Consider the following 115,343-nt stretch of genomic DNA (forward strand, 5'->3'; position numbering starts at 1 on the left):
CCCAGCGTTCTTTGACGGTCTGGTTAAATTCCGCCTTTTGACCGAGCTTAATGTATTCGTACCTGGTTTTTACCAGCTTAGCAAAAAGATACACAGCGTAAGCGGTCACGAGTAAAAATGCGATCCAATTCACAATCAAAAATGTTTCCATATCGACTCTCCCTCCTATTGCGGGTCAACCCCGGATGTAAATACTGGCCTTTAAGAAAACGCTTTCTTTTTTGGCCGATAATTATCGGTTCACACAGCAGCTAGAACCGATAAAATTCTGAATTGAACTAATTTTATGTACACATTATAACAAAAAATTTGATGAATGAACATTCAGTCAAGAGATTTTATATATTTATTTTCCAATTTCCCCGGCAGATTATTTAATTTCCGGGCATTATATATGAGCGGCGGAGGTTTTTCTCTTTTATCTCCCCTTGTTTCGTGCTATTATTAATATAACAAAATATTCGAAATTTTACACGGCGTTTTTTAGTTTTGTGGATGAAAGCTGTCACCAAATGGTGACAGCTTTCATCATTTATATTGGTTATTGATTATGATTTTTCTTATCAGTTAGGGGGGGACAGCTTATGGAAGCCATGCAATTATGGAAATTGCGTGAATGGCAGTTTGCTTTAATCAGCGGGTTTTTAATTGTATATGCCTGGCTGCTTGAAGGTGGTGCATTCGCTTTCAGTTCTGCGCTTGTCTATGTGCTTGCTTATGTTATAGGAGGCTATTATAAAGCAAAAGAAGGCATATTTGATTTTATCAAAGAGCGTAAGTTAAATGTCGAAATTCTCATGATTTTAGCTGCTGTTGGTGCAGCTATCATAGGTTACTCGGCAGAAGGCGTGCTTTTAATTTTTATTTTTTCTATGAGTGGAGCGCTCGAAACTTACACGATGAATAAAAGTGAAAGTGATCTGTCAACTCTTATGGACTTAAAACCCCAAGAAGCAACTGTTTTAACAGACAGTGAAGAAATCGTCTTTCCTGTTGAAAAAGTGGAAATTGGCTATCATATTCTTGTTAAGCCAGGAGAAAGAATACCGGTCGATGAAATAGTTAAAAAAGGAGCTTCTGCAGTAGATGAAGCAGCCATATCCGGAGAATCTATTCCCCTCACCAAACAAGAAAATGATGAAGTTTTTGCCGGAACTGTTAATGGCAGCGGGACACTTCAAATAGAGGTACTAAACGCACGGAAGAAACGCTGTTTCAAAAAATCATAAACCTTGTTTACTCGGCAAAAGACGAAGCCCCTCCGTCTCATCAATTTATTGAACGGTTTGAAAGCAGCTACGTTAATGCGGTGCTGGCTTTTACTGCATTAATGATGGTCCTTCCCCATTATGTGTTTGGGTGGAGCTGGACAGAAACATGGTACAGAGCGATGGTGCTTCTTGTTGTGGCCTCTCCTTGTGCCCTTGTAGCTTCAATTATGCCAGCAACGTTATCAGCTATTTCAAACGGAGCGAAGAAAGGAATATTATTTAAAGGCGGCCTTCATCTTGAAAAACTTTCAAACATACAAGCAAGCAATTGCTTTTGACAAAACCGGCACACTGACAAACGGGTAGCCGCAGGTTACGGATGTATTAATTCGTCATGACTTAAATCCAAACGTCTTGATACAGACAGCTGCAGCTATTAGTGACTATTCAAAAACCAGAGGGGTCAAAGAATATTATTCTCTTGACCACCTTTACGAACATAGCGGGTTTGGAGTAGAAGCAGTATGGAAAAATCAAACATGGAGAATAGGTAACAAAGAATTTGCTGGGGCTGATAAGATCGCATTCTTTCCCGAGGAGACAGACATTTTTGCTGCGGAAGGGAAAACGCTCGTATATGCTGCTGATGAAAAAGGCCCTGCTGCTGTTTTTGCCCTTCAGGACACCATTCGAAAAGAAGCTGTTCAGCTTATTAAACAATTTAAAAAGGCTAACATTCACCCTGTCATGTTGACCGGCGACCATGAATCCACTGCCAGGGCAATCGCAAAGGAAGCTAAAATTACTGACATTGCTGCCAACTGTCTCCCCGAAGATAAAGTGAATAAGATCAAATCTATAAAAAAGCAATACGGGCATGTCGCTATGGTGGGAGACGGTATAAATGATGCTCCTGCTTTAGCAGCTGCAGACACCAGTATTGCGATGGGAACCGGCACCGACGTTGCTTTAGAAACCTCAGATATCGTTTTAATGAAAGATGAACTCCGCAGCTTAAAACATGCCATAACGCTGTCTACCCGAATGAATCGAATTATTAGGCAAAATATTGTTTTTTCTATTTCGGTTATTGCATTGCTGATTCTTTCCAACTTTGCACAACAGCTCAGCCTTCCACTAGGCATTATCGGCCATGAAGGCAGTACGATCCTCGTCATTTTAAATGGGCTTCGTCTTCTTAAAGGATAAGGTTTCCTTAAATCATTAAACTTTTGTCTTTCTTTTGCAAATCGTTAATAAATCGTTTAACGACCGCATTGTAAGCATCTGGCTCCAGTGTAGGCACTTGATGTCCGACATTACCTACCAGAACCATATCCTTTGAAGCCTGGAATGCGTATTTATAAAACAAATATTGATAATAATGAACATACCAATCACGAGAACCATAAATAAGTAGAGTTGGTACCTGCAGCTGCGGCAGTCTCCATGTGCAATTGTAATAAAGCCCCGATTCATAAAGGGATTGTAATAAAGAAGGATTGGTATCTTTTACAGTCTCAGCAATAGCTTCCCTGTGAGCAGTCTGTTTAGAGTTCGAAAACGAGAGCATTTGTGCAAGCATTTGGTTTAATTCATTTTTAGCAATCCAAATACCAGTTTCAAACTCTTTTCTTAACAAAGTCGTACACACTTCTGGGAATGCTCCAACAAGAGCAATACCTGCTGTCCTTTCCGGCCAGTTTAAAGCAAATTCAAGTGCCACAGAGCTTCCGCTTGAATACCCGCATAATATAACCTTTTCATGACCAAGCTCATCAGCCAGGTTTAAAAAATCAGCAGCCCACTCAGGAATCGATAAGGTTCCAATACCGTCACTGCTGAAACTATGTCCTCTTGCATCCATCAACACAACCTGAAACTCGCGGGAAAGATCGCGTTGTTCCATAAACGTTGCTGCTCCCATGGAAGGCGGATGAATAAAATATAAAGGCAGACCATGTCCCCATGTTTGGTAATGAAGTGTTGCTCCTTGAGAAGAGAAAAAAGGCACCAGTTGTTCACCTCAGTTTTGGTTAGCTTCCCCCTCCTTGAAATAAGGGAAGGACCCATTCGAATATTTTATACCCTAAGAAAATACCTATAATTCCCATTACACCAGCGAGAGCCGGAGGTGCTGGAATCGGCAGACGAATCATTGCAAATACAAAACCTACCACTATTCCAGTAATCAGGGATAATACAATTTCCTGCATGCTTGTCACTTCCTTCTTGGTAATATGTCTCAAAAGTTCATGCTTTATTCTTTCTACCAATGATAATAACATGTTGAAACTTGGCAGCTGTATCTCCGGCTAGCCCTAGTTTTCGCTTATCTTTATGGCTTTGCTTGACTCTCCTGCAAAAGAAAAACCGCTCTGTAAGAACGGTTTTTCTTTTGATTTACATTTTTTCTGGTGCAGAAACGCCAATTAATTTCATTCCGTTTTGCAAAGTGGTTTGAACAGCTTTTACCATTACTAAACGTGCTTGTGTTTTCCCTTCATCTTCACTGTCTACCACTCTTTCCGCGTTGTAAAAGCTATGAAAGACTGCCGCCAGCTCATGAAGATAATTGGTAATGCGGTGGGGTGCGTATTTCTCTGCAGCTAATGCCACCATTTCCGGAAATTCACCCATTTTTTTCAACAAATCATATTCTTTTTCTGTCGCTACATGGCTTAGGTCAGCGTTCGCATCATAAGTGAAACCTTTTTCTTCTGCCTGTCTTAAAATGCTGCAAAGACGGGCATGAGCATATTGAACATAATATACAGGATTTTCATTGGACTGTGACTTTGCCAAATCCAAATCAAAATCTAGGTGTGTATCGGCACTTCGCATGGCAAAGAAATAACGCGTTGCATCAATACCTACTTCTTCCATCAAGTCCCGGAGCGTGACGGCTTTTCCAGTCCGTTTGCTCATTTTTACTTTTTCTCCGTTTTCGTACAAGTTCACCATTTGAATGATCTGTGTTTCAAGCTGTTCTTTTTTATAACCAAGTGCTTGTACAGCCGCCTGCATTCTTGGAATATAACCGTGATGATCTGCGCCCCATATGTTTATGACTTTTTCAAAGCCCCGTTCGAACTTGTTTTTATGATAAGCAATATCCGGAGTTAAATAAGTATAACTTCCATCACTTTTTACAAGGACGCGATCTTTGTCATCTCCATAATTAGAGGATTTAAACCAAATGGCACCATCTTCTTTATATACTTCCTGGCTATCTTCCAAAAGTGCAAGTGTCTCTTCCACTTTTCCATCTTCATAAAGAGAAGTCTCTGAAAACCACACATCAAAATCGACGCGAAAATCGAGCAAGTCTAGTTTCAGCTTTTCCATTTCTCGTTTCAAACCGTATTCACGGAAAAAGGCGAGCCGTTCTTCTTTTTCGACATCAACATAACGATCGCCGTGTTCTTCTGCTAATTCTTTACCAAATTGCTCCACATCTTTTCCGTGGTACCCATCCTCCGGCATCTGTGCATCTTTGCCTAGAGCCTGCAAATAACGAGCTTCTACGGAAAGGGCCAGATTAGTAATTTGGTTGCCTGCATCGTTAATGTAATATTCTCTAGTAACGTCGTATCCTGCCATTTTTAATATGTTGCAAAGAGAATCGCCGACAGCTGCTCCGCGGGCATGTCCTAAGTGCAAATTCCCAGTAGGGTTGGCAGAAACAAATTCCACCTGCACTTTTTTTCGTTTTCCAGCATCTGTTCTGCCATACGCTTCTCCTTCTTTAAGCACTGAAGGAATGAGACCACGTAAATAACTGTTATCCAGAAAAAAATTAATAAACCCTGGACCTGCTATTTCCATTTTTTCAATGGAGGCCTTGGATTTATCAAAATGAGCAGTGATATCCTCTGCAATCATCTTAGGAGCTTTTTTTGCTACTCTAGCCAGCTGCATCGCCAGGTTGGTCGCAAAGTCACCATGTTCTTTTTCCTTTGGAGTTTCTAATATAATATCCGGCAGTTCTTCTTTTGAAGCGATCCCTGCGTTTTCTGCCGCTTGAGCGACTTCTTCTTTAATGCGTTCCTTCATTTGTTCCACGATGTTCACGTTTATGTTTCCTCCTCTATAGATATAGTGACGTCGTACCGGCCGGCTGCAGAGCCTTGCAAGGTCAAGTCATAACCAAATTGAATCCGTCCGGTTTTTCCGCTGTCAGACCACATTACAGCTACTTGATCTGTTTCTGCTTCTGTTATCAATTTTCCATAAGGCGTTTCATAACTGCCTTCTGTAATTTCTCCATATTGATAAAGCTGACGCATAGCTACCGATCCTGAGCGAATCACTGTAATTTCCTGTTCCCCTACTTTTAAAACCGTAGAAACCTCACCTATTTCATCGAGTTCCTCTTTGAAATTAACATAAGTGAAGTTGTTTTTTTTATAAAGCTCTCCTTTTGCTTCAAGGTTAACCTGGTCTTTTTCACCTTGCTGGCGGATATTCGTCGTCATTTTCACTTCTACTGGTGTCTTAAGGGTTTCAGACATTTTCGACTCACTCTCCTTCTGATTTGCGGAAGCCTTAAATGAGGCATATCCGTTTTTAACCAGGTGTTGGCAGCCGATGCAATGATGCATTTTCATCTTTTCTCCGTATAGAAAGTGTAGCGATTCCTTATGACGCATGCAAGGAGAAAACGAAATTTTCCTTTATTTCACGGGTTTTGCTGCTAACAATCTGATTATCAACACTCTATGTATGACATCACTGCTCTATTCCTATAGAAAATAACTGAAATACTGTTTTACTCGTCCGTTTGCTTCTTGCTTTAAAAACAATGAGACTGCCATAAACAGGCTGAGCGATAGCTAGAAAGACAACATTAAGAGACAAAAAGATGAAACACTATAGTAAACAAGGAGCAGTTCCACCTGTCAAAGGGCACTGCTCCTATTCTTTCCTACATCATTTAATTTAAATTTTGGCGTTTTAATTTATTTTTTGCTCGTTTTAAAGGAGACAGCTTCTCTTCTTTTTTAACCTTCTTTTCTTTTCGCTGATTGTCTTCGTTGATTTTTTTGGTTTCGTCCTCTTTTTCATCTAGAGCTGTATTTGTTTCTGGTTTTTCTATCGTGGTGGAATTCTCTTGTTCAGGTTCTGCGTTTGGCTTAGGAGCATCAGGGAGGTGAACGTTTGATGCAGCAGACTCCCTTGATCCCGGCTGCATAAGCAGAAGCCGTACAGCATTTCCAACAAATACTCTCCCCTCTTCACTCTCTAAGAACAATTGCTGGTCTTCGGTCAATCCGTCTGAGGGGATAGAGAGGTTCATATAATTTTCGTGCGGAGACTGCTGCATGCGCTGAGACTCTAACCCTTTTTTTATTAAGTGTTCTGTTAGACGGTTTCTGCTCCACTCAGGCTCATCTTCTAATATTTGATTGAATTCATCTACCCAATCTGCTTTTAACGAAGGAGCAAACGTCCGGCCAAGACCTTTTACATATCCTGCTTTATTTCCTTTAGAATTTGACACGCCACCACCCCCTTTCTGTCATCCCTAAAATTATGTTAGTTTACCGGCTCTAACTGCGCTTCTTCTTTTTCGGTTAGTTGAATGAGGTTAGCAATTAAATATCCTCTAGAAGTAAAGAAAGGAGCTTCTTCCACTTTGTCCGGGAGAATGACCCACTCCTGGCCTTGAAGTTCCATGAACTTTTCTTGAACTTCTTTGAAGACCGGGTATCCAAATAACACACCTCCGCCGACTAAAACAAGCTCATCTACCCCCGCACTATTCCAGGCCGAAGTAAGTGCTTTTTTGTGATCATTTGCATATTTGCGGATTTCTTCCATAACAAGCCCTGTTATGTCGGTAGTTTTTTTGGATTTCAGTAGACGAACTTCAAAGGTTGGCGACTCTTTTTCTCCTTTGATAACTTCAAGAATGCTTGGTTCAATTACTTCACTCATGAACTCTTCTCGAGATTGATAAGCACGTTCTGAGTCATCTAAATCAAATAGCTCCTTGAGCGCCCTAAACTCATCAAGGTTGTCCACTTTTTCTCTAATTCTGTCGATATAAGGGTTTGTCCCCTCGATATCCAAGCTTTGTGATAAATTCCCGTCAATACCTTCTTCGGTAAAAATAATCATTTCTGAAGTGCCTGCCCCTAAATCACCTAATGCATAAGTATCAGAAAGACGGTCCTGCAAAGAAGTTTCAACTAATTCACCTTGTTGAATGTCAAAATTTAATGAAAGATCTGTAATTGCGCCTTCTCCATACATCTTACCGCTGTCGATAACCAATTTAACGTTCTTTCCTTCTAAAGGTCCGTCCATAAATTCTACGGTATGTGTTCCTTTTACACTTTCTAAAGCTTTTTCTGACCCTAATTCTTTGATCTCACTAACTGGAAGTCCGCCCGCATAAGGAATGTGGATCTCTTCCTTATTTTCTTTAGCTGCCATCACAGCTAAACCAGCAATAGTAGTGATAACATGGAGATCATTAGAAAACTTTGTTTTTGACATATTTTTTTGAGTATCATAGAGAGGATTGTATGTTGGTTCTTCTTTATCTTTTTTATTACGGGCATAATGTCCTACATACACATATCTTTCTTGATTAACAGTAGAAAGAGATTTTGAGTTAATTTTTAAGTGAAGCTTTTTTTCTATGGTATTTGTCTCCGTGGATCCCTCTACTGCAGACTTTTTATCTTCAGCTGGAGCAACAATAGTAGGTATCGCAAAAGAGGCAATATTTCCGCTTCTTTTCAAGTAGCTGAACTTTGCACTTTTATTCCCCTGGTCAACCCCTGAGATTAATATATTTTTATCATAGAGCTTTTGGATAACATCTAACATTTTTTCTCCTCCATTCTGGATTAATTTGAAACTCTCTTCCAATTTTCAACATAATTGATTTTTCATAGGATAGTATAAACGAAAACAAACATGTTCACAAACATGTTTGTGAAAAATAGAGACATTTCCTTATTTTTCAACCTTTTTCTGAAAATGATTTTTAAACATGTTCCCCAACATACTTGTTGTTCATATAAACATATTAACAAACATGTTTATAATATCTTGTTGGTAAACATGTTGTTTTTTGCCCCCCTTTCTACAAACTCCTTTTCTCTTATTATACGGGAAACTATCTTTTCCCGCGGATTACATTTCGATTTCTTATAATAAAAAAGGGGAAAAAGAGACCAGTTGACCTCATTCTGGCTGGTCTCCGTCTTCTTTGCTGCCTCACTCAGTGAATAACAGTCCTTTTTCCGCTTCTATCAACTTTTCATAAGCATAGACTGCGATAGCCGTATCCTGTACACCCGTACCTGTTAAATCACAAAAAGTGATTTCGTTCTCCTCTTTTCTTCCATTGCTTTTCCCTAAAGCTATATTTCCCAGTTCTGCTATATCGCTGTTTTTTTGAATAACCCCTTTTTCAAGAGCATGATGATGTTCACCTAAACGAAACACTTGCGTTTTGGAGTCGCAGGCTAGTCTATCCACTGCCCCTAGTACTTCTGGAGAAATTTCATTTTTTTCTTCTGCATCTGACCCCATTGCCGTAATATGAAGACCCGGATGGAGCCATTCTTTATTAATAACCGGCGTTTTTGATGGAGTAGTCGTTATAACTGTGTCGCTTTGGCGAACAACCTGCTCTGCACTATCTGCTGCTGTTATCTTTATATTCAGGTCTTCTTCCATATCTTTTATATACTCCTTTACCCGTTCATGACGCCGTCCATATACTAATACTTCTTTCACATCACGAACGAGCATTAAAGCACGCATCTGATATCTTGCTTGGGTTCCAGTCCCAATAATACCTGCCGTTTGCATATTTTGTTTTGCCAGGTATTTAGCAGCCAATGCCCCTGCTACTGCGGTGCGTACATCTGTTAAATAGCCATTATCTTGAAGAACTGCTTTTGGAAATCCTGTTTCTGTGCTGAAAAGAAGCATCATCCCGCTTAAACTAGGGAGACCCTTTTCCGAGTTATTAAAAAATCCAGACGAAATCTTTAGCGCAAACTTGTCCATTCCTTTTACATAAGCCGTTTTAACATCGACTTCCCCATTATTTTCCGGGATATCTACGCGAAGAATTGGAGGCATAGTAACCTCCCCTTTTGCCAGTTTTTGAAATCCTTCCTCTATTAATTCCAGTGCTGTTTCGTTCACCTCTGTCACATTGCGGATTTCTTCTTCGGAGAAAATATACACAGTGTAATGCTCCTTTCTTTCAGCATTTTGGTGCTTTTGCCCTTTCATCCACCCTATTCCTTTGGTTTTCTTTCCATAAAACCTTCATTGATTATTTATACAAATATTCTTCAACTCCTCCTTTGATAAACAACCCGCCTTTCATAGATTAATTGATGTTTACCATGTATAATCATTTGTACCAATTAATGAAAACGATATTACAAGCGGAAGGATGATGCTTTTGAAGCATGAACTATAACTGGCTAACCACCGTAGATTTATAGGTTAGTGCAATAAGATCTGTGAGAAGAAACAATTTAAAAGGGGATGACAATGATGAAAATGCGGAAAATAAGCGGCGCTTTTTTAGGAATCTATTTTTGCTTTTCTGCTGCTGTTTCTGCCTATGAAACGTTCATCGATGTAGAAAGTGATTATTGGGCAAATGAGGAAATTACCTACTTAGAGGAGCGTAATATTATCAGCGGTTATTCCGATAGAGAATTCCGCCCTGGAAATGAAGTGACAAGATCTCAAGCTGCTCTTATGATCGCAGAAGCTCTTGAGTTAGATACCGCGAATAGACCCTCCCCGGATTTTGAAGATATTTCTGAATCCTATCATGCGTATGACACCATTGCAGCTGTTTCTGATGAAGGGATTATCAATGGGAGTAATGAAACATTCAGGCCAAATGAAGAGCTAACAAGAGGACAAATGGCAGCTATATTAAACCGTGCTTTCTCCTTATCAAGTGAGAGTAAGGTTTACGATTTTGAAGATGTAAACAAAGATTATATTTTTTATAACGATATTAAAGTTATTGCAGAAGGAAATATAACAACCGGTTACTCTGAAGATAATACGTACCGGCCAGGTGAAACTACCACAAGAGCCCAGTTCTCTGTTTTTCTTGCAAGAGCCTTGGATGATACCTTTAAAGAAGAACCGTATGCCACACCGCCAATCACTTATTTTGATGACCGGATCGATGAAGCCGAAGAAACGATTGAAATGGCTATGTACGAAGAATGGGAAAAAGAATTTTATGATAACGAACCAAAGTCTCCTTTTAACGAATTAAAAGATACCTTTTTAGACTATTATACAGAGGACATTACAATCAGCAGATGGAAAGAATTTTATGAAGAGGAACTCGACAGCTGGGGCCCTGAACTTGCACAGGCCATGCCTTACCGGAGCATGGAAGATACTCACTTTGTAGAAAGAACAGAGGATAAAGTGGTTATTGGAGGGACCGAGCCTGAAAATGAACTTAACGAACAAGAAATGTATTATGAATACACCGTTGTAAAGAAGGAAAACGATTGGCTAATTGATAATTTAGAAGGAAATACGATAGAATAATGCCAATTAACTGCTAATTTTGTATGGCTTCATACCGTTGAAGTTTTATTAAAGGAGATATGTTATGATGAATCCTTCCTCGGAAAAGTTTTTGTACGATTTGCTGCACACCCCTTCTCCCTCAGGGATGGAAGAAGAAATTCAACAAAAGTGGCTTCAATATGTAAAACCTTTTGCTAACCGGTTTCAAACGGACACTGCAGGAAATGCTATGGCCTCTCTTCAGCCAGATGCTCCTTTTCAGGTCCTGCTTGCCGGCCATTGCGATGAAATTGGTTTTTTAGTGAAATCTATTGATGATAAAGGATATGTATATGTGGAACGGCTTGGGGGGATCAGCCACAAGCCTGCTCTTGGCATGAAGGTGGAAATTCTGGGGACCCACGAGCGGATTATAGGAGTGATCGGTACGAAAGCAGAGCACCACGGCGGAGCGAAAGATTCTTTTGGCTTTTCCGATTTGTTTATCGACTGCGGGGCATCTAGCAAAAAAGAACTCGAAAACTATATTGCAGTAGGAGATACCGCTGTTTATAAACGAGAACCAGAACAGCTTTTAAATAATCGAATCAGCGGACGCGGACTTGATAACCGTACTGGAGCTTTTATTGTAGCGGAAACGTTACGACGGCTTTATCAGCAATCTTTAAAGGTTGGTGTGACGGCAGCAAGTACAGTCAACGAAGAGACGAACATGGGAGGGGCTTATTTTGCTGGAGCCGGCCTCTCCCCTAATCTTGGCATCGCCGTGGACGTGACCTTTGCTACAGATTATCCAGGAGCAAATAGTGATAAAACAGCAGATGTTTTTCTTGATGGCGGCCCTGTGCTTGCCAAAGGGGCACCCATAAATCGCAAAGCCAATTCTTTACTAGAACAATCAGCCAAAGCAAAAAGCATCCCGTTACAATATGAACTCACCCCAAAACATACGGGAACGGATGCGGATCAGCTACGAAAAACGGGCAAGGGAGTTCCCATTTCTGTCGTGTCCCTGCCGCTTCGTTATATGCATGCTCCTGTTGAAACGGTCAGTCTAAATGATATTGATCAGACTGTCGATCTTTTAACTGCTTTTCTTACCAATTTAGATGGGTCTGAAGATTTACGCCCTGTCCATATCTAATGTATATCTTATCTTATTTGATGACTTCGGTGCGGTGCCGAAGTCATTTTTTTTGACTTAAGGTGGTTTATGCATAAGTTGGATAAATTCGTTTAATAATCTAATAAAGTTGTGCATTTCCTTCAAAAAGCGGGGCATAAATTAGAAAAAGCAGCCTTCCCCATTGCAGGACTAGATCCACATTTTTCAAATACTCATATTCTTCTAAAATGAATGCAAAAATCCACTAAGTTATGCATATCTAGAACAAAGCTGTCAATAAATAGCCAGAAACAGTTCATAACCCTTAAAGAATGGACACTCCACCCCACCCCTAACAAGCGAGAAAGCCGGGCCGTTTATTATTTCATATCCCTATCAATATTCTCGGATATCGTTTCATTTTCTAACAATCCCCATTTCAATAAAAAAATCCGTTATTGTCAGTTATTTTTTCAATAGTGTTAACTTGTTAAATTTTTTGAAATTTTAGTTGAATAATTATTACCGAGATGTAATAATAAAAATCAAGTCCTGCTCTAATAAATATAGGAAAGAAAGGGGGAGTATATTGTCCAGCCATGTTTTAGACATCAAAGATCTGAAAACACATTTTGCTTCTCGGGACGTTGATATTCCAGCAGTAGATGGAGTCAATTTTCATGTAGACGCTGGAGAAGTTCTTGGAATTGTAGGTGAATCCGGCTGCGGAAAAAGCGTAACCTCACTGTCAGTTATGGGACTTGTCCCCTCCCCTCCCGGCAAAATAGTCAGAGGAAAAATTTTATTTAACGGGGAAGATCTTACAAAGGCTTCAGAAAGAAGAATGAGAAAAATTCGCGGAAATGACATCGCTATGATTTTCCAGGAACCAATGACTTCGTTAAACCCAGTTTTTAAAATTGGCGAACAGCTTATCGAAGGGATACGCATACATAATAAATGGCCTAAAAAAAGAGCATATGAACGTGCAGTGGACATGTTAAAACTAGTCGGCCTTTCTAGAGTAGAAGAATTGATGGACAGCTATCCTCATCAACTATCAGGTGGCATGAGGCAGCGTGTAATGATAGCTATGGCTATGACATGCGACCCAAAAGTACTTATTGCAGATGAACCAACCACGGCGTTGGATGTGACAATCCAAAAGCAAATTCTGAATCTTATGAAAAGATTAAACAATGAATTAAATACAGCGATCATCCTTATTACCCATGATTTGGGGATAGTGGCTGAAATGTGTGACCGTATCGCTGTAATGTATGCTGGCAAAGTAGTGGAAGAAGGCAGTGTTCTAGAAATCTTCCAAAATGCTAAACACCCATACACAAAAGGGTTGATCCAGTCTGTACCTGATATGAGGGTCAAAAGGGACCGTCTTTATTCTATTCCCGGGAACGTACCTAAGCCAGGCTCTATTAAAAATGGCTGTCCGTTTGCACCGCGATGTGAGCATGCATTTACAAGCTGTACAGAAGAAATGCCGGAACTCTTAATGACAGAGAACGGCCAGAAAGTAAGATGCTGGCTGCACCAGGAGGAATAAAGGGGGATCATCATGGCTGAAAGTCTTCTAGAGGTCAACCATTTAAAAAAGTACTTCAGAGACAAAAAAGGTTTTCTCAACAAAAACCCTAAACCTGTGAAAGCAGTAGATGACATATCTTTTTTCATAAAAGAAGGAGAAACACTTGGTTTAGTCGGTGAATCTGGATGCGGAAAATCAACCACCGGCAGAATGCTGATGAGATTGATAGAACCGACTGAAGGTCATATTCAATTCCAAGGCAAAAACATTAGCGAGATGAGCCAGGCTGAGATGCGGACGGTACGAAAAGATATACAAATGATTTTTCAGGACCCTTATGCCTCCCTCAATCCCAGGCACAGGGTGGAACGAATTATCGAAGAGCCTATGATTGTTCATAACATTGGAGACAAAGAAACACGTAAGAAAAAGGTTCGTGATCTCCTTGAAGTCGTAGGATTAAATAGTTTTCATGCCAGACGCTATCCTCACCAATTTAGCGGCGGACAGCGCCAGCGTATTGGAATAGCCAGAGCGCTGGCTGTAGAGCCGAAGCTTATTATAGCAGATGAACCGGTATCAGCTCTCGATGTATCTATTCAGTCTCAAGTGCTTAATTTGCTTGAAGATTTGCAAAAGGAATATCATTTAACCTTTTTGTTTATTGCTCATGACTTAAGTGTCGTGCGGCATATTAGTGATCGTGTCGGAGTCATGTACCTTGGCAAAATTGTTGAATTAGCAGATCGGGACGAGCTTTATGAAAATCCCAAGCACCCGTATACCCAGGCATTATTATCTTCTGTTCCTATTCCCGATCCAACCTATGAGCAAGAAGAGATTGAACTAAAAGGAGATGTGCCAAGTCCAATTGACCCGCCAACTGGATGTCCTTTTCATACGAGATGTCCTCAGGCAATGGACGTTTGCAAAAAGGTTGTTCCTGAATTTAAAGAAGAACGAAATGGTCATAGCGTCGCATGTCACTTATATGACGATCAACATATGGCAATATGAGAAAAGCACAACTCGACAGGTAAATGTTCTCCAGCCATAAAAGGCCGCTTTTGCCTGTTTGGCTGGATCAGAATTAAGGATGTTCGACTAAGAGCGTCACCTCCTGTGCCAACGTCGCACTAATCCACCTCGTGTGGGCCTCCGAGAGGCTGGGCGCTGAGGCTAGACAGCTATCCAAGATAGTTTTTCAGATTATTATCAAGGGGGAAGTTTAATGAAAAAGACATGGATTGGTTCATTACTGTTTTCTGTAGTTGCTGCAGCTTCTATAGCTGGCTGTTCTTCAGATGACACAGGATCTGAAGGAGAAGCAGAAGGCGGAGACAGCGGAAGTGAAGAAACACAAGACACACTCGTTTTTGCTAGAGGTGCAGATTCTACCTCTTTAGACCCAGCCAAAGAAACAGACGGAGAGACCTTCTACGTCACTCAGCAAATCTATGACACACTCATTCAATACGAAGACGGTACAACAGAATTAGAGCCTGCTCTTGCTACCGATTGGGAAGCATCAGAGGACGGTTCAGAATTTACGCTTGAACTTCGTGAAGGTGTGACTTTTCACGATGGGACTGAGTTTAATGCTGAAGCTGTTGTAGCCAATTTTGAACGATGGATGGAATCAGAAGACTATGTGTATTATGGTTCCATGTTTGGCGGATATGGCGATGACGAGGACAATATTATTGATAATGTAGAAGCAACCGATAAATACGAAGTGACTTTTACTCTTCGTGACTCTTCTGCCCCATTCTTAAAAAACCTTGCGATGTCGCCTTTTGCAATCGCAAGTCCAGAAGCCTTTGATACACTCGAGGAAGATCCTGTCGGAACAGGCCCTTTTACGCTGGATAACTGGAGCCGTAATGATTCCATTACATTAAATAAAAATGAAGAATATTGGGTTGAAGGAAAACCTCATCTTAACCGGATTATTTTTCAAGTTATCCCTGACAACTCTTCCCGTTTGACAGCACTGCAAAACGGTGAAGTCGATTTAATTGACGGAGTTAACCCATCTGATCAATCTAAAATTGAAGATGATGCAAACATTGAAGTATTTATGCGTCCACCTCTAAACGTTGCTTATATGCCGATGAATAATGAAGAAGATCCTTTTGATGATCCTCTTGTTCGTCAGGCTGTTAACCACGCCATAGACAAACAATCTCTGATTGACAGTTTTTATGAAGGAAATGCAGAGCCTGCGAAAAACATGCTGCCTCCTACGATTAACGGATATAATGATGATATCGAGCCGTACGAATATGACCCGGATCAAGCGAAAGAATTATTAGAAGAAGCAGGTTATGAAGAAGGTGAATTAACCATTAACCTTTGGACTATGGATAATCCACGTCCATACATGCCTGCTCCGCAAAAAATTGCAGAAAGTATTCAAAAAGATCTTGATGATATCGGTGTAACAGCAAGTATTCAAACCATCGACTGGTCCACTTATTTAGAAAAAGCTCAAAATGGTGAGATGCCAGCATTCTTGATTGGATGGATCGGAGATAACGGGGATGCAGATAACTTCCTCTATACCCTTTTAGGCACTGGAAGCGGAAATAACTATTCAAACTACTCTAATGAAGAAGTAGATGAAGTTTTAAAACAAGCCCAGGCAGAAACAGATGAAGATGCGCGTGCTGAACTTTATTACGAGGCACAAGAGTTAATTCACGAGGATGCTCCTGTTGTTCCTCTTGTTCACTATGAATCTATTATGGCTGGTGTCGATACACTTGAAGGCTATAAGCCGGCTCCAACAGGATCAGAACGATTTACGAATGTAAAGTTTTCTGAATAAAAAAATAGGCAGGAGCGGCTGCTTCCCTGCCTCCTTTTAGGTGAAAGCTATTGCCTATCTGTTCAGGTACTTTCGCTTTTCTATTACAGCATGAGTTGGTGAGGTGAATGAATCAGTGCTGAATTACACTCTTCGTCGATTGTGGTCTCTTGTCCCAGTTCTTTTAGGAATGTCGATCATCGTCTTTCTCATCATACGTGCAATTCCAGGTGATCCGGCTCGCACTATTCTAGGGGACAAAGCTTCAGAGGCTGCTGTTGAAAATTTAAGAGATCAACTGGGATTGAATGAGCCTCTCTATATTCAATACTTGGAGTATATGAAAAACTTATTAACGGGCGACCTTGGTACCTCTATTCGTACAAGCTCCTCTATCAGCGGAGATATATGGCCCTATCTTGCAGCCACTATTGAGTTAGCAATAGTTGCATTAATCATAGCCATCGTCATTGGGGTCAATGCAGGTATTTTAAGTGCATGGTTTCAAAATTCCATCTTTGACTATACGGCTATGATTATCGCTCTGATTGGTGTATCTATGCCTGTCTTTTGGCTTGGGTTAATGGAACAGTGGATTTTCTCTCTTGAATTAAATTGGCTTCCTTCTATCGGTAGAGACTCTGTTCGAGATCCTGTTGAACCCATCACTCATTTGTACTTACTCGACACACTGCTGCAGGGAAACACAGATCAGTTTGTTGTTGTACTGAAACATATCATCATGCCCGGCGTAGCACTTGGAACTATACCCATGGCGATAATCGCCAGAATGACGCGCTCCAGCATGCTTGAAGTACTGCGTTCTGATTACATAAGAACCGTTCGAGCCAAAGGACAAAAGATGTTTTTAGTCGTATATAAACATGCTTTAAAAAATGCTTTTATCCCTGTGCTTACTGTTATTGGTCTTCAAACCGGTCTATTACTCGGCGGCGCAATTTTAACAGAAACCATTTTCAGCTGGCCTGGAATTGGCCGCTATGTTTATGAATCCATTCAATATCGGGATTACCCTGTGATACAGGCTGGTATTCTGGTGATCGCCACTATATTCGTTATTGTCAATTTAATTGTTGACCTTCTATACGCGGCATTTGATCCACGTATCAAGTATTAATTATTCAACAAGGAGGGTTGGTCTATGCCGGAGCCAGTGAAAGATATAAATCCTTCGCCATCACCTGAATCAGAGAAAGAAGAATCTGCTTCCATCCTTAAGGAAACATGGTATGGATTTAAGAAAAATAGACTTGCTTTAGTGGGTGCCTGTATTGTTTTTTTGTTCATCCTCCTCGGAATTCTTGCTAATGTGATCGCCCCCGAAGGAATTAATGAACAAAAGTCAGCAGATCGTCTTCTGCCCCCTTCTTCCAAATATTGGCTGGGTACAGATGACTTTGGAAGAGATATTTTGAGCCGTATTCTGCATGGAGCTAAACTGTCATTAACAGTTGGTTTCTTTGCTGTTGCCGGCTCGGTTGTAATAGGTACATTTTTTGGAATCATTGCTGGTTATTACGGACGATGGCTTGATTCTATTATTTCCCGAACGTTTGATATCATGCTGGCCTTCCCCAGCATTCTGCTTGCCATTGCCATTGTTGCCGTACTAGGGCCGTCTTTACAGAATGCTTTAATAGCCATTGCTATTATTAATGTGCCAACGTTTGGAAGAATTGTCCGATCCAAAGTGCTAGGGTTGAAAGAAGAAGATTATATCCAGGCGGCGAGATCGATCGGCATGCGAGACCGAAGAATTCTCATTCATCATATTTTGCCAAACAGCTTGGCTCCTATCATTGTCCAGGGTACACTTTGTGTGGCTACAGCTATATTAGAAGCTGCCGCTCTCGGATTTCTCGGTCTTGGAGCTCAAGCTCCTCAGCCAGAATGGGGCAGAATGCTTTCAGATTCGCGTACGTACTTGCAGCAAGCTCCTTGGACCGTGTTTTTTCCTGGAATAGCTATTATGCTCACAGTATTAGGGTTTAATCTTATGGGCGATGGTTTACGTGACGCGCTCGACCCTAAAATGAAAGAATAGGCATTACAAAATCCACCCGAGACGATGGGTGGATTTTGTCTTTTCAGCCGTTTGTTTTATTCCATGTCTTTGCTTTTTCTGCTGCTATTTTGACTTCTTCTAAAGAACGTCCCATACCGGCTTCTACTGCCGCTATATACGTTCCTTCTACTATTGGTGCATCAGCAATTTGCAAATTGCCCTCCATATCAGCCAGCATTTCGACAGCAAGCTCTGCGTTCATAAAAGCACTTCCTAAATCAAATAACAATAAAACACCCGCTTCACTATACACTTCGTTAACAGCGTTGGTAATTTTTTCAACACTGGTGCCAATTTCGCCTTCTTCCGTCCCTCCAGCTGCAGCTACCACGACATCTTTTTGTTTTGTTTGAGAAACCAGTTCCACAATACCTTCAGCAAGCTGCTTGCTGTGAGAAATAACCACAATACTCACCTTAGGCATCACTACCACCACCATCAACCATGCATTCTGCTAATGCTTCGAAAATAAGATAAGAAGAAAAGGCACCGGGGTCGATACAGTCTGACGATCTTTCTTTAAAATAAGCGGCTCTCCCTTTTTTGGCTGTCATGCCTTTCGTTTTTTCCATTGCTTGTTTGGCTGTTTCTTTTAATGAATCATTTTCTATTGGTTTGTTTTGAACATAATCCAAAACGGGAGCCCACACATCAAGCATCGTCTTGTCACCTTCATGGGCTTTGCCCCGTGTTTTAATACCTTCTACTGCAGCTTCCATTCCCTTTGCTAAAGCTTGCTGATCTACTGTGGTTCGTTCCTTCCACTGGTCAGACGCTTTTAAAAAAGCAGTGCCATATAAAGGACCTGAAGCACCACCTACTTTTGAAATAAGGGTCATAGCAACTTCTTTGAAAAGACTTCCAGTTTCTTCATAGCTGGCGGCTTCCATTTTATGAACCACTTCTTGAAAACCTCTCGCCATATTATGTCCGTGATCTCCATCCCCGATCGACTGGTCAAGCTCGGATAAATGCTCCTTGTTTTCTTGTATCTTATTATTTATTGTAATGATCCATTGTTGAAGTGCTTCTACTGTCAACTGCATAAGAGCTCCCTCCTGTTGCTTAATTTAAGTATGTTTTCAAGTCTTTATCTAATTTTAAAACGGTAATGGAGCAGCCAGCCATCTCCAATGACGTCATATATTCTCCAACCAATGATTTTTTCAATTGAATGTTTTTGCTTTCCAGCAATGCAGCCACTTTTCGATGGACAATATACAGTTCCATAAGAGGGGTAGATCCGAGGCCATTTGTAATCACAGCTGCCTCTTCACCCGGCACAAATTGTAACTCATTAAGTATATTTTTCATGATTTCTTCCGTTATTTGATCTGCCGGCTTAAGTGATGTACGTTCCATTCCCTGCTCCCCGTGGATACCCGTCCCTATTTGTATTTCATCCTCTTTAAGCGTAAACCCTGGTTGTCCGGAAGCAGGAACTGTGCTGGGACTTAGAGATACCCCCATGGAGCGGAGATTTTTGATGGCATGCTGAGCTATTTGTGCCACTTCTTTTAAGCTTTTCCCTTCAGATGCAGCTTGTCCGGCTATCTTGTGGACAAAAATGGTTCCAGCTACCCCTCGCCGATCTTCTTTGTTTTCCACTGCCGTATCATCTCGAACAATAACTTGTTCGACTTCTATTCCTTCTGCCTGTGCCATTTCGGCAGCCATATCAAAATTCATGACATCGCCACTGTAATTTTTTACAATAAGCAAAACCCCTTCACCGCCATCAACTGCTTTTATGGCTTCAAAAATCTGATCGGGAGTCGGAGAGGTAAACACTTCACCAGCAACCGCTGCATCGAGCAAGTGTTCACCTACAAATCCAGCATGGGCCGGCTCATGACCGCTGCCGCCGCCGCTAACCAGTCCTACTTTTCCCTTAATAGGCGCCTCTTTTCTTACCAGAACACTCAGCCCTGGTAATCTTTTTAATGTTTCTGGATGGGCAGTTATAATACCATCAAGCATTTCATCTACCACTTGTTCTGGATTATTAATTAATTTTTTCATATTTGCTGTCAGCCTCCTTACTATCATTCCTCTGTTTCTCTTTACCCTTTTACCAATATTCTATCCTCTGTCTTTCGTAACCTTCTGAAGTATAAAAATAGTAACCATTTGCCTGGTCTGGTATGGGTAAATGGTTACTTACATCTATTTTACAAATAAACGCATTAGTCCGCAGCGCAGTGCCTGCAAAACGCTCCTCGAATTTTTCTGTGACCTCAAAACCGTTGGCTTCATAAAAATTTTTCCCTTTTTATTATCGCGTTCCACAATCAATGTAATCGTTTGCCCCTGAGGTACCATATCTACCAGCTCGTTTAATAACATCTTTCCTATCCCCTGGTTTTGGTAGTCTGGTAATAAGTATAAAGCGGAAATTTCATATTCTTTTGCTCTGCCAGACTGCGATAAATTTGCAAATCCAGCAATAACTTTCCCAACTTCTGCTACAAGCAATGATCCAATCTCTGTTTCATTCTTTCATCTGAATAAGCATTTGTTAGAAAATGATCCTGAACTTCTTCCGGAATTAATCCTTCGTATGTGTCATGCCAGGAAGTCCATGCCACATGCTGTACGTTTTTAATATCTGCCTCTACCATCGGACGTATCTTCGCTTTCAACACAGACACCTCCCTTTTTTATAAGTTACCATATTTTTCAATTTAGAAACGTATAAAACCCCGTCACCTAAAGTGAACGAGGTTTTAGATCTCTATGAGAGTTTAACCTTTTGAAGCCGCAGCGCATTCAATACAACAGAAACCGAGCTAAAAGCCATGGCGGCTCCTGCTACCCAGGGAGCGAGAAGACCAATCGCGGCAATCGGAATGCCTAATGTGTTATAAATGAAAGCAAAAAATAGATTTTGTTTAATATTTGTCATAGTTTTTCTGCTCATTAATACTGCATCTGCTGCACTATTTAAATCGCCGCGCATTAGAGTAATATCAGCAGCCTCAATCGCTACATCAGTGCCTGTACCGATAGCCATGCCAATATCTGCAGTCGCGAGAGCCGGTGCATCATTAATGCCGTCTCCGACCATTGCCACTTTTTTCCCTTGTTCTTGCAATTTTTTGATTTCGTCACTTTTTTGCTCCGGCAATACTTCAGCAATGACATGGTCAATGCCCACATTCCGCGCTATCGTTTCCGCAGTTCTCGTATTATCGCCGGTCAGCATAAGTACTTCGAGCCCAGCTTCTTTTAATCGCTGAACAGCTTCTTTAGAAGTTTCCTTCACTGTATCAGCTACAGCAATAATACCTGCAAATGTATCATCTGCCGCAACAAGCATTGTGGTTTTTCCTTCTTCTTCAAATTTTTGCAGGGAAACTTCCACATTGTTTAAAACGACGCCTTCCTTCTCCAGCCATTTTCGAGTTCCAATTCGTACTGTTTTTCCTTCTACTACTGCTTGAACTCCATGCCCAGGCACAGCTTCAAAGTTTTTTGCATCCACCAAGGAAATTTCTTTCGTTTTTGCCCCTTCTACTATTGCTAATGCTAAAGGATGCTCAGAAGATTTTTCTGCGGAAGCAGCCAGCTGCAGAAGGTCATTTTCCGTCCAATTTTCAGCCGGAACTACATCCGTGAGTGCTGGTTCCCCTTTTGTAACAGTTCCTGTTTTATCAAGAACAATGCTTTGAATGTTCTGGGTGTTTTCAAGATACTCCCCGCCTTTAAAGAGAACTCCTATTTCTGCAGAACGGCCTGACCCTGCCATAATGGAAGTTGGGGTGGCCAACCCCAGCGCGCAAGGACAAGCTATTACAAGAATAGAAATCATCGGGATCAGCGCACTGCCAAACTCCCCGGGGGTTACAAAGGTTATCCAAATAATAAAAGTATATACTGCTATTCCTATCACGCTTGGAACGAATACTCCAGAGACGCGGTCAGCAAGGCGCTGGATATCAGCTTTAGAGCTTTGGGCCTCTTCCACTACTTTTATAATTTGAGACAATGCCGTATCTTTTCCAACTTTTGATGCTTTGATTTGTAATACACCATTTTTATTAATAGTCGCTCCAATCACTTCGTCTCCCGTTCCTTTGTCAATCGGCAGACTCTCACCAGTTAACATGGATTCATCAACTGCCGATTTACCTTCAAGGACCTCTCCATCTACAGGAATCTTTTCGCCTGGCTTCACAATGACGATATCACCTGGTATAACTTCTTCAACTGGAATCTCCTGTTCCTTATCATCCCGTTTTACAACGGCCGTTTTCGCTTGCAGACCAAGAAGTTTTTGAATAGCTTGGGAGGTCCGCCCTTTTGCACGTGCTTCAAATAATTTCCCTAGCACAATAAGGGTAATGATAATAGCTGATGCTTCAAAATAAAGCTCCGGCATGCCAGTTCCGCCATTACTCAGCCATGACCACCCTAAATAGACACTGTAAAAATAAGCTGCTGAAGTACCCATTGCTACCAGTACATCCATATTCGCACTTTTGTTGCGAAGTGCTTTATAGGCTCCTTCATAGAACTGCCAGCCAATGATAAATTGAACAGGTGTCGCTAGAATGAATTGAATCCAAGGGTTCATTAAAATATCCGGCATCCAAATAAACGAAAGCCTTTCAAAATGGGTTACCATCGTCCAAAATAAGGGAAAAGAGAGAATAGCCGAAACAATAAATTTTACGGTTTGTCTTTGTACTGCTTTATCTTTCTTTGAGGCAGTCTCGTCTGTTTTTTCTTGAAGCGAGTAGCCTATTTTATCAATAGCCTCTATCATTTCGCGAGGCGATACATTGTTAGGGTTATATTCAACCGAGGCTGTTTCGAGAGCAAAATTAACAGAAGCCTCTGAAACTCCCGGCATTTTATTCAGCTTTTTTTCAACTCTGTTTGCACATGCAGCACACGTTATGCCGCTAATATCAAATTCCGTTTTTTCATGAACGACCTCATACCCAAGGTTTTGTATTTTTTCTTCAAACTCATTTACATTCGTTTGTTCTGGGTCGTATTGTATTTTAGACCGTTCCATGGCAAGGTTTACATTTGCATCATGCACACCTTCCATTTTTTTTAACCCTTTTTCAATACGAGCAGCACAGGCAGCACATGTCATGCCAGAGATTTGTAAAGTGGTTTCTTCTTGATGAGCCATTTTATTCCCTCCTTTACTGTAAGGTAATCACAAACATTCTTATACCCTATGGGTGTATATATTTATTAAAAAATATAGAACCCATATAGTAGGATTCTATTATTCTTTAACATCATATCCTTGATCATCAATCGTTTCTACAATCTCTTTATGGGATGTCTTTTCAGTATTATATTCTACATCTACTGTACCCTGCTCCAGGTTTACCTTCACTTTAGATACACCATCTAAATCTCCAACACTTCCTTCTACTGCTTTGACGCAATGACCACAGGACATTCCTTGAACGTTTAACGTTTCTGTTTTCATAATAACCGTATTCCTCCTTCATCTGTCTAAATTCATTATACAATACACCGGCAGGGTATAGTTAAGAAAATGATTTATTTTATCATTCGTTTCATTAATTCTATTAATTCTTCGATGGATTCTTCTCCGTTTCCATTTTTTATCGCATTAGCAACACAATGATTTGTATGGTCTTCCATTAAAGCTAGCGACACTTTATTCATCGCAGATTGAATAGCAGCTATTTGATTTAAGATGTCAACGCAGTACCTGTCATTTTCCACCATATTGTGTATTCCTCTGACTTGTCCTTCAATTCTTTTTAATCTATTTAAGAGCTGCTGTTTGTTAGGCTGAACCGTGTTTTTCTGGTTAGTATGAGTATGTTCTTCCATCTCATCTATATACCCCTTTCTTTAAAATATACACCTACCCCGTATTTAAAACATATCATTTTATCTCGGATGCTTCAATATTTTTGTTTATACAAATAGGACCCCACCTTTTAAAGCATTTCCTTAAAGATGAGGTCTAAAACTAAGCCTTGATTGACTGTTCTTGAGTGTTAAAAGCATCTTTCTGTGTTAATTCTTGCTGCTTTACTTCCTTGGCTATATTTCCTAATATGGCGAGCGAAATCATAGATACTAATAAAGAAGACCCCCCATAACTAATAAACGGAAGCGTAATCCCGGTGATCGGCATCAAACCGCTGACTGCAGCAAGGTTAAATAACGCTTGAAACAATAGAAAACAAACAATCCCAAAAGCTAAAAGCTTACCAAATAAGCGCTGGCACTTTATCCCGGCAATAAATCCTCGATAAGAAATCACCATAAAGCAGGCAATAATAAAAAGCATCCCAAATATCCCAAGTTCTTCTGCAATCACTGCAAAAATAAAATCCGTGTGCGGCTCAGGGAGAAAGTGCATTTTTTGAACACTTTGCCCTAATCCCGTTCCTGTTACACCTCCATGCGCCATTGCAATATAGGATTGAATTAATTGATGGCCGCTTCCTTGCATTTCATACTCAAACGGATCTCTAAAAGCAACAAGGCGCTGCATCCGGTAGGGAGCTTGAAAAGCAAGCCATGTTACTGCCAGGGTGGCCAGCACTCCTAAAGTAATTAGATGACGCCAGCGGGCTCCGGATAAAAAAACTATGGTGCCTCCTACGAGCAAAATCGTCGTGGCGGTACCTAGATCAGGCTGAAGCATAATCAAAATAAAAATAAACACCACAATAATCAAAGGAGGAAGTACTCCTTTTATAAATTGATCAATATATTCGTGTTTTTTAGAATAGACATAGGATAAATAAAAAATGACAGAGATTTTCACAAATTCAGAGGGCTGGACTGTAAGAGGGCCTAATGACAGCCAACGCTGTGCTCCATTGACATTGGTGCCAATTAAAATAACAAGTATTAAAGAAACAACAGAAAGGCCAACAATAAAAGGGACCAGCTTCATATATAAACGATACGGAAAATGAAGCATAATGAAAAAGAGAAAGAAACCAATCATTAACCATAATAACTGTCTTTTCACAAAATAAAAGGCATCATCTGCCATATCCAACCCAAGAGGGAAGCTGGCACTATAAACCATCACAAGGCCAAAACTAATTAATAAAAATGCCGTGATCAGCATTATCCAATCATACCGTTTTAATATACGAGACACGAAACCACCACCGATTGTTTAATATATGTATCTCCCCTGATAAAACAAGAAGGCACCATGTTTTCTTCAACAGCTTAATGACAAAAGTTTCTCCTAATAAACTACTAGAAGGAAGCGAAGGCTTCAATCCTCCACAAGGAGGTTTTTTACTGTTATGGATTTCCTTTTTTTTAAGGATATGAGAAGATTAGTTCGAGATTAGCGAAAGGACGTAGAAGCTCAAATGTCACGTAAACAAGCATATTTATGTGCAGTAGCTGGGGCAGCTTTGTGGGGGTTGATCGGAATATTTGTACAGGTTCTTTATGATGCTGGCTTTACCCCCTGGCAGACGGTAGCGATTCGTGCTATTTTCTCAGTGATTTTAATTGTAGGATATCTGGCTGTTTTCAAACCTTCCTATTTAAAAATTAAATTAGGAGATTTCCCATTTTTTATTGGAACTGGCATTATCAGCATTGTATTTTTTAATTGGTGTTATTTTACTGTCATGGAAGAAGCAACAGTTTCTCTTGCGGTTGTCCTGCTTTATACAGGGCCATTATTTGTGACTATAATATCGCGGTTTTTATTTAAAGAATGGCTTACTAAACGTAAAATGCTATCTCTCTTGTTTACGATTACGGGGTGTGCATTTACTGTAGGTCTGCTTCCAGCCTTTCAAACAAACGTTTCCGGGTTTGTAATCGCTGCCGGAATAGGATCTGGATTTTTTTATTCGTTGTACAGTATTTTTGGAAAATATGTTAGCAGCCGCTATTCCTCCATGACGATTACCGCTTACTCTTTTATTTCTGCAAGTCTCCTTATGATTCCTGCTGGCGGGTTAGCCGGAGACCTCAACAAAATGTTAAATACGAAAGTTATTTTGGCTTCTCTTGGCCTTGCCATTATAGCAACAGTACTTGGATACATATTATATACCGCTGGTTTAACCTATATTGAATCCAGCCGGGCCTCCATTTTAACAACGATAGAACCTGTTGTTGCGATCACAGTGGGTATAACCTTATTTGGAGATACGCTTAACCTATGGCAGGTGCTCGGTGTGACACTTGTCCTTGCCTCCATCTTTTTGGTTGCTGAAAAATCAAATCAGCACTCTGCGGAATCGACCACTTAGCGATTTACCGTTCCTATACCTGGGAACGGTTTTTTTGTTCTTAAATATAGGTCTAAGCAATCAGGAAGAAATTGTGTTTTTTCGTAAATACATAACTACCTTTTGCATTTTATTTCCTTTATTGTTTAAAATATAAGAACAAACGTTCGTGTTTGTGGTTGTTTTTTTAACATGAATTTGACTATTGAAAGTACAAGGACAGAAGGGAGGCTTAGCATGACTAAAATAATTTCCGACTTAAATGGCATATGTCCGCGCCTCGACAGTTTTTTAAGACACAATAAGCGATTATGCAATTGCTCCGTCCTTCAACGTTTTTTAATCGATAAAGAAAACAAGCAACTCTTTATACATGCTATCTGTCAACCAAATGAAACAAATGAAGAAGCATTGGACAAAGCTTTCCGGTACCATTTCGGTAATATGAAGCTCACGTCTTATATATTAAAAACGCTGCACTGGCACGCCATCCAGTATGACCAGCACATTCGTAAATCAAATAAAAGATTTCCATTAATTCTGGACCAATCCTTTTTCGATGAAAACGAGCCCTCCTATCTTCTTGATGTAATAAGCCGAGAGGAGGCTCTCGAAGAATCTTTTGAGGAAAATGGTGAACGCTTAGAAGACATGATTGGCAAGGACGATTTATTTATGGCCTATCAAAGACTTACTGATTACCAAAAAGATATCCTTGAAAAAAGTTATGTGAAGGGATGGAAAGACACAGAAATAGCGGAGCACCTTCACATTAGCCAGCAAGCTGTTTTTAAAACTCGAAAAACCTCTCTTGATAAAATGAGAGCTTTTATGAAAAGGAGGAATACGTCATGATGGCTTTTACAAACGCTACTGAGTTTATTCAACTGCTTGCAAATTTCGGTTTTCCGGTTGTGGTTACTTTTTATCTATTGTTTCGTTTTGAAAGAAGAATGGAACATATGTCCTTCACTCTTCAACAACTGCATTCCTCTTTTTTTCGGCCGGAAAAAAGAAAGGAAGATGACGATGGTTAATGTTTACACACTAACTTTAGAAGCAAGAGAGCATAATCGTGATGCTTTGGCTCAAGTAGTCGAACATTTTGAGCCTTTTATTCAAAAATCTCTGCAGCAAACATCTTACAAAGAAAGAGAAGATTTAAGGCAGGTACTGCGGCTGAAATGCATGGAGAGCATTTTTACCTTTGAAGTAGAAAATGTACCAGGTTTTTGGGAATTTAAAGAGAACTTACCAATTGATGAGCCGTAAAGACTCGACTTCTATCTATCTTACAAATGAAATGAAGGTTGATAAAAATAAAAGAAGTAATGCAGGGTTCTGTATGACAATAGAAATCACAACACTTGTAAAGCGGTTTCACCAAAAGTACTTTCTAAAAGGATAGCATGTGGGTAAAACAAGGGAAAATTCCTCTCATAACGGCTATGGAAACCCGAGTGAAAACGCAGGTTATTTCAGAGCTGTCACCGATATATTGTTTGAAGTAGAACTATAAATTAAAGCAAATAAATGACACTTAGTCCAACAAAATGCTGCCGGATATCCAAAAAAATTTAGATGATTTATGCGAACGGATGCTAGAAGAGCAAGTCCTTACAGCTGGCGCAACACAGCTGGCCAAACGCCGGACTGCGGCTATGAACGCTGCAGGGAGCTGTGTCCTCATTTTCACCGCGTACTTGAAGGTTTGATACAAGCTGTAGAAGTCCATTCCCTTTCATAATGTTTCATGTGAAACATCCCTGTGGTTAAGAACTCCACAGGGATGGATTCAGTAGTGAAAACATGTTTGCATCAATCATAGGAAAGTTATCTCCCTATGAAGAAATTCTCTAACCTATTTATTCAAGATCGGCGTGCGGCGAACAAGCCGCTATGCATGAAACGCATACCAAAGATTTTTCCTGCCAACCCAGAGCGCCCTTCGCCAAAAATAAAAAAGTGACCATCCCTATTAATTTATCCGCTTCTTGATTAATTTCTTTCTTATCCACAATTTTTATTACTGTTTTCACTTCTGAAACATTTCTCATGAACTCATCACCCTCTTTAGGTTTGCTGTAGATTTTTAAGGGTTATCTGCTCCTGTGATTGCCCCTCCAACTATTAATATCTCTGGCTTCCAGAGCACAATATCAGAAATAGTCTTTTTATTGATACCGCCTGCTACAACAACCTTCCAGTGTGGAAAGTCATCTAACCATTTAAAGTGCTCCCTGCGTATTCTTTGGATTTTTTGCATGTCCCTGCGAGTATGAAGAGAAACAAGCTCGGCACCCAAAGCATCAAGGTCTGTTCATTTTTGTTGAGACCAAACATCAAGCAGATCTATCCCTTTTTTCAAAAAACTCAGTTAAAAATATTGGCAGTTTTAATGTTTTTTCACATATATGACAAAAGGGTTAAGACTGTATAACGGTTTGGTTGGGATCATTTTGTAATGTTGGGCTCTGCTTTATAATATATAGGTATATATTAACTATTTGGTATGCTAATTTTCCTATAAAGGTGTTGGGGAGTATGAATGTTAAAAAGTATTTAAAATGGACGCTGCCGGTTTTTATACTGGCCTGCGTTTTTGGGACTGCTTATTTCTTTGTTACTCCCAGCTACAGTCACGAATACAAACAGCTGACAGAACGAGTAGAAATTGGGCTGAAGTATACAAACCCTGAAGAATCTGTAGTTTATGTCCACCCTTTCGTTGAAAACCCCAACAATACTACAAACTTAAAATGGACCCACACGCAAAACTTCATCAAGATATGGGTCCTTGATGAAGAAGGAAATGTTATTGACGATGCAGTAACTGTTGAAAAAGTGGAAAAAGAAAATGCCAATCTGATGCAAACAACTCTTAAGCCGGGACAAAAGGAAAAAAACAGGCATTATTATAAGATTCATTTTTCTGAAGATGCTGATCGCCTTAAGCTTTCTTTAAAGGGAGAAGTGGAAGACGAGTTTGGCACAGCAGAAATTGAAGAAATTATCGAAGTAAATGTGGATTACTTAAATATATAAGGAGAAAGGAGCCGTTATGGAGGAATAATGGCTCCTTTTTTGGTACCCTACCTCTCTTATTCAGCATTCGCTCAGTTAGTCCTTCGCCAATCATGATTCTTGAAGCCTGAGAAAGGAGAAAGAAAGATGAAACGATGAACGGTAACTAAGGAAGACTCTTAGCACCCTAAACGGGAGCAAATAAGATAACATGGGCTTCATGAAAGGGGTTTGGTGCCATAGCAAGAGAGATCCAGGAGGAACGGTCGTCAAGGAGGGGGCTTGAAGACCGAAGTTGAAAGAAGAGAGGAAATGCGGCAACCAAGCAAGGATTTTAAGCATTTAAAAACGTATTGCGACTTCACCTATTCGTAGGACGGTTACATAAACCGAAAACAGAAAACCTAGCAAAACAGCCGGTCATGAAAATACATCACGACCGGCTGTTACCATTGATACAGCTGTATCCTTTTAAATTACACCCTACCAGCGGGAGGTCAGCATTTTTCTTCTTGTGTAAAATTCTACTCCGTCTTTGCCATTTGCATGCAGGTCACCATAGAATGAATTTTTCCAGCCGGAAAATGGGAAGAACGCCATTGGCGCTGGCACGTTAACATTGACACCAAGCATACCTACTTCAATATCTTCTCTAAATTCTCGTACGGCGTGTCCACTTGAAGTATACAGTACTGAACCATTGCCAAATTCGGACTTATTTGTAACTTCAATCGCTTCTGTTAAATCTTTCACTCGAACAATCGAAAGAACCGGGGCAAATATTTCTTTTTTCCATATGTTCATATCCGGAGTCACATGATCAAAAATAGTTGCCCCTAAAAAGTAGCCTTTATTCATATTTTCAGCATCTTTTCTTCCATCGCGGGCTAATACGGCTCCTGCTTTTTCCCCCTCTTCGATTGCCTGGTGTACTTTTTCTAAATGAGATTGCCTGATAACCGGCCCAAGGTTGACCTTTTCATCCAGGCCGTTTCCTAATGTCAGCTGGTCTGCTGCTTCACCCAGACGCTCAATCACTTCATCAGCAATATCTTCAGTTACAACAACGACGGAAGTAGCCATGCAGCGTTGTCCTGCACTTCCAAAAGCCCCTCCTATAATTCCTTTAATGGTGGTTTCTAGATCACAGTCTCCAAGAACGATCGAATGGTTTTTAGCACCAGCAAGTGCCTGTACTCTTTTGCCGTTGTTCGCCGCAGTTTTGTAAATATATTCCGCAACAGGCTGTGAACCTACAAAAGATATAGCATCAACCTCATCGTGCTCTAATAATCCATTGACGACGTCATGGGCACCGTGAACAATATTTAATACACCTTCTGGCAAACCTGCTTTTGTAATAAGCTCTGCTAACTTCTCTGCTAAGAGCGGTGTTCGTTCAGAAGGTTTTAAAACGAATGTATTTCCACATACAATGGCAAGCGGGAACATCCAGCATGGTACCATCATTGGAAAGTTAAACGGGGTGATTCCTCCAACCACTCCTACTGGGTAACGATACATACCGGATTCCATGTTTGTTGCTATATCAGGAAGAACGTCTCCCATCAATAAGCTTGGTGCTCCAGCCGCAAACTCAACACACTCGATACCTCGCTGTACTTCTCCATAGGCATCGTCATAACATTTACCGTTCTCTTCTGTGATAATTTTTGCAAGGTCCTCATAGTTCTCCATTAAAAGCTGCTGATATTTGAACATAATACGTGCGCGTTTTGGGACGGGGGTTTTTTTCCATGATTTAAATGCTTTTCTTGCGGAATTCACGGCCTCATCGACATCTGCTTTTTTAGATATTGGTACTTGGGCAAGCTCTTCCCCGGTTGCCGGGTTAGGGACTACTTCGTACGGTGCAGTTTCAGCTTCCACCCATTTTCCATTAATAAAATTTTTTAACGTTCGTGTTGTTTGTATTTTCATATTATATCTCCTCTCGTTGATTAGCTTCGATCACTAGATTTTTTGGGTATTGATACGTAAATGCTTTATGATACAATCCTACAATTTCTTCTTTATCAGGAACTATCGGGTTGTTCGAAGGACTGCCGCTATCCAAGGCGTCTTCCGCCATTTTAGATAATTGAGAATAATATTGTTCTTCATTTACTCCCCAGTCCTTCAAATTAGGAATATCTAAATTTTTACAAAGAAGAAGAACTTTTTCTACTAAATAATTGGCTGCTTCTTGATCTGAGAACGTTTTTTTATCCGGGAATATAAAACGCGCCATCTCAGCCAGTCTGTGTACACATGATTCCTGACTGTACTCAAGTACCACCGGCAAAAGCATAGCATTAGATATACCGTGAGGCACATGAAACAATGCACCGATTGGCCGTGACATACCGTGAACTAAACAAACAGATGCGTTTGAGAAAGCCATACCAGCCTGCATAGCACCAAGGGCCATATTTTCCTGCGCCTTTTCATTCGATCCATCTTTATAAGCTGATTCCATGTTATCCATAATCAGTTTAGCAGCTGATAAAGCAAGCTGGTCCGAAAAGGGGTGGGATTTTTTTGAAATGTAGGCTTCAAGGGCGTGAGTTAAAGCATCCACCCCAGTTGCTGCAGTTGTCCCTTTTGGGGAAGACATCGAAAGCTTCGGGTCTACAATTGCGATTTCCGGCATAAACGCCGGCTGTTTTATCATCATTTTTACATCATTGGATGTGTTTGTAATTACGGTGACGTCGGTTGCTTCTGAACCGGTGCCTGCTGTAGTTGGAATAGCGATGAGGGGAAAAGGATTTTTACTGGCTGTTCTTTTGTTGTTCATATATTCGCTGATTTCCCCACCGTTTGATGCCAGTACGGCCACAGCTTTTGCGGTATCAATACAACTCCCTCCTCCAAGCGCAATGACCACCTCTGCCTGCTCCTTCTCTAGTAATGCTAAAGCTTCTCTTACATACACATCTGTTGGTTCTGAAGCTACTTCTAAGTAATCCGTATAAGCGACTTCAGCACTCTCAAGAGTACGGTGGCACTTTTCAAGATAACCAAAGTCCTTCATGATCCGGTCACTAATAATGAGGGCATTTGTTCCTAATTTTGACGCTTCTTCACCAGTTTTAAATAAACTATCCTGGCCATAAAACACGTGCCTCGGAAAACACATTGTGAACACACTCACGTCTGCATAACCTCCCTTTCTTGTTTAGAAGGTTATATTGCAAATGTTGTGCCAATTTTTAAAAGTATGAATAGTATCCCTGTCTGTCAGAGAATGAACAACTCGCATCAGCTATAAATATGATCGATAGAAGAAAAAGTTAAAGTAATATATGTATATAAAAATATACAATAATTCAATATATGTATATAAAAATATACATCAAGTCCCTATATTAAATTCGTTTAGTTTTTTGTAAAGGGTGGTTCTATGAATACCCAGTGCTTCTGCTGTTTTCGTTTTATTTCCTTTATGTTTCGCGAGTTCTTCTTTAATCAATTCTCTTTCTTGGAGCAGTTTTTTTGATTTCAATGAAAAAAGGGACGAAGATACCTTATGTAATGAACTATTTTTTACAGCTGCAGGTAAATCTGTTTCCTTAATAAAAGGTCCCTCTGTTAACACCACAAGCTGTTCTGCTATATTTGTTAATTCCCTGACATTTCCGGGCCAATGGTAAGACATTAAAAACTCCATCGCTTTTTGATTTATTTGCTTAACGGGATAACTATTTTCTTCAGAAAACTTTTTTATGTAATGGCCTAACAACAGCGGGATGTCTTCTGGCCGTTCCCGCAGCGGAGGTATGTTTATTTCAATAACATTCAGACGGTAGTATAAATCCTCGCGGAATCGTTTTTGTTCTACAAGCTTCTCAAGCTTTTCATTGGTGGCAGCTATAACTCTGACTTGCAGCGGTATACGTACGTGACTTCCTATTTTTACTAATTCACGCTCTTCTAGGATACGAAGCAGCTTTGCCTGCATGGCTAAAGGCATCGTGCTGATTTCATCTAAAAATAAGGTACCGTAATTAGCAGCTTCAAATTTCCCTTTGTGTCCGCCTCTTTTTGCACCTGTAAAGGCGCCTTCTTCGTAACCAAACAATTCTGCTTCAAGTAAATGTTCCGGTATTGCCGCACAATTAATACTTATGAACTCTCCTTTTCTCTCACTCATTTGATGAATAGATTGGGCAAACAATTCTTTCCCCGTACCGCTTTCACCGCTCAGCATAACCTTCGCATTCGTCCTTGCTGCTTTCCTTGCTTTGCTTTTACTTTCTGTCAGCTTTCCGCTGTCTCCAAGAATTTGTTCAAAGGTATAAAGGTTAGTCTGATTTCTAGTCCGAGTCCTTTCTTCATCTTCAAATGGCGGAACACTCTGCATGTTGCCTACATTTCCGAGAATTCGGTAAAGCTCACTAACTCCTTCAAAAATAAGCATTCCTATTGCACCAGTAACTTCTCCATCTTTCCAAATCGGAATGCGGTGTACAATCATTTTCTGGCCTTGTATGATTTGAATTTCTCCTTTTTCCGGTACCCCAGTCTGTATAGTTATATGTAGCCTCGTATTTTCAATTACCTCCTCAACCGAACGTCCAATCACTTCTTCTTCCGGAGGCAAACCCAAAAAGTTACGGTAGGCACGGTTCATTTGCTGTATTTTTCCTTCCCGGTCTACAACGGTTATGCCTTCGTACGCACTATTTAAAATAACATCCATAATTTCACTGTAGTGCTGCAAAGATTTAGAAAATTCCTTGTATGCCTGCAACAGACTTTTCACCGTAAATACACCGCATAGCTTTTCTTTTTCATCAACAACCGGCAGAGGTAAATCAGTTTGAGATATATCAAAAATAGAATCCGTCGTTTTAATGACCGGGGTTTTTCTAAACCAATCCCCTTCTCTTTTTTTTTCTTTTAAAAAATAAGAGCTTACTTGTGAAATTGATAAAATGCCTAAAGGCTCGCTTTTTCCATTAACAAATACGAACCGTTCGGGAGCCTTGCTGCTCTCTAATTTCGTAAGAATATCTTCTAATCTTGTTTTCTCAGCTTGAAAGATGATAGATTTCTCCATCATTTGTCTGACGGTAACAAACTGTTGAATATGTTCCACCCTGGCACCTCCTCCAGCAAGATCTATATCCACTCACTTCACTGTTTCAATCGTTAATGTATAATCTTTATCACTGACATAGGCATAATAAATCTCGTTCACTTTATTATAACCTTTTAATTGCAGTTCACGTTTTAACCATTCTTGATTTTTATTAATAAGTTTAAGATTTTTATGCTGAACAATTCCTTCAACTATAACCGCTATCGGCAGTCCTTTATATTGGGATGGAATATCTAAATTCTGAAGCGTTACCGGGGTAATCTCTGGTTTTGGTATAACACTAAGTTTTCCATTAGGTTCTAATAAAACGTATTCAATATCTTTTATATCAGGATAGCCGGCTGTTCTAATACTTGAAAGTAATTCTGCTAATGAGTAACGGCTTTTTTTTAAATTTTCAACACTTAATTTGCCGTGCTTAATTAAAATAGTTGGTTCTCCAATAATAAACTGACTAAGAGGCTGTATGAGACTTAACCTTGCAATGAAGCTGTACAGTAATCCAATGACAATAATACCAATAACACCGTGCAAAAACCCTTTGATTTCCACTACACTTAAGCCAACATACGATAAAAAGAAAATCGTGATCAAATCATAAGGAGTCCATTGAGACAACAATGATTTCCCTAATACTCGCATAATGACAAAGATTAAAACAAACAACACTGCTAGTTTTATGAGCTCGATCCACATTGCTAACCTCAATTTTTATATATTTTAAACCATTTCCTATTTTAAACTTCATTCGCTATAACTATTCTAGGTTGAATTAAAATAGGCCTTTCCAAAATTGTTTTGGAAAGGCCTAATCGGGCCCAGCTAGTAACATTTCCATTATCATCAAACGGGCTTTCTAATCTGTTAAAGGTTCCTTTTACGGGTTAAATAGAGAAATAGGCAAATTAATTTGTGAGGAGGTTAATTTAGTAAATATTTACTAAGAGAAAAAACACCAGTAAATAGTTAAACCTTAACAATCTTTACTGGTGTATTTATGATTATGAAAAGTTTACCGGTACTCCGGTTTTCTCTAATAATTCATAAAACGTAGGGCAAGTTTTTGATACACAGCCGGGGTCTTCTATTGTGACGCCGGGAACTTTTGTGCCGATGAGAGATAGAGCCATCGCTACCCGGTGATCGTCATAAGAATGAAGGACAGTCCCTTTAGGGGTTCCTGGATATACTTTTAAACCATCTTGATATTCTTCTACTTGAATACCCATTTTTGTAAGCTCGGTACAAACCGCCTTAATTCGGTCCGATTCATGATGGCGGATATGCTCCACCTCTTTAATGGTAATAGGTCCATCTGAAAAAGGGGCAATAGCGGCAAGGGTAAGCGTCTGATCGGACATTTCTTTCATGCTGATTTCAAAATTTCCTTTTAACTGTGCAACACCTTCTACTTCTATATACCCTTCCCCTTTCGTCACACGGCAGCCCATTTTTTCATAAAGATCCACCATATAAATATCAGGCTGATTTGTTTGCATGGTAAGATTATTAATACGTACACGGCTATTGTTAATAGCTGCCAGTGCCATAAAATAGCTTGCTGTAGAGGCGTCCGCTTCAAGTGCCATCTTTTGACCGGTATAGCCCGAAACCGGCACTTTCATATTTGTAAGCTCTTCGTTGTAAGCTGCTTCCACTCCGAAAGCTTTCATAAGGTCGATCGTTATGTTTACATAGGCATGCTGGACAATGTAATCCGGTATATTAATTTGCAGTGCTTGTTCGGCGTATGTTCCAGCTAACAATAATCCGCTGATAAATTGGCTGGATACTTTTCCTGAGATCGTAACATCCCCGCCTTTTAAGCCGTTCGCATGAATTTTTAAAGGATAGTACCCTTCTTTTTCCAAGTACTCTACTTCTGCTCCCAAGGCTTCTAATGCTTCCATCAGCGGCTGTACCGGACGCTCACTCATTCGTTTGCTCGCTTCTACCTTAAACGTACCTTCCTTAGAAGAAGCTAAAGCTCCTGGCAGAAAACGCGCAATGGTACCGGCTGCCCCGATATAAAGGTCTGCCTCTTTTTCCGGCCAGTTTCCCCCACATCCTTCGATCTTTACTGTATCTCCTTCCACCTCAATCGAGATACCGAGTTTTCGAAGAGCATCGATACACCAATAGGAATCATCACTTCGCAAAATGCCGGATAACTCTGAGGTACCATCGGCTAAAGCTGCTATAATTAAAGCACGATTCGTAAAGCTTTTACTTCCAGGTACGGTAATACTCGTATGAACCGTATTTTCTTTCACTGGATGTACTTCGACACGATTTACATCATTTAAAGCCGCCCACGGGGAACGAGCTTTTAAATCTGGCTTGCTCATATTATCTTCCTTTCTACTGCAGGAATGAAGTATGTATAGTAATGATTTTTTGTATGCTTTCCATTACACCACCTTGTTCATCAATAATCAAGTCTCTTTTTTAAAGAAAAAACGACCCTCCACCTAGAAGGTCGTTATCAATTATTATACTTCTACAGGCTTTCTTTGTTTTGTCAACGTTTCTTTTAAAATATCACACGGTCTGCCGACTTGCTGAACTGCTCCTTTTTCTACCATAACGACCCGGTCCGCTAACACCCGCGCATCCTCTTGATCATGGGTAACAAAAATAGTAGTTGTGCCTGTATGTTTAATCGTTTCTCGTAACTCATCACGAATACGCTCCTGCAAGTGAGCATCTAAATTACTAAACGGTTCATCCAGAAGCAGTAAAGAAGGCTTCGGTGCAAGCGCTCGTGCAAGCGCAATCCGCTGCTGCTGCCCGCCGCTTAGTTCATAAGGGTAGCGTTTTTTATAGTCTTCCATACTAATTAGTGCGAGCATTTCTTCCAGGCGTGCTTTTCGCTCGCTTCGTTTCCAGCGTTTTAAACCAAACATAACATTCGCTTCGACTGTCATATGCGGAAATAAAGCATAATCCTGAAAAACCATCCCGAGGCCTCGTTTTTCTACCGGCAGAAAAGCTCCATCAGTCCCGCAAAACACTTTGTCTCCAACTTTAATCGTTCCTTTACGGGGTTGTTCCAGGCCGGCGATTAAGCGCAAGATGGTGCTTTTCCCGCTTCCGCTTTCACCAAGAATAGATATAATCTCTCCTTCTTGTATATGTAGAGAAAAATCAGCCACAGTCTGTTCTTTTGTTCCAGGATATTCAAAACATAGGTCGGAAATGTTCACGTGCATTAGTTTGGCTCCTTTTCAATCAGAATATGGAAGATATACATCGCCATTCCGCTTACCAGTACGATAAATATCGATGCCAGAGCAGATTCTTGTATCATTTCATCATTGGCATAACGATATGCCATCGTTGACAACGTTTCAAAGTTAAAAGGGCGTAGAATTAAAGTCAGCGGCAATTCTTTTAATATATCTACAAAAACGAGAATGAAACCGCTAAATATTGCTGGGCGGATCATTTTTAAATCTACTTTAAAAAACGTTTCCGTCCAGCTCATTCCAAGTGTTCTTGAAGCTTCCGTGAATTTCATTCCTACTTTCTCAAAGCCTGATTCAATGGAGTTATACCCAATTGCCATAAATCGGATCACATAAGCAAATAAAAGCATAATGATACTAGTACTCAACACCAAAGCAGGAGATGCTCCTGCCGCAACTAGTAAGTCGTTTAACTGTTCATCAAGGAATACAAAAAAGCTGATAACTCCAACTGCAACAACCGCTCCTGGAATAGAGTATCCCAAAACGGTTAACCGTGCCGTCACGGAAGGTACTATGCCTCTAGCCATTCTTGTGTAGTTAGAAACAAGAATAGCAATAACCACAACAACCGCAGCACTTACCCCGGCAGCAAAGGTAGAGTTCCATATATAGGAGGCAAAAGCCTGTGTGAAAATATGATCAAAAGTAAGAACAGCCCAGTAAGTAAGCTGAATCACCGGCAGTAAAAATCCAAGGATAAAAATCATACCGGTATACCCAACTGCAGCCGCTTTTTTCCAGCCGTAAAGCTCAGTTGGTTGTAAAGGCTTTACCTTCGTTGTGCTGTAGCTGAATTTCCGGCGTCCGCGAAAAAACTTTTCTATAATAAGTACGAAAATTACAATTCCCATCAAAATGCCTGCAAGCTTAATCGCTGCATCTAAATCCCCAAATGAAAACCATGTCTGAAATATAGCAGTACTAAAGGTTTGGATACCAAAGTAACTGACTACTCCATAATCATTTAACACTTCAAGTACCACAAGGCTTACTCCAGCCACAATCGCTGCCCTTGACACCGGAAGAACCACCCTGAAAAAAGTACGTAATGGACCGCTTCCGAGCACACGAGCGCTTTCAATTAACGATGTTGCCTGACTTGCAAAAAAAGCTCTCGTAATGGCATATACGTAGGGATAAAGAAAAATAGTGAAAATAAACACAGCGCCTGGTATATGCATAATGTCAAAATACTTCTGCGGTAAGTTTAATTGAAATGTTTCCCGAAATGTTCTTTGAACTACCCCAGTATAACTAAGCATACCATGATAAGTATAAGCCCCAATGTAAGGCGGTATCGCCAGAGGCATCAATAGAGCCCATTTTAATGTCTTACGAAATGGAAATTGGCAGGCTGAAACCAGCCAGGCAAGTGTAGTGCCAACCGCCACCGAAAACACCCCAGTCCAAAATGCTATGGTCAGTGTATCCACCATGTAGTCTTTCAGCATAAATTCCCGGATATGCTCCCAGTTTTCGCTTGCCGGTTGAAATACACGTACCATCAAAAAAACAGTAGGTAAAACGAGTAAGTACACAAGAAATACAGCAATTGTTCCCCAGCCTGTTACAGTTGTCGGTAGTATATATCTAAATTTCATACGTAGGTCCTTCTTCTACTAAGCTTATTCCTGTACAAGTGGTTGAGAATGTTTATCATCTTCATTTAGTATGCCAGAGATTTCTGAAAATGTCACGTGAAAATAAGAATCTTTCTCAATGATGTCACAACATTTTCCTTCGGAATGGCATGCCTGCAGAAAAGAGAAAACCAAGCAAAACAGCCGGTCGTCATTGATTTTGACGACTGGCTGTTTGCCATGCATGCAAGAGCTTTTGAGACAGCTCTGATTGTATTAGTTCCACCCTGCTTCATTCATCAGCATTAGTGCTTCTGTGTTGTTTTCACCCAATTCAGTGAGGTTAAGGTCTTGCTCTTCAAATTCTCCCCAGGATTGCAGTAATTCTGATGGTTCCACATTTGGGTTTACTGGATATTCATAGTTCGCCTCTGAAAATTCCCCTTGCGCTTCTTCGCTAGAAAGGAATTCTATAAATTCGACAGCAGCTTCCTGATTTGGGCCGTGTTTTGTAACTCCGGCACCGCTTACGTTTACATGGGTTCCGGTGGTTTCCTGATTAGGGAAAAATACTTCTACCTGTTCTCCAACTTCAACTTCTTCTTCGTCTGATGAATTGATCATTTTTCCAATGTAGTAAGTGTTCATGATTGCTACATCGCCTTCTCCAGCTACAACCGCTTTTGCTTGATCGCGGTCATTTCCTTTCGGTGTGCGAGCGAAATTGTTAACAAGCCCTTCTGCCCAAGCGCTTGTTTCTTCTGTTCCGTTAATAGAAATTAAAGAAGCTACAAGAGACTGGTTATAAATATTGTCTGATGGACGAACTAACACCCGGCCTTCCCATTCTTCTTCAGCTAACGCTTCATAAGTAGACAATTCTTCTTCATCGACTCGTTCTGGGTCATAAACAATCACACGAGCTCGTTTAGTCAAACCAAACCATTCATTGTCCTTGTCACGTAAATTCTCCGGAATATTTTCATTCAGTATGTCTGATTCAACCGATTGAAGCACACCTGCTTCTTTGGCACGGTGTAAACGTCCTGCATCAGCAGTGATGAAAACATCTCCTTCCGTATTTTCTCCTTCGCGTTCAAGACGCTCAATTAATTCATCTTCATTACCTGATATAACATTAACTTCAATTCCAGTTTCCTCTGTGAATTTCTCATATAACTCATCATCTGTATCATAATGGCGGCTCGTGTATAAGTTAACCTCTTGATTCGATTCGCCGCTAGAAGCTTCCTCTTCAGAACTTTCCTCGTTCGAACTTTCTTCTTCTGTGTTTTCCCCAGCTGTATCTGACTCTTCATTGTCTTCACCACTACCGCATGCAGCCAAAGCAAAAATGGAAACAACAAAAAGCATTAATAAAAACAATAACGTACGACTTTTCATTAACTCTCTTCCCCCCGTGAATATGTATAATCATTTAATTGATAATGAATTTCATTATCTGATATATATTCTCACTGAAAACCATTCTCAAGTCAAGGACTTTTTACTTAAAAAGTATTGTTTATATTTTTACACATAAAAAAATTTGGCTTGCCGGTAGGTTATCAGCTGCTTCTTTTATGAACATCGGCTCAGGAAAAAGCAGAAGGAGCTGCCCCTTTCGAGCCAGCTCCTTCATTGCATATGTTTTACAACGTTTTGTATATACTGAAATTGTTTTGTATTGTATCTCTTCCAGGGCGCAGAGGGAAGATGCTTTACGATACTCCTTGCAGTCTCCGTTTCGTTTCTCGCCTGAAGTTTGCAAGCCCCAAGCCCCTCATAAAAACTTTTTTGAAAGATGTAAAATGAATGGTCTCTTTCCAATTCTCCTCTTCTTAGAGAGAAGTCTTTGATTTTTCGTTTTCGAATCGTGGTCTCCCCAGCCATAAGTAGTAATAGCTGTCTGGAAAGCCTATTTGTTTGTCCATAAAAGCATGCAGAAAAGTATTTAAAATACTTTGGAGAGTTAAGAAATCATGGGCATAATCAATAACAGGCTGAAAGATATCGCCATCAAAAATGACCAGAGCATAAGTTTCTGCCTTTTTTAATGCTAACTGCCACCGTCTTATTTGATGATCACACTCTTCAAACCAATTTCCCCCTGCTGACTCAAGATACTCACCAGCAACCACATACCCCCCATATCTGTCCTTGAGTTCGAGACAAACAGCTGTTTTCCCTACTGCTCTAGGTCCTTCTATACAAATGATCGGCATCAAAACCATCCCCTGTTTACATAGATGGCAAATATCCTTTTTCTCTATTATCATATTTTTCGCTATAACAAAGCTATTTCCCTTTTTCTATTTCCTTCCAGGAACTTAAAAAAAAGCCAAACAGCTCCTGATAATAAAATTAGAGTTTGTTTGGCTTTTCCATTCTCAATTGTTTGCCATAAAGGGTGTTTTTTTATTTATTGAAAAAGTTAATGGATAGTATGAAGCTGAAAATAATAAAATAATTTCGATTCTTTTCCTTCATTAAGAAAATAGAATAGCATCAATGGAGAACACTCCTGCTCCAGTTAAAGCAATACCAATCCCTACAACAGCCAGCATCAAGTTATATTCATATCCGCTTTGTGTTGCCCAGAATCCATTTGGCCCATGTACCTTGACAATGGCTACTACCATAGTAATAGCAATCAGAAGTCCTGCTATAGGCGTAAATAAGCCAAGAGCAAATAAAAGGCCTCCAGCTAATTCTCCAAGACCTGCTAGAAGTGCCATAGTATATCCAGGTTTTATACCAATGGAATCAAAGAATCCTGCAGTTCCCTTTAAACCATGACCTCCAAACCAACCAAATAATTTCTGAGCTCCATGAGCTGCAAAGCTTATGCCAATGACCAGCCGTATTAATAGCAACCCTGCCCCTGCTAATATTGTCATTTTGATCCTCCTTTTTCTTTAAGGTAACTAAAATATATCAGGTTACTTTTTGTAAGTCAATAATTAAAAAAAGCGTCCTTGTTTTTTCATAAGGTCGTAAAAGTGCCGCATCTTTGTCCCCGACTGAAGGCAGGAACAAAAGCGCAAGCGCCTGATCAGCCTCGACAGGTAAATGTTCTCCAGTCACGAAAGGCGCTCTTTGCCTTTCATGACTGGAGGTAATTTAACCCCGAGAGGCTGGGCGCTGAAGACGCAGATCAAACAATATGGAGATAGTTATCCATTAATTGAAATTTCCTAAACAATAAAAAAGGCGCTGTTAATTAGCACCCTGTTTTTTCAACCCATTCATCTGCCCATTTCTGCACTTCAGCAAGAGCAGGAGTTATTGCTTCTCCTTTATCTGTCAGCCTATACGTAATGCGGACTGGTGTTTCGGGGACTACTTCTCGTTTCACCATACCTTGTTCTTCTAAATCTTTCAGCCTTTCCGTTAACATCTTTTTACTAATTTCCGGAACTTGTTCGGCCATTTCATTAAATCGCATCGGACCCGCTTCTAAGACTCTTATAATAATACCGACCCAGCGTTTTCCCAATAATCTAAATGCCTCTTCAAATTTTGGACACAGCTCCATGGACGCCACCCTCTGCACCTCCATTCTTTTTATTCATTTCAACCTTCATCAGCCTGCTTGTTCTCATAATAAGAATGTTAGAAGACTAAGTAAAACCCCAGTTCCTGTAGTAGTGTTGATAGTGCTGGTTAGTTCTTGTCTTCCCGTAAAAAAAGCCCTTATAAATGCAAATATGTTCAAATATAACAACAACAAACCAGTAAAGATAAATGCATATTTGGAAAACCAAATTGTTATAAAAATATTAGTGTTTTCAAAAAGATAAACACTCCCTGTAATAAATACCAAAAAAGCAAAAAGAGAGGCTGTTCCGATTCTGTTCCATAACGGGCGGTCAAAAACATTCATTTCTTTTTTTGTTTCCAAATAAAAAAGAAAATGGAAAACAAGAAAAGCACCTGCCATCATACTAAAAAAATTAATAGGTGAAATTACAGATACTGTCTTGCTCCCTGATACTGCTGCTCCGGACCTAAGAACTTCCACACTGCTAGAAAGCGCAAAGAAAACCAATATTAATCCAAGCTGCCCTTTTGTCCACTTTGACATTTCTCTCCCCTCTTTCTCCTTTCATTTTACCATTAAAAATTCTCTTGGAAAAAATTAAGGGTGTTTAAAGAACAAACGTTCGCATATAATAGGAGCAGGAGGGATGGCCCATGAAAGGAAATAAACTGACACCAGGATCAAACCTGCGCTGGGAATCCTCACGAATGATCCTGCCGGAACACCGGGAACAATGGCTGAAACACCAAAAGCAGCAAACGAAACAAGCAAAGCCAGAACTCGATCCTCAGCGCTGGGAAGAGCTGGAGTGGCTTCTTGGTGATGCAATGCGAAATGACGATGCCCTTTGTTTTACGTACTGGCGGGATGGCTTTTTCTATGAAATCGTCGGTAAATGCCACTACATTAATCATGCTCAAAAACAATTTCATTTAGTGACCGAGGAAGGCGTGGAATACCTGTGCTTTGAAGACCTTGCTGACATTAGATTTGCTTAGAGAGGCGCTGCTTTCTAACTGCTTCCTAACGGAATGTATCTCTATTCCAGACACCAAATCGAGCCCGTCCCTATAACTTGGGGACAGCTCTCCCCTCTTTCTTTTATTGTCCCGGGCTGTGTCTGACTTATCATGAACAATTGACTTAATTATGAGCAAGTTCTACCCTGTAGTTAAAACGGTCTGCACGATAAATCGTTCTTGAAAATTCTATCGGCCGGTCATCAAGTCCAGAGCTTAAACGGGTAATACACACTAAAGACTCCCCTCCGCGCACTCCCAACACATCAGCTTCCTTCGAGGTGGCATTTACAGCTGTCACCCAGTCCGTTGCATGTTTCAGCACAACATTGTTCTGCTCAATGACCGCATATGGTTCATGGTCCTGAAGTTCACTTTTTATCAGCATTTCTCCTATATGCTGGGTAGTATAAAACTGAAGAATCGCAATAGGATCACCATCTGCAGTCCGAACACGTTCATAGAGAAACACTTTTTCATTATCAAGTACATTTAAATGCTTTTGAGCCTGAAAAAAATTAAAGGAAAACTCCACCCGCAGAATTCGTGACTCGAAATTTTCCCCATCTTCTTGAAACATAATGGTAGAGTGCTGACCTAGTTGTCCAGGGGGATGAATTTTGACTTTTGTTCCTTTCCCTTGTCTGCTCTCCAATATCCCTTCTTGTACCAATGAGTTAATGGCCTGCCGAAGGGTTGTGCGGCTCACATTAAACTCGTCAAGCAATTTTGTCTCTGATGGAATAAATTCGCCGGGGTTCCATTGCCCCGTTTGTATGTTGTGAACAATCATTTTTTTTATTTGCCGGTACAGGGGGATGCGTTCTGTTTGTTTTTTTTGTGAAACCACCCGTAATCCTCCTTCTCGTTATCCCAAACTTATATTTATATGTTTTAAACTTGTTATATCAAGTTATACCCTATATAATAAACCATGTGTTCTACATCGTAAATGAAAGGGGGATAAAATGTTTACAGATCGCCACACACCTGGAGTTGCTTCCTTGCAATACGACAAATCACAAATCAATCTAGCCAGAATGCGACAATATCGTTTGAATAGAGTAAAAGATCAACTAATACAAAACGGCTATTCTGCCTGTTTATTATTTGATCCCATGAACGTAAGATATGCAACAGGTACACGTAACATGGAAGTTTACATTCGGCGCAATCCTGGCAGGTATGTGTTTATCCCGGTAGAAGGACCGGTTATTTTGTTTGATTACGATAACTGCGAGCATTTATCCGATGGGGTAGAAACAGTAGACGAAGTTCGTCCTGCTCTAATGCTTTCCTATGCAGCGGCAGCCCAAAACTTAAAACGTGATGCGAAACAATTTGCATCTGACATAGCCGCATTAATGAAGCAGTATGGCGGAGGGGACAGACGCATTGCAGTAGATCAGCTGCCTGTTGCCGGCCACATTGCACTGAATAAAGAAGGTATTAAAACCGTAGATGCACAAAGGCCTGTGGAGCACGCAAAAGCTATTAAATCTCCAGATGAGATTGAAGCGACAAAAATTTCGATTCGAGCATCCGAAATAGGAATGACGCGGATGTATCAAGCAGCAAAGCCTGGCATGACAGAAAATGAGTTATGGTCCATTCTTCATCAATCAAACATTGCCATGGATGGTGATTACATTGAAACACGCTTACTTAGCTCCGGATACCGAACCAATCCATGGTTTCAGGAATGCAGCGACCGTACCATTCAAAAAGGTGATATGCTGAGCTTTGATACCGATACATGCGGGCCATTTGGTTATTACTGTGACATTTCTCGCAGCTTCGTCATAGGAGACGATCCAACTGAAGAACAAAAGCGTTTGTACAAAATAGCGTATGAGCAAATTCAAACAAACATTGAACTGCTCAAACCAGGTCTTAGCTTCAGAGAATATGCTCAAAAAAGCTGGAAAATTCCCGAAGAATTTTTTTCCAACCGCTACTTTTGTAATGCTCACGGATCGGGCTTTACAGGAGAATACCCTATTATTGCTCACGCCGAGGATTTTGAGCAAAAAGGATACGATGGTTACTTTGAAGAAAACATGGTTATTTGTGTAGAAAGTTATATTGGAGCAAAAGGCGGAAAAGAAGGGGTCAAGCTCGAGGAACAGATGCTGATTACAAAGAATGGGGCTGAAAAGCTATCTAGCTTTCCATATGAAGAAGATATGCTGAGATAGCTAAACACATTATTTACAGGAGGCGTCAACATTGAAAAAACAAACATACTTGCGGCTTGTATTGTTACTATTTTTAATGCTTCCGCTTGCCGCTTGCGGGGATGAAGGAGCAGAAGAAGTAACTGGGGAAACAGCTCCTGAAGATATGGATACAATAGAGATCGGTTACAATAACTGGGCTGAAAACATTGCAGCTTCAAATATGTGGAAAATTCTTCTCGAAGAAAAAGGATACGATGTTGAACTGACTAATATGGAGAAAGTGGCTGTGTTTGCAGGTGTTGCTGAAGGCGATCTTGATATGGCGATGGAAGTGTGGGTTCCATTCACTGACCAACATCACATTGACGAATACGGTAATGATTTTCAGGTCCAGGACGAGTGGTATGAAGACACAGAATTAGGCTTAGTCGTACCAGAATATATGGAAGACGTAAACAGTTTAGAAGACCTTAATGATTACAAAGAAGAAACAGGCGGAGAAATCTTTGGAATTGATCCAGGAGCAAGCCTCATGGAATTAACAGAAGAAGCCATTGAACATTACAACATCGATTACGAATTGCAAGCTTCTTCTGAACAGGCTATGATGACAGAGTTAGATGAAGCCTATCAAAACGAAGAGCCGATTGTAGTAACATTATGGAGTCCGCACTGGGCTTTTGCCGATTACGATTTAAAATATTTAGAAGACCCTGACACTATTTATGGAGAAGCGGACGATATTGTTTTTGTTACTCGAGAAGGCTTTGAAGATGAATACAATGAAGTAACAAAAATGATGAATAAATGGAAATTTGATGATCAATCCTTAGGTGAATTAATGAGCTATATTAACGAAGCGGGCGATCCTAAAGAAGGAGCGCAGCAATGGATTGACGAAAATCGTGAGCTTGTAGATGAATGGGTAAATTAAATAAATGCCCCCTTGCAGTGACAGCACTGCGAGCGGGGCATTTTTTATCTGCGCAAAAAGTAATGTGAAAAATCAACATCGTGATCAAAATCAATAGGGTTGCCTTCACTATCTGTCATACTAAACCCTTCGAAGACATCTTCCTCTCCATTTTCATGCTCCGCATCTCCAAACATTCCTTCATATTCCAGTGAAGGATCATAAGTGTCCTGCGGGGTATCCGAAGTGCCGTAGGCGGCAGATTGTTCCCAGACCTCCTCTGCATCAAAGCGGTCATTTTCCACATCTTCTTCTGTAATATCAGTAAATCCGCCTTTGCCTGGAATTAACCTCTCTTCTTCAACCGGCCGGTCAAATGGATCCGGTTCCTGGTAAGAATGCTGAATACATTGGAGGGCCGTTGGTTCTGATTCAAGGCGTTCAAGAGGAATATCCTCTCCGCACTTCTCACATCTTCCATACGTTCCTTCTTCTATAGCCTGCAATGCCTTTTGAATTCTTTTTTGTTCCCTGCCGGAATGCTGCTGCAGCGCCATGTCTTTTTCTCTTTCATATAATTCCGTTCCATTATCTGCCGGATGATTATCATAATTGGATAATTCTCCAATTGTTTCTCTTGCAAATTCCTCGTCTAAACCGAAATGATCCTCATTGTTTTGCTGCAGTTCTTGCAGCCGAGAAGTGAGCTGGTTTTTCATGCTTTGAAAAAATGCGTTGGTTTTCACTTTCTTCCCCCTTTCCTCTCCCTCTTTACGTAGTATGCTTCAAAGGCGGGAACAGATTTCAGATTATTTTTTGGAAATAGATATGTTTTGCTGCTCCAAAATTTTTCTTACGACTTTTAATAATTTGAACAGAAAGGCAAAATATTAAAAGTGGAGGTGAAAGGAAAATGACTGCAAATGATCCGTTTGATTGTCGGTGGAGGTTTAGCTGGACTTACTGCGGCCCTGGAATTTGCTGAAACAGGCAAGCTTTGCTGAACAATCGAGCACCACTTTTCAATTGTCCCAGGGAAGAATTTCCATTATTTTGACACCTCCCGAGCGGTTTATCTCATTATCAGAAGAAGACACCTTGGAAATCGTATTACAGGACTTACACGCTATACCGCTTCCCTTTGCTAAAGAAGATATTGTGTAAAGTATCGTAAAATTGTCCACGACCATGATTTTTATCATTTAGGCCCAGGACATCATATTATAAGGCCGTCTCAAAATACACCCATTAAAGGACTCACGCTTCTTGGTGGTTACACCATGCAGCCGTTCTTTGCAACCATGGAAGGAGCTGTTTATTCGGGAAAAATAGCTGCAGAACTCGTTATTTATGAAGACCATTAATAAACAGCCTCGATCATCCTTGGACCCGGGGGTACTTGCTAAGTGTTTCGCAGCCATTTTTGGTGACCACGAAACTCTCACTTATCTCTACACCCATTTCTTCAAGCCAAATACCAGGTATCAAATGAAATGCCATATTAGGCTGCAGTACTGTTTTGTCTCCCGGCCTTATCGAAGCCGTGTGCTCTCCCCAGTCAGGAGGGTAATTAATGCCTATCGAATATCCAATTCTAGAATCTTTACAAAATCCATATCTGGCAATGACTGTCTGCCATTTCTGTTCTATTTCTTCACAAGTAATTCCTGGTTTTATATAATCAAGGACCGTTTCTACTCCTTCAATAACCGCTGACGATAGGCGTTGAAATTCTTTCTCCGGTTTACCTGCTGTAATAGTCCGGGCTAAAGGGGCATGATATCTGCTGCAGCAGCCGGCAAGCTCAATGATAAGAGGATCTCCTGCTTTAATTTTTTCGTCTGTCCACGTTACATGCGGAGCATAGGTGAGCGCTCCTGCAGGAATCAACGGTACGATGGACGGGTAATCCCCTCCGAAATGGTTTGTGCCTCTAATTTGGGCTTGAGAAACAGCAGCAGCAACATCACAAACCCTTGCCCCCTCTTTTACTGCATTAACTCCTGCTTCCATAGCAAGGGAAGCAATTTCTCCAGCTTTTTTCATATAAGCAATTTCACGATCTGATTTTATCATGCGAACATCATTAACTAGTAAATTAGCGTCAACAAAAGTGAGCCAGCTGCATCCTGTTTCTAATCGCTCTAAAGCCCGTGGAGAAAAATAATAAGCTTCCATTTCCACACCAGCTCGTTTTATGCTTCTTTTATGAAATTTCATCCACGCAGCGAGTACTTCCATCGGGTGTTTAGCAGTCGAATGGACATATTCATCACTATAGGAAAGCAGTCTGCATGGAGAGAGCCAGGAAGTAGCACGTGCGCCATTGACATCTTGGGCTCTCCCAAACCAATATGGTTCTTCTTCCTCTAAAAACACAATAACCATCTGCGGAACATAAAAGGACCAGCCGTCATAACCGGTAAGATAATTCATATTAGCGGGATCACTTAAAAAAAGAACATCCAGTCCTTTTTGAGCCATCTTATTTTTCACCTTTTCTAATCTGCCCGCATATTCTTCTTTCGGAAACACCGTCAATGACCGCATAGCCCGCTCCTCCTTTTATGTCTAGCTATAGATCCCTTCTCATGGCGAAACCTACCCCTGAATAAGTTTTTTCCTATATTGGTACATCGAGCCATAATTTTTTATAGCTGTACGTACAAATAGTGGTAGACATTGGTTTTTTATCAATTTATTCTGACCATAGAGGAGTTCATAACCAAAAATTTTCACTTCTTTAAGTACAGACGAAAATGCAAGGAGGGGAAATCATGAACGAAATAACGTTGAAAGACATTTGGAAGGCAAAAAAAAGAATACGATCCTCTCTTCCGCCGACCCCGCTCATTTATTCGAAAGCTCTTTCTAAACTAACGGGAGTACCTGTTTATCTGAAACTCGAACAATTGCAGCCTACAGGTTCCTTTAAACTTCGAGGGGCATCTAATATGATTGCTTCCCTTTCCAAGGAAGACCAGCAAAAGGGAGTCGTCACGTTTTCAACTGGAAATCATGGATTTGCGGTAGCACATGCAGCTTCTAACCGGGGAATAAATGCAGTAGTATGTGTATCCAAACGCGTACCTAAAGCAAAAATAGACGCTTTACAGGAAAGCGGGGCTGAACTTCATATCGAAGGGGAGAGTCAGGATGAAGCAGCAGATGTGTGTTTACGCCTTCAGGAAGAAAAAGGTTTCACCCTTATCCCTCCTTTTGACCATCCAGAAATTATTGCCGGGCAGGGAACAATTGGATTAGAAATTTTGAAGGAACTTCCTGAGGTAGAAACAGTGTTAAGCGGATTATCAGGAGGAGGTTTGCTGTCTGGAATTGGTCTAGCTTTAAAAGAAACAGACCCGGCTATAGAAGTAATAGGCTTATCCGTAGAAAAAGGAGCAGCAATGGATGACAGCATAAAGGCCGGTAAGCCCGTCGCTGTACCAGAGCACCCTACTTACGCAGACAGTCTGCTCGGGGGAATCGGTATGCAAAACCGCTACACCCTTCCAATGATTTCCCGTTATATCGACCAGCGCCTTCGACTCTCAGAAGAAACAATCGCTCGTGGAATGGCCTTTTTATATGAAAGTCATCGTTTTGTAGTAGAGGGAGCCGCAGCAGTTGGAGCGGGGGCATTGCTCGAGGGAATCGTACAGCCAAAAGGACCTGCTGTAGTGGTGATAACCGGCAGCAGTATTGACGCTCATTCCCACTTTGAAGCGGTTAAATCGTACCTAAATGGTAGTTAGAAAAGTCTCATTTTTATAACAAAAAAGTTACAAACTATTGTATTATTTTCCTTGAATTACAGGGGTTTCAAGCCATGAATTACATGGGAAGGTGCTTCACGCAAGCAATTGGGGATTATCCCATAATTGGAAAAATATGCTATAATAAAATGGCATGGCTTGTATCTCCGCAGGGTGGGCGGTTGAGCCTCCAGAAAGGAGGTGATACCGTAATGATTACCACAGGCATGGCCGAAGTAATGATCGGTTTCGGGAGTTTTATATTGGCTCTAATAATGACTGTAATCGCTATTGTTAGTTTAAAACAGTAGACCACCCTGAACGTTTTGGCGAACTCGAGGGTAGTCTACTCTCTTAACCTGCCAGCCGCTCCTCGTGTGGGCAACTGTGCGACGCTGGTTTTAACACCAGCGTCCTTTATTATAAATCAAATTTTCTATTTACTCAACATCCCTTTTTTAACAAAAACAGGAATACATTTTTAATTATTATCTTACGAAAATTGTTTAATAAATTGCTTGTCCATACGGTTTTTTAATTTCCATGATGATTTATTTAAGGAGTATTTGCTGCCTTTAATATATAACCCTTTTTTATGGGCAAGATTAAACAGCATTTCTGTTTTCTTTTGGGGTGCAAATTTCTTCAGCTTCTTTTTCCCTTTTAGTTTTTTGACTATATTATCCTCTAGCACCGAGGCTTCCTGCTGCGTGTAAACACTATTTCGAGGAAGTTCTGGATAATCTTTTAATGTTACACAGGCACCGCTTGCAAAAATAGAAGGATCTTCGGGTGATTGCAGAGTGGAAGAAACGAGCAGGAATCCTTTCTTATCCACTGGCAGTTTCGCATATTGAAAGATAAGTGGTGGTGTCGGACCGGTTAACCACAACGTTTCTCCATAAGGGATAACTCTATTTTCAGTATATAAAACATCTTCGTCCATACGTTCTACAGACGTATTTTCATAAATCATAATTCCTCTCTCATCTAAAAGAGTCAATACATCCTCACGAATATCTTCCTTTTCGTTTTTTAAAACAGGGCCATCACTAATTAAAGTAACAGGTGTTTTCATATGGTGCCTTTTTCTCCACTCTTGAAGAGACAAAGCAAGCTCTACACCTGTATAATCTCCCCCTGCTATCACAGGGTATTCGGTACGTTGAAGTTTTTCAGCAGTTAAAGGAAATTCATTGTTCCGATCTATAAAAAGCGCATAATCTTTAACTCCTGGAACATTAGGTTTTTCATGGAAAGACCCAATATTTGCAGACAGCAGATCATAAGATATAGACTTTCCACTATCAGTGAGAATACTTTTTTGATTTTTATCTACTGCTGTTACTTTTTCCTCAAGAAAGCGACCTTCGTGTTCTTTACAAAATGCTTTTAAATCGATTCTTATATCTTCTGTGTTGTATCTTCCTTCGGCATACCCAGAAAACATTCCGGAATAATACTGGTAACGTGACGGTGAAATAAGTGTCCAGTTCGTGTCTTTCAGCTTTCTTTTTTTCCAATTTTTCAATATGGATAAATTGGCATCGCCTGCTCCTATAAATACGACGTGCTGGCTCAACGTTTTGCCCTCCTTTGTTTTTTTCTGCTGCTATTTCCTGTCTTCCTTTTTTCGGATAATTACAAACACCTAAAATCCTAAACCAGAATTAGGATTACCTCGTTTACCAGCGAAGTGAATTCAGTACTTCTAGAATATCCTGTTCTTTTTCTTCACCGATATCCCACGTTTTTATTTCTTTTTTTAGCTCTGTCATCGACCCATGTCCTCTAACAAACCCATTCATCGGGCCGTTATCGTTCCATTGACCAGTTCTTGATCAGTAAAATAAAGCTTTCTAAGAGATTCCACTACATGTTTATAACGCTTTAAAAAGTATTTTTGGTGATGATCTTCTGCTATATAAAAACAGTGAAAGGTTGAAACTCGGTTTGAATTTCTTTACCTTCCTTTTCCTCCCACTTGTCTTTAGAATACAATGCTTTCTCTTTTTGCGAATCGTTATGGTAAACCAGAAGAGACATATATTGTCGATTACGAAAAAGAAGCTTTTGTAATAGGTTATGATTCTCCCAAAATATTTTTAATAATTGTTCATAGGAAATTACTTCCGGGTCAAAATCGATTTGAATAGATTCGGTATGATCTCCTATGTTTCGATAGGTAGGATTTTCTTTTGTGCCTCCTGTGTATCCTACTCGGGTGCTGATAACTCCTTGAATCTGCCCAAACTGGGCATCCGGCCCCCAGAATCATCCCATGCCGAAGGTGGCTGTTTCTATTTTCTTCCTTTGCAATGGACGTAATTGCATTTTCATCCCTCCTTGCCTTCATGTTAGCTTGATTCGTTTTCTTCCTACAACCAGTTATGTTTTTCAAGTATTCACTTTTTTCTATCTTTTGGTTTAAAAGATCAAAAGAATACCCAAAATGTAAGAAAAACGGTGCTGTTTTGAAGCATGGGAGGTGAAACAGAATGGATATAGCTGTAAGAAGAAATCAAAGGCCGAAAAAACCCGGATGGTTAAGGCTTTTCATAAGAACTTCGCTCTTAGCTGGAATACTTTGCACCGGCGGAGCATTGGCTGTAATTACAACTGCTGTAGTATTACAACCTCCTCCCATTCAAGTTCAGCAGTCCACCGTATTTTATGGAGCGGATCATTCTGTCATTGGTGAACATCATAATGGCCAAAAGCGATATTGGAAAGATTTGAAGGATATTTCTCCGGACCTCGTTAATGCTGTAATTGCAGTGGAAGACCGGGAATTCTATCAGCATAACGGATTTGATATTCCTCGAATTGCTTCAGCGGTAGCTGCAAATATTAAAGCCGGCTCCAAAGCTCAAGGGGCAAGTACAATTACGCAGCAATATGCGCGCAATTTATTTTTGACACATGATAAAACCTGGTCAAGAAAGTTTGAAGAAGCTTTTTATGCTCTTCGGCTGGAAGCTCACTATGATAAAGAAGACTTAATCGAAGGTTATTTAAACACGATATATTTCGGTCACGGAGCTTATGGAATAGAGGCGGCATCCCGCCTTTACTTTGATAAGCCTTCCAGTCACTTGTCTTTAGCAGAAGCCTCTCTGCTCGCAGGTGTACCAAAAGGACCATCTTATTACTCCCCTTTTTCCTATCCGGAAAGAGCGGAAGAAAGACAAAAAATTGTACTGTCTGCCATGGAAACGACGGGGATGATTACTTCCGAAGAACGGCAGGAAGCTGAAAATGCTTCTCTTTCTATTCAGCCTCCCGGTCAGCTGGCTGATGATAGAACCGGCCCTTATTTTCAAGATTATATAGAACATGTGATTCAAGAAAACGAAAACATTGACCCTCAGTTAATAGACCGCGGGGGATTGCATGTTTACACGACCTTAGACCCAGAACTTCAGGAAAAAGCAGAAAAATGGGTTGAGCTTGAAATACCAAAAGACTCTGACATTCAGGGAGCCATGGCAGCAATTGACCCCGACAGCGGAGATGTTAGAGCTCTGGTTGGGGGAAAAGATTACGAAGAAAGTACGTTTAACCGGGTAACTAATGCTGCAAGACAGCCAGGATCAGCTCTAAAACCATTTTTATATTATGCAGCTCTTGAAGAAGGCTTTACTCCCCTTACCTCCTTTCGCAGTGAACCTACAGAGTTTGAAACAGGGGAAAATGGAAAGACTTACTCTCCCGGAAACTATGGAGAAATGTACGCTGATGATTTTATTAATATGGAAGAAGCTCTTGCCGTTTCTGATAACATATTTGCTGTAAAAACACACCTTTTTCTGGGACCAGACGCTCTTGTAGAGACTGCCAAAAATGCAGGAATTCGTGCAAACCTTGACCCCATACCTTCTCTTGCACTAGGCACCCAGAATGTGAGAATTCTTGACCTGGCCGCTGGTTATAGCACATTTGCCAATGGAGGCCAGGCAGTAGAACCAAGGTTTATTCAAAAGATTACCGATGCAAAAGGAAATGTGTTAATGGAGCAAAAGCCGGATAAAAGGCAAGTGTTTGACCCTAAAAAATCCTATGTTATCACAGATATGATGAGATCGATGTTTGATCTGTCTCTTGAAAGTTATACATCTGTTACAGGAGCATCGATTGCACACCTGGTAGACCGGCCGCTTGCCGGAAAAAGCGGGTCAACGGATTATGACAGCTGGATGGTTGGCTCTGCGCCTCAGCTGACGACTGCCGTGTGGGTTGGATATGATGATAATAGAGAGATGGATCATTCAAAAGAAGGTCAGATTTCTAAACGTATTTGGGCGCAATTTATGAGCGAAGGGCTGGAGAACGAATTAAAAATGGCTTTTCCTCCGCCCGAAGGGATTATAAAAACGGATATTGATCCAGAGACTGGTTTGCTTGCGTCAGAGGAATGCGGAACTTCCAGAACGGTTGCTTTTGAAAAAGGCACCGAACCTAAGCGTTCTTGTACCGATGAGTTAGAAGAAGAAGCTAAAAATGGGGAAACACGTGAAGACCAGCGCGAGGACGAGCTGACTGAACAAAAAGAGAAGTTCTTCGACCGTCTAAAAAAATGGTTCCAATAATTAAGAAAAGCGCAAGCGCCCTAAGAAAGAGGACGTTCGGATAAATTCGTCACTTCCTGTGACAACGTTGAACTGACCCACCTCTTGTGGGCCTCCGAGAGGTTGGGCGTTGCAGCTAGACATCAAAGGGCAAAATCATATACTTTCTTACCTTGTTAAAAAACTCGGCTTATCGCCGAACCCTTTTGGCGAAAGTCGTAGTTTGCTGCTTATAATGTTTACCAATCAAAAATTTTTATGCTTTTCTAACAGTGTAAATCAAAACGTGCAAGAGGCTGTTTAGCACTCTTGCACGCTTTGGTGTCCTAGTTAAGTTGTGTGTGTATCTCTAGTGTATTGATATTTTTAATAAAGAACAATACGTCTACACATTGTTCAAAAATCGTTCATAGTTTGTTTACATTTTCATTACGCTGTTACGATTCGTCTTTTATCTCTAGTGCTTGATGCAATTTCTCACTTGAATTCTCCCACATTTCCTCATTAAACCCTTTTAAAAAAGCTCCAAGAATTTTTTTAGACTTATTATCCATATTGTCTACTACAATTCGGCCTTTCAAGGATTTATCCATGTTGTTCACATGCTCTGGCATGCTTTTATATCCTTTACGAATTCGTTTTTCTTCTCTTTCTATAAGCATTTCACAAGCTGTAACACCCGTATAAAAAGGCTTGCCTTCTTTATGATCGACAGTCACCCATACCATCCAATAGAGTCTGCCGTCTGGCACATCCTCTTTATGTTGAGAAAATTTAACTCGTTTTTCTACTTCGGATCGGGCGTGCAGAGCTCCCATATCTACGTATGCGTCATTCCCTTCTGGGTCCACGATGATTGGTGACATGTTGTCTAAGCTTAAAGCTCCTACCCCATATCCTCCGTGACCGTCGGTGGAATCACCGCTTAATATATTAAAACCGCCGCCTTTTCTTTTTTTATCGCCTTTATCAAAAAGATCCATATGAATCGTCTCCTTTGAAATTAATTCTCTAATTTTATCATACGTTTTTAGTGCTTGTGTTTCAAAGAATCAATAAAATTCCAGGCTTCATCAATGTCTTCTTCAGAATAATTTTGGCTCTTTTTCAAGGTAAATACTTTCTCTTTCACCTCGGATTTTGGCAATTCGTCAAAGTAAAGCATGGTTGAAACTAGTTCTAAAAACTTAGAACTATTCTTGTTTAATTTCTGTACCAATTCAAATGCTTGGTCTTGAGGCCATTCCATTGGGAACTTTTCTAAAAAAGTAGTTCCATTGTCTGTCACCTTATAGCGATATTGATAGTAACCAGCTTTTTTCTCTTTTATCTCTGTTACAAAGCCCAGGCTGCAGAGTTCTTCCACTCTTAGGGTTAACTCCTCCGAATAAGGGCCGTACATGTGAAATGTATATTTTTCTTGTAGAGGTAACTTCATTTTCTTTCCAATATATACGATTTTTTGCAGTTTTTTTCGGCCTACAATTTCTCCAGCGTCTTTCAGCAAGGTCATTATTTTTGCATGATCCGGCAACACAGCTTATCCTCCTTCACCTGAAACATTCCCCGTATGTTTTATGTACGGCTTATTAAGAACCGTTTGGATATTCTATTTCTGTTTTCCCTTCATGTGCTTTCAATATGTCTTTAATTTGCTTTTTTTCATTTTCTTGACCTGGTGTATCGAGCCACTCATGTGGATAATACAACTTGTGGTCTGTCCGTTTTTTCCCCGAAATAGCTTCTACAATGTCCGATTCTCTCGATAATTCACGCAGTTTTTTATCAGGCATCAATAAATGAATCGGTATTCGCTCTTCCTCTTCTTCACCAGGTCGGTAAAAATCATACGGGAGATCGGACGAAGAATCAATAACCAAATAGTATTCCGGATCAATTCCCGCTTTTTGAAATAATTCCTGTAATTTCAACCACTCGTTCATTAGAAAATTTTGATCAAATTCCACGTATTTAAATAAACGGCGATTCATAAACCGTTGACATAAATCTCTTAAGATATCATCGTCTTCTTGCTGCCACACCTGGAAATAATATAAAGTTACGGATTCATCCAGCTGCAGATAATCCTCTAACGGTAGCTCCCCATTAAAAAAACCTTGAAAATGGTTAGGTGGCTGCTTGAAGGAATACCCGTCTTCCTGCAGAACTTTCACCCGCTGAAGTATTTTGCTTAAAATGACTTCAGCACTTCTTGTGACCGGGTGAAAATATACTTGCCAATACATTTGGTAGCGGCTCATAATGTAGTCTTCAACTGCGTGCATACCAGTATACTTAATAACTGCCTGATCTTCAGTCGGCCGCATAACACGTAAAATCCGTTCCATATCAAAATGACCATAGCTTACACCAGTATAAAACGCGTCCCTCTGTAAATAATCCATTCTATCTGCATCTATTTGACTTGAAATCATACTGACTACCAGTTTGTTAGGATAAGTTTTCTCGATCACATCTGCAACCTGTTGAGGAAAATCATCCCCCATCCTTCTAAGCACTTGGTTCACTTCTGTGTCGCCTGCAATAATTTTTCTCGTCCACCACTCGTGATCTGTTTGAAATACTTTTTCAAAGGAGTGAGAAAAGGGGCCATGACCAATATCATGTAAGAGAGACGCACTTAAACAGAGCAAGCGTTCGTTTTCTTGCCAATGCGGCTTTCCTTCAAACACTTCAATAATCCGCCGCATGATTTCATACACGCCTAGTGAATGATTAAATCGCGTGTGTTCAGCACCATGAAACGTTAGAAAAGTGGTACCGAGCTGTCGAATACGACGCAGACGCTGAAATTCTTTTGTACCGATCAGGTCCCATATAAGCTCATCACGAACATGGATATATCGATGCACTGGATCTTTAAATACTTTTTCTTCCTGCAGCTTGTGATTGCCTGTTGTCATGCCGCCGTTTCGCTCCCTTTTATGTCTGCTTCCAAATTCGTACATAAGTAACTTACTTCATTATACCAATTCGCTCCATTGTTAATCAAAAAGAATATCGTTTTCTGCCGCTCTCCTTTCTTTCTGAAGCTTGAAGATCGGATGGTAAATAGAAAAGGGATTGTCTCTTGCTTTCGAGACAATCCCCATAACACTTACGCTGTTTCAGTTGTATTTTCTTTATTTTTCTCAGAACGATCAATAATATAGGCACAAGTAGCGTCTCCTGTAATATTTAAAGCTGTTCTAAGCATATCAAGCAGTCGGTCTACACCGAGAATGAGAGCAATTCCCTCAACTGGAAGGCCGACTTGCTGGAGCACCATGGAAAGCATAATTAAACCGACTCCCGGCACACCGGCTGTTCCGATACTTGCCAGGGTCGCTGTTAATACAACCATAACAAGTTGGGATAATCCAAGCTCAGCCCCATAAACTTGAGCGATAAATACCGTCGCCACAGCTTGCATAATGGCTGTACCATCCATGTTTATCGTTGCTCCAAGCGGCTGCACAAAACTGCTGACTGATTTGCTAATGCCGAGGCGCTCTTGGGCAGTCCTCATGGAAATAGGAAGCGTCCCGCTTGAACTAGACGTACTGAATGCAACAGTCATAGCTGGGAAGAAATTTTTATAAAATTGAATAGGACTCGCTTTCCCTAAACCTTTTATCGCAATACTATATGTGACAAGGGCGTGCAGAAGCAGTCCGAGAATAATAGTGATCATGTACATGAGCATTTGCTGGAGACCCTCGACTCCGGCATCTCCTATTGCAGAAGCAATTAAGGCAAATGCCCCGTATGGCGCCGTAAACATGACTACATTAACAAGGAACATCATTACTTCATTCCCTTGTTCAAGAAGCCTATGCAGTCCTGCTGTTTTATCCCCCAATTTAGCAAGGGCAATACCAAAGAAAATAGCTATTGCAATAATTTGAAGCATTTCGGCTTCTGCCATAGCATTAACCGGGTTATCCGGAATAATGTTTAGAAGCGTGTCCATAATAGGCGGAGCTTCTTCTGCTTCAAAATTTGCACTTTGAGTATCAAATGCCCCTTCTTGACCCGGCTGAATTAAATAAGCAAGTCCAAGTCCAATCACAAGGGCAATAGTAGTTGTTATTAAATAAAACCCAATTGTTTTACCGCCAATTCTTCCAAGCTGGACCGGATCTTTTAAACTGGCCGTACCAAGCGCTATTGAAATAAACACAATAGGTACAACCAGCATCGTAATGAGATTCAGGAAAACTTGTCCTATTGGATTTAGAATGTACGTATCTAGTGCCCCAAAGAAATTATCTGGCACAAAGTTTAAAATAAGACCAACAATAACCCCTAACAAAAGAGCTGCCAGTATTTTTTTCGTTAAATTTTGCATCAGTCTGCTCCTCTCTGTTGATAATCTTGTAGTTTTTGAGCTCTCCCTCCTTTTAGAAATTCCGTAAACTGTTTTTTTACAGTTTATTTTTTATGTATACAGCTTAGTATATAAAGTGTAAGTTTTTTCTAAATTTTTAAAATAAACCCCTTTGGCTGGTACATACAATAACCGTTCTTTCCTTGAACGGCAAATCTGATTTTCCACACACCAACGCCTGGCATATTTATTTTTATCGCTGAATTGTTCTCTCCATTTTCCGCATGAGCTGCTCTTCATCCGGCGCTGCCATGGGACGATGATTAAGAAATACAAAAACTTTTTTCCGTCCAGGTACGCAATAAGATTGACAGCCAATATCCACAAAAGCCTCCGGATCTATTTTTTTTAATTTTGGAAGCAGTGTTTTTAAATTGGTGGCCTGGCAATCATCACATATACGAAATTCATTCACCATAGCTCCCACCATTCCTTTCCAGTTTCTTCGTAACTAGATACCCTGCAAAGGCTGCTTTTAACGCACCTTAAAGTATAACACATGAAATGACGAACGCAATAACGACAAGGTGGTCATTTTTTCCCTATTTGTTTCGTGCTATAATCATGAAGGCTGCTTCATTTGGAAATTCCATAAACAAAAAGATCGGGGTTATGATGATGAATGTAAAGGATATGCTGGCAGACCAAACGTGGAGATGGCTGGATCAATCCAGTTCAGGTCTTCATTTCAATCCGCTTCAATCCTTTGCGCTTGATGACACATTATGTACAAGCGTTGGAGAAGGGTCTTCTGGCCCAGTAATGCGTGCTTGGGTACACTCCCCAACAGCAGTACTAGGCATTCAAGATGGTCGTCTCCCTTATGTCCAGGATGGCATACATTATTTAAAAGAAAATGGCTATCAAGTAATTGTTCGAAATTCAGGAGGGTTAGCTGTCCTTCTTGATAAAGGTATTTTTAACCTATCATTCATTTTTAAGGAAAATAAAACACTTTCTATAAATGATGGCTACGATTTCATGTGGAACGTCATGAAAATCATTTTTGCCGATGCTCCAGGCTCGATAGATGCTTATGAAATAAAAGGCTCCTATTGTCCGGGCAGCTATGATTTAAGCATAGGCGGAAAAAAATTCGCCGGAATTTCCCAGCGCCGTATTCGCGGAGGTGCAGCTGTTCAGATCTACCTGGCCGTTTCAGAAAGCGGTTCAGAACGAGCTAAGCTGCTCAAACAATTTTACAATGTGGCTTCCCGAGGTGAACCAACACGGTTTGAATGGCCTCGGATACAGCCTGGTGTAATGGCGTCATTGGAAGAGCTTTATTGTCAGCCAATGGAAATAAAAGACGTTCTCTTTCGACTGCTTACTTCTTTAAAAGAAAAAGGAGCTTTTATTCAGCCTTCTTCACTTACGAATGAAGAACTTCACCGATTCGATTATCATTACCAGCGTGTGGTTGAACGAAATAACAAAGCTTTGCATGTTGAATTAAACCCTTAAAAAGCGCAAAAAGGAGCTGTCTCAAAAGGTTAGTTGGTCCTCTAGCAACTGGATTATGCGAGACTCCTGCGGGAAAAGCGGCAGTGTGAAGACCCCGCAGGGAGCGGTTTTTGCTCTCGAGGAGGCTGAGCCGCCGCCCGCGGCAAAGAAGACACTACGAGAACGAGCAAAGAGAGTTGGAGTAGACGTCGCACTTGTGCCCTGAGGGTGAAAGCGAGTATATTCCAGTTGCGTTTGTCGAGAACTGACTTATAGGACAGCTCCAAAAAAACCGTTCGGAACCAGTCCGATCGGTTTTTTTGAATACATTTATGAATTAATTAGTTGTGTTTTTTTTTCCATAATCGCTTGCTTTGCTGTAATTAGAGCAAGTTTATATACATCATCGGCGCTGCAGCCCCGCGATAAGTCATTTACTGGTTTATTTAACCCTTGCAAAATCGGTCCAATGGCATCATATCCTCCAAGGCGCTGTGCAATTTTATATCCTAGATTCCCTGACTCCAGGCTTGGGAAAATAAAAACATTCGCTTCTCCTTGCAGAGGAGAGTCTGGAGCTTTTTTCTCTGCGACAGCAGGAACAAACGCCGCATCAAACTGGAACTCTCCGTCAATAACTAAATCCGGACGGTCTTGTTGTGCTGTTTTGGTTGCTTCAGATACCTTTTGTGTTTCCATTGATGAAGCAGAACCTTTCGTGGAGAAGCTTAACATAGCTACTTTAGGATCAATCTCAAAAGCTTTTGCTGTTTCAGCTGTAGAGATCGCAATTTCAGCTAGTTCTTCTGCGTTCGGAGAGATATTTATTGCACAATCAGCAAATACAAATTTCTTATCTTCCTTTACCATAATGAAAACACCGGATGTCTTTTGAATTCCAGGTTTTGTTTTAATAATTTGAAGAGCAGGCCTTACGGTATCACCTGTTGAATGAGCTGCTCCGCTTACTAATCCATCTGCATAATCAAGATAGACAAGCATCGTTCCAAAGTAATTAGGATCTTGCAATTTTTCTTTCGCACTTTCTTCTGTTTCTTTACCTTTTCTCCGTTCCACAAAAGCGGTAACGAGTTTATCAAAGTTTTCATATGAAGAAGGATCATAAATATCCACATTTTCAAACGAAACACCTAATGAGTTTGCTTTCTCCTGTACCTTTTCTTTATTGCCCACAATAATTGGCTTGAGCATTTTATCTTGGGACAGCTGTGCTGCCGCTTTGACAATCCGCTCATCTTCTCCTTCCGGAAAAACAATGGAAGGAAAATCTGCTTTCACCTGGCCTTTAATAGCCTCAAACAGATCGCTCACAGCAATTCCTCCTTTAACTTGCAATCACAGAATAGGCCGCTGCACTGAGTAGATATATTTTCTGGACGTTTTAAATGTCTTCTTTATTTATTGTACCCCAATTGGAGCAGTATTTATCTTCTGTGAAAAATTGTCGTTCTTTTTTCATACCCAAGGATACTCCTCTTTTCTAAAAAAATAAACCAACTTACACAAAATAACAAAAATAGAAATTTTCTAAACGGTATACGCTTACAAAACCTTGATTTTAAATCGTATACAACTCTTTATACTGACCTCAATCTTTTCATTTGAAATTATTTTAGGATAATAATTAGCAAGTTTCACGTGAAACGTTTCATTTATTTTTTTAATGAAGAAGGATTGAAAAGTTTAATAATGAAAGGAAAGGTGTAACATCCTAAATAAGGAAAGTTGATAAAAATTATTTTTTCGAGCCTTTTTGAAGAAAGATAGAAGTAGAAATGGAGGTTTTTTATGGAACCTACACACATCTTCTCTCCTATTACCTTAAGAGACACAGAATTTAAAAGTCGTCTCTTTGTTGATTCGATACATGAAGAGGTAACAGGAAAAGAAATAAAAGAGCAAATAGTTTTTGATTTAAAAAAAGCCAAAAATCATGTTGGTTTAATTATTTCTGGCAGAGCTTTGGTTATTTCTAATGAAAAGTACGGAAAAGGTTTTTTGTCCGTCGCTGCCGATGAGGATATAGATGATTTGAAACATCTCACAGAAGCAGTACATGAAGAAGGAGGAAAAATCGCCCTTCAGCTTTTCGATATAGGGGAAACTCTCGTTCATCCCTCTGTGCATACAAAAACCCCAAAAAGAATGCCTGAAAAAGAAATTTACCTCATGATTGAGGCATTTGCTAAGGGTGCAAATAGGGCCAAACAAGCAGGTTGTGATGCTGTAGAGATTTTAGGATCAAATGGTTATCTTATCAATCAATTTTTGTCTCCTTTAACAAACAAGCGTAAAGATAAATGGGGAAGAACCTTTGAAAACCGCATGCACTTCTCTTTAGGGGTGGCCAGACATGTAAGGGAATATGTCGGGGAACATTTTCCTGTCTTATATCGTATTCCCGCCTTATTCTTAGAAGAAGACAGTACCACAGAAGAACAAATTCTCCACCTTGCCAAACAGCTTGATTTCTCTGGCATAGATCTCCTGAATATCGGGGTCGGGTGGTATGAAACGATGTCCGATTCTAACTCCTTGAAAGCTTCTGAAGATGCATTTTTATCAGCTGCCGAACGAATTAAAAAGCATGTTTCCATTCCAATTGGAATAACAAAACCACTGAACAACTTCGATCGTGCTGATCAATTAGTGAAAAATGAAACGGCTGATATGATAGCCGTTTTACCTGAGACGTCTCCTTAACTCAACGCAGGCTCTCGTTTTGTTCAAGCTCTTCTTGCCATTTAAAAGGAATTTGTACTATGAATGGTGTATCTTATGTAGAGAGGTATAATAGATTTTCCGCTGTTATTGGCTGAGCTGTAAATTAGAAGGGAGTCTTAAACGAAATGAGTCAAGAAACAGTTTTATATGAAAAAAATGATGGTATTGGAACAATTACATTAAATAGACCCCATGTAAAAAATGCTCTGAATTTAAAGATGCATGAAGAATTATTTGTTTGCTTTAATGAAGCGAATAATGATGTGGAAGTAAAAGTCATTATATTGCAAGGAGCCGGAGATGCTTTTTGTGCAGGAGCAGATTTGAAAAGTGTTTCACTGAACAACATGGATCATTTTGATTACGGACTTTACCTCAGGGAGACATACAATCGGTTAATTTTATTTATCGCAGATATCCAAAAACCTGTGATTGCCTATTTAAACGGCATTGCGGTCGGAGCCGGTCTAAGTATTGCACTGGCCTGTGATTTTCGTGTTGCTGAGTATGATACAAAAATGGCGTTAAGCTTTTTGAAAATCGGTCTTGTTCCTGATGCAGGAGCCTCTTACTTTCTCCCCCGCCTGGTCGGTCTGAGTAAAGCAATGGAATTAGCACTTGGGGAAACCATTTCAGCAGAAGAAGCGTATCGTATTAATTTAATCACCAAGATAGGCAGCCCTGATGAATTTGCGCGTTCTCTGGCCTCTGTTCCTGCCCAAGCTTATGGACTCATGACACAAAACATGAAAGAAGGGTTTGAAAAAAGTCTTGCTGAGGTTCTGGAAATGGAAGTTTCCGCTCAAAGTCAAGCTGGAGCAACAGAGGAACACCGACAGGCTTTAATACAATTTTTTACAAAAAAATAAGTAAAATGCTATGGATCTGATTCACAGCCGTTTTCTTTCAGTTGAAATAATAGGTATGGTATAGTGGGATACGAAATAAAGGTTAAGGATAATGAAGGAGTGATACATAGTGAGTGAAGCATCTCAAACCCTCGATGGCTGGTTTTGCCTCCATGATTTAAGAAAAATAGACTGGGCTGCCTGGAAAAAGGTTCCTAGTGAAGAACGACAAAGTATGATACATGAGTTTTTGAATATGCTTGAATCCTGGCAGAACATAGAAGATAATAAAGAAGGCAGCCACGCTCTCTATTCTGTCGTCGGACAAAAAGCTGATATTATAATGATGATTCTCCGGCCTACAATGCAGGATTTGAATGAAGTAGAAACAACCTTCAACAAATTAAGGCTTGCAGATTATACCATTCCCTCTTATTCCTATGTTTCCGTAGTAGAACTTGGCAACTATATGCCTCCAAAAGACGGAAGCGACCCTTTGGATAACCCTGAAATTCGAGAAAGAATTTTTCCAACCCTGCCAAAGTGGGACCATATTTGCTTTTACCCTATGGATAAAAAAAGAGAAGGCAACGATAACTGGTATTCACTCCCCATGAAAGAACGCCGTGAATTAATGAAAGCGCATGGGATGACAGGACGAAAGTATGCAGGAAAAATAAAACAGATTATCTCAGGTTCTACTGGCCTTGATGATTGGGAATGGGGCGTTACCTTATTTGCACATGAAGCTCTCCAATTTAAAAAGCTTGTCTACGAAATGCGCTTTGACGAAGTATCAGCAAAATATGGAGATTTCGGGCAGTTTTTCGTAGGAAACATTTTAACCCCTAAAAAAGTAGAAGCCTTCTTGCACATATAATTACTATGGTGGAGCTGATTTTCTTTAAGGAAAGTCAGCTCTTTTTTTATAGCATATGAAGGAAGGGTTTAACATAGATTGAAATAGTGCGAATCGCAATTCTGAATGGTTTGAACTTCTAACGCAGGCCGCTTTAAAGTGCTTTGTTTTTTATTGGAAAAAACAAAATTAAAGGAGGATAAAAATGTATAATTACTATCCATGGTATGGTTATCCAGTTCAAGGCTATGATCCATCTTCTTATGATCAAATGATGCGCCAGCAAAATGGGATGAATGGTATGTACGGTATGAACGGCATGAATGAGAATGGAGTAAATGGCGACGAAATGCTTCCATTGGAAGAATCGTACATCGAAAACATTTTGCGGTTGAATCAAGGAAAATTTGCAACAGTCTATATGACATTTGAAAATAATCCAGAATGGCAGGCAAGAGTTTTCCAAGGTATTATTGATGAAGCAGGTCGTGACCATATCATTTTAAGAGATGAACGAAATAATAAATGGTATTTGTTATTAATGGTTTATTTAGACTATATTGTCTTTGATGAAGAAATCGAATATGCTTATCCATTTGAAGACGGCCCAGGCGATGGGACTTTTACTCAACAACCCCCTCGATAACACCTGTAAATGTTTATTTTTTCCTCATTTAGTTTATAGCTTAAATATACAATGTTTAAAAGCAGCGTATCCTTTGCGGCAGCGCTGCTTTTTCCTATTTCTCCTATTTCTAAAAAAAATCAAACTTTCCTCTTGAAAGTCAAAAAAGGTCAATGTATAATACAACTACAAGGTCAAAGATAGTCAAAGTCAAAGCAGATTAATTGATCTTATTCCCTTTTAAACGTTATGATGCTCATCCAGATAAATACAACCATTCAACGATATCTTATAAACCATTTTTGCCAAAAACAAAGGAGGTAAAAGTATTATGAAAAGATGTGAAAATTGTAAACAGCGCCAGGCGCGCATTGAACTAAATATGAACCTTAACGGTTACCAACAAAAAATGCATCTTTGCGATATTTGTTATCACGAAGTCCGTAATGAAATGAAACAGCCTTCTGGTTTCGGCGGTTTTGGAGGACAGTCCTCCCCATTTGACCAAATGTTTAATGACATGATGAATTCTCAAATGGGCGCCATGCAAAGCGGTGAAGGACAAGCCCAGCAAGGAGGCGGACAAGGCGGCGGCCTATTAGACGACCTCGGTAAAAACTTGTCCGATGCTGCACGTGCCGGAATGATTGATCCGGTAATTGGAAGAGACAAAGAAGTAGAACGTGTCATCGAAACACTCAATCGCCGTAACAAGAATAATCCTGTTCTTATTGGTGAGCCAGGTGTCGGTAAAACAGCTATTGCTGAGGGGCTCGCTTTGCGGATTTCAGAAGGAGACGTTCCAAACAAACTAAAAAATAAAGACATTTACTTGCTGGACGTTTCTTCATTGGTAGCAAATACTGGAATACGCGGCCAATTTGAAGAACGAATGAAGCAGCTCTTGAAAGAATTGCAAGAGCGTAAAAATGTCATCGTATTTATTGATGAAGTGCACCAAATTGTGGGAGCAGGATCAGCTGAAGGCTCTTCTGACGCAGGAAACATTATGAAACCTGCACTTGCTCGCGGTGAAATTCAAGTCATCGGTGCAACAACACTGGCTGAATACCGCAAGATTGAAAAAGATGCGGCACTTGAACGAAGATTTCAACCGGTGATGGTCGATGAGCCAAACCTTGAAGACGCGGTGGCTATCCTAAAAGGTCTGCAAGAAAACTACGAAAAATATCATCAAGTATCCTTTACAGAAGATGCACTAAATGCTTGTGTTCATCTCTCCAATCGTTATATTCAGGACCGCTTCCTTCCAGACAAAGCTATTGACTTAATGGACGAAGCAGGTTCTAAAATTAACCTTGCCCACAGTGAAGATGATGAACAAGAATTGCAAAGCCGCCTCGAACAGATTGCGGCAGAAAAAGAAAAAGCCACACAGCAAGAAGACTACGAACGTGCTGCGAAGCTTCGCGACGAAGAAGCAAAGCTTCAAAAACAGCTTGAAGATTCAAGTAAAAACGGTGAACGTTCACAAGAAAAAGCTGTCGTTGATGTAGAAACGATTGAAAAAATAGTAGAAAATAAAACAGGTATTCCCGTTCGCCGTCTCCAAAAAGATGAGCAGCAAAAAATGAAAGACCTCCCTGAACGTCTTCGTGAAAGCGTAATAGGTCAAGAAGAAGCTGTCAGCAAAGTAGCACGTTCCATCAGAAGAAACCGTGCCGGTCTTCGCCGGGGTACCCGCCCTATCGGCTCCTTCCTCTTTATTGGTCCAACCGGTGTCGGAAAAACAGAACTGTCCAAATCCCTTGCAAAAGAAATGTTTGGGGACAGTGAAGCTATGATACGTCTTGACATGAGTGAATATATGGAAAAACACTCAGTATCTAAGCTTATTGGTTCTCCACCCGGATATGTAGGCCATGATGAAGCCGGACAGCTGACAGAACAAGTTCGCCGCAAGCCATACAGTATTATTCTTCTTGATGAAATTGAAAAGGCTCACCCAGATGTACAGCATATGTTCCTTCAGATCATGGAAGACGGCCGTTTAACAGATAGTCAAGGCCGTACGGTAAGCTTTAAAGACACAGTATTAATTATGACTTCTAATGCAGGATCGAGCATTAAGAAAGTAACTGTAGGATTTGGCAATAAGGAAGACGTAGAACCAAAAATTACAGAATCGCTGTCTGACTACTTCAAACCAGAATTCTTGAACCGTTTTGACAGCATTGTTCCTTTCAATGAACTTGGAAAAGACGATCTCGTGACTATCGTTGACCTTATGCTGGCCGAAATTATCGATGCGGCAGCAGAACAAAATATGAATGTCACGGTGACAAAGGAAGCCAAAACACTGCTTGCTGAACAAGGGTATGACCCAGCATTTGGTGCTAGACCATTGCGCCGTGTCATTGAAGAAAAAGTAGAAGATGGTATTGCCGATCTTATGCTTGAAGAAGATAACATCAAAGATATTAACGTAATCGCTGAAAACAATGATATTGCTGTGGTAAAAGCCTAAGATAAAGCATACAGGAAGGTGGTTCCAAAGAAATTTGGGACCACTTTTTTTAGCCTTTTGCCTTTTTGCCTCAAAGAAAAACGTCAAAAAACGTCCATTGTTGTCTATCGCCTGGCATGCTATGCTTTATGGTGTAATATAAAAAGTATAAAAACTGCTCATATATAAGAAAATGAGGTGACGACACCAATGATGTCTTCTGCCATTGGAAGATTGCGGATAATCGGAGTTTTAGAAGGTATTTCATTTTTACTTCTATTGTTTTTAGCGATGCCCCTTAAATATGGTGCTGGAATGGATGTGGCCGTCACTATTGCAGGTTCTGCTCATGGAGGTTTGTTTGTTCTATATATTGCAGCTGTTCTTTTTGTATGGATTCAGCGGCGTTGGTCATTTTTAAGAGCCTTCATTGCTATGACAGTTTCTGTTATTCCATTCGGTCCATTTGTATTTGATAAAAGTTTGAGGCGTGAACAAGAAACGGGTTTAGCTCCTGATTCTGTTACTGGATAAAAGCAACAATAGAGACTGATCAGTATTGATCAGTCTTTTTTAATTGGTATATCTTTCACTGTGATTCATACAAATCTGGTAGGATTAAATTGGACGACCCTGCCACAGGATAACGATCAGGAAGTTAAAATTAACTAATGACAAAGGTGATACATAATGTTCGAATGGAAAAATATTTTTAGAGGTATAGCAATGGGTGCAAGCGATCTTATCCCTGGAGTAAGCGGCGGTACGATTGCTTTAGTTCTCGGTATTTACCATCGCTTGATCACAGCTATTAATCATTTTTTCAGCAGAAAATGGAAAGAACAGCTTGGCTTTTTTATTCCACTCGGAATTGGAATTGGAATTGCTATAATAAGTTTAAGTAATTTACTGGAGTGGCTGCTTGCCACCCATCCTCAGCCTACCTTTTTCTTTTTTATGGGGCTTATTTTAGGTACCATTCCTTTATTACTGAAAGAAGCAGACTATAAATACCAGTTTAAACCTTACCATTTTGTTATTGTGGCTACAGCCGCTGTACTTATCATACTGTCAGGCGTTTACAAGGGAGAAGAAAACGGAGAAGTAGTCCAATCATTAACTGCCTCGGACTATGTGTATTTATTTTTCTCTGGATGGCTGGCAAGTTCGGCGATGATATTACCTGGGGTGAGCGGTTCATTTATTCTTTTAATTCTTGGGGTTTACGAAACGATTATACACGCGGTGACGTCTTTCCAGCTCCCCGTTATTTTCACGGTAGGGCTTGGTATTATTATCGGTATAACGATTATGAGTAAATTCCTGCATTACCTGCTTCGTCAACACCGCACCGGAACTTATGCCGTCATGAGCGGTCTTTTAATAGGATCCCTATTTGTTATTTTCCCCGGGTTAGGGTCAAGCCCGCTTGTAATGGTGATCAGCTTTTTAACCTTTATAACAGGCTGGGGCCTGACTGTTTTACTTGGCAAACTAGATAGAACATAAGATCCCATATTAACCAAGGAATGTCAGCCGATCCACCTCACACACAGGAACAAAAGCGCAAGCGCCCTGATCAGCCTCGACAGGTAAATGTTCTCCAGGCACTAAAGGTGCTCTTACTTCCACAGGATGTGCTGACTTTTGCGTTACGAACACGATGTTCGCGATTTTAGCAAAAGTTCCTTAAACCGTCTTGGGCCTCCGAGAGGCTGGGCGCTGAAGCTAGACGCGGATCAAACAATATGGAGATAGTTATCCACAACTTGTAAAAATATAATTTCCTAAACACTAAAAAAACGGAGCCTTCCTTAAAGGAACAGCTCCGTTCTCTTTTTTTATATTTTTAAAACGGCAATAATAAGCATGACCCAGCCAGCAATAAAAGCTGTACCTCCAATAGGAGTGATAGCTCCGAGCCATGTGATACCGGTAAAAGCCATGGTATACAAGCTTCCGGAAAAAATAATAATTCCGGCAAACAGCAGCCATCCTGACCAGGACAGAGAGGCAGAACCTCCTGCATAAGCGGCTGTTAATCCTATAGCTAAAAGTCCTAAGGCGTGCATAACATGATATTGAACACCTGTTTGATAAACTTCCATCAGCCGATCAGACAGCTTCCCTTCCAGGCCATGTGCCCCAAAAGCTCCAAACCCAACAGCAGCAGCTGCGTTAATTGCACCTAATATCACAAACACTTTCCACATCTGTTTCACACTCCGTTTTACGTGTACTGTTAAAATTCAAGTAAATTTCCACTTGTTGATGGAATCTCATTTTTAGATTGACTAGAAGGAGCAGATTTGATTTCCTGTACTTCTACAGGAGTTCGCGGCTTAGCCAGTTGAGAAGAAAAATCAGCCGTTTGCCTTCGCTCTATACTTCTTCGGTCTTTGGTCTCATCGGTTGAAAGAAGAATATCGCAATACGATTTCAATACACGGGCGTGTTCCTTAACTGCTGCTTCTTCTTTTCTATCCACTTGGTCTGCAAGCCGCATTAACTCTTCTTCCATTTTTTCCACAACGGTACGAGCGGAAATATTCATCCCGTTCACCTGCTTTTTATAAGTTATTATTCTCAAGTATTATAACATAGCTTTTACAGCGTCTACTAACCCCGCTTATCGTTTGCAGCAAAATGATGAACATCATTATTAAAGCCTGGACCGATTTTCCTCCTCAGTCCAGGCTTTCTCATTGATTGAGTATTTAAAGCTCAATAATGGTGTAGCCGTATGCTTCAAGTTTAGAATAATTTTCTTCATCTATAACCCAAAAGTTCCCTTCATCGTCTTTTACAATTAATTCTTTATCTGCCGCTTCCTTTTTAGCTTCTTGTTCATCTTCAAATTTCTTGGCTGGAATTTGCATTTCATCTACAATGATGAATGCCATACCTAACACCTCCATTTACCGAGAATTGTACCCGGCCTCTTGGAAGTTTAAACGACAGTTCCATAATTTGTCACAAAATTGTAAATAGAAGAGGCTATCCTTTGGATTCGTTTATATATCTTTGTAATTTCGTCATGTCCTGATTTCGAACGATACTATTAGAAGACTGAACTTTTGCTTGTTCTAACTGTTTCCTTGCGGAAAGGACGGTTTTTACACCAGCTATGTTTAATCCCTGGTCAATCAATTTTTTAATTTCTGCGCATCGGTCAATGTCATTTAAAGAAAAAAGGCGCTGATTGCCTTCATTTCTTTTCGGAAATATTAAACCTTGCTGTTCATAATACCGGATTTGGCGGGCACTTAATGATGTTAACTCCTGTACAACACTAATGGGAAAACATGCTGTACGACGCGGGATTTGGTCAGTCACCTCACTCTCCTCCTTTTACTTATCGCTGCTGTCGATTTAAATAAACATACACATCCTGCAATGTTTCGTAACCTTTATTCATTACTTCCTTTACTGAACAATTCCACAGTTCAGCTGCCATGATGGCATCGGCCAGCGCATGGTGACGTCCATTAATAGAAATATCATAATAACCGCAGCATGCTTCAAGCTCAGCAGAGGAGTGGCCGGGTGCTGCGATTTGAAATAGAAATGAGGTATCCAGCAGTCGATGCTGAAATTGAATGCCAGTAGCTTGATAGGTGGCATGCTGAAGAAATCTTTGTTCATGCCGAGCATGATGAGCAACCAAAATATCAGTCTGGATAAATGAATAAAACTGCTTAAGTACCTCTGCCAATGGAGGTGCGGATTCAAGCTCGCTTTTCTTAAGGCCGGTTAATTCAGAAACTTCTTCAGATAAAGCTTCAGGCTCACGAATTGGGGAATAAAAAGTATCTTCTTTTTTAATTTTGCCTTTTTTAATTTTTACGGCTCCTACCGATAATATTTTGTCTCCTCCATCGGGGTAGAAGCCTGAAGTTTCTAAATCAAGAACGGTTATATTCAATGTATTCAATGGTTTTAAAAGAGGCTCTTCTGTTTTTAGATCTTTTTGAAGCTGGCGCAGAAAAGATAAATGCTGCGGGTTAGTTTGGTCCATGGAAGAAACGAAAGGACCACCAATTTTCCCCGAAACTTGACGCACCCACTGATACATTTGGTTCATCACCATATTCCTTCACCTGATTCAACGGATTTTTTAGTTTGCTGGAACAAGTGTTTACCCTCTTTTACCGCTGTTTTTAATGTCTTTTTTTGTTCTTTTGTTAATTGATGAACTGGTACGTAGTGAACATCTTCATACGTTTGGTGACTTTTCCAAAAAGAAGCCCGAAGGTCAAGCAAAGCATGGAAGTATTCGATTTTTCCCCTCACAAATGGATATTTTTCTGCTGTTTTATTCATTCTTTCCAAAGTGGACGAAGTGTGTATACCTTCTTTAATGGCAAGCAAACGCATAGCATGCACGTATGGAAAAAAACCCACGTCTTTAATGTGAAGAGAACCAGCATAAGGTCCTTTTTCTTCTGGCAGCAATTTACCGAATGCATTGGTCCCCTGATGCAAATAGGAGGTGTTTTCAGCAAGGCGCTCTAAAATGCGGGATGATTCAGAAACTTTAAAAAAGATATGTTCTTTTATATCTGCAAGCAGCTGTTTTTTTCCTGCCAGCATTCTGGCATCAATAAAGGTGAGCAAATGACGGTAGGACTCCCACCTATCGTTTTCTATCCATACATCCACTTGCTTCTTCCATTCATTCAGTCCATGACACCATCGAGGATGAGATGCCATTACTTTTCCTTCACAGCGAGGATAACCAACAACAGCCATCCCTTCTCTAAGCTCTTCACCAAGAAATAAAAAATAGTCTTGAAAAGACGCATCCTTCCCATCGAAGACTATACCATGGTCCTGGTCGCTCCATAATGCCTGCTCCTTTCTTCCTGAACTCCCCATCACAAAGAAAGCAAAGTGAGCAGGGACCGGCCCCCGCTCACTTTTCACCCGGTGGACAGCTAGAGACAGGGTTTCGAGCACCCAATGGTCATGGGCTTCATTTAACCGTACTGGATCTCCTGCCACCTTTACGCTTTCTTTTTCTCTAGCGCTTTTAATGTCTTCATAACGATCAAAGGAAGGAGGAAGAAGAAATTCTTCCTCCTTGTAAGATGCTGAAGATGTCATGTTATCACGCACCTGTATTTATATTCTGAGAAGATTGCTGTACGTTTTCCGGATAACCGTAGCTTCCATGTTCACTAATATCAAGCCCCATAATTTCTTCTTCTTCAGATACGCGAAGTCCTCCAATGAGTGACTTTGTTATCAATAGCAGCACGTAAGAAGCGATAAAAGCAAATACCCCGCAAGCTAAAACACTGATAAATTGAACACCGAGCTGAGCAAAGCCTCCACCGTAAAACAACCCAGCCTGGCCGCCATTCATTTCTGCAAGCTCCGGAGTGGCAAAGAAACCAGTTGAAAGTGTTCCCCATACACCGGCAGCACCGTGAACAGATAATGCGAAGATAGGATAATCAATTCCCATTTTTTCAAAAAACTTCATGCTGTAATAAACAAGCAGTCCGCCAATAATACCAATGACAACAGCTGCCCATGGATCAACAAATGCACAAGAAGCTGTTATAGCAACCAGCCCTGCCAGCGCCCCATTTAACATCGTCGGTACATCTGCTTTTCCAAGAGATGCCCATGCAATTAACAGTGCGGCCACGGCACCTGCTGCAGCAGCAAGCTGCGTATTTAAAGCAACAAATCCAAAGAATGCATCATCAACACCTAAAGTACTGCCAGCATTAAAACCAAACCAGCCAACCCAAAGAAGTAGTACACCAAGAGCAGTGAAAACCTGGTTATGACCGGCCAATTCATTCGGTGAACCGTCTTTATTGTATTTCCCAATCCGTGGTTTTAACAGCATGGTTGCAGCCATCGCAGCCATTGCACCAGTTAAGTGAACTACTGTAGAACCAGCAAAGTCTTGTTTACCTAATCCGCCAATCCAGCCGTCACCCCAAATCCAATGAGCAACTACCGGATAAACAAAAGCTGAAAATAAAACAGCAAATACAATGTAAGCAGAAAGTTTAGCACGTTCAGCAAAACCGCCGAAAGCAATCGTTAACGCAATCGCAGCAAACGCTAACTGAAAGATAAAGTCAACAGAGCCTGCCAGTCCATCAAACATGGTAGTAAAATCACCAAAGAAGAAGTCAGATAAACCAATAAACCCTCCAGCGCTTTCTCCATATATAAAACCATACCCTACTCCCCAGAATACAAGCGATGCAATACCTAATGTGAAAATGGTTTTACCTGCAATATGTCCGGCATTTTTCATCCGGGTAGAACCTGCCTCTAAAAGAATAAATCCGCCTTGCATTAATACAACTAAAATAAATGCAATCATGATCCAAAGATTGTTCATTAAAAATATCGGATCCATAATATGTTTCTCCCCTTTCCATTTTCTCATATGTAAACTTAGTTAACATCTTTCGTTAGTTTACATTTTACACAGATTTTTTGTTATTCCTACTATATTGTAAGGAAACCTGACATAGTATTTTGAGAGAAACTAGGGTACCATAAGTCAGTTCTCGGCAAACGTAACTGGAATATACTCGCTTTCACCCTCAGGGCACAAGTCCGACATCTACTCCAACTCTCTTTGCTCGTTCTCGTAGTGTCTTCTTTGCCGAGGGCAACGGATCAGCCTCCTCGTGTGCAAAAACCGCTCCCTGCGGGGTCTTCACACTGCCCTTTTTCCCACTGGAGTCCCGCATATTCCAGTTGCTAGATGACCAACTACCTTTTTGAGACAGCTACCTTAGCTTTTTTGTTACACATTTTTCTTTTATATTTTTAAAGTATAAAATAAAAAAAACAGAACCAAACTTGTATTGATTACCGAGTTTGGTTCTGCTTCTTTGGCTTTATGAGAGATTTTCAATTAAATACACCCGCGCTTCATAAGGATGTAAAATAAGCTTTTCCTTTTCTTGATGAAAAGGAACTTCATAATTGTTTAAGATAAGCTGGCTGCTTGAAAGACGGAGTCCTTCTCTATTCCATTCTGCTTTTTTTGAAGTAAGATTTGTTACGATAACAGCTGTTTGCTGCTCTCCTTCTCTTAAATAAGCAAAGATTTGGCTGTCTTCCTCATTCAGTAACGTATATACCCCATAAGTGAAAAGTGCATGCTCTTTTTTTAATTTGATCATGGCTTTATAATAGTTGAGGATGGAAAAGCCTTCTTTTTGCTGCTGTTTTACATTAATATTCTTGTGATTGGGGTTCGCATTCAGCCACGGCTCTCCGGTAGAAAAACCAGCGTTTTCTTCGTCTGACCATTGCATAGGAGTACGGCTGTTATCTCGTGATGTTTGCCCCAGCAGCTTCAAAATCTCCTTGTCAGGTATTCCTTGTGCTTTTTTTTCACGGTATAAATTTTTTGCTGCCACGTCATCATAATCTTCAATGGAAGGAAAATGAGCATTGGTCATTCCAATTTCCTGTCCTTGATAAATAAAAGGAGTGCCCTGCATCAGAAAATACATCGTTGCTATCGCTGTAGCGCTTTCTCCCCAATACTCTTTTTCATTCCCCCAAGTAGATACCACCCGGGCAAGGTCATGGTTTTCAACAAATAATGCGTTCCATCCGCTATTTTCTAACCCTTTTTGCCAACGTGTCAGTACGTTTTTCAATCCGCGGATATCTAATTTATCATTCGGCCCGGCATCCCATAAATCAAGGTGTTCAAACTGGAATATCATATTCATTTTTCCTTTGCTTCCCACCCAAAGGTCTGCTTCCTCAATGCTTACTCCGTTTGCTTCGCCGACGGTCATAACGTCATACTTACCATACGTCTCGTCTTTAAACTCCTGTAGGAAGTCATGAATACCAGTTTGGTTCATGTGCATGTCAAAAGAAGACACATATTTTTTCTTTTTTGGGTTCGGCATATCTGGTAAGCCAGGGCGCTTTTTAATATGACTTATTGCATCTATTCTAAAGCCATCAATACCTTTATCAAGCCACCAATTTACGGTTTCGTACAAAGCAGACCGTACTTCAGGATTTTCCCAATTTAAATCAGGCTGTTTTTTTGAAAAAACATGTAAATAATATTGATCCGTGTTTCCGTCATATTCCCAGGAAGAGCCCCCAAAAATACTTTCCCAGTTATTAGGTTCAGCACCATTTTTGCCATCTCTCCAAATGTACCAATTGCGCTTTTTGCTTTCTTTAGATGACCGGGATTCAATAAACCATGGATGCTCGTCACTAGTATGGTTTAAGACAAGGTCGATAATTAATTTCATCCCGCGTTCATGCACTTTTTGCAGCAGTTCATCAAAGTCCTGCATGGTTCCGAATTCTTCTAAAATAGATTTGTAATCTGATATATCATAACCATTGTCATCTTTTGGAGATTTATACATCGGACAAATCCAAATCAAATCAATCCCCAGATCCTGTAAGTAATCTAAACGTTGTATTAAGCCTTGAATATCCCCAACACCATCGCCGTTCGAATCTTGAAAGCTGCGAGGATACACTTGATAGCCTACGGCTTCTTTCCACCATGCTTTTTCCATTGCTGCCACCTCGACTTTCATATGGATTTTTCAGTTTCTAAAAGTATTGAACATCCACTCCATAGTGATCAGTCAAAAATAAAATGAGAATGAGAAACAATTGGTTTCCAGATGGTAAAGATATGGTCAATTTTTAAAGCTTCAAGTTCTTTTCCCAGCCTGCTATGTTTCCTTTTATCGTCCTATCACCTTTATGTAAATGAGTATCAAACAAACTTTGTTTCAAAATATAATCATATCCTACCTCTCTTTTCGACTCTGCTGCATTAAAAATACCCAAGAAGGATAATAGGAAATAGGGGAACCATTAACAAGACAATTTTACTGCTGATTGAGAGCAGCTTGCATAAAAGGAATGCTCTTTTTTTACAGAATGACGGGTAAGAAGAGCCAGACCCTCTTCGTAGACCTCGTAGCCATAATGAGATATATCCCAGAGGAACTGATATTTTTTGTTTCCTAGTTTTTGCAGTTCTTGTTTTAACAAGGAGAGCATAATTATCTTTACGGATATTTTTATAAACCAGTGGAGAATCAACGTGCTGGCTTATATCTTGTAAAGCTATGATATCATAGTGGTTTTCATGAATAACTCGTACCAATGTTTTCATTTTATCGATCTAGTCTTCTTCTTGCCATGAATGGGCGTTCAGTGTATATGCAGGTTTTCAATGACTGCCCATCCGATATCTTCTATCAATTTGAGCAACCGATTGCATAATTAGGTAATCAGAAACCATCATTTCAAATGCTTTTCCTAATGAAATTATAATACCGGCTAATGGCATAAAAGCCACAACAATTATTAATGCTTTACCAAATTTTTATCAGAAATCAAACGAAAAGATAGGAAGATCTTTAATTCACCTTTCTTTTTATAAAATTATGACAGCGATTTCATGAGGCTAAAAAATATTGTTTGCTAAGTTTTTTACAAACGATTTCATAAATAATTATTAACTATTATACTGCCTATTTAATATAGAAGATACAATACTAAATTTAATTCTCGGAATACTTTTTGATTATATAAGTTAGAAAAAGAGCATGATAATTGATTAATTACCATGACGCTCTGCAGCTCGTTTTAATATATTTATAAAGAAAGGTAAAAACAGAAATAATGCCACCACACGAATAATATGCAAGCTAGCTACCAGGGTAGGCTCTAAGTGCAATGCCATTGCGGTAGAACTCATTTCAGCAGCCCCCGCAGGTACTGTACTTAGCAAACTCGTCATATAAGGAAGACCAGTCATCCATTCAAAAAGAGCAGCAAGCGTTAAGCTAAACAAAAAGTAAATTCCTAGTAAAACGGCACTTGGTTTTCCGATATCTTTTAACTTTAAAAAAGTAGGACGGTCAAAACGGATCCCAACCATCACTCCGATAAGCGCTTGCCCAATTCCTCCAACATAAGATGGAAGTACAGTGGTACCAGTCAGCACCCACTCACTTATAATAAATCCTGTAAAGATGCCATAAAACAATGTACCGGCCGGCACTTTCCATAAACGAAACAGAAAAATGGTTATGAGAATGGCAGCAAGCAGTCCCGCTAATACTGATAATTCGATTTCTTCCAGAGAGAAACCAGAAGTCCTTCCTTGTAATTCATCCGGGTAGAAAAAACCAGCTAAAAAAGGAATGGTTAGGACAAAAAAGGTAATGCGTGCCGTATGAAACGCAGCTACTACACGATTATCCGCTCCATAATCCCCGCTTAACGCAATCACTTCTGAGGCCCCCCCTGGCACACAGCAAAAATAAGCAGTTAAAGGATCAAGATTGGTCCAGTGATTCATTAACCAGCCAATTCCTACTCCCGCTGCTAGCGTAAATGTCAGGGAAAGCAGAAGCGGAATAAAGTACTGGCTTATTAATTGAAACAATTCTGTTTGCATCATAAACCCGATGTTGACCCCTACTACAGCAAGCACTATCCGAAACGGCCAGCCCTCAAAGGCCAGCCTCTTTATAAATAATCCATAGCCTATCCCTGTTAATAGCCCTCCCATCAGCCATCCAGCTGGTACGTTTAGAAAAGAAAGAATGCCTCCCAGCATTAATGCAATGATGATACAAACCACTTTTTCCCGTAACACACTCATTTACCTTCTTTCTACACTTATCCTAACTATCATACTAACATTTCTCGAGGGCTGAAGGGAGATGAACTGCTATCACCTTTTAGATAGTAACATTTAAAACTATTAATTGCTGTTATGCAAAGGCTGCCTCGCTGATAATCAGCGGCAGGCAGCCTTTTATTGATCATAAATTTACATTTCATCATAAGGAAAATCGTCCGGGTGATACCCGTAACGCTGGTTTTCATTCATTCCGTCAATGGCCTGAAGGTCTTCTGTATCAAGGGAAAAATCAAATACATCCGCATTCGATTTAATTCTTTCCGGGGTTACCGATTTAGGAATAGTAACCACTTTATTTTCCAGGCACCAGCGAATTAATACTTGAGCAGGTGTTTTGCCATGTTTTTCAGCTATCCGAGTTACTACATCTTCTCCAAGCAGATCGCCTTTTCCAAGCGGACGCCATGCCTCTAGTTGTATATCATGATTTTGACAATACTCTAACAAACCTTTTTGGAATAATCTTGGATGAAATTCTACCTGGTTCACCATTGGCTTCACTTTTGCTTCTTTGATCAAGTTTTCCAAATGCTCTTCTGTAAAGTTACTCACGCCAATTGCTCTTACTTTGCCTTCTTCATATAACTTTTCAAGTGCTCCCCATGTTTCTTTATATTTTCCTGGTACAGGCCAATGAATTAAATATAGATCAATTACATTTACGCCTAGTTTTTTAAGAGAGCGTTCAAATGCATCTAATGTTTCTTCAAAGCCTTGCTCATCATTCCAGACTTTTGTAGTGATGAAAATATCCTCTTTTGGCACGTTGCTTTCTTTTATGGCTTCCCCTACACTTTCCTCGTTATAATAAAAAGATGCTGTATCAATGCTTCGATAACCGTTTTCTAAAGCGGTTTTGACAGCCTGTTTTACTTCATCACCTGCTTCTGCTTGATAGACACCAAGTCCAACCCGGGGCATTTCTACTCCATTTGCTAATTTTGTTACTGATGTTTCAATACTCATCAATTGCTGCCTCCTTTAATATAATTAAAAAAGTACATCGTCTGATAAAAGTGCCAGATTCATGCTAATCATTTGTGCACTATACTAGAGGGAACACTCCAATTTATCTCCCGACGTCCCGCCTTTTTTAGAAACTCATTGGTGCGTGAAAAAGGCCTGCTCCCAAAAAAGCCTCTATGAGCAGAAAAAGGACTTGGATGAGGGGATTTAATAATTAAATGATGCTTAGAGGTGATGAGTTCCTCTTTAGCTTGAGCATTTTTACCCCATAAGATAAAAACTACTGGATCTTCTTTTTCATTCACTTGTCTAATCACTTCATGTGTAAAATGCTCCCAGCCTTTCCCTTGATGAGAATTCGGTTGTCCTCTTCTTACCGTTAATACAGCATTTAATAATAGGACCCCTTCTTCTGCCCAGCTTGTGAGACAACCATGATCTGGTATCTCATATCCAAGATCATCATACAGTTCTTTATAGATGTTTTGCAGGGACGGAGGTATTTTCACCTCTGGTTGAACGGAAAAGCTTAACCCATGGGCTTGGTTTGGTCCATGGTATGGATCCTGACCAAGTATTACTGCTTTCGTATTTTCATAGGTAGTATGATGCAAAGCATTAAAAATATCGTACATATCTGGATAAATGGTTTTTTCCCGATATTCCTTTTTTAAATAATCTCTTAATTTTACGTAATAGTCTTTTTGAAATTCCTGATCTAAACGAGGAGCCCAATCATTTGTTAAAATCCCCACGCTTTCCCTCCCTTCAAAAAGTTACTTTTTTAGGTTATTTTGGGTAAGGTATGAAAAAATGACTAACTTAGAAAGAGGTGAAGTTAGCATGGAAAAAGAAGGTATGTACAACAAGGCAAATGAGAATTCTCAACCTCCTGTTACCGTAAATGGAAAAGCCATTACCTCCCTTGTTCTTGGAATCGTTTCTCTAGTGATGATTGTTCTATTTGTTATTATAAGTCCTGTACTGTCTATATTAGGACTTATTTTCGGTATTTTAGCATTAAAAGAAATAAAACGTTCTGGACAAAATGGACGCGGTTTAGCTATTGCCGGAAATACTTGCAGCATCATAGGACTCATTGTTTCTGTCATATTCATTGTATTTCTTGCTATTGGATTTCTAACTTTTATGCAAATGGAAAATGGTCCGCCTATGTAAATGTCCAGCAGGCATCTATGCATATCAAAGTGCCTGCATATGTATTCCCCTAAAAATAATTCCAAAACATGTCTGTTTGTTTCACGTGAAACATTCATTTCTACCGTTTGATAAGTTCATTTAAGGTATTAAATAAATAAGGATTAGCTCCCATTACATACAGTCCTTTATCTTCTTCACTTACGATCGTTTTTCCTCCTGCTTCTTCTAAAACAAGTAAACCTGCTTCCACGTCCCAAACCTTTAATTTTAGCTCCCAATATCCGTCCATTCTGCCGCAAGCAACTTGTGCCAGGTCTAGAGCAGCACTTCCTAGTCTTCGAATTCCTCCTACTCGGGGCACTAATTCTTGCACATGTGAGAGATTATTATCTTTATCCGTTCCCTTATCATATGGAAAACCGGTACCTATTACAGCCTTATTCAACATTGATGTCTCTGACACCTTTATCGGACGGTCATTTAAAAATGCACCTTCTCCTTTAACAGCCTCATATGTTTCATTTAATTTAGGTGCATGAATCAACCCTGCTATCGTTTCACCTTTGTATCTAATTCCGATGGATATACAAAAAAAGGGAAGGCCCCGTGCATAATTGACTGTTCCATCTATCGGGTCTATCACCCATTCGTAGTCAGAATCTCCTTCATAAAATCCGCTTTCTTCCGTTCTCATCACGTGTCCAGGGTATTCTTGCTGAATTTTTTCCGTTAAAAATTTTTCTGTCCACACATCCAATTCGGTGACAAGATCAATAGCTGAAGTTTTACTATTCATTTCCATTGGTCCTTGAGCTTTTTCCACTTGCTTCTCACCAGCTTCTTTTACCCAAATTTTTGCTGATAAAAGCATATCTTTCCACTCTTTCATTTGTGATCACACCTTTCTGTTGTCTCTATCATATCCAACATTACCCTTCAACACAAAAAATTAAAATAGATGTTTTCTTCATCCTTGTGTTAAATTGTTAGTAACAAGTACCGAAGTTTTTTTTCATAAAACAAGGAGTTATTTTATGTTGAAGATTCTATTAGATACACTCGAACAACTCGGCCTAATCGGCTTGTTTTTAGGAATAGCAGTGGAAGCCATTTCTATACCGTTTCCTGCAGCAATTGTGATATTGGTGTACGGGTACATTATGGATCCTTCCGGACTGGAATGGGTGCTGATTAGTTTGGGAGCTGCTGCAGTCTATACAGCAGTTAGTTTCATTCCATACTGGCTTTCCCTTCGTTACGATCATCTTCTGCAAAACCGTGTAAATACATCCAGTTCTAAACGAATGTTAAGGTTCATGGATAAATATAGAGAATGGACGATTTCTGCAGGAAGAATACTTGGTATGGGTTATATTGTTTACCTTGCTGCTTTTTATAAAATAACTCCGTTTCGTTACGGCTTATTTACTTTTATTGGAGTCCTGCCTGTTGCGTTTCTCATGTTCTATCTAGGCAGCCTCGGAAATATTGAAGTAGTTTATACTTGGTTTCAAAACGTACAATACGGAATAATGGTTTTGATTGCGGGAGCTATTGGCTGGTATGTATATTACCGTGTGAAAACGAGAAAAAGATACGGCCGTAAACAACAGTCTTAATGTTAAACATTACATTGCCAACAAGTCTTTTCATTCATATCATATATTAGATTAGGTTAGGTTAGGTTATAAAAAAGCATCATCTTTTACCAACATGTTAAAATGATGCTTCTTTTTCTTTATTTATGATATGGACTGCCTCGATTAATTTGAAAAGCCCTGTACAATTGTTCCATTAACATAACCCGCATCAGCTGATGAGGAAAGGTAAGCTTGGAAAAAGACCATAAAAAATCAGCCCGACCTAAAACCTGTTGATCTAAACCTAAAGAGCCTCCAATCACAAATGCCAGCTTGCTTTTCCCATGGAGCGCTAAGTCATGTAATTTTTTAGCTGTCATTTCTGAAGAAATCATTTCTCCTCGAGGCTCCAGCGCAAAAACGTACATGTTGTCATGTATTTTATTTAAAATTTTCTCCCCTTCTTTTTTCTTTATTTGAATCTTTTCTTTTTCACTCGCCTGCTCGGGAGTTTTTTCATCAGAAAGCTCTATTAAATGAATGCTCGCCATACCTTTCATACGTTTTTCGTATTCCGCTACGGCTTGTTTTAAATATTTCTCTTTTAACTTTCCCACCGCTATGATTGAGATATTCACACCCTGTCCTCCTCTCCCATAAGTTATCCACAGAAATAATCCACATATTCACAGCCCTCACTAAGGGGTTTAAATAATTTTATACACAGCTCTATTTTTGCAGTATGAACAAGTTGTGGACAATGAATCTTCTGTTAGTTTTTCCATTTGAGGAGGCTCACCATCCTGTTCAATCGCATCTTCTAAAGCCCGATCACTATGAATTTCGCAAAAATAAATCATGTAAAACCATTCCTTTTTCCTTTTATTTTATCTTCAGCTGCATTGTTATCCACAAGTTGCTAACAATAATTTTCGTTTTATTTATCCACAATATTTTGAAGAGTTAACAGAACAAAAGCGCAAGCGCCCTGATCAGCCTCGACAGGTAAATGTTCTCCAGTCATGAAAGGCGTTCTTACTTCCACAGGATGTGGTGACTTCTGCGTTGCACTTTCGTCTCCAAAACGCCACGTCCTATGGCATTGGCAACATTAGCACGTCCTATGCGTCGACGTGTGCGTCTTTAGCAGAAGGGTCCTAAAAGATGTTCGACTAAGAACGTCACGTCCTGTGACAACGTCGAACTGGCTTGCACAGGAGGTGCTGACTTTTGCGTAGCGAACACGATGTTCGCTACGCAAAAGTTCCTTAAACCGTCTTGGGCCTCCGAGAGGCTGGGCGCTGAAGCTAGACGCGGATCAAACAATATGAAGATAGTTATCCACAACTTGTAAAAACATAATTTCCTAAACAAGTTAGAAAAACCTTCGAAAGAGGCAGTGCTCCTTCGAAGGTTTATGCTCCTAAAAATCTTGTTGAGCATTTAACGTTAACTCAGTTGTTTGTTGTTCTCCTTCACGATAGAACGTGACCTCAATAGTTTCTCCTATTTCAGCCTCAGTGTATAGGAACTTTCTTAAATCATGTCCATCTGTAATTTCTTCGCCATTTATAGCTGTAATTACATCATATTCTTTCAATTCAGCTTCTTGGGCAGGTGTCCCTGGAGCTACATTCGTAACAAATACTCCGCTATCTATGTCAGTCGGCAGCTTTAATGTTTCCTGCCAGTGATAACTAGGGATTTCAGAAAGGGATCTAATACCGATACCCATTTGCGGGCGTTCTACTTCTCCCTTTGTTTCAAGGTCTTCAATGACTGGAATAGCAACCGTTGATGGGATTGCAAAACCAATTCCTTCCACAGTAGATTGAGCAATCTTCATAGAATTAATACCAATCAACTGACCACTAATATTAATGAGTGCTCCTCCACTGTTACCTGGATTGATGGCTGCATCTGTTTGTAGAACCTCGGCATTCCAATCCGGCTGACCATTACCGGTCAAGTCAACAGGAATACTTCGTTCAGTCGCACTAATAATTCCCTGGGTTACTGTTCGTGAGAGGTTTGTACCAAGCGGATTACCAATAGCAATCGCTGGTTCTCCAACATTTAAGTTATCTGAATTTCCAAATTCAGCTACGGTGTCTATCCCTTCTGCATCGATCTGAAGAACTGCAAGATCCGTTAATACATCAGACCCTACTACCTCTGCTTCTACTCTTCGTTCGTCTGATAAACTGACCTCTACTTGACTTGCTCCTTCAATAACGTGGTGGTTCGTGACGACAAATGCCGAATCTCCTTCCACTTTATAAATAACTCCGGAACCTGTTCCCTGGCTTTGACCGGTTTCTTCTTCCTGCCAAAATTCAGACTGCTGAAGGTTGAAGACACCAACTACAGCCTCAGACACATTATTGACAGCGTCCGTTACATCTGAATTAACCGATAAATTAACATTTTGCTGATTTTCTGTAAATAAATCTTCATCCGAGGAATTGTCATCATCAGCCGTTGAAGGATTTTCTTGTCCTCCGGCAAAATTAGAATACAATCCAGCTTCGTAAAGGAACGGTACCGAAAAAACGACGAGCAATGCACCGATAATAGCTCCGATAAAACCGGCTAGTCCAGTCTTTCGTCGATTCGTTTTCCACCTTTTGTTTTCATCCTGCATATGATCATTATAATAGCCCATAACCTCCGACACCTTCCTGTTCATAATTGTTCTTTAAAAGCAATAACAAGCTTCTCGCCAGATGGCGAAGTCATGGATTTTAAGGTGAGGCATCCTCTCCTCTTACGTGTAGGTATTTTTCCCCAAGTAAAAGAAAATAAGCATGATTTTTGGTTATATAATTATTTTATTTAAAACCCTGTAAATTCGTCCAGAAAGAAGCTTTGTTTTATATAATTTCCCACAATTTCGCTTTTAGAGTGTCCTAATAAAGAGGTTTTTAAACATTTTATCCGTTAAACCCAATTCTTTTAAAAAAGGCTGCTATAATGTAACTAGTGAAGTAGCTTTATATGGATCCGTATCATAAAGATGAAAGTCATAATCAATTCCGCAGTCATTTTCTTCTAATATCTGTTTTACAGTCATTCGAGCCAAATCCTTCATGTTATTATCCTGACTTAAATGAGCTAAATAAATACGCTTTGTATTTTCTCCTACCACTTCTGCTAAAGCTGAAGCAGCATCTTCATTCGAGACGTGTCCTGCGTCCCCTAAGATTCTGCGTTTAATGTTCCAGGGATATCGGCACATACGCAGCATATTCATATCATGGTTTGATTCAAATATAAACATATCGGCATTTTGTACCAGCCCTTTTGTATGTTCACTTACATAGCCCATATCTGTAGCAAGAGCCAATTTTTTTCCTTCATTATGAAAAACGAAAAACATAGGGTCAGCTGCATCATGGGAGACGCCGAATGATTCAACATCAAGGTTTCCAAATGATTGAACAGATCCTCGGCCAAACACAAATTTTTGGGCAGACGTAATATTGCCTAAACTATTTTCCATAGCCTTCCACGTTTTTTCATTGGCATAAATCGGCAAATTATATTTTCTTGCTAAAATCCCGACTCCCTTTATATGATCACTGTGTTCGTGCGTTACTAAAATACCATCTAAGTCTTTTGGATTTCGCGCTATTTGTTGAAACAGCCCTTCGATTTTTTTCCCACTTAATCCTGCGTCAACAAGCAGACGTTTTTTGTTTGTTTCTATATAAACAGCGTTCCCTGTGCTTCCGCTCGCCAGTACGCTAAAACTTAAGGCCATATAATGTTTCACTCCAATTTATTCTTCTTCCTTTGCTTCATTTGAATCCGTGCCCTCGTCTGGCTCTTCCTGGTTGTTTTCATCTGTTGCTAATTCTTGGATGGAACCGTCTATGGCATGCACAAGATAATTTTCTTCTTCATTTATTTCCATTCGGTACATAGGAGCAAAGACTTGGACTTCCCCTTCTGGATTAAAAAGACTGTAATAGCCTAAATCAACCTTGTTGACCTGGTCGTTAAAGGAAAGTATCCCGTCATTTAACAGTACTTCAATCGCTTTATACGGTGCGAGCATATCTTTTTCTTTCCCTTCTTCTCGAAACTTAAGATAGCTCTGCACATAACTTTCTATTTCATTATCTTCATTAAAAAACAGAACAAGCTGATCTTCTTCATAGGTAACTACTGTATTTCCCTCATATGTTTGGTTAAAATACATCTGTCTATCGTCTCCGTTCCAGCTCTCATACCTATACTCGTCAGCATTCCAAACATGTTGATCCAAAAACTTAGAAATATCGTCTTCAACATTTGAGCTTACTTCATACGGCTCTTCTAACGTCACTTCTACAAACCTGTCATTTAACACATTAACATTGTCTTCTCCAGCTTTATCAATAATGTCTTCTTCTATTTGCACTGGCTGGCCGACAATGTGACTAATTTCGCTTCGTTCCTCCGGTAAGTCTTCTGTGACAGAAATATTTCTGTCCGCTAAGGTTTCTCTCACCGTCGCCTGAGCTCTGACATTTACATCGCTGGAGTTTCTTTTTTCAATTAGTTGATATAAAAGAAAAGTATTAAGGAGAAGAAAAGTGATAATAAAGATCGTTTTCGTTCTATTCCAATCCACTTTAACCCTCCTTTGTTTCCGTTGTGCCGTCAGGTTCAATAGGATACCAGGAACCGTCGTATTTCACATACCAGCTGGGCTCAAATTGAATCACTAGACTCTCCGTTTTTTCCATTTTGTAGCCTACACGTATATTTTCGATTTGTTCCGGGTCAAACTGCTCCTCTGCAAATTCTAATACTTGTTCACCAGAAGCAAGCTCTATCGACCCGCTTGTATCAATTGGACTGTCATCTAATTGAAACAAAGGTCTAGAAAATTGTGAAACCTGCCCTCCGGTTCTAGATACATTTATAGAAGCAAGATCCCGCCCACGTGATTCAAATACCGGCAGTCCCGAGACAATCATACGATATACTGCACTTTCTTCTAGACTGCTCCTCTGCCAATCATAAAGACGATAAGTATCAGTCCATCCTCCGCGGGAATTTATAAAATCAAACGTTGTCTCGACTACGTGATTTTGAGAATCTTGTACATTTTCACTGTATATCGGATTAACGTAATTTAAATAATCTCCATTGTCTTCTAAACTCATCATTCGATTTCCATCTGTAAAAGAGGCCTCTCGATTATCCTGACGATACTGCTTTACATAATCAGAATCATTAAACAACAATGTTAGAAAATCGTTGTAGTTCATCTCAGAAGAGGTGTCAGAAAGGGTATTATAAGTCACCGTTTCTTCTGGTAAATATATAGTTTTTGGTATCACTGAATTGTCCTCTAACTCATGTGAAAAAACCGGTGAAAATTCATCCATTTGATGAATATACAAATCCCTGAAATCAGACATACTGAAATTTGTTTCTCCTTCTAAGACAACAGGATCTTCATAAGAAACAAATTTTACTTGAAGGTTTTCACTGTCTCCACCTTCATCGATCAATACAATTCGATCAACGGAATCAATCGATAAATATGGGGTATCGTCTTCAAAATTCATCATGTCATTCAGTACTTCTCCAGGAATGGGTGTTGGAAAAATTAATTCGGCGGCATGATCCCCTTCATATAACTCCCCTGCTTCGAAGTCCTGATTTAAAGTAATATTTTCAAAACGAGAATCAAGAAAATCGTTATAAAACCTAGAAAACAAACGCTGGGTGCCGTCTAATCCTGTTTGTCTCGCTCCATTTCGAAAGACGATCTGGTCGGGCCAGATTACATCTTCAATGCTTAATTCTTCTCCCATCTCAATATCGCTTGGCAGATAGTCAGACTCATCTAAAAATGCATAATTCGGCTGAAAGGTCCACAGCTGCCATGTCAAAATAACACTAATAGCCACTAATACCGATAAGGTCCAGGATTTTATACGTTCCATCATTCACCAACACCCGCTTTTTTGTTAACGGAGTAAGGAAGTGTTACGGATATCGTTGTCCCTTTTTTCCACTCACTATCTACCGTTATATATCCGCCATGAGACTGTACCAGTTCTTTAGCTATAGCTAATCCTAAGCCGGTTCCGCCAAGGTTTCGAGCTCTTGCTTTATCCACCCTGTAGAATCGATCAAATATTTTGGCTTGATTTTCTTTTGGTATACCCACACCTTCATCCGTTATTTCAATGTCTACTGCTTGAGAACGAGTAATCATTTGAATGGTGATCATACCACCATCCGGTGAATATTTCACTGCATTCGAAATAATATTATCGAACACTTGAGTCATTTTATCTTTATCCATATTCACATAAACAGAATGAAATGGAATGTCTTTGGAAAATTCTATGTCTTTGTCCTTAGTCATCATTTCAAACCGTTCAGCTATCTGCCGTAAAAGCTCACCTATGTCTGTCGTTTCAAAGGTAAGCTGCAGATCATTACTATCCATTTTCGATAATTGCAGTAAATCATTTACAAGCCGTATCATTCGCTCTGTTTCATTTTGGGTCACTTTTAAAAAGCGGGGACCTAAGTTTTCATCTTCCATAGCCCCGTCTTCTAATGCTTCTAAATAACTTCTCATCGTAGTTAATGGTGTGCGCAGTTCATGAGAAACATTTGCTACAAATTCGCGTCGTTCTCTTTCAATTTTCTCCTGTTCTGTTACATCATGAAGAACTGTAATAAGACCATTTACCGGTCCCTCTTCATTACGAATAACCGAAAAATTAGCTTCTAATAAAAACTCTTCTTTTTCATCACTAAAATCAAGCAATATAGAATCAGTGTAGTCATATAAATCACTTGGTGTCAGAGTTTCAGATAGACGGAGCACTTCTGGAAGAGAAGATCCCATAATACCGGTGCTGTCTACATTTAAAAGCTGCTCCGCGCGTTTGTTCATTAAAATGATACGACCTAGCTCATCCGTTGCGATAACTCCGTCCGTCATATGAGCTAATACAGAACTTAATTTTTTCCGTTCTCCTTCTGTCGTTGCGCGAGCATCCTTTAAACTGAGCGTGAGAGCATTAAACGACTCCGCAAGCTGCCCGATTTCGTCTTGTCCATAGACATGCACACGGCGGGAAAAATCTCCCTCTCCCATCACTTTTGCTTGTTTTTTCATATCCACAATGGGACGGGTTATCGTTTGTGATAATAATATTCCAAGCACCGCTGTTATAACCAAAGCAATGATAGTTCCCGTTAATAGAATGTTATTGATCTCTTCCATTTCTGTATAAATGTTTTCCATGGAAGCTTCAATGTATATTGCTCCAATTATTTCTCCGTCTGCTTCAACCGGTTGAGCAATAACTTGGATTCTATCACCCGTTTCTGGGTCTCTCAGAATAGGGCTGTCTTCCTGTCCAAGCAGTGCACGTTCCACCCTCACTTTAGTACTTTGCTGCCCTACGATGTTTTGATCATTCCAATTTGATGTACCAAGCACTTCCTGGTTTGGACCAATCACTTGTACTTCAGATTGTTCTATGGAAAAGAATTCCTTCAGCAGATCTTCTATATCGTCTTCTAAAGGTTCTTCTTCACTGTCACGATCCCTTGTTATTTCCTGACGAACATTATATTCGAGCAAATCTGCACGTTCTACTAACATGTCATAATGATTATCCTCAAGCTGCGCCTCTAATTCTCCAGTAAAGTATAAGCCGATGACTTGTATAGCTATAAAAATAAGCAGCATAAAAATGGTAATCATTTTGACGTGGATCGATTTAAAAAAATCGATAATTTTCATTACTACTTCTCCTGTTCAGGGTGTTTTAAATAATAACCGACTCCTCGTCTGGTTATGATCCACATTGGGTAACTTGGATTATCTTCTACCTTTTCCCGCAATCGGCGTACTGTAACGTCGACCGTCCGAACATCGCCAAAATAATCGTATCCCCATACGGCTTGAAGCAAATGTTCACGTGTCATTACTTGTCCAATGTGACGGGCTAGATAATGAATAAGTTCAAATTCACGATGAGTTAAATCTACTGGCTCTCCTCGTTTTGACACAAGGTAAGCATCAGGATCTATGGTTAAGTCCCCTACTTCAATTTGCTTTTGTTTTGATTGATTTTCTTCTGGGACTACCTGCAATCTTCTTAAATTTGCTTTTACTCTTGCAATCAATTCTCGTGTGCTGAAAGGCTTTGTGACATAATCATCAGCACCTAGTTCCAAACCAAGCACTTTGTCTATTTCGGCATCTTTTGCGGTTAACATAATAATAGGCATATCAAAATGTTTGCGGATCTCCCGGCATACTTCCATTCCGTCTTTATGAGGAAGCATGATATCGAGCAGTACGATATCGGGATTGAACTGATGCACTTTTTCTACCGCTTCATTTCCATCATAAGCTACATCTACCTGGAATCCCTCTTTTTTTAAGTTGAAGTCTAAAATATCAGCAATTGGCTGTTCATCATCAACTACCAAAATCTTTTCGTCCATCCAATATCCGCTCCATTTCTTTCATAAATTGATTGCTAAAAGAAGCTCTCTATGATGCATCACGTTTACGGCTTGTTTATGATAATTACCTATTACTATTAAGGCTTTTCTTCATGGTGTAAAACTTAACATGTTTCCTGTTTTAATAGTTTGAGAAATGAAAGACAATACAATCCCTTTATATTGTAACACAGCCTGAAAGCAACAGGTTACCACGTTTTTGCTTATCACTTTTTCCATTTTCCGTAATAAAGTTAAAAAAGGTGAAACATTCTATACAAAAAACGCCTGGAATATTTTCCAGACGTGCATGATTGTTTGATGGTGGCTCGAGACGGAATCGAACCGCCGACACGAGGATTTTCAGTCCACTGCTCTACCGACTGAGCTATCGAGCCTTGTTACTGATCGCTTATGTATAGAAAAATGGCGGGCCTGACGGGAATCGAACCCGCGATCTCCTGCGTGACAGGCAGGCATGTTAACCGCTACACCACAGGCCCTTTTTTGAAGAATAAGCTGCTAATCTCTTCGTCAGCTGCTGTCGTTCACTCAGTCACGTACTAGTGTACGCTCCTTCCTTCTCTCCCTTGCTTCCTCGACCTTCTTGCTTCTTCTTCAAAAAAGTCGATTTTGCTCCCAGGCGAATCTATTAACAGCTGTCGCTGAAGAAATTGGTGACCCGTAGGGGATTCGAACCCCTGTTACCGCCGTGAAAGGGCGGTGTCTTAACCACTTGACCAACGGGCCTTTTAAAAATGGTGAGCCATGGAGGATTCGAACCTCCGACCCTCTGATTAAAAGTCAGATGCTCTACCAACTGAGCTAATGGCTCTTATTTTCAAGATGTGCTCATTTACTATATATGCCTTATGTTAAATTTTTTATTTTTGTCCATCACTTCGTGAGACAATAACACTAGTTGGCTTCCTTGACAGCGACAAAAATAATATTACCACGTCAATTTTCGATTTTCAAGGAGTTTTTCAAAAAAATTTTCTTTGTCTGCTTTTCATATAAAAGGCATAAAAAGCAGACAAAGACAGCTCTTTAAACGCCCCAGACACCTCTTACCATATTGGTTTGATTACGGTCCGGGCCTACAGAGAAAATACTTACAGGAATATTGGTTAATTGAGAAACGCGCTCTAAGTAATGACGGGCGTTTTCAGGCAGGTCTTCCAACGATTTTACTCCAGTGATATCTTCATTCCAGCCAGGCATTTCTTCATAAACAGGCTCACATTCAGCCAATACTTTCAAGCTTGCTGGAAACTCTTCAATAATTTCTCCTCGGTATTTATACGCTGTACAAATTTTAACCTTATCTATTCCAGTTAGAACATCAATTGAATTAAGAGATAAGTCTGTTATCCCGCTGACTCTCCGTGCATGACGAACGACCACACTGTCAAACCAGCCTACTCTGCGCGGACGCCCGGTTGTCGTTCCGTATTCATTGCCTACTTCCCGAATTTTGTCCCCGATTTCATCGGTTAATTCAGTTGGAAATGGACCATCTCCTACTCGTGTTGTGTATGCTTTCGATACTCCAACCACGTGATGGATTTTAGAAGGACCTACACCAGAACCAATAGTTACTCCGCCAGCAATAGGATTAGAAGAGGTAACGAATGGATATGTGCCTTGATCGATGTCCAGCATAACCCCTTGAGCTCCTTCAAAAAGAACCCGGCGGCCCGCATCAATAGCGTCATTTAGCACTACAGAAGTGTCGTATACATAATCTGCGAAAAACTGACCATATTCATAATACTCATCAAGGATATCTTCTTTTCTAAATCCTTCTTCTTCATAGATTTTTTCAAGCAGACGATTTTTTTCTTTTAAATTTCTGTCTAGTTTTTCACCAAATTCTTCTTTGTCCAGCAAATCTGATATACGGATTCCTGTTCTAGCTGCTTTATCCATGTAAGCAGGCCCAATACCTTTTCGAGTTGTTCCGATTTTATTCGAACCTTTGTTTTCTTCTTCCACAGCATCTAATTTTACATGATAAGGTAAAATGACATGAGCACGATTGCTAATACGAAGGTTGCTTGTGTCAATTCCGCGTTCATGCAAGTATTTTAATTCCTCGACCAAAGCTTGCGGATCAATCACCATGCCATTCCCAATTACGCAGGTTTTGTTATCGTAAAAAATACCTGAGGGTATGAGATGGAGCTTATATTTTTTACCATTAAAAACGATCGTATGACCAGCGTTGTTACCACCCTGATACCTGGCAACAACCTCTGCATTTTCTGAAAGATAATCTGTAATCTTCCCTTTTCCTTCATCTCCCCATTGAGTCCCAACAATTACAACTGACGACAAATCGTCCACCTCCGGCACCTGATTTAAAAGGCTGCTTTGATAATCAATATCTTTTCTATGTATTTATTGTTATTAGAATAAAACCCTCAAATAGTGTATCAATTCCATTGCGGGAAGTCAATCAAACACGAACATTATCTGCTGAATTTATAAAATATGTTCGTCATAGTGTTTTTAATATAAAAAATCCGGATGAGGAGAAAAAATCCTATCCGGGTTTCATGTTAGGCCCCAGGTGGCGCTTGACTTTCATCATGACGCCTGTCCAAGTTCACAAATTTATTATATTCTTTTATAAAAGCAAGTTCTACATTTCCTACAGGACCATTACGCTGTTTGGCAATGATAATTTCAATAATATTTTGGTTTTCAGCTTCTTGATCATAATAATCTTCTCTGTAAAGAAAAGAAACAATGTCCGCATCCTGCTCGATACTTCCTGATTCACGAAGGTCAGACATCATTGGACGTTTATCCTGCCTGGATTCTACCCCCCGCGAAAGCTGGGAAAGCGCAATGACTGGAACATCCAACTCACGGGCAATCCCCTTCAGACTTCTTGAAATTTCCGAGACTTCCTGCTGACGGTTCTCTCCGCCTTTGGAGCCTGAACCTTGAATAAGCTGCAAATAATCAATTAAGATCATTCCCAGACCCCGTTCTTGCTTAAGTCGTCTGCATTTTGCCTGTATATCATTTACTTTAATTCCTGGAGAATCATCAATATATATACCAGCAGACGACAGACTTCCCATAGCCATCGTCAACTTTTCCCAATCTTCTTCTTCTAGCTGCCCTGTTCTCATTTTTGTCGCGTCGATGTTTCCTTCTGCACAGAGCATCCGTTGAACTAGCTGTGAAGCACCCATTTCCAGACTGAAGATAGCTACATTTTCCGAACTTTTCGTTGCTACATTTTGAGCAATATTAAGAGCAAAGGCTGTCTTCCCCATAGAAGGCCTTGCAGCCACAATAATTAAATCACTCCGCTGAAAACCTGCTGTCATATGATCGAGCTCTGCAAAACCACTTGATATACCAGTAATATCATTCTCGCGATTTTGAAGCATTTCAATATTATCATAGGTTTCAATAAGTACATCTTTAATAGAAACGAACGCTCCTGAACTTCGCTGCTGTGCTACTTCTAGAATAGATCGTTCCGCATCGTTTAAAATAACCTCTACTTCTTCTTCACTCTCATACCCTTCCGATGCAATATCTGTTGCTGCACGTATTAACCGGCGAAGGATAGATTTCTCTTGAACAATTTTACTGTAGTATTCTACATTGGCTGCGGTTGGTACAGCATTAGCAAGATCAGTAAGGTAAGAAATACCTCCTACCTCTTCTAACCACTGATAATCCTGAAGAGCAGATGTGACCGTCACAAGGTCCACCGGACTTCCTTTTTCACCGAGTTCAAGCATGACACGAAAAATCCGCTGATGGGAAACACGATAAAAGTCTTCAGGTGATAAACGCTCTGTCGCTGTAACCAGTGCTTCTCCCTCTAGAAAAACAGCTCCTATAACGGCTTGCTCAGCTTCGATGTTTTGAGGCGGCTTCCGGTCTGTTAACACATCGCTCATAAACTGCCCCTGCCTTTCTCTTACTCTTCTATAACATAAACATCTACCATTGCAGTAACCTGAGGATGAATTTTAATAGGAACTTTCGTTACTCCAAGTGAACGGATGGGATCCTTAAGTTCGATTTTACGTTTATCCACTTTTAAATTCATGCTTTTTAAGGTTTCTGCGATTTGTTTTGTTGAAACAGCGCCAAACAAGCGGCCGCCTTCTCCAGCTTTTGCTTTTATTTCTACTTTGGTGTTTTCCAATTTCTCTTTATATTCTTTTGCTTCTTTAAGCTGCTGTTCTGCTTTTTTATTTTCACTCCCTTTTTTTGCTTCTAGATTTTTAAGGTTTCCTTTTGTCGCTTCCACCGCAAGATTATTTGGAAATAAGTAATTTCTTGCATAACCCTCAGAAACTTTTTTTACTTCCCCTTTTTTTCCTTTTCCTCTTACATCTTGTTTAAAGATTACTTTCATTCTTTTGTTCCTCCCTCCAAATATTCATCTATTGCCTGCATTAGCTTCTCTTCTGCTTCCTCGAGAGAAACATCTTCAAATTGAGTGGCAGCATTGGTTAGATGGCCGCCTCCATTTAAAGCCTCCATTATAAGCTGAACATTTACTTCTCCTAAGGAACGTGCGCTGATGCTCGTTTTGCCATCTTGTCTTTTGGAGATAACAAAAGACCCCTTCACATCATTCATGGTAAGAAGTGTATCAGCTGCCTGTGCGATCAAGATTTGATCATATGTTTCTTCTCTTGAAGCTTTAGCTATAGCCATTCCATCGCGGTAAATGGATGCCTTCTCAATTAACCGCGAACGTCTCACATATTGTTTAATGTCTTCTTTAAGAAGCATTTGAACGAGAGTAGTGTCGGCTCCATGAGACTTTAAAAAAGAGGCCGCATCGAAAGTCCTCGATCCCGTACGTATCGCAAAACTTTTTGTGTCGACGATGATACCGGCAAGCATAGCCGTTGCTTCCAACACGTCCATGTTTAACTTCTGTGGTTGATATTCTAACAGCTCTGTTACTAATTCGGAAGTAGAGGACGCATACGGCTCCATATATACGAGTACAGGATCCTTTATAAATTCTTCGCCTCTGCGGTGGTGGTCTAAAACAACAACTCGATCCACTGCATCAACCAGGCGAGGTTCAATAACAAGAGATGGTTTATGTGTATCCACTACTACTAACAAGGTGTGGCGTGTTAATTCATCCAAAGCTTCATCCGGGGTGATGAATTGCGACCACAAATGCTCATGTTCTCCTACTTCTTCCATAAGCTTTTGAACATCTGGGTTAATATCATTAGGATCAACGACAATATAAGCATCCGTATTATTTACATCTGCAATTTTCAATACACCAATTGCCGCCCCGATGGCGTCCATATCAGGGTTTTTATGTCCCATTATAATAACCTGGTCACTTTCTAATACAAAATCGCGAAGAGCATGAGAAATAACACGTGCCCTTACGCGGGTTCTTTTTTCCATGGCGTTTGATTTCCCGCCGTAGAAACGGACTTTCCCGTTTGTTTCTTTAATAGCAACCTGATCTCCACCTCTCCCTAGAGCCAGGTCCAAACTGGATTGAGCAAGGTTTCCTAATTCTCTTAAGGAAGAATCTCCGCTTCCTATACCGATACTCAGGGTAATTGGTACTTTTTCTTTTCCAGTAACTTCCCTGACTTCATCCAAAAGCTCAAACCTTGTTTTCTCAAGTTCACGCAGTGCTTTTTGATTCATAACAGCTATAAAACGATCTGAAGCAATGCTTCGAAGCAGTATTTGATACTCGTTAGCCCAGTAATTTAATGAAGACGTTACATGACTCATTAGTTTACTGCGTATCTGGTCGTCCATTCCTTGCGTGACTTCATCATAATTATCTAAATAAACAAGCCCGATTACCGTTTGCTCGTCCTGGTATAATGACCTTGTTTCTGCTGTATCTGTCATATCAAAAAAGTAAAGGAGACGCTCTTCTTGTCTTATATAGACAAAATAATGTCTGTCATTTAAAGTCATTTCGGTCTCATAATCACCTTTTTTAACAGCAGGAATAAGATCCTCAGCAATATTATCTAAGGATTTCCCTAAAAATTCCCGAGGAAGAAAGTTCATCATAAATGGGTTTGCCCACTGCACTTCATACTCTTCATTATACAGTATAATACCGATAGGAAGCTCTGTAACTGCTTCCTTTCCTGCTTTATTTACTCGGTGCGTTAAAGTTGATATATATTTCTCTAGGTCTCTTTCAAAAGATTTTCTCGCTTGATTAATATATATCACTAAAACACCAAGCAAAAAGAAACCCAGCAATCCAAACTCCCACTGGTAAAAAGTCAGGAAACCGATAAAAAGAGCTGCTACCAGAAACAGAGCCACCACGTGATAACCGTGCCACCGTCTCATTAAAAACCTAGGCATAATGTCAACCCCTACTTCATGTCAGATTTCAGACGTTTTTTCAATTGAAATCCTAAGTCAATTATACCCAAAATACGAGCAATAAGAAGAACAAAGGGTAAAAATAATCCAGAAATCAGCAAAATAACAGGAACTGCTTTAGGAATAGACTTAACATAACAATAATAAAACACAACCGTAAACCCTTGCAGCGCCATAGCTGTTTCCAATAATGGGAATAAGTTCCATATAATTATATAAATAGTCGTTCCTTCTTCTGCGCCTATAAAAAAAATGATAGAAACAACTAGATAGTACCATAGCAAAGAGCGCGGAAAGTTCCACTCTCTTAACGGCGGAAAAGGTTCTGCTTTTATTTTCAGCCGCCGTAAAACAGCATGAGCAATGAACTGTGTAATTAGAGCATAAACAATCCCGGTAAATACAATCAAAAGAGGTCCCATATAACCAATTTGATCAATCATTTCTTCCCAAACTTCCAAGTTATCAGAAGGCTCCTGTCCAAGAGCTCCCATCATTGATTCTGCCTGCTGTGTTGATTGTCTCATTACATCCTGCATGGCAGCTAATGGGTCTATTTCCAATATGAGGATGGAACCAGCATATAGAAGTACAAGTCCCCCTATGTAAGCAACACTGCTTCCAGCAAGGACGAACAAAGCTTCCTTACGTCGACGAATTAATTCACCAGCTGTTATTCCGCCTACACCAGCAAGAAGGGCATTCGGCAGTCCGATAAGCCCTCCAATTAACACAGAAAGAAAAAGGGATACTACGAACATAACAAGCCCTGGCCTTAATCCGTGCCGTGCCACAAATACAATAAAAGGAAGAGGTAAAAACCACATTAATATTGTGATTAAAAAAGGAACAAAAATAGAAAGAAGCAGCATAACGATGAAAATACCGCTTAAAATCGCTCCTTCTGTTAGACCTCTGGTTTGCTTCAACGTCGTCACCTCGTCTATTTTTTCATACAAATAAAGCCGCGATTTTTAATGAATCCATTCGTCTATTGTAATCGATTCTTTTTAAAAAAGAAAGAATACAAAAAACCCGAATAACAGACTGCTCTTTTTGCGTCTATTATCCGGGGGGATGAACACGGAAATCTTTTTTGTTTTTATTATCTTCAAAATATTTGTTTTTTTATTTTGCAGAGGGTAATTTAAAACTAAATGAGTTTGCAGCGAATACGGTTCGGTTATCATGATCTGTCTTTTTCAATTCCTCTTTCTTTTTCAAATCTTCCAATTGATCATTTATGCGAGTAATGTATTCTTTTACTTCCATTTCCCTCTTCCTCCTCAATTTTTCAAATCGTTTTTAGAAGAAGTTCTTTATTTGTTTAAAGCTGTTGTGCTGTTATTCTTATTCCTACCCTGCCCCTGCATTTTTTCAAACCTGTTGACATGGAAAATAAGACAAAAGAACCATTAAAAAAACTTAGCTTTAAAGGAAACCGGCTAAACGTCCTGTGGCAAATGCGGCATAAGTACACCTTATACACTGAAAGCCATTGTTTTACTTATACTATTCACCTGCATGCCTGGCACACCAAAAAAAGCGTTTCCCGGAAGACGGCCGGGAAACGCTGTTAAACAAGGTTTATTGCTCTTTTACGTAAGGCAGTAAAGCTACGTGACGAGCACGTTTAATGGCTTTTGTTAATTGACGCTGATACTTAGCAGAAGTACCAGTTACACGACGAGGTAAAATTTTACCGCGCTCTGAAACGAACTTTTTCAATAGATCTACATCTTTATAGTCAATTTTTTCAATTTTGTTGACTGTAAAGTAACAAACCTTTCTGCGCTTGCCTCTGCGACGTGCCATCGTTTCGACCTCCTTTTAAAAAAATTATATTTATTTGTGCGGGAGAATGTCCTAAAATGGTAAATCGTCATCCGAAATGTCGATTGGCTGGCCATCATTAGCAAAAGGGTCATCATTGAGATTAGAGGAACCCCCACTTTGGTTCTGTTGACCAAGTTGTTGATTTCCTCCCCCGTGCATACCTGCATAATCACTGCGGCTGCCGCCTCCAGAAGCATTACGGGGTTCTAAAAACTGTACGCTTTCCGCTTGAACTTCTACCACATTTACTCGGCGGCCTTCCTGATTTTCATATCTGCGACTTTGAAGTCGGCCGTCGATTCCAGCCAGGCTTCCTTTTTTTAAGTAATTAGCAACATTTTCTGCCTGTTTTCTCCAAACAACGCAATTGAAGAAATCCGCTTCTCTTTCCCCCTGCTGGTTTGTAAACGGACGGTTGACGGCAATACCGAAATTTGCTACCGCAACGCCGTTAGGTGTATATCTCAACTCGGGGTCGCGGGTGAGGCGGCCAACCAATACAACGCGATTTATCATCGGAACCCCTCCCAATTTAAGTCATTAGTCTTCGTCTTTAACAACAATATGGCGAATAACGTTATCATCCATTTTCACAAGACGGTCAAATTCATTTGTAGCTTCTGCATCGGCTTTTGTATAAACTACAACGTAATAACCGTCTTTCAAATCGTTGATTTCATAAGCAAGACGGCGCTTACCCATTTCTTCAACTTTTTCGATTTCAGCTCCGTTGTTTGTTAATACGTTGTTGTAATGTTCAATGGTTTCTTTTATACCATTTTCGTCAACACCCGGATGAATGATATAAAGCACTTCATATTTACGCATGCTGCGTCACCTCCTTTTGGTCTTACGGCCCTTTTTTAAAAGAGCAAGGAGCAAAATACTGTTGATGAATTTTACTCACAATTAGTGATTATAGCAGAACAAGCACCGGTTGACAATATTTGAATATAGAAAAAGCTGGACGCACCAATCGTTTCGCCCAGCTCTGTATTCCATCTTTAATAGAGGTAAAAAAAGTCCATGCCCTTCAGCTTTGCTTACATAATGTATAAGTATTACCTTTTTAAACATTAAAGCGGAAATGAACGACGTCTCCGTCTTTTACTATATAATCTTTGCCTTCCAAACGGACTTTTCCTGCTTCTTTTGCTGCGTTCATATTACCTGCCTCTATTAAGTCTTCATAGCTGACAACTTCCGCTCGGATAAAACCCCGTTCAAAATCAGTGTGTATAACACCTGCTGCTTGAGGTGCTTTAGTGCCTGTCCGAATTGTCCAAGCTCTTACTTCCTGTTCCCCAGCTGTAAAGAAAGTTTCTAATCCGAGCAGATTATACGCTGCTCTAATAAGTTGATCAAGTCCTGATTCTTCAATACCTAGTTCATCAAGAAACTCTTGTTTTTCTTCTCCTTCAAGCTCAGCAATTTCTGATTCTATTTTTGCGCATACCGTGATAACCTCTGATCCTTCATTTGAGGCGTAATCTTTAACAGCTTTTACATATTCATTATCTTCATCACTTAGTAAGTCCTCTTCGCTTACATTTGCTGCATAAAGCACCGGCTTCATCGTAAGAAGCTGAAATCCTTGAACTATTTTCTTTTCCTCGTCTGATAAATCAACGCTTCTAGCAGGTTTTTCATCTTCGAAAGCTGCAATAAGCTTTTGAAGTACTTCATGTTCTGCCAGAGCTTCCTTATCTTTTGATTTAGCTAACTTTGCTACTTTTACAGCTCTTTTTTCAACTGTTTCCAAGTCTGCAAGAATAAGCTCAAAGTTAATCACTTCGATATCCCGGATCGGGTCCACACTTCCTGAAACGTGAGTAATATCACCGTCATTAAAACAACGGACTACATGAGATATAGCGTCTACTTGACGAATGTGGGAAAGAAATTTATTTCCTAAACCTTCTCCTTTGCTTGCTCCTTCCACAATTCCTGCAATGTCAGTAAATTCAAATGCTGTCGGCACTGTTTTTTTGGGATTTACGAGTTCTGTTAATTTTTGAAGACGGTAATCAGGCACTTCTACAATACCTACATTAGGATCTATTGTACAAAACGGGTAGTTGGCAGATTCGGCCCCCGCTTGGGTAATGGCATTAAATAATGTAGACTTTCCGACATTAGGAAGGCCTACAATCCCTGTTGTTAAAGCCATATAAAGTCACTTCCTTTTTCATTCCATTAACCTAAAATGGGTTTATTTCCGTTAAATCTTTTATTTAGACTTATCCTTCCCAATTATAGAAAGAACTTTATGAAAAGACAAGCATATTTCGCTTACTATTTAAAAGAACAGAGAGCAAGTCAATGAGACTGCTCCCTGCTCCATCTTTTTTATGCATTTTCCTCCGCTTTTTCTAAAACCTTTTTTATCTTTTTTTTGAACTCTCGGCGGGGAAGCATGACACTGTGCCCGCATCCCTGGCACTTAATTCGAATATCAGCGCCCATTCGAATAATCTTCCACCGGTTTTCACCGCAAGGATGTGGTTTTTTCATTTCTACAATATCATTTAATGAAAACGGAATATCCGGCATTTCCGTCACCTCATTTCTACTTACCTTCATTGCTTTTTTGAAGCATGAAATCTTCCATAAGCCCTAATTGAAGGAGACTCCTCTGTATATTTATTATCCTATCCTATCTCTGAAAAAGAAACAATCCTTCGATTTTTAAAACATCATTTCCCGGGTAATCAGAAAAATTCTTTCCCAATTCAAAAAAATAATAGAGAATTAGGTTTAAGATCTTTTTTTTAGGTAAAAAGGATGAATTAAGACAACAATCAGCAAGTATAAATTTAAAAAACCGTATAATGGGTATAGAAAAGCAATTAATCGAGCAAAACCAAACCGGGTTACAGGAAGCATTAAACATATCAATAATAGAGCTAATGCCCATGGAGGGAGAGGGATAACGGAACGAAATCTGCTCGATAATCCAAATAACCCGGATGCTGCTGTGGTAAATATGGCTGTCCATAAAAGAATAGCCATAAAAGCTGTCATATAATTAGGGTAGGATTTTAATAAAGCAAACAATGGAATTTCGTATAACATAATATCTTCTGCTGCTGCTAATAGTGATTCATTGTATAAAAAAGAGACACCACCTAGCGTTAATCCACTTCCAATACTAGCTATCCATATCTCGCCTGTCTGTTTAATCTGCTTCCCAGCTGCTGATAAGACAGCGACCAGCGGGAGCAAATTTAAAGATGTAAAGGTGAACGCAGTCGGCCAATTATGCTGGGTTGTCCAATCGAAACCTTTTAAATCAGCATTAAACCAAAAGAAAGTTATTAAAGTAACGGTTAAGCTGGTAATTAATATGGGCATGAGAAAGCTGTTTATGCCAGTTAGACCTTGTACCCCTCGAACAGCTACAATGAGAAGCAGAATACACATAAACAGGACCCCGGCTGAAAATGGAATATGAAAATATTCCAGGGCAGCGCCTCCACCAGCTATCATCACTCCAGTTGTTGTAAATAAATAAAAAACAATAATGATGTCATACCCTTTAGAAAGCCGAGGACCCATCAACTCAGCAAGAACCTCTGCATAATCATTTGTTTGATGATGGAAGCTTATGCTTAATACTACATGGCAGCTTGTTACAAATAGAAGAGTAAACAAAATAATAGCCAGTCCACTTTCATGACCAAAAAATTGCCATATTTCACGTCCTGAAGCATATCCTGCACCAATAGTCGTACCAATTATTAAAAACATCCATTTTAATCCATTGACTACCATTTGCTCTCTCCCTTTGTCTAGGCTCACCTTCTGCAAAGGCGAACGTATAGAAATTGAAAAAGGTTCCTATACTGGGACTAATATGAATAAGGAGAGACCAATATGCTTGGAAAAAAACCTGTTTCCTTACGAACTCCTTTTTCTTATCAAGTGCATACAGAAGAAAAAGGGGCAGCTTCCAGACTTGCCTCCAAATTAACCGAACAATTAGAAAATGTACCATCTTACCGTGACATTGTAGTAATTTGTATTGGTACGGATCGTTCCACTGGTGACTCTCTAGGGCCTATTATTGGTTCTAATTTAGAGAAGACCCCGCTTAAACGATTTTGTGTGTATGGAACCCTGGCTAAACCAGTCCATGCTGTTAATCTTGAGGAAACAATCGAAATGATTCAGCACTATCACCACCGCCCGTATGTAGTAGCTATTGATGCTTGCCTTGGCCGTTTAAAAAATGTCGGAAAGATAAATTTTTCTGAAGGACCGGTCATTCCTGGAGCTGCTATGAAAAAAAAGCTTCCTCACGTAGGAGATATGCATGTGACAGGAATTGTAAACGTGAGCGGAATGATGGAGTATTTTGTCTTACAAAATACTAGACTTCATACGGTGATGACCATGGCCGAATGTATTTCTCAAGGATTCGTATTAGCTGATAATAAATTAAAAATTAATTCAAGCTCAGTTGTAACAAACAAACCTTCTGATACTCCTATTCATTCCAAAGGATTATCCAAAATGGAATCTGCTTTCTCCATACAAGAGGAGAACAATAAATAACTGTCCCTTTATGTTGTTATACTATTGCACCAGCGACAACCACAGAAGGCAGCAAATTAGCAATTGAGCATACCTGCTAGTTTCAAGCCGATAGCAAGTATTATCACTCCCCTGGTAGCTGTCATTTCTGTTATAAACATGTCTACTAGCTCCTGGGGAACAACTTTATTATTTTCCACACCACTCGGTATTGGCGGTTTCTTTTATTCCTGTTTTTTGTTTATGAAGGAACTATTGCCTGTTAGCTGGCTAAATAGATAAATTTCGTACATTGTGATTAAGACGCAATCCGCTGTCTAATGCTTCTATTACAGCCATCAATCCTAAAACATATATTAAGGTGGCTGTCACGAAAGCTTTGGTAACTACCTTCTCCCTCCGTTTTCCAGTTTTATGTTGAATCTAACCACCTAATTGGTTTAAATAATCTTTAAGCGTTAGATGTTCTCCCATTCACCGCCAATGACCAGACTTCCTATTACAATAAGGAAATTGATTGCTCTCTAATACCATTGAACACCTAAAACCATGATTGAAAGTGCGATTGCCCTCCATAATTGTCGTTTTAATTCGATCTGGAATTTTTTTAAAATAACAGTCCTATTAAAGATCCAATAATGATTGCGAAACCATTAACAATTGTCCCTAATAAAAATTATTTCTCCTTTAAATCACTTTCTTTTAAGCCATATTCTTTTCACCAGCGTAAAAAAAGCCCCTCCCACGTGACTTTCCATTCAATTTTTATTCTTCTTTTTCCAACAGCTCTAGAATTCTCTCTAAATCATCCTCTGTTATAAATTCTATTTCAATTTTTCCCTTTCTTTTCCCTTTCTTTATGGAAACAGAAGTCCCGAAATAAGACCGTAATTCTTCTTCCTTCGACTTAATGAAAATAGAGGGCTTCGCTGGCTTCTCTTTTTGTTTTGTTTCACGTGAAACATTGTTTAATTGCTGGACTAATTCTTCTGTTTGGCGAACATTTAAAGATTGTTTTTCAATCTTATCCAACACTTCGCCAGCCTTCGTCTTATCTTTTAAGCCTAATAGAGTTCGGCCATGCCCCATTGAAATAGTTTTGTCGGCAATTTTATTCTGAACCTCTTTTGGCAGCTGCATTAAACGTAGATGGTTGGCAATATGAGGCCGGCTTTTTCCAAGCCGCTTCGATAACTCTTCTTGCGTAACCCCTAAATATTTAATTAATTTCTCATATGCTTTTGCTTCTTCTAAAGGATTCAAATTTTCCCGTTGCAAATTTTCAATTAGGGCCACTTCCATCATTTTTTCATCTGAAAAGTCTTTGGCGACAGCCGGGACAGTCTTTAAACCTGCTGCTCGGGCAGCTCTGTACCTTCGTTCTCCCGCTACAATCTCATAGCCTTTAATGCTTTTTCTTATGATAAGCGGCTGAAGTACCCCATGTTCTTCTATCGACTCTTTTAATTCTTTGATTGCCTCTTCTGTGAAAGACTTTCGAGGCTGATAAGGATTAGGACGCAGATCTTTTACTTTTACGTCCTTTATCACATTATCTTGTCCCTTTGTCTCATCAGGAAAGAAAGCATTTAATCCTCTGCCAAGTCCTTTACCCACCGGCAACCACTTCCTTTGCTAAATCTAAGTATACTTCTGCTCCCCTTGATTTTGCATCATACAAAATAATAGGGAGCCCGTGACTAGGTGCTTCTCCTAAACGTACATTTCTCGGAACAATCGTATTAAACACTTTTTCCCTGAAATATTTCTTTACTTCCTCAATAACTTGTAAGCCTAAATTGGTACGGGCGTCCAGCATTGTTAATACTACCCCTTCAATTGCTAGGTCTGTGTTTAAATGTTTCTGTACTAATCGAACCGTATTTAAAAGCTGGCTTAACCCTTCTAATGCGTAATATTCGCATTGCACAGGAATTAAGACCGAATCAGAAGCTGTTAAAGCATTAATCGTCAACAGCCCAAGCGATGGAGGACAGTCTATAATCATATAATCATATTCCTCATCTACTTCACTCAACGCTTTTTTCAGGCGGATTTCCCTGGAAATAGTCGGCACCAATTCTATTTCTGCCCCTGATAGTTGAATAGTGGAAGGTACCACATCCAAGTTTTCCACACTGGAATGTTTAATGACTTGACTGATTTCCGCATCCTCCACTAAAAGGTTGTAAACACATTCATCAACATCTCCCTTTTCAATACCGGCTCCGCTTGTTGCATTACCTTGAGGATCAATATCAACTAGCAATACTTTCTTTCCTATGTAAGCCAAACAAGCACTTATATTTACCGCAGTAGTAGTCTTCCCTACCCCGCCTTTTTGGTTGGCGATAGCAACTACTTTTGCCATCGGGACACCTACTTTCCTCTAGCTGCTAACCTTTTATTTATTTTGCTGTATAGTTTTTAAAAGTAAAAAATAAAGATTATGAATTGTTTCTTACTGTCTTTTATTCTATCACGTTTTCAGAAAAATTTTTTAAAGGTTTTTTCGACAACTTCCTCTGCTTTTTTCTTTTTAAAAAGTGATGTAGAACAAAATTGATATACGTCTTTTAATACTTATAAAAAATAATCTACCATTTTGTTATTGGTAGATTATTTCTTAGGAATTCGAATAGTAAATTGATAATATTCCTCATGATCTTCTTCATTCGTTTCAATATTCATGCCGCTTTTTGTCACCATATCAACTGATTGACGAATGGTGTTCATAGCAAGCCTTGTATCTTTGGAATAGTGTTTTCGTGTGGGCTTTTTCTTTTTTGGTTTTTCTTCTTTCCCTTGGGATTTTTTAATAAGTTCTTCGGTTTGTTTTACATTTAATTCATTTTCAATGACTTCATTTAATATTTTTTCTTGTTTTTCCGCATCTTTAATGGGAAGGAGCGCCCGTGCATGCCGCTCGGTTATTTTTCTTTCTTTCAATGCTTGTTGAGTATTTTCCGTTAGATGAAGGAGCCTCAATTTATTCGCCACAGTAGACTGGCCTTTTCCAAGACGCTGCGCCAGGCTTTCCTGTGTTAATCCGTGTAAGTCTAAAAGCTTGGCGTATGCTGCAGCTTCTTCAATAGCAGTTAATTCTTCTCGCTGTAGATTTTCTATAAGAGCCACGGAAGCCGTTTGAGTATCATTAAAATCTTTAATAATTGCTGGAATTTCTTCCATTTCAAGACTTATTGCTGCCCGCCAACGTCGCTCTCCTGCTATAATTTCATAATTGTTTTCCTGCTGGCGTACGGTGATTGGCTGCAACAGACCATGAGTGCGAATCGATTGTGCAAGCTCCGCAATCTTTTCCTCTTGAAAAATCGTACGCGGCTGAAATGGATTGGCAATAATATCGTCAACAGGGAGATACTTCACTTCCTCTTGAGGACGCTCTACTTTTTCTTCCTTTCCATCATCCTGGTCTCCAAGGCCAAACCACTTTTGAAGCGATTGCTTCATTGCCTGACACCACCTTACTAGAAACTACAATATATCATTTTCGCCACAATCGTGCGAAAACCTTCTTTGAAACTTTCCCTGTACCTCATCTTCATACATTTTACCACGCTCGTATCCTTTGTCTACCATACCCATCTGTTTATACTAGCGGTTTTTTTGAAGGTGTCCCAGGTTTTCGCGGATAAGATTTAGGAGTAGAATCAATTTTTTCCATACGAAGAATATACCTTTCACTCTTTTCATTAGGGAGGGTTAACGAATAGGAATCAAGCCATCTTCCGCCAATCATTCTGCAAGCTTTGCCTGCTTCTTCTTTTTCTTCTAACCCCGTCGAACCTTTCATTGCCAAAAAAGTTCCCCCTCTTTTTACAAACGGGAGGCACAGTTCTGTAAGCACAGACATCCGTGCTACTGCCCGGGCAATCGAAACATCATATTTTTCACGATGTGCAGAGATGTGTGCTACATCTTCCGCTCGTCCATGCAAAAAATCGACTTCCTGTAAGTCTAATTCTTCGGCCAAATGTTCGAGAAAAGTCATTCTTTTTTTCAATGAATCGACAATAACCACTTTAAGATGAGGAAAACATATTTTTATAGGTATGCTTGGAAAACCTGCGCCAGCACCAATATCTACTACATTTTTTACTTTTTGAAAGTTATGGGCAAACAATGCCGTTAAAGAATCATAAAAATGTTTTTCATATACCTCATCTTCATCCGTGATTCCGGTTAAATTCATCTTTTTATTCCAATCTACCAGCATACGGTAATATAAATCAAACTGCTTCTCCTGTTTCTCTGTAAGTTGTATGCCATCTTCTTGCAGCCAGCTTGCAAATTGATGCTTACTCATTAAATAAGCCACCTTTATATTTTACACTAACCACGTGTAAAAAGTTTTGTTGGTTTAACCGTTTAGTTGCTCACTCTTTTCTTGAAACCCATGGGTGTTTCAGCCGCGCACAATTTGTAAAAGGACATGTATCGTTCACCGTTAAAATTTTATGTAAGGTAAACAACTCCAGCGCCAACCCAAAGTATGAAAAAAGGTGCGCTGGAGCTGTTCTTATGCTTCAGCTGTTTTCGCAAGTCTTCCCTGTTCCAAATATACAAGCAGAATCGAAATATCAGATGGATTAACACCCGAAACTCTAGATGCCTGGCCTACTGAAAGAGGTCTAACTTCAGCAAGTTTTTGCTTTGCTTCCGTGGCTAGTCCGGATATTTGTTCGTAATCCAGGTTTTCCGGTATTTTCTTTTTCTCCATCTTTTTCATTCGCTCTACTTGTTCCAATTGTTTAGAAATATATCCTTCATATTTAATTTGAATCTCTACCTGTTCTCCGACATCTGGAGAGACTGATTCTTCTCCAGGAGCAAATGGAATGATATCGTCATAACCTAATTCCGGACGTTTAAGCAAGTTTGCAGCAGACACGGCTTCTTTCATCGGAGAAGATTGTTTTTCCTCTAGCAAACGCTGCAGCTCTTCGCTCGGTTTTATAATCGTTTTTTCCAATCGAGCTTTTTCTTTTGCAATCGACTCTTTTTTTCGGTTAAAACGTTCATAACGTTCTTCTGGAATTAAACCGATGTTATAACCGATATCTGTTAGGCGGAGATCAGCGTTATCGTGACGGAGAAGCAGGCGATATTCTGCTCGGGATGTTAACAAACGATATGGTTCGTTTGTTCCTTTTGTCACCAAATCATCAATCAAGACGCCAATGTAAGCATCTGAACGGTCAAGAATGACTCCATCTTTTCCTTGCGCTTTGCAAGCTGCATTTATTCCAGCCATGATGCCTTGGCCGGCTGCTTCTTCATATCCTGAAGTTCCATTAATTTGTCCGGCAGTAAATAGATTTTCTACTTTTTTCGTTTCAAGGGTCGGCCATAGCTGGGTCGGTACAATGGCATCATACTCGATTGCATAGCCGGGCCGCATCATTCGAACGTTCTCGAGCCCTGGAATCGTTTTTAACATTTTAAATTGTACATCCTCAGGCAAGCTGGTTGAAAGTCCCTGCACATAAACTTCTGACGTATTTCTTCCTTCTGGCTCAAGGAATATTTGGTGCTTTGGTTTATCATGAAAACGAACAATTTTATCCTCAATGGAAGGACAATAGCGCGGTCCTGTACCTTCGATCATACCGGAATACATTGGAGAACGTGTGAGATTTTCATTAATAATAGAATGTGTCACTTCTCCTGTATAAGTCAGCCAACAAGGCAGCTGATCTGTAATATATTTTGTCGTCTCATAAGAAAATGCCCGCGGTTTGTCGTCTCCAGGCTGAATTTCTGTTTTGTCATAATCAATACTGCTTCCATTAACTCGAGGTGGCGTTCCTGTTTTAAACCTCACCATTTCAAAGCCCAAAGACTTTAAACTATGAGAGAGATTGATGGATGGCTGCATATTGTTCGGGCCGCTCTCGTAGGCAAGATCCCCCAATATAATTTTGCCGCGCAAGTACGTTCCAGTAGTCACCACAACCGTTTTTGCATAATAAGATGCACCCGTGTTTGTAACGACCCCCTTACATACTCCATTTTCGACAATTAATTCTTCTACTAGTCCTTGACGAAGGAGAAGGTTTTCTTCTTCTTCTAATGTTTTTTTCATTTCATGCTGATATAAAAATTTATCTGCTTGGGCACGTAACGCGCGTACAGCTGGTCCTTTCCCTGTATTCAGCATCCTCATTTGAATATGCGTTTTATCAATGTTTTTAGCCATTTCACCGCCTAGCGCGTCAATTTCACGCACAACAATGCCTTTCGCCGGTCCGCCAACGGAAGGATTACATGGCATAAACGCTACGGCGTCCAGATTCAGCGTAAGCATTAAAGTTTTAGAACCCATTCTTGCCGCTGCAAGGCCTGCTTCTACACCAGCATGACCTGCGCCGATTACAATTACATCAAATTCGCCGCCTTCATAATGCATCACAATTACCTCCTTTTTTTCCTTTCTTTATTTTCCTAAACAAAATTGTGAAAAGAGCTGGTCAATTAGACTATCATGGACGTTTTCTCCGACAATTTCTCCTAACTGTTCCCAAGCTCGAGTAATATCTATTTGTACCATATCTACTGGAACTTCCATTTCAGCCGCTTCCAGAGCTTCTTCAATGGAGTTTTTCGCTTGATTTAATAATCCAATATGGCGAGCATTTGAAATATAACTTAAATCCGCTGTCTCAACGCCTTCTTCAAAAAACATACGCGAAATAGCCTGTTCTAGCTCTTCGATTCCTTCATCTTTTAATAAAGACGCAGCGATGAGAGGCCGGCCAGATGCAAGTTCTCTTATTCTGTCTTCGTCGACTTTTTTGGGAAGATCTGTTTTATTCATAATAATGACAGCATTTAATCCTTGAATGGCTTGAAAAAGAGCTTCGTCTTCTTTTGTCAATTCTTCGGCACTGTTTATGACCAATAAAATAAGTTCTGCTTCTGTCAAAACCTGGCGGGACCTTTCGACACCGATTTTTTCTACAATATCCTCCGTCTCACGAATACCAGCAGTATCAATAAGCCTAAGGGGTACTCCCCGCACATTCACGTACTCTTCCAGCACGTCGCGAGTCGTTCCTGGGACATCAGTAACGATCGCTTTATTTTCATGAACAAGACTGTTCATCAAAGATGACTTTCCAACATTAGGACGTCCAATAATCGCCGTAGCAAGCCCCTCTCGCAATATTTTACCTTGTTTGGCTGTTGCGAGCAGCTGATTTATTTCATCCCGTACTTCTTCTGCATGTTCTTTCAGCCTGTTTAATGTGACAGATTCTGCATCATACTCCGGGTAATCTATATTTACTTCGACATTGGCTACTGTTTCAAGCAGCTTTTGACGCAGCCGTCTCACTTTATCCGATAAACGTCCATTGACTTGTTTTAATGCAACGTTCATGGCCCGGTCTGTCTTGGCGCGTATAAGATCCATCACTCCTTCTGCTTGAGAAAGATCAATACGGCCATTCAAAAACGCACGCTTAGTGAATTCTCCTGGTTCAGCTAATCTTGCTCCGCTGCTAAGGACCAGATCGAGCACTTTATTGACAGATACCAGTCCGCCATGGCAATTTATTTCTACGACATCTTCTCTTGTGAACGTCTTAGGAGCCCGAAGGACGGATACCATCACTTCTTCCACTGTTTCCTCCGTTTCCGGGTTTATGAGATGTCCATAATGAATGGTGTGAGTATCTGCTTCCTTTAAAGAAGCTTTTCCTTTGTATATTCTATCTGCAATGGACAAGGCTTCATCCCCGCTCAACCGTACAATAGCAATAGCCCCTTCTCCAGATGGAGTTGATATGGCAGCAATCGTATCAAATTCCATCCTTCTTCACCTCCTTTATTTAGCTTTCTTACATTTATATTAACAAGTATAAACAACAATGGAATTTTATAAAAATGGAGGACGTTTCCCTAACTTAATAGAATACCACATCGAAATCATTTGAGAAAGACTTGAAGTATCCACATGTGGATAACTTATATTATAGTTTTTCCTTCTGATTATCAACAGGAAGAATAAAACATTTTTTGCTTAGAAATCCAAGTTTTCTATTTATTTTGTCGTTCACGTACAAGTGCTTTGTCCATGGGCCAATGGTAAATATAAAAACACCAAACTGTACCTTGCAAACAAAAAAAGCATTCACTTTTTTCTGGTGGTAAACCAGATAGCGAATGCTTCCTTTTTATTTATATCTTAGGACTCAGTAAAATTCGGGAAAATAATTTTAAACTATGAATGAGGAGTTATTACGACATAACGTCGAGGTTCAGTTCCATCCGAGTGAGTTTCTACTCCGTCTTTTTCTTGAAGAACTGCATGAATGATTTTTCTTTCCCGTGCGTTCATTGGTTCGAGTATTACTTTTTCGCCTGTACGCCGTGCTTTTGCAGCCAAACGTTCAGCAAGCAGCTCTAAAGCTTCCTGTCTGCGTTCTCTATAATTTTCTGCATCCAGTACAATACGTGCGTAACGATCGGAGTGGCGATTAGCTACTAAATTCACAAGATATTGAAGGGAATCTAATGTCTTTCCTCTTTTTCCGATCATAACCCCAAGATCTTCTCCAGATAAGGATATTTCTGTTTCTCTTCCTCGCTTATTAACTTCCACCTCTACATTTACTCGCATATCACGAATCACCTTTTGAAGAAACTGAACAGATTCCTCTATGGGATCGGGTTTTACTGAAGCCTCTAACACCGCAGGCTTGGTCCCTATCAGACCTAAAAACCCTTTTGAAGGTTCCTCAATTACTTTATAATCAATTTCCTCTTTATTTGCTGCGCCGAGCTTTTGTAAAGCCTCGTTTATCGCTTCCTCAATTGTTTTTCCCGAAACTTTTACTGTTTTCACTTTTTCTTCGCTCCCCCCGCTTTAGCTTCTGCTTTTTCATCTGCTCGTTTTCTTGCTCCAGGTCCAGTAATAAAATACGTTTGAGCAATCATAAACAAGTTACCAATAACCCAGTACAGGGCTAGGGCTGAAGGGAAAAAGAACGCAAACCCTGTAATCATAAAGGGCATCATATACATAAGAATTTTCATTTGCGGGTTATCAGAAACCATCATCATTTTTTGTTGAATAAACGTTGTTATCCCAGCAATTAACGGAAGAATATAATCCGGCTGGCCTAATTCAAACCATAAGAAATGATGTCCCTCTATTTCTCTTGTACGCATAATTGCATGATAAAAAGCAATTAAAATCGGCATTTGAATGAATATAGGAAAACACCCGGCAAGCGGGTTTATATTCTGTTCCTGGAAAAGTTTCATGGTTTCCTGCTGAAGTTTTTGCTGAGTCTGCTGATCCTTAGCACTATATTTTTCTCTTAACTTCTGCATTTCCGGCTGAAGTTCCTGCATAGCGCGTGCACTTTTTGTCTGTTTAATCATCAATGGCAAGATAATAATTCGCAAAATTATAGTAACGACAACAATAGACAGTCCATAATTTTCACCTGCTGATTCAGCAATCGTGACAATTAACCAGTGAAGAGGAAAAACAAAAAAGGAATTCCATATCCCTTCACTATCCTCAGTTATAGGCTTGTCAGTATCAAGACAGCCCGTCAATAATGTCACCAGAAAAACCAGCATTACTGTCAGACCTATTTTCTTGTACACAAGAGTTTCCTCCTTGGTAATATTAGCAACCGAAAAAAGCGCATGACAGCGCTGACATTGCTTACACAAAATTACTTTGACCACATTATATTTTAGCGGAGAATAGACAAGAAATAAAGAAAACAATTCGATTTCTAAAAAAGTACTTATAAAAAATTGGCTGCAGCTGTCAAACTCGCAGCATTAATGTTTTTTATTCGGTTTATTTAGTACTCCAGCTACTCCCATCACGTGCTTAAAACTTTTTTTAATTTCGTCATAGGACATAGTGATAACTGGTTTTCTTGCGATAATAATATAGTCATTTTCTCCTTTGAGTTGATCTCCTATATCTCTTAATACTTCTCGTAAATGTCTTTTAATCCGATTTCTTGTTACAGCGTTCCCCATCTTTTTACTAACAGTCAAACCAGCTCTAAAATGAGGCTGATCTGGTTTGTGCAGAACATACACTACAAATTGACGGTTCGCATATGAGGTGCCTTTCTCAAAAATTCGACTGAATTCATGATTTTTTTTGATTCGGTATTCCTTTTTCAACTTCTGCCCCTCCGTGAACCTTATTAATAAGAACTTGCTTGCCCGCAAAAGCTGCTGCCTTTCTATGTAAACCGCTCCTTATAGTGGAAAAAAGACCACTGTAAATTCAGTGGTCTTAAGCAGATAATACTTTTCTTCCTTTACGGCGGCGGTTTTTAAGAACATGACGACCGTTTTTTGTACTCATCCGCGCACGAAAGCCGTGTACTTTTTTACGTTTACGATTATTAGGCTTAAAAGTTGGTTTACCCATTTTATCTTGCACCTCCCTGAGGACATTCATCTATTTATGGACATTCCCGTAAATTATATAGATGTTTTCTTCTTATTGTCAAGATTCTTCTTTAATAAACAATGCTTTTTTCTTGGTATATATTTTTCAATTTTTACCCCTGTGGATAATTACAAGAGAGCGAACAGTCATTTTTCGACAAGATTATCTACAACTTACACACATAATATAGTGGTGTGGACAAAAGCAACACACAAGTTATTGATTATGTGGATAACCTTCGCAAATGCCGTTGTCACTCGGTTTTTTTTTTGGTATGATGTATTTGTTTTTATTCTGGATAACTTATTCCTACTGCCTTTTTATCCACAGTTGTTAATAACCGTGTGGATAATTTTCCACACCCCTAGAACGGATCTATCCACACCATTGTT

120 protein-coding genes and 4 tRNA genes are annotated in these 115,343 nt (G+C 39.9%); 35 read left to right on the forward strand and 89 right to left on the reverse strand.

What is annotated here, in order from left to right; genetic code table 11:
• Window positions 1-584 precede the first annotated feature (584 nt).
• From ACE1TI_RS21890 to ACE1TI_RS06695, 3 genes are all read left to right on the forward strand, one after another.
• Complete coding sequence (locus ACE1TI_RS21890; RefSeq protein ID WP_483860642.1) at window positions 585-1,229, forward strand: P-type ATPase actuator domain-containing protein; 645 nt, start codon at window positions 585-587, stop codon at window positions 1,227-1,229.
• 80 nt (window positions 1,230-1,309) lie between these two features.
• Window positions 1,310-1,549, forward strand: coding sequence for a hypothetical protein (locus ACE1TI_RS21895; RefSeq protein WP_483860643.1), 240 nt, complete (start codon window positions 1,310-1,312; stop codon window positions 1,547-1,549).
• A gap of 76 nt (window positions 1,550-1,625) precedes the next feature.
• Window positions 1,626-2,420, forward strand: a complete 795-nt coding sequence (locus ACE1TI_RS06695; RefSeq protein ID WP_375006817.1) for an HAD-IC family P-type ATPase — start codon at window positions 1,626-1,628, stop codon at window positions 2,418-2,420.
• 7 nt (window positions 2,421-2,427) lie between these two features.
• On the opposite strand, the gene ACE1TI_RS06700 is transcribed toward ACE1TI_RS06695, so the two are convergent.
• From ACE1TI_RS06700 to ACE1TI_RS06730, 7 genes are all read right to left on the reverse strand, one after another.
• Window positions 2,428-3,225 (reverse strand): alpha/beta fold hydrolase, encoded by a 798-nt coding sequence (locus ACE1TI_RS06700; protein ID WP_375006818.1) that lies wholly within the window; start codon window positions 3,223-3,225, stop codon window positions 2,428-2,430.
• 22 nt (window positions 3,226-3,247) lie between these two features.
• Window positions 3,248-3,427: a XapX domain-containing protein gene (locus ACE1TI_RS06705; RefSeq protein ID WP_375006819.1), complete on the reverse strand. Its 180-nt coding sequence runs from the start codon at window positions 3,425-3,427 to the stop codon at window positions 3,248-3,250.
• A gap of 187 nt (window positions 3,428-3,614) precedes the next feature.
• The gene (argS, locus tag ACE1TI_RS06710; protein WP_375006820.1) at window positions 3,615-5,285 is read right to left on the reverse strand and encodes an arginine--tRNA ligase; all 1,671 of its coding nucleotides are present in this window, start codon (window positions 5,283-5,285) and stop codon (window positions 3,615-3,617) included.
• 2 nt (window positions 5,286-5,287) lie between these two features.
• The gene (locus ACE1TI_RS06715) at window positions 5,288-5,725 is read right to left on the reverse strand and encodes a YwiB family protein (RefSeq protein ID WP_375006821.1); all 438 of its coding nucleotides are present in this window, start codon (window positions 5,723-5,725) and stop codon (window positions 5,288-5,290) included.
• Between the two features lie 422 nt (window positions 5,726-6,147).
• Window positions 6,148-6,714, reverse strand: a complete 567-nt coding sequence (locus tag ACE1TI_RS06720; RefSeq protein WP_375006822.1) for a hypothetical protein — start codon at window positions 6,712-6,714, stop codon at window positions 6,148-6,150.
• 35 nt (window positions 6,715-6,749) lie between these two features.
• Window positions 6,750-8,051, reverse strand: coding sequence for a ParM/StbA family protein (locus tag ACE1TI_RS06725; protein ID WP_375006823.1), 1,302 nt, complete (start codon window positions 8,049-8,051; stop codon window positions 6,750-6,752).
• A 393-nt stretch (window positions 8,052-8,444) separates the two neighbouring features.
• Entirely contained in the window at window positions 8,445-9,476 is a 1,032-nt protein-coding gene (locus ACE1TI_RS06730; RefSeq protein ID WP_375006824.1) for a cyclodeaminase, read from the reverse strand.
• Window positions 9,477-9,746: 270 nt separating this feature from the next.
• On the opposite strand from ACE1TI_RS06730, the gene ACE1TI_RS06735 reads away from it, so the two are divergent.
• The 7 genes from ACE1TI_RS06735 to ACE1TI_RS06765 all read left to right on the forward strand — a co-directional run bounded on the left by ACE1TI_RS06735 (window position 9,747) and on the right by ACE1TI_RS06765 (window position 18,285).
• A complete protein-coding gene (locus ACE1TI_RS06735) occupies window positions 9,747-10,778 on the forward strand; it encodes an S-layer homology domain-containing protein (protein ID WP_375006825.1) in 1,032 nt (343 codons plus the stop codon).
• Between the two features lie 67 nt (window positions 10,779-10,845).
• Window positions 10,846-11,904 carry a M20/M25/M40 family metallo-hydrolase gene (locus ACE1TI_RS06740; RefSeq protein WP_375006962.1) on the forward strand — a complete coding sequence of 353 codons (1,059 nt, stop codon included), beginning with the start codon at window positions 10,846-10,848 and terminating at the stop codon, window positions 11,902-11,904.
• 547 nt (window positions 11,905-12,451) lie between these two features.
• Window positions 12,452-13,429: an ABC transporter ATP-binding protein gene (locus ACE1TI_RS06745; protein ID WP_375006963.1), complete on the forward strand. Its 978-nt coding sequence runs from the start codon at window positions 12,452-12,454 to the stop codon at window positions 13,427-13,429.
• A gap of 12 nt (window positions 13,430-13,441) precedes the next feature.
• On the forward strand, window positions 13,442-14,428 hold the full coding sequence (locus tag ACE1TI_RS06750) for an ABC transporter ATP-binding protein (RefSeq protein ID WP_375006826.1): 987 nt from the start codon (window positions 13,442-13,444) through the stop codon (window positions 14,426-14,428).
• Between the two features lie 214 nt (window positions 14,429-14,642).
• On the forward strand, window positions 14,643-16,241 hold the full coding sequence (locus ACE1TI_RS06755; protein WP_375006827.1) for an ABC transporter substrate-binding protein: 1,599 nt from the start codon (window positions 14,643-14,645) through the stop codon (window positions 16,239-16,241).
• A gap of 115 nt (window positions 16,242-16,356) precedes the next feature.
• Entirely contained in the window at window positions 16,357-17,358 is a 1,002-nt protein-coding gene (locus ACE1TI_RS06760) for an ABC transporter permease (RefSeq protein WP_375006964.1), read from the forward strand.
• A 24-nt stretch (window positions 17,359-17,382) separates the two neighbouring features.
• Entirely contained in the window at window positions 17,383-18,285 is a 903-nt protein-coding gene (locus ACE1TI_RS06765) for an ABC transporter permease (RefSeq protein WP_375006828.1), read from the forward strand.
• A gap of 43 nt (window positions 18,286-18,328) precedes the next feature.
• On the opposite strand, the gene dhaM is transcribed toward ACE1TI_RS06765, so the two are convergent.
• The 9 genes from dhaM to ftsW form a co-directional block, all read right to left on the reverse strand.
• Complete coding sequence (gene dhaM, locus ACE1TI_RS06770) at window positions 18,329-18,730, reverse strand: dihydroxyacetone kinase phosphoryl donor subunit DhaM (protein WP_375006829.1); 402 nt, start codon at window positions 18,728-18,730, stop codon at window positions 18,329-18,331.
• The gene (gene dhaL, locus ACE1TI_RS06775) at window positions 18,723-19,352 is read right to left on the reverse strand and encodes a dihydroxyacetone kinase subunit DhaL (protein ID WP_375006830.1); all 630 of its coding nucleotides are present in this window, start codon (window positions 19,350-19,352) and stop codon (window positions 18,723-18,725) included. Before dhaL ends, dhaM begins: the two co-directional genes overlap by 8 nt.
• A gap of 19 nt (window positions 19,353-19,371) precedes the next feature.
• Window positions 19,372-20,328 carry a dihydroxyacetone kinase subunit DhaK gene (dhaK, locus tag ACE1TI_RS06780; protein ID WP_375006831.1) on the reverse strand — a complete coding sequence of 319 codons (957 nt, stop codon included), beginning with the start codon at window positions 20,326-20,328 and terminating at the stop codon, window positions 19,372-19,374.
• Between the two features lie 144 nt (window positions 20,329-20,472).
• The gene (locus ACE1TI_RS06785) at window positions 20,473-20,781 is read right to left on the reverse strand and encodes a GNAT family N-acetyltransferase (protein ID WP_375006832.1); all 309 of its coding nucleotides are present in this window, start codon (window positions 20,779-20,781) and stop codon (window positions 20,473-20,475) included.
• Window positions 20,772-20,948, reverse strand: a complete 177-nt coding sequence (locus ACE1TI_RS06790; protein WP_375006833.1) for a hypothetical protein — start codon at window positions 20,946-20,948, stop codon at window positions 20,772-20,774. The genes ACE1TI_RS06785 and ACE1TI_RS06790 overlap by 10 nt, the downstream gene beginning before the upstream one ends.
• A 92-nt stretch (window positions 20,949-21,040) precedes the next feature.
• Window positions 21,041-23,452: a heavy metal translocating P-type ATPase gene (locus tag ACE1TI_RS06795; RefSeq protein ID WP_375006834.1), complete on the reverse strand. Its 2,412-nt coding sequence runs from the start codon at window positions 23,450-23,452 to the stop codon at window positions 21,041-21,043.
• A 99-nt stretch (window positions 23,453-23,551) separates the two neighbouring features.
• Window positions 23,552-23,761, reverse strand: coding sequence for a copper chaperone CopZ (gene copZ / locus ACE1TI_RS06800; protein WP_375006835.1), 210 nt, complete (start codon window positions 23,759-23,761; stop codon window positions 23,552-23,554).
• Window positions 23,762-23,835: 74 nt separating this feature from the next.
• Window positions 23,836-24,135 carry a metal-sensitive transcriptional regulator gene (locus tag ACE1TI_RS06805; RefSeq protein ID WP_375006836.1) on the reverse strand — a complete coding sequence of 100 codons (300 nt, stop codon included), beginning with the start codon at window positions 24,133-24,135 and terminating at the stop codon, window positions 23,836-23,838.
• A gap of 142 nt (window positions 24,136-24,277) precedes the next feature.
• Window positions 24,278-25,429: a putative lipid II flippase FtsW gene (gene ftsW / locus ACE1TI_RS06810; protein ID WP_375006837.1), complete on the reverse strand. Its 1,152-nt coding sequence runs from the start codon at window positions 25,427-25,429 to the stop codon at window positions 24,278-24,280.
• Between the two features lie 223 nt (window positions 25,430-25,652).
• Here ftsW and ACE1TI_RS06815 point away from each other — a divergent pair, with 223 nt between their 5' ends.
• From ACE1TI_RS06815 to ACE1TI_RS06830, 4 genes are all read left to right on the forward strand, one after another.
• Window positions 25,653-26,552 carry a DMT family transporter gene (locus ACE1TI_RS06815; RefSeq protein ID WP_375006838.1) on the forward strand — a complete coding sequence of 300 codons (900 nt, stop codon included), beginning with the start codon at window positions 25,653-25,655 and terminating at the stop codon, window positions 26,550-26,552.
• A gap of 216 nt (window positions 26,553-26,768) precedes the next feature.
• Window positions 26,769-27,386, forward strand: coding sequence for a sigma-70 RNA polymerase sigma factor region 4 domain-containing protein (locus ACE1TI_RS06820; RefSeq protein ID WP_375006839.1), 618 nt, complete (start codon window positions 26,769-26,771; stop codon window positions 27,384-27,386).
• Complete coding sequence (locus ACE1TI_RS06825) at window positions 27,383-27,568, forward strand: YvrJ family protein (protein WP_375006840.1); 186 nt, start codon at window positions 27,383-27,385, stop codon at window positions 27,566-27,568. Before ACE1TI_RS06820 ends, ACE1TI_RS06825 begins: the two co-directional genes overlap by 4 nt.
• Complete coding sequence (locus tag ACE1TI_RS06830; protein ID WP_375006841.1) at window positions 27,561-27,803, forward strand: helix-turn-helix domain-containing protein; 243 nt, start codon at window positions 27,561-27,563, stop codon at window positions 27,801-27,803. Before ACE1TI_RS06825 ends, ACE1TI_RS06830 begins: the two co-directional genes overlap by 8 nt.
• Before the next feature lie 593 nt (window positions 27,804-28,396).
• Here the strand turns inward: ACE1TI_RS06830 and ACE1TI_RS06835 are convergent.
• A complete protein-coding gene (locus ACE1TI_RS06835) occupies window positions 28,397-28,588 on the reverse strand; it encodes a hypothetical protein (RefSeq protein WP_375006842.1) in 192 nt (63 codons plus the stop codon).
• 35 nt (window positions 28,589-28,623) lie between these two features.
• Window positions 28,624-28,797, reverse strand: a complete 174-nt coding sequence (locus ACE1TI_RS06840; RefSeq protein WP_375006843.1) for a hypothetical protein — start codon at window positions 28,795-28,797, stop codon at window positions 28,624-28,626.
• A gap of 278 nt (window positions 28,798-29,075) precedes the next feature.
• On the opposite strand from ACE1TI_RS06840, the gene ACE1TI_RS06845 reads away from it, so the two are divergent.
• Complete coding sequence (locus ACE1TI_RS06845; RefSeq protein ID WP_375006844.1) at window positions 29,076-29,576, forward strand: hypothetical protein; 501 nt, start codon at window positions 29,076-29,078, stop codon at window positions 29,574-29,576.
• A gap of 462 nt (window positions 29,577-30,038) precedes the next feature.
• Here ACE1TI_RS06845 and ACE1TI_RS06850 read toward each other — a convergent pair whose 3' ends face one another.
• From ACE1TI_RS06850 to ACE1TI_RS06910, 13 genes are all read right to left on the reverse strand, one after another.
• Complete coding sequence (locus ACE1TI_RS06850) at window positions 30,039-31,496, reverse strand: CoA-acylating methylmalonate-semialdehyde dehydrogenase (protein ID WP_375006845.1); 1,458 nt, start codon at window positions 31,494-31,496, stop codon at window positions 30,039-30,041.
• A 1-nt stretch (window position 31,497) separates the two neighbouring features.
• A complete protein-coding gene (locus ACE1TI_RS06855; RefSeq protein WP_375006965.1) occupies window positions 31,498-32,697 on the reverse strand; it encodes an iron-containing alcohol dehydrogenase in 1,200 nt (399 codons plus the stop codon).
• Window positions 32,698-32,913: 216 nt separating this feature from the next.
• A complete protein-coding gene (locus ACE1TI_RS06860; RefSeq protein WP_375006846.1) occupies window positions 32,914-34,659 on the reverse strand; it encodes a sigma 54-interacting transcriptional regulator in 1,746 nt (581 codons plus the stop codon).
• A 33-nt stretch (window positions 34,660-34,692) separates the two neighbouring features.
• A complete protein-coding gene (locus ACE1TI_RS06865) occupies window positions 34,693-35,358 on the reverse strand; it encodes a DUF421 domain-containing protein (protein ID WP_375006847.1) in 666 nt (221 codons plus the stop codon).
• Between the two features lie 305 nt (window positions 35,359-35,663).
• Window positions 35,664-37,010: a 3-phosphoshikimate 1-carboxyvinyltransferase gene (gene aroA / locus ACE1TI_RS06870; RefSeq protein WP_375006848.1), complete on the reverse strand. Its 1,347-nt coding sequence runs from the start codon at window positions 37,008-37,010 to the stop codon at window positions 35,664-35,666.
• A gap of 144 nt (window positions 37,011-37,154) precedes the next feature.
• Window positions 37,155-37,874, reverse strand: a complete 720-nt coding sequence (locus ACE1TI_RS06875) for an ABC transporter ATP-binding protein (protein WP_375006849.1) — start codon at window positions 37,872-37,874, stop codon at window positions 37,155-37,157.
• Complete coding sequence (locus ACE1TI_RS06880) at window positions 37,874-39,514, reverse strand: ABC transporter permease (RefSeq protein ID WP_375006850.1); 1,641 nt, start codon at window positions 39,512-39,514, stop codon at window positions 37,874-37,876. Before ACE1TI_RS06880 ends, ACE1TI_RS06875 begins: the two co-directional genes overlap by 1 nt.
• A 255-nt stretch (window positions 39,515-39,769) precedes the next feature.
• Window positions 39,770-40,897, reverse strand: coding sequence for a Fe(3+) ABC transporter substrate-binding protein (locus ACE1TI_RS06885; RefSeq protein ID WP_375006851.1), 1,128 nt, complete (start codon window positions 40,895-40,897; stop codon window positions 39,770-39,772).
• 437 nt (window positions 40,898-41,334) lie between these two features.
• On the reverse strand, window positions 41,335-41,718 hold the full coding sequence (locus tag ACE1TI_RS06890; protein ID WP_375006852.1) for a DEAD/DEAH box helicase family protein: 384 nt from the start codon (window positions 41,716-41,718) through the stop codon (window positions 41,335-41,337).
• A gap of 264 nt (window positions 41,719-41,982) precedes the next feature.
• The gene (locus tag ACE1TI_RS06895) at window positions 41,983-42,393 is read right to left on the reverse strand and encodes a DoxX family protein (RefSeq protein ID WP_375006853.1); all 411 of its coding nucleotides are present in this window, start codon (window positions 42,391-42,393) and stop codon (window positions 41,983-41,985) included.
• Between the two features lie 37 nt (window positions 42,394-42,430).
• The gene (locus ACE1TI_RS06900; RefSeq protein ID WP_375006854.1) at window positions 42,431-42,580 is read right to left on the reverse strand and encodes a hypothetical protein; all 150 of its coding nucleotides are present in this window, start codon (window positions 42,578-42,580) and stop codon (window positions 42,431-42,433) included.
• A gap of 136 nt (window positions 42,581-42,716) precedes the next feature.
• The gene (locus ACE1TI_RS06905) at window positions 42,717-43,031 is read right to left on the reverse strand and encodes a winged helix-turn-helix transcriptional regulator (RefSeq protein ID WP_375006966.1); all 315 of its coding nucleotides are present in this window, start codon (window positions 43,029-43,031) and stop codon (window positions 42,717-42,719) included.
• 63 nt (window positions 43,032-43,094) lie between these two features.
• Window positions 43,095-43,580, reverse strand: a complete 486-nt coding sequence (locus ACE1TI_RS06910; protein WP_375006855.1) for a hypothetical protein — start codon at window positions 43,578-43,580, stop codon at window positions 43,095-43,097.
• A gap of 110 nt (window positions 43,581-43,690) precedes the next feature.
• On the opposite strand from ACE1TI_RS06910, the gene ACE1TI_RS06915 reads away from it, so the two are divergent.
• Window positions 43,691-44,035 carry a YolD-like family protein gene (locus ACE1TI_RS06915; RefSeq protein WP_375006856.1) on the forward strand — a complete coding sequence of 115 codons (345 nt, stop codon included), beginning with the start codon at window positions 43,691-43,693 and terminating at the stop codon, window positions 44,033-44,035.
• A gap of 145 nt (window positions 44,036-44,180) precedes the next feature.
• Here ACE1TI_RS06915 and ACE1TI_RS06920 read toward each other — a convergent pair whose 3' ends face one another.
• Entirely contained in the window at window positions 44,181-44,906 is a 726-nt protein-coding gene (locus ACE1TI_RS06920) for a GntR family transcriptional regulator (RefSeq protein WP_375006857.1), read from the reverse strand.
• A 118-nt stretch (window positions 44,907-45,024) separates the two neighbouring features.
• Here ACE1TI_RS06920 and ACE1TI_RS06925 point away from each other — a divergent pair, with 118 nt between their 5' ends.
• Both ACE1TI_RS06925 and ACE1TI_RS06930 read left to right on the forward strand, forming a co-directional pair.
• The gene (locus ACE1TI_RS06925) at window positions 45,025-46,254 is read left to right on the forward strand and encodes a M24 family metallopeptidase (RefSeq protein WP_375006858.1); all 1,230 of its coding nucleotides are present in this window, start codon (window positions 45,025-45,027) and stop codon (window positions 46,252-46,254) included.
• A gap of 31 nt (window positions 46,255-46,285) precedes the next feature.
• Complete coding sequence (locus ACE1TI_RS06930) at window positions 46,286-47,170, forward strand: glycine betaine ABC transporter substrate-binding protein (RefSeq protein WP_375006859.1); 885 nt, start codon at window positions 46,286-46,288, stop codon at window positions 47,168-47,170.
• Between the two features lie 44 nt (window positions 47,171-47,214).
• On the opposite strand, the gene ACE1TI_RS06935 is transcribed toward ACE1TI_RS06930, so the two are convergent.
• Window positions 47,215-47,895, reverse strand: coding sequence for a TraR/DksA C4-type zinc finger protein (locus ACE1TI_RS06935; protein ID WP_375006860.1), 681 nt, complete (start codon window positions 47,893-47,895; stop codon window positions 47,215-47,217).
• Window positions 47,896-48,072: 177 nt separating this feature from the next.
• Here ACE1TI_RS06935 and ACE1TI_RS06940 point away from each other — a divergent pair, with 177 nt between their 5' ends.
• From ACE1TI_RS06940 to ACE1TI_RS06950, 3 genes are read left to right on the forward strand one after another with little or no spacing between them, the layout of a single operon-like run.
• Window positions 48,073-48,153: an FAD-binding protein gene (locus tag ACE1TI_RS06940; RefSeq protein WP_375006967.1), complete on the forward strand. Its 81-nt coding sequence runs from the start codon at window positions 48,073-48,075 to the stop codon at window positions 48,151-48,153.
• On the forward strand, window positions 48,128-48,313 hold the full coding sequence (locus tag ACE1TI_RS06945; RefSeq protein WP_375006861.1) for a hypothetical protein: 186 nt from the start codon (window positions 48,128-48,130) through the stop codon (window positions 48,311-48,313). Before ACE1TI_RS06940 ends, ACE1TI_RS06945 begins: the two co-directional genes overlap by 26 nt.
• A gap of 11 nt (window positions 48,314-48,324) precedes the next feature.
• Complete coding sequence (locus ACE1TI_RS06950; protein ID WP_375006968.1) at window positions 48,325-48,513, forward strand: FAD-dependent oxidoreductase; 189 nt, start codon at window positions 48,325-48,327, stop codon at window positions 48,511-48,513.
• A gap of 13 nt (window positions 48,514-48,526) precedes the next feature.
• On the opposite strand, the gene ACE1TI_RS06955 is transcribed toward ACE1TI_RS06950, so the two are convergent.
• Window positions 48,527-49,699 carry a M24 family metallopeptidase gene (locus tag ACE1TI_RS06955; RefSeq protein ID WP_375006862.1) on the reverse strand — a complete coding sequence of 391 codons (1,173 nt, stop codon included), beginning with the start codon at window positions 49,697-49,699 and terminating at the stop codon, window positions 48,527-48,529.
• Between the two features lie 227 nt (window positions 49,700-49,926).
• Between ACE1TI_RS06955 and eutB the strand changes: the two genes are divergently transcribed.
• Both eutB and ACE1TI_RS06965 read left to right on the forward strand, forming a co-directional pair.
• Window positions 49,927-50,904 carry a hydroxyectoine utilization dehydratase EutB gene (gene eutB / locus ACE1TI_RS06960; RefSeq protein ID WP_375006863.1) on the forward strand — a complete coding sequence of 326 codons (978 nt, stop codon included), beginning with the start codon at window positions 49,927-49,929 and terminating at the stop codon, window positions 50,902-50,904.
• A 212-nt stretch (window positions 50,905-51,116) separates the two neighbouring features.
• A complete protein-coding gene (locus ACE1TI_RS06965) occupies window positions 51,117-51,215 on the forward strand; it encodes a putative holin-like toxin (RefSeq protein ID WP_375006864.1) in 99 nt (32 codons plus the stop codon).
• Between the two features lie 182 nt (window positions 51,216-51,397).
• Here ACE1TI_RS06965 and ACE1TI_RS06970 read toward each other — a convergent pair whose 3' ends face one another.
• Together ACE1TI_RS06970 and ACE1TI_RS06975 are read right to left on the reverse strand one after the other, a co-directional pair.
• Window positions 51,398-52,486: an NAD(P)/FAD-dependent oxidoreductase gene (locus ACE1TI_RS06970; protein ID WP_375006865.1), complete on the reverse strand. Its 1,089-nt coding sequence runs from the start codon at window positions 52,484-52,486 to the stop codon at window positions 51,398-51,400.
• Between the two features lie 338 nt (window positions 52,487-52,824).
• Window positions 52,825-53,148, reverse strand: coding sequence for a peptide-methionine (S)-S-oxide reductase (locus ACE1TI_RS06975; protein WP_375006969.1), 324 nt, complete (start codon window positions 53,146-53,148; stop codon window positions 52,825-52,827).
• A 254-nt stretch (window positions 53,149-53,402) separates the two neighbouring features.
• Between ACE1TI_RS06975 and ACE1TI_RS06980 the strand changes: the two genes are divergently transcribed.
• Window positions 53,403-55,493 carry a transglycosylase domain-containing protein gene (locus tag ACE1TI_RS06980; RefSeq protein WP_375006866.1) on the forward strand — a complete coding sequence of 697 codons (2,091 nt, stop codon included), beginning with the start codon at window positions 53,403-53,405 and terminating at the stop codon, window positions 55,491-55,493.
• A gap of 416 nt (window positions 55,494-55,909) precedes the next feature.
• Here ACE1TI_RS06980 and ACE1TI_RS06985 read toward each other — a convergent pair whose 3' ends face one another.
• From ACE1TI_RS06985 to ACE1TI_RS07005, 5 genes are all read right to left on the reverse strand, one after another.
• Complete coding sequence (locus ACE1TI_RS06985) at window positions 55,910-56,455, reverse strand: YwhD family protein (protein ID WP_375006867.1); 546 nt, start codon at window positions 56,453-56,455, stop codon at window positions 55,910-55,912.
• 47 nt (window positions 56,456-56,502) lie between these two features.
• Window positions 56,503-57,009, reverse strand: a complete 507-nt coding sequence (locus ACE1TI_RS06990; protein WP_375006868.1) for a YwgA family protein — start codon at window positions 57,007-57,009, stop codon at window positions 56,503-56,505.
• A 52-nt stretch (window positions 57,010-57,061) separates the two neighbouring features.
• Window positions 57,062-58,396: an HD domain-containing protein gene (locus ACE1TI_RS06995; RefSeq protein WP_375006970.1), complete on the reverse strand. Its 1,335-nt coding sequence runs from the start codon at window positions 58,394-58,396 to the stop codon at window positions 57,062-57,064.
• A gap of 194 nt (window positions 58,397-58,590) precedes the next feature.
• A complete protein-coding gene (locus ACE1TI_RS07000; protein WP_375006869.1) occupies window positions 58,591-59,823 on the reverse strand; it encodes a dicarboxylate/amino acid:cation symporter in 1,233 nt (410 codons plus the stop codon).
• A gap of 232 nt (window positions 59,824-60,055) precedes the next feature.
• Window positions 60,056-60,280: a YuzB family protein gene (locus ACE1TI_RS07005; protein WP_375006870.1), complete on the reverse strand. Its 225-nt coding sequence runs from the start codon at window positions 60,278-60,280 to the stop codon at window positions 60,056-60,058.
• 197 nt (window positions 60,281-60,477) lie between these two features.
• Here ACE1TI_RS07005 and ACE1TI_RS07010 point away from each other — a divergent pair, with 197 nt between their 5' ends.
• Entirely contained in the window at window positions 60,478-61,326 is an 849-nt protein-coding gene (locus ACE1TI_RS07010; protein ID WP_375006971.1) for a lipoate--protein ligase family protein, read from the forward strand.
• 309 nt (window positions 61,327-61,635) lie between these two features.
• On the opposite strand, the gene pta is transcribed toward ACE1TI_RS07010, so the two are convergent.
• The gene (pta, locus tag ACE1TI_RS07015; protein ID WP_375006871.1) at window positions 61,636-62,637 is read right to left on the reverse strand and encodes a phosphate acetyltransferase; all 1,002 of its coding nucleotides are present in this window, start codon (window positions 62,635-62,637) and stop codon (window positions 61,636-61,638) included.
• A gap of 477 nt (window positions 62,638-63,114) precedes the next feature.
• Between pta and ACE1TI_RS07020 the strand changes: the two genes are divergently transcribed.
• From ACE1TI_RS07020 to ACE1TI_RS07050, 7 genes are all read left to right on the forward strand, one after another.
• Window positions 63,115-64,029, forward strand: a complete 915-nt coding sequence (locus ACE1TI_RS07020) for an oxidoreductase (RefSeq protein WP_375006872.1) — start codon at window positions 63,115-63,117, stop codon at window positions 64,027-64,029.
• Window positions 64,030-64,175: 146 nt separating this feature from the next.
• Entirely contained in the window at window positions 64,176-64,919 is a 744-nt protein-coding gene (locus tag ACE1TI_RS07025) for an enoyl-CoA hydratase/isomerase family protein (RefSeq protein WP_375006873.1), read from the forward strand.
• Window positions 64,920-65,028: 109 nt separating this feature from the next.
• Window positions 65,029-65,778, forward strand: a complete 750-nt coding sequence (gene hemQ, locus ACE1TI_RS07030; protein WP_375006874.1) for a hydrogen peroxide-dependent heme synthase — start codon at window positions 65,029-65,031, stop codon at window positions 65,776-65,778.
• Between the two features lie 184 nt (window positions 65,779-65,962).
• Entirely contained in the window at window positions 65,963-66,403 is a 441-nt protein-coding gene (gerQ, locus tag ACE1TI_RS07035) for a spore coat protein GerQ (protein ID WP_375006875.1), read from the forward strand.
• Between the two features lie 310 nt (window positions 66,404-66,713).
• The gene (locus tag ACE1TI_RS07040) at window positions 66,714-68,870 is read left to right on the forward strand and encodes an ATP-dependent Clp protease ATP-binding subunit (RefSeq protein WP_375006876.1); all 2,157 of its coding nucleotides are present in this window, start codon (window positions 66,714-66,716) and stop codon (window positions 68,868-68,870) included.
• Window positions 68,871-69,059: 189 nt separating this feature from the next.
• Window positions 69,060-69,383, forward strand: coding sequence for a DUF3817 domain-containing protein (locus ACE1TI_RS07045; protein WP_375006877.1), 324 nt, complete (start codon window positions 69,060-69,062; stop codon window positions 69,381-69,383).
• 156 nt (window positions 69,384-69,539) lie between these two features.
• Complete coding sequence (locus ACE1TI_RS07050) at window positions 69,540-70,358, forward strand: DUF368 domain-containing protein (protein WP_375006878.1); 819 nt, start codon at window positions 69,540-69,542, stop codon at window positions 70,356-70,358.
• Between the two features lie 332 nt (window positions 70,359-70,690).
• Here the strand turns inward: ACE1TI_RS07050 and ACE1TI_RS07055 are convergent, their stop codons facing one another.
• From ACE1TI_RS07055 to ACE1TI_RS07105, 11 genes are all read right to left on the reverse strand, one after another.
• Window positions 70,691-71,062 carry a DUF423 domain-containing protein gene (locus ACE1TI_RS07055; RefSeq protein ID WP_375006879.1) on the reverse strand — a complete coding sequence of 124 codons (372 nt, stop codon included), beginning with the start codon at window positions 71,060-71,062 and terminating at the stop codon, window positions 70,691-70,693.
• A gap of 29 nt (window positions 71,063-71,091) precedes the next feature.
• Entirely contained in the window at window positions 71,092-71,403 is a 312-nt protein-coding gene (locus ACE1TI_RS07060; protein ID WP_375006880.1) for a DUF5327 family protein, read from the reverse strand.
• Between the two features lie 163 nt (window positions 71,404-71,566).
• Window positions 71,567-71,752 carry a hypothetical protein gene (locus ACE1TI_RS07065; RefSeq protein ID WP_375006881.1) on the reverse strand — a complete coding sequence of 62 codons (186 nt, stop codon included), beginning with the start codon at window positions 71,750-71,752 and terminating at the stop codon, window positions 71,567-71,569.
• A gap of 94 nt (window positions 71,753-71,846) precedes the next feature.
• Window positions 71,847-72,185 (reverse strand): MerR family transcriptional regulator, encoded by a 339-nt coding sequence (locus tag ACE1TI_RS07070; protein WP_375006882.1) that lies wholly within the window; start codon window positions 72,183-72,185, stop codon window positions 71,847-71,849.
• Window positions 72,186-72,204: 19 nt separating this feature from the next.
• Window positions 72,205-72,939: an exonuclease domain-containing protein gene (locus tag ACE1TI_RS07075; protein WP_375006883.1), complete on the reverse strand. Its 735-nt coding sequence runs from the start codon at window positions 72,937-72,939 to the stop codon at window positions 72,205-72,207.
• A complete protein-coding gene (locus ACE1TI_RS07080) occupies window positions 72,933-73,955 on the reverse strand; it encodes a DUF294 nucleotidyltransferase-like domain-containing protein (protein ID WP_375006884.1) in 1,023 nt (340 codons plus the stop codon). The genes ACE1TI_RS07075 and ACE1TI_RS07080 overlap by 7 nt, the downstream gene beginning before the upstream one ends.
• Before the next feature lie 4 nt (window positions 73,956-73,959).
• Complete coding sequence (locus ACE1TI_RS07085) at window positions 73,960-75,237, reverse strand: ammonium transporter (RefSeq protein ID WP_375006885.1); 1,278 nt, start codon at window positions 75,235-75,237, stop codon at window positions 73,960-73,962.
• A 490-nt stretch (window positions 75,238-75,727) separates the two neighbouring features.
• Window positions 75,728-77,398 carry a glycoside hydrolase family 13 protein gene (locus ACE1TI_RS07090; RefSeq protein ID WP_375006886.1) on the reverse strand — a complete coding sequence of 557 codons (1,671 nt, stop codon included), beginning with the start codon at window positions 77,396-77,398 and terminating at the stop codon, window positions 75,728-75,730.
• 1,058 nt (window positions 77,399-78,456) lie between these two features.
• A complete protein-coding gene (locus ACE1TI_RS07095) occupies window positions 78,457-79,509 on the reverse strand; it encodes an AbrB family transcriptional regulator (protein ID WP_375006887.1) in 1,053 nt (350 codons plus the stop codon).
• A gap of 171 nt (window positions 79,510-79,680) precedes the next feature.
• Window positions 79,681-80,517: an aldo/keto reductase gene (locus ACE1TI_RS07100; protein ID WP_375006888.1), complete on the reverse strand. Its 837-nt coding sequence runs from the start codon at window positions 80,515-80,517 to the stop codon at window positions 79,681-79,683.
• Between the two features lie 68 nt (window positions 80,518-80,585).
• Window positions 80,586-81,272 (reverse strand): uracil-DNA glycosylase, encoded by a 687-nt coding sequence (locus ACE1TI_RS07105; RefSeq protein ID WP_375006889.1) that lies wholly within the window; start codon window positions 81,270-81,272, stop codon window positions 80,586-80,588.
• Between the two features lie 88 nt (window positions 81,273-81,360).
• Between ACE1TI_RS07105 and ACE1TI_RS07110 the strand changes: the two genes are divergently transcribed.
• Window positions 81,361-81,696: a DUF4190 domain-containing protein gene (locus tag ACE1TI_RS07110; protein WP_375006890.1), complete on the forward strand. Its 336-nt coding sequence runs from the start codon at window positions 81,361-81,363 to the stop codon at window positions 81,694-81,696.
• A 100-nt stretch (window positions 81,697-81,796) separates the two neighbouring features.
• Here the strand turns inward: ACE1TI_RS07110 and ACE1TI_RS07115 are convergent, their stop codons facing one another.
• Window positions 81,797-82,567: an inositol monophosphatase family protein gene (locus ACE1TI_RS07115; RefSeq protein WP_375006891.1), complete on the reverse strand. Its 771-nt coding sequence runs from the start codon at window positions 82,565-82,567 to the stop codon at window positions 81,797-81,799.
• Window positions 82,568-82,712: 145 nt separating this feature from the next.
• Here ACE1TI_RS07115 and ACE1TI_RS07120 point away from each other — a divergent pair, with 145 nt between their 5' ends.
• A complete protein-coding gene (locus ACE1TI_RS07120; protein ID WP_375006892.1) occupies window positions 82,713-83,297 on the forward strand; it encodes a DedA family protein in 585 nt (194 codons plus the stop codon).
• Window positions 83,298-83,416: 119 nt separating this feature from the next.
• On the opposite strand, the gene rlmH is transcribed toward ACE1TI_RS07120, so the two are convergent.
• From rlmH to ACE1TI_RS07240, 24 genes are all read right to left on the reverse strand, one after another.
• On the reverse strand, window positions 83,417-83,896 hold the full coding sequence (rlmH, locus tag ACE1TI_RS07125; protein ID WP_375006893.1) for a 23S rRNA (pseudouridine(1915)-N(3))-methyltransferase RlmH: 480 nt from the start codon (window positions 83,894-83,896) through the stop codon (window positions 83,417-83,419).
• 69 nt (window positions 83,897-83,965) lie between these two features.
• A complete protein-coding gene (locus ACE1TI_RS07130; protein WP_375006894.1) occupies window positions 83,966-84,118 on the reverse strand; it encodes a CxxH/CxxC protein in 153 nt (50 codons plus the stop codon).
• Window positions 84,119-84,681: 563 nt separating this feature from the next.
• Window positions 84,682-85,923, reverse strand: a complete 1,242-nt coding sequence (locus tag ACE1TI_RS07135; RefSeq protein WP_375006895.1) for a S1C family serine protease — start codon at window positions 85,921-85,923, stop codon at window positions 84,682-84,684.
• Window positions 85,924-86,226: 303 nt separating this feature from the next.
• On the reverse strand, window positions 86,227-87,021 hold the full coding sequence (locus tag ACE1TI_RS07140; RefSeq protein ID WP_375006896.1) for an MBL fold metallo-hydrolase: 795 nt from the start codon (window positions 87,019-87,021) through the stop codon (window positions 86,227-86,229).
• Window positions 87,022-87,039: 18 nt separating this feature from the next.
• A complete protein-coding gene (locus tag ACE1TI_RS07145) occupies window positions 87,040-87,876 on the reverse strand; it encodes a two-component system regulatory protein YycI (RefSeq protein WP_375006897.1) in 837 nt (278 codons plus the stop codon).
• Between the two features lies 1 nt (window position 87,877).
• The gene (locus tag ACE1TI_RS07150) at window positions 87,878-89,206 is read right to left on the reverse strand and encodes a YycH family regulatory protein (RefSeq protein WP_375006898.1); all 1,329 of its coding nucleotides are present in this window, start codon (window positions 89,204-89,206) and stop codon (window positions 87,878-87,880) included.
• Window positions 89,203-91,029, reverse strand: coding sequence for a cell wall metabolism sensor histidine kinase WalK (gene walK / locus ACE1TI_RS07155; protein WP_375006899.1), 1,827 nt, complete (start codon window positions 91,027-91,029; stop codon window positions 89,203-89,205). The genes ACE1TI_RS07150 and walK overlap by 4 nt, the downstream gene beginning before the upstream one ends.
• Before the next feature lie 2 nt (window positions 91,030-91,031).
• Window positions 91,032-91,739, reverse strand: a complete 708-nt coding sequence (gene yycF / locus ACE1TI_RS07160) for a response regulator YycF (protein ID WP_375006900.1) — start codon at window positions 91,737-91,739, stop codon at window positions 91,032-91,034.
• Window positions 91,740-92,061: 322 nt separating this feature from the next.
• Window positions 92,062-92,137 (reverse strand) — tRNA-Phe (locus ACE1TI_RS07165).
• Window positions 92,138-92,166: 29 nt separating this feature from the next.
• Window positions 92,167-92,242 (reverse strand) — tRNA-Asp (locus ACE1TI_RS07170).
• Between the two features lie 172 nt (window positions 92,243-92,414).
• A tRNA-Glu gene (locus tag ACE1TI_RS07175) sits at window positions 92,415-92,489 on the reverse strand.
• 9 nt (window positions 92,490-92,498) lie between these two features.
• Window positions 92,499-92,574: transfer RNA gene (locus ACE1TI_RS07180), tRNA-Lys, on the reverse strand.
• Between the two features lie 215 nt (window positions 92,575-92,789).
• Window positions 92,790-94,079, reverse strand: a complete 1,290-nt coding sequence (locus tag ACE1TI_RS07185) for an adenylosuccinate synthase (protein ID WP_375006901.1) — start codon at window positions 94,077-94,079, stop codon at window positions 92,790-92,792.
• Window positions 94,080-94,303: 224 nt separating this feature from the next.
• Entirely contained in the window at window positions 94,304-95,671 is a 1,368-nt protein-coding gene (gene dnaB, locus ACE1TI_RS07190) for a replicative DNA helicase (RefSeq protein ID WP_375006902.1), read from the reverse strand.
• A 20-nt stretch (window positions 95,672-95,691) separates the two neighbouring features.
• Complete coding sequence (gene rplI, locus ACE1TI_RS07195; RefSeq protein ID WP_375006903.1) at window positions 95,692-96,135, reverse strand: 50S ribosomal protein L9; 444 nt, start codon at window positions 96,133-96,135, stop codon at window positions 95,692-95,694.
• Window positions 96,132-98,102 (reverse strand): DHH family phosphoesterase, encoded by a 1,971-nt coding sequence (locus tag ACE1TI_RS07200; protein WP_375006904.1) that lies wholly within the window; start codon window positions 98,100-98,102, stop codon window positions 96,132-96,134. Before ACE1TI_RS07200 ends, rplI begins: the two co-directional genes overlap by 4 nt.
• 11 nt (window positions 98,103-98,113) lie before the next feature.
• Entirely contained in the window at window positions 98,114-99,052 is a 939-nt protein-coding gene (locus tag ACE1TI_RS07205) for a YybS family protein (protein WP_375006905.1), read from the reverse strand.
• 199 nt (window positions 99,053-99,251) lie between these two features.
• Window positions 99,252-99,395, reverse strand: a complete 144-nt coding sequence (locus ACE1TI_RS07210) for a hypothetical protein (protein WP_375006906.1) — start codon at window positions 99,393-99,395, stop codon at window positions 99,252-99,254.
• Between the two features lie 315 nt (window positions 99,396-99,710).
• The gene (rpsR, locus tag ACE1TI_RS07215) at window positions 99,711-99,938 is read right to left on the reverse strand and encodes a 30S ribosomal protein S18 (protein ID WP_375006907.1); all 228 of its coding nucleotides are present in this window, start codon (window positions 99,936-99,938) and stop codon (window positions 99,711-99,713) included.
• 51 nt (window positions 99,939-99,989) lie between these two features.
• On the reverse strand, window positions 99,990-100,475 hold the full coding sequence (gene ssb, locus ACE1TI_RS07220) for a single-stranded DNA-binding protein (RefSeq protein WP_375006908.1): 486 nt from the start codon (window positions 100,473-100,475) through the stop codon (window positions 99,990-99,992).
• 24 nt (window positions 100,476-100,499) lie between these two features.
• The gene (gene rpsF / locus ACE1TI_RS07225) at window positions 100,500-100,787 is read right to left on the reverse strand and encodes a 30S ribosomal protein S6 (RefSeq protein WP_375006909.1); all 288 of its coding nucleotides are present in this window, start codon (window positions 100,785-100,787) and stop codon (window positions 100,500-100,502) included.
• A 241-nt stretch (window positions 100,788-101,028) separates the two neighbouring features.
• Window positions 101,029-102,129, reverse strand: coding sequence for a redox-regulated ATPase YchF (gene ychF, locus ACE1TI_RS07230; protein ID WP_375006910.1), 1,101 nt, complete (start codon window positions 102,127-102,129; stop codon window positions 101,029-101,031).
• Between the two features lie 179 nt (window positions 102,130-102,308).
• Window positions 102,309-102,512 (reverse strand): DUF951 domain-containing protein, encoded by a 204-nt coding sequence (locus ACE1TI_RS07235; RefSeq protein ID WP_375006911.1) that lies wholly within the window; start codon window positions 102,510-102,512, stop codon window positions 102,309-102,311.
• Window positions 102,513-102,716: 204 nt separating this feature from the next.
• Window positions 102,717-103,733 (reverse strand): YkvI family membrane protein, encoded by a 1,017-nt coding sequence (locus ACE1TI_RS07240; protein ID WP_375006912.1) that lies wholly within the window; start codon window positions 103,731-103,733, stop codon window positions 102,717-102,719.
• Between the two features lie 102 nt (window positions 103,734-103,835).
• On the opposite strand from ACE1TI_RS07240, the gene yyaC reads away from it, so the two are divergent.
• Entirely contained in the window at window positions 103,836-104,516 is a 681-nt protein-coding gene (gene yyaC, locus ACE1TI_RS07245; protein WP_375006913.1) for a spore protease YyaC, read from the forward strand.
• A gap of 249 nt (window positions 104,517-104,765) precedes the next feature.
• Here the strand turns inward: yyaC and ACE1TI_RS07250 are convergent, their stop codons facing one another.
• From ACE1TI_RS07250 to rpmH, 11 genes are all read right to left on the reverse strand, one after another.
• Entirely contained in the window at window positions 104,766-104,867 is a 102-nt protein-coding gene (locus ACE1TI_RS07250; protein ID WP_375006914.1) for a hypothetical protein, read from the reverse strand.
• Between the two features lie 393 nt (window positions 104,868-105,260).
• Entirely contained in the window at window positions 105,261-106,112 is an 852-nt protein-coding gene (locus tag ACE1TI_RS07255) for a ParB/RepB/Spo0J family partition protein (RefSeq protein WP_375006915.1), read from the reverse strand.
• Window positions 106,105-106,866 carry a ParA family protein gene (locus ACE1TI_RS07260; RefSeq protein ID WP_375006916.1) on the reverse strand — a complete coding sequence of 254 codons (762 nt, stop codon included), beginning with the start codon at window positions 106,864-106,866 and terminating at the stop codon, window positions 106,105-106,107. Before ACE1TI_RS07260 ends, ACE1TI_RS07255 begins: the two co-directional genes overlap by 8 nt.
• Window positions 106,867-107,114: 248 nt before the next feature.
• Complete coding sequence (noc, locus tag ACE1TI_RS07265; RefSeq protein ID WP_375006917.1) at window positions 107,115-107,966, reverse strand: nucleoid occlusion protein; 852 nt, start codon at window positions 107,964-107,966, stop codon at window positions 107,115-107,117.
• A 139-nt stretch (window positions 107,967-108,105) separates the two neighbouring features.
• A complete protein-coding gene (rsmG, locus tag ACE1TI_RS07270) occupies window positions 108,106-108,822 on the reverse strand; it encodes a 16S rRNA (guanine(527)-N(7))-methyltransferase RsmG (protein ID WP_375006918.1) in 717 nt (238 codons plus the stop codon).
• 213 nt (window positions 108,823-109,035) lie between these two features.
• Complete coding sequence (gene mnmG / locus ACE1TI_RS07275; RefSeq protein WP_375006919.1) at window positions 109,036-110,925, reverse strand: tRNA uridine-5-carboxymethylaminomethyl(34) synthesis enzyme MnmG; 1,890 nt, start codon at window positions 110,923-110,925, stop codon at window positions 109,036-109,038.
• Between the two features lie 27 nt (window positions 110,926-110,952).
• On the reverse strand, window positions 110,953-112,329 hold the full coding sequence (mnmE, locus tag ACE1TI_RS07280) for a tRNA uridine-5-carboxymethylaminomethyl(34) synthesis GTPase MnmE (RefSeq protein ID WP_375006920.1): 1,377 nt from the start codon (window positions 112,327-112,329) through the stop codon (window positions 110,953-110,955).
• Window positions 112,330-112,740: 411 nt separating this feature from the next.
• Window positions 112,741-113,364 (reverse strand): RNA-binding cell elongation regulator Jag/EloR, encoded by a 624-nt coding sequence (gene jag, locus ACE1TI_RS07285; RefSeq protein ID WP_375006921.1) that lies wholly within the window; start codon window positions 113,362-113,364, stop codon window positions 112,741-112,743.
• Window positions 113,361-114,137 (reverse strand): YidC family membrane integrase SpoIIIJ, encoded by a 777-nt coding sequence (spoIIIJ, locus tag ACE1TI_RS07290; RefSeq protein ID WP_375006922.1) that lies wholly within the window; start codon window positions 114,135-114,137, stop codon window positions 113,361-113,363. The genes jag and spoIIIJ overlap by 4 nt, the downstream gene beginning before the upstream one ends.
• A gap of 183 nt (window positions 114,138-114,320) precedes the next feature.
• Window positions 114,321-114,677 (reverse strand): ribonuclease P protein component, encoded by a 357-nt coding sequence (gene rnpA, locus ACE1TI_RS07295; RefSeq protein ID WP_375006923.1) that lies wholly within the window; start codon window positions 114,675-114,677, stop codon window positions 114,321-114,323.
• A gap of 115 nt (window positions 114,678-114,792) precedes the next feature.
• Window positions 114,793-114,930 (reverse strand): 50S ribosomal protein L34, encoded by a 138-nt coding sequence (rpmH, locus tag ACE1TI_RS07300; protein WP_091586336.1) that lies wholly within the window; start codon window positions 114,928-114,930, stop codon window positions 114,793-114,795.
• Window positions 114,931-115,343: the final 413 nt, after the last annotated feature.

It is taken from the genome of Alteribacillus sp. JSM 102045 (genome assembly GCF_041949975.1).
Classification (GTDB): domain Bacteria; phylum Bacillota; class Bacilli; order Bacillales; family Marinococcaceae; genus Alteribacillus.

What these genes read in the sequence shown, in the direction of transcription:
- ACE1TI_RS21890 (WP_483860642.1), top strand. Translation starts at nt 585, where the DNA reads ATGGAAGCCATGCAATTATGGAAATTGCGTGAATGGCAGTTTGCTTTA.
- ACE1TI_RS06705 (WP_375006819.1), bottom strand. Translation starts at nt 3,427, where the DNA reads ATGCAGGAAATTGTATTATCCCTGATTACTGGAATAGTGGTAGGTTTT.
- ACE1TI_RS06715 (WP_375006821.1), bottom strand. Translation starts at nt 5,725, where the DNA reads ATGTCTGAAACCCTTAAGACACCAGTAGAAGTGAAAATGACGACGAAT.
- ACE1TI_RS06725 (WP_375006823.1), bottom strand. Translation starts at nt 8,051, where the DNA reads ATGTTAGATGTTATCCAAAAGCTCTATGATAAAAATATATTAATCTCA.
- ACE1TI_RS06730 (WP_375006824.1), bottom strand. Translation starts at nt 9,476, where the DNA reads ATGAAAGGGCAAAAGCACCAAAATGCTGAAAGAAAGGAGCATTACACT.
- ACE1TI_RS06735 (WP_375006825.1), top strand. Translation starts at nt 9,747, where the DNA reads ATGAAAATGCGGAAAATAAGCGGCGCTTTTTTAGGAATCTATTTTTGC.
- ACE1TI_RS06740 (WP_375006962.1), top strand. Translation starts at nt 10,846, where the DNA reads ATGAATCCTTCCTCGGAAAAGTTTTTGTACGATTTGCTGCACACCCCT.
- ACE1TI_RS06750 (WP_375006826.1), top strand. Translation starts at nt 13,442, where the DNA reads ATGGCTGAAAGTCTTCTAGAGGTCAACCATTTAAAAAAGTACTTCAGA.
- ACE1TI_RS06755 (WP_375006827.1), top strand. Translation starts at nt 14,643, where the DNA reads ATGAAAAAGACATGGATTGGTTCATTACTGTTTTCTGTAGTTGCTGCA.
- ACE1TI_RS06765 (WP_375006828.1), top strand. Translation starts at nt 17,383, where the DNA reads ATGCCGGAGCCAGTGAAAGATATAAATCCTTCGCCATCACCTGAATCA.
- dhaM (WP_375006829.1), bottom strand. Translation starts at nt 18,730, where the DNA reads ATGCCTAAGGTGAGTATTGTGGTTATTTCTCACAGCAAGCAGCTTGCT.
- dhaL (WP_375006830.1), bottom strand. Translation starts at nt 19,352, where the DNA reads ATGCAGTTGACAGTAGAAGCACTTCAACAATGGATCATTACAATAAAT.
- dhaK (WP_375006831.1), bottom strand. Translation starts at nt 20,328, where the DNA reads ATGAAAAAATTAATTAATAATCCAGAACAAGTGGTAGATGAAATGCTT.
- ACE1TI_RS06795 (WP_375006834.1), bottom strand. Translation starts at nt 23,452, where the DNA reads ATGGCTCATCAAGAAGAAACCACTTTACAAATCTCTGGCATGACATGT.
- copZ (WP_375006835.1), bottom strand. Translation starts at nt 23,761, where the DNA reads ATGAAAACAGAAACGTTAAACGTTCAAGGAATGTCCTGTGGTCATTGC.
- ACE1TI_RS06805 (WP_375006836.1), bottom strand. Translation starts at nt 24,135, where the DNA reads ATGGAAGAACATACTCATACTAACCAGAAAAACACGGTTCAGCCTAAC.
- ACE1TI_RS06815 (WP_375006838.1), top strand. Translation starts at nt 25,653, where the DNA reads ATGTCACGTAAACAAGCATATTTATGTGCAGTAGCTGGGGCAGCTTTG.
- ACE1TI_RS06820 (WP_375006839.1), top strand. Translation starts at nt 26,769, where the DNA reads ATGACTAAAATAATTTCCGACTTAAATGGCATATGTCCGCGCCTCGAC.
- ACE1TI_RS06825 (WP_375006840.1), top strand. Translation starts at nt 27,383, where the DNA reads ATGATGGCTTTTACAAACGCTACTGAGTTTATTCAACTGCTTGCAAAT.
- ACE1TI_RS06830 (WP_375006841.1), top strand. Translation starts at nt 27,561, where the DNA reads ATGGTTAATGTTTACACACTAACTTTAGAAGCAAGAGAGCATAATCGT.
- ACE1TI_RS06835 (WP_375006842.1), bottom strand. Translation starts at nt 28,588, where the DNA reads ATGAGAAATGTTTCAGAAGTGAAAACAGTAATAAAAATTGTGGATAAG.
- ACE1TI_RS06840 (WP_375006843.1), bottom strand. Translation starts at nt 28,797, where the DNA reads ATGCAAAAAATCCAAAGAATACGCAGGGAGCACTTTAAATGGTTAGAT.
- ACE1TI_RS06845 (WP_375006844.1), top strand. Translation starts at nt 29,076, where the DNA reads ATGAATGTTAAAAAGTATTTAAAATGGACGCTGCCGGTTTTTATACTG.
- ACE1TI_RS06850 (WP_375006845.1), bottom strand. Translation starts at nt 31,496, where the DNA reads ATGAAAATACAAACAACACGAACGTTAAAAAATTTTATTAATGGAAAA.
- ACE1TI_RS06855 (WP_375006965.1), bottom strand. Translation starts at nt 32,697, where the DNA reads ATGTGTTTTCCGAGGCACGTGTTTTATGGCCAGGATAGTTTATTTAAA.
- ACE1TI_RS06865 (WP_375006847.1), bottom strand. Translation starts at nt 35,358, where the DNA reads ATGTGGATCGAGCTCATAAAACTAGCAGTGTTGTTTGTTTTAATCTTT.
- aroA (WP_375006848.1), bottom strand. Translation starts at nt 37,010, where the DNA reads ATGAGCAAGCCAGATTTAAAAGCTCGTTCCCCGTGGGCGGCTTTAAAT.
- ACE1TI_RS06875 (WP_375006849.1), bottom strand. Translation starts at nt 37,874, where the DNA reads ATGCACGTGAACATTTCCGACCTATGTTTTGAATATCCTGGAACAAAA.
- ACE1TI_RS06880 (WP_375006850.1), bottom strand. Translation starts at nt 39,514, where the DNA reads ATGAAATTTAGATATATACTACCGACAACTGTAACAGGCTGGGGAACA.
- ACE1TI_RS06885 (WP_375006851.1), bottom strand. Translation starts at nt 40,897, where the DNA reads ATGAAAAGTCGTACGTTATTGTTTTTATTAATGCTTTTTGTTGTTTCC.
- ACE1TI_RS06890 (WP_375006852.1), bottom strand. Translation starts at nt 41,718, where the DNA reads ATGCCGATCATTTGTATAGAAGGACCTAGAGCAGTAGGGAAAACAGCT.
- ACE1TI_RS06895 (WP_375006853.1), bottom strand. Translation starts at nt 42,393, where the DNA reads ATGACAATATTAGCAGGGGCAGGGTTGCTATTAATACGGCTGGTCATT.
- ACE1TI_RS06905 (WP_375006966.1), bottom strand. Translation starts at nt 43,031, where the DNA reads ATGGAGCTGTGTCCAAAATTTGAAGAGGCATTTAGATTATTGGGAAAA.
- ACE1TI_RS06910 (WP_375006855.1), bottom strand. Translation starts at nt 43,580, where the DNA reads ATGTCAAAGTGGACAAAAGGGCAGCTTGGATTAATATTGGTTTTCTTT.
- ACE1TI_RS06915 (WP_375006856.1), top strand. Translation starts at nt 43,691, where the DNA reads ATGAAAGGAAATAAACTGACACCAGGATCAAACCTGCGCTGGGAATCC.
- ACE1TI_RS06925 (WP_375006858.1), top strand. Translation starts at nt 45,025, where the DNA reads ATGTTTACAGATCGCCACACACCTGGAGTTGCTTCCTTGCAATACGAC.
- ACE1TI_RS06940 (WP_375006967.1), top strand. Translation starts at nt 48,073, where the DNA reads ATGATCCGTTTGATTGTCGGTGGAGGTTTAGCTGGACTTACTGCGGCC.
- ACE1TI_RS06955 (WP_375006862.1), bottom strand. Translation starts at nt 49,699, where the DNA reads ATGCGGTCATTGACGGTGTTTCCGAAAGAAGAATATGCGGGCAGATTA.
- eutB (WP_375006863.1), top strand. Translation starts at nt 49,927, where the DNA reads ATGAACGAAATAACGTTGAAAGACATTTGGAAGGCAAAAAAAAGAATA.
- ACE1TI_RS06965 (WP_375006864.1), top strand. Translation starts at nt 51,117, where the DNA reads ATGATTACCACAGGCATGGCCGAAGTAATGATCGGTTTCGGGAGTTTT.
- ACE1TI_RS06980 (WP_375006866.1), top strand. Translation starts at nt 53,403, where the DNA reads ATGGATATAGCTGTAAGAAGAAATCAAAGGCCGAAAAAACCCGGATGG.
- ACE1TI_RS06985 (WP_375006867.1), bottom strand. Translation starts at nt 56,455, where the DNA reads ATGGATCTTTTTGATAAAGGCGATAAAAAAAGAAAAGGCGGCGGTTTT.
- ACE1TI_RS06995 (WP_375006970.1), bottom strand. Translation starts at nt 58,396, where the DNA reads ATGACAACAGGCAATCACAAGCTGCAGGAAGAAAAAGTATTTAAAGAT.
- ACE1TI_RS07000 (WP_375006869.1), bottom strand. Translation starts at nt 59,823, where the DNA reads ATGCAAAATTTAACGAAAAAAATACTGGCAGCTCTTTTGTTAGGGGTT.
- ACE1TI_RS07005 (WP_375006870.1), bottom strand. Translation starts at nt 60,280, where the DNA reads ATGGTGAATGAATTTCGTATATGTGATGATTGCCAGGCCACCAATTTA.
- ACE1TI_RS07010 (WP_375006971.1), top strand. Translation starts at nt 60,478, where the DNA reads ATGATGAATGTAAAGGATATGCTGGCAGACCAAACGTGGAGATGGCTG.
- ACE1TI_RS07020 (WP_375006872.1), top strand. Translation starts at nt 63,115, where the DNA reads ATGGAACCTACACACATCTTCTCTCCTATTACCTTAAGAGACACAGAA.
- ACE1TI_RS07025 (WP_375006873.1), top strand. Translation starts at nt 64,176, where the DNA reads ATGAGTCAAGAAACAGTTTTATATGAAAAAAATGATGGTATTGGAACA.
- gerQ (WP_375006875.1), top strand. Translation starts at nt 65,963, where the DNA reads ATGTATAATTACTATCCATGGTATGGTTATCCAGTTCAAGGCTATGAT.
- ACE1TI_RS07040 (WP_375006876.1), top strand. Translation starts at nt 66,714, where the DNA reads ATGAAAAGATGTGAAAATTGTAAACAGCGCCAGGCGCGCATTGAACTA.
- ACE1TI_RS07045 (WP_375006877.1), top strand. Translation starts at nt 69,060, where the DNA reads ATGATGTCTTCTGCCATTGGAAGATTGCGGATAATCGGAGTTTTAGAA.
- ACE1TI_RS07050 (WP_375006878.1), top strand. Translation starts at nt 69,540, where the DNA reads ATGTTCGAATGGAAAAATATTTTTAGAGGTATAGCAATGGGTGCAAGC.
- ACE1TI_RS07055 (WP_375006879.1), bottom strand. Translation starts at nt 71,062, where the DNA reads ATGTGGAAAGTGTTTGTGATATTAGGTGCAATTAACGCAGCTGCTGCT.
- ACE1TI_RS07060 (WP_375006880.1), bottom strand. Translation starts at nt 71,403, where the DNA reads ATGAATATTTCCGCTCGTACCGTTGTGGAAAAAATGGAAGAAGAGTTA.
- ACE1TI_RS07065 (WP_375006881.1), bottom strand. Translation starts at nt 71,752, where the DNA reads ATGGCATTCATCATTGTAGATGAAATGCAAATTCCAGCCAAGAAATTT.
- ACE1TI_RS07075 (WP_375006883.1), bottom strand. Translation starts at nt 72,939, where the DNA reads ATGGTGATGAACCAAATGTATCAGTGGGTGCGTCAAGTTTCGGGGAAA.
- ACE1TI_RS07080 (WP_375006884.1), bottom strand. Translation starts at nt 73,955, where the DNA reads ATGACATCTTCAGCATCTTACAAGGAGGAAGAATTTCTTCTTCCTCCT.
- ACE1TI_RS07085 (WP_375006885.1), bottom strand. Translation starts at nt 75,237, where the DNA reads ATGGATCCGATATTTTTAATGAACAATCTTTGGATCATGATTGCATTT.
- ACE1TI_RS07090 (WP_375006886.1), bottom strand. Translation starts at nt 77,398, where the DNA reads ATGGAAAAAGCATGGTGGAAAGAAGCCGTAGGCTATCAAGTGTATCCT.
- ACE1TI_RS07095 (WP_375006887.1), bottom strand. Translation starts at nt 79,509, where the DNA reads ATGAGTGTGTTACGGGAAAAAGTGGTTTGTATCATCATTGCATTAATG.
- ACE1TI_RS07100 (WP_375006888.1), bottom strand. Translation starts at nt 80,517, where the DNA reads ATGAGTATTGAAACATCAGTAACAAAATTAGCAAATGGAGTAGAAATG.
- ACE1TI_RS07110 (WP_375006890.1), top strand. Translation starts at nt 81,361, where the DNA reads ATGGAAAAAGAAGGTATGTACAACAAGGCAAATGAGAATTCTCAACCT.
- ACE1TI_RS07115 (WP_375006891.1), bottom strand. Translation starts at nt 82,567, where the DNA reads ATGAAAGAGTGGAAAGATATGCTTTTATCAGCAAAAATTTGGGTAAAA.
- ACE1TI_RS07120 (WP_375006892.1), top strand. Translation starts at nt 82,713, where the DNA reads ATGTTGAAGATTCTATTAGATACACTCGAACAACTCGGCCTAATCGGC.
- ACE1TI_RS07130 (WP_375006894.1), bottom strand. Translation starts at nt 84,118, where the DNA reads ATGATTTATTTTTGCGAAATTCATAGTGATCGGGCTTTAGAAGATGCG.
- ACE1TI_RS07135 (WP_375006895.1), bottom strand. Translation starts at nt 85,923, where the DNA reads ATGGGCTATTATAATGATCATATGCAGGATGAAAACAAAAGGTGGAAA.
- ACE1TI_RS07140 (WP_375006896.1), bottom strand. Translation starts at nt 87,021, where the DNA reads ATGGCCTTAAGTTTTAGCGTACTGGCGAGCGGAAGCACAGGGAACGCT.
- ACE1TI_RS07150 (WP_375006898.1), bottom strand. Translation starts at nt 89,206, where the DNA reads ATGATGGAACGTATAAAATCCTGGACCTTATCGGTATTAGTGGCTATT.
- walK (WP_375006899.1), bottom strand. Translation starts at nt 91,029, where the DNA reads ATGAAAATTATCGATTTTTTTAAATCGATCCACGTCAAAATGATTACC.
- yycF (WP_375006900.1), bottom strand. Translation starts at nt 91,739, where the DNA reads ATGGACGAAAAGATTTTGGTAGTTGATGATGAACAGCCAATTGCTGAT.
- dnaB (WP_375006902.1), bottom strand. Translation starts at nt 95,671, where the DNA reads ATGAGCGATGTGTTAACAGACCGGAAGCCGCCTCAAAACATCGAAGCT.
- rplI (WP_375006903.1), bottom strand. Translation starts at nt 96,135, where the DNA reads ATGAAAGTAATCTTTAAACAAGATGTAAGAGGAAAAGGAAAAAAAGGG.
- ACE1TI_RS07200 (WP_375006904.1), bottom strand. Translation starts at nt 98,102, where the DNA reads ATGCCTAGGTTTTTAATGAGACGGTGGCACGGTTATCACGTGGTGGCT.
- ACE1TI_RS07210 (WP_375006906.1), bottom strand. Translation starts at nt 99,395, where the DNA reads ATGGAAGTAAAAGAATACATTACTCGCATAAATGATCAATTGGAAGAT.
- rpsR (WP_375006907.1), bottom strand. Translation starts at nt 99,938, where the DNA reads ATGGCACGTCGCAGAGGCAAGCGCAGAAAGGTTTGTTACTTTACAGTC.
- ssb (WP_375006908.1), bottom strand. Translation starts at nt 100,475, where the DNA reads ATGATAAATCGCGTTGTATTGGTTGGCCGCCTCACCCGCGACCCCGAG.
- rpsF (WP_375006909.1), bottom strand. Translation starts at nt 100,787, where the DNA reads ATGCGTAAATATGAAGTGCTTTATATCATTCATCCGGGTGTTGACGAA.
- ychF (WP_375006910.1), bottom strand. Translation starts at nt 102,129, where the DNA reads ATGGCTTTAACAACAGGGATTGTAGGCCTTCCTAATGTCGGAAAGTCT.
- ACE1TI_RS07235 (WP_375006911.1), bottom strand. Translation starts at nt 102,512, where the DNA reads ATGCCGGATATTCCGTTTTCATTAAATGATATTGTAGAAATGAAAAAA.
- ACE1TI_RS07240 (WP_375006912.1), bottom strand. Translation starts at nt 103,733, where the DNA reads ATGGTAGTCAATGGATTAAAATGGATGTTTTTAATAATTGGTACGACT.
- yyaC (WP_375006913.1), top strand. Translation starts at nt 103,836, where the DNA reads ATGCTTGGAAAAAAACCTGTTTCCTTACGAACTCCTTTTTCTTATCAA.
- ACE1TI_RS07260 (WP_375006916.1), bottom strand. Translation starts at nt 106,866, where the DNA reads ATGGCAAAAGTAGTTGCTATCGCCAACCAAAAAGGCGGGGTAGGGAAG.
- noc (WP_375006917.1), bottom strand. Translation starts at nt 107,966, where the DNA reads ATGAAGCAATCGCTTCAAAAGTGGTTTGGCCTTGGAGACCAGGATGAT.
- rsmG (WP_375006918.1), bottom strand. Translation starts at nt 108,822, where the DNA reads ATGAGTAAGCATCAATTTGCAAGCTGGCTGCAAGAAGATGGCATACAA.
- mnmG (WP_375006919.1), bottom strand. Translation starts at nt 110,925, where the DNA reads ATGCATTATGAAGGCGGCGAATTTGATGTAATTGTAATCGGCGCAGGT.
- mnmE (WP_375006920.1), bottom strand. Translation starts at nt 112,329, where the DNA reads ATGGAATTTGATACGATTGCTGCCATATCAACTCCATCTGGAGAAGGG.
- rpmH (WP_091586336.1), bottom strand. Translation starts at nt 114,930, where the DNA reads ATGGGTAAACCAACTTTTAAGCCTAATAATCGTAAACGTAAAAAAGTA.